Here is a 110,966-nt window from a genome sequence, read left to right as displayed (position 1 = left end):
TTGTCCTGGTGGGGGTGGTGGGGGGGGGGGGGGCGGGGGGGCGGGGGGGGGGGGGGGGGCCCGGGGGGCCCCGCCCCCACCGCTTCCGTCAGACGCTCTCCGCTCAACCCCGCCCGGGGCCAAGCGCCTTGCGGCGGCCACCGCCACCGCCGGGCGGCAGCGCCGCGCGGGCCGGCGGCTTCTCCACCTTGGGCGGTGCGGCCGGCGCCTGGTCCAGCCGGAGGGCGAGCTGCGGGCACCGGCGTACGGCGCGCATGGCGGCGCCCTGGAGGTGCATCGGGACATCGGCCTTGGCGGGCGTGGGGAAGCCGTCCGGGCTCATCCGGAACAGCTCGGGAAGGATGTCCGCGCACAGGCCGTGGCCCTCGCAGAGCGTCCAGTCGATCGCCAGCTTGCCGCCGCTCGGAATGGACTCGACATGCTCCTGGTAACCCTCGCTGGGCAGCGGCAGCACGCCGGTCGTCTCGCGCCCGCAGCCGCCGTTCAGCACATGGGCGGCGAGATCGTCCGTGAACGCCGCCAGGGTGGAGTTGAAGAAGCGCGCCGAGCCGTCCGGGTGCTGGCAGGCGCCGCGCGCCTTGACGGCCTGGATGACCGCACGCAGCGCCTCCAGCGCCGCCTGGCCACCGCCGTTGATGACGTCGGAGAGGCCACCCGCGGCGGCCGGCAGACCGAGCTTGCACGGGCCGCACTGCCCGGCCGTCTCGGCCGCCAGCCAGTTGGCGACGTGCAGCGCCTCGCCCAGCGGGCAGGTCTCGGGACCGATCGGCAGGATCGCGCCCGCGCCCAGCGCGCCGCCCAGGGACTTGAACGACTTCTTCGAGATGACGGCCTCGTGGGCGGAGACCGCGTCCATCCAGTCGCCGTGGTAGCCGCCGGTCAGCACGCCCTGCGGCATCGGCGGGGCGCCCGCCATCTGCAGGATGTAGCGCAGCGGGACCCCGGTCGGCGCCTCGATGACCATCGGCCGGGCGACCGCTCCGGACACGGTCAGCATGACCGTACCGGGCTCGTCCGCCAGGCCGGTGCCGCAGTAGCGGCGGGCGCCGATGCGCGCCGCCACGGCCAGCTGCGCGAAGGTCTCGGCGTTGGACAGCAGGGTCGGCAGGCCGCCGACGCCGGACTCGGCGGCGCGCTCGCGGCGCCCCGGCGGCTTGGCCGGGCCGCCACCGATCGCACGGATCACGGACGATGCCTCGCCGGAGACCATGCGCTCGGGCGTACGGACCACCTTGGCGCGCAGCGCCGCACCGCGCCGGTCGGAGAGCCCGCGCTCGGCGAGCGCCGCCCGGATCGAGACCTCGGTGGAGTTACGGGTGACCACCACGATCAGCGTGCGCGCGCCGAGCGCCTCGGCGGCCAGCAGCGCGCCGTCGAGGATGAGATGCGGCGCGCGGTTGAGCATCACGGTGTCTTTGCGGCAAGGGGGCTCGCCCTCACTGCCGTTGACCACGACGACCGGCCGCACCCCGCGACGGATCGCGGACTTGGCGACGGCACGCAGCTTCCGGTGGAACGGGAAGCCGGCGCCGCCGCGGCCGGTCAGGGATATGGCCTCGGCGAGCTGGGCGAGACGCTCGCCGGTCATCGCCTCCAGCGGTCCGTGCACCTTGAGGTGCATGGGCAGATCGAGGCGCTCGACCAGGTCGAATCCCTGGGTCAGCTGGGGGAGGCCGACGACACGGACTTCGGGAACATCGGGGATGGGGGCATTCACGGTCGGTCTCCTGCGGGTGCGTTCCAGGGTTCCCCGGCCGGGGGCTGATACACGGGACCGGGAACGGGGTTGGACCCGTCGAATGCGGACTGTTGTGCGTACGGGTCGGGCGCGGCCTGGGCCTGCTGCTGCCCCGGATAGCCGCGCGGGTCGTACGCGGGGACGGCACCGGTGTCGTAGGGGGCCGCGGTGGCCGGGGTGTACGGGGGGAGTGAACCGGTGTCGTACGCGGGCGGCGTGATGGTGCCGTAGGGGGACGCGCCGTCCGGGCCGTAGGGGGACGCGGCGGCCGGGTTGGCCTGGTTGTTGAACTGCGGTACGGCGCCGGTGTCGTACTGCTGCGCGGGCATGGCGCCCGTGTCGTACTGCTGCGGTGCGGTGGGGCCCGGCTCGTACGGTTCGGGGGCGTCCGGGTCGTACGGGGGCGGCCGGCCCCGGTCGTACTGCTGGGCCGCCGCCGGGTCGTACTGCGGGGTGGCGCCGGTGTCGTACGGCTGCGGGGGCGCGCCCCCGCCGAACGTCTGGCCCGCGTTGGGGTTGTACGCGGGGACTGCGCCCGTGTCGTACGGCGTGGGGGCCGCCTGGTTCTGCGGGGGCGTGGCGAACGCCTGGGCCTGCGCCGGCGGGGGAGGCATCGGCGCGGGCCAGGAGCCGCCGCGGCCGGCGAGGTCTTCCTGGATGACCGGTATCTCGTCGGTCATGAGGACCCGCTCGGCGAGGGGGATCTCGCTGGTCGGCGACACCCTCCGGGAGGAGGAGGTGGACGGGCCGGGGCCGGGGTTCGGGGCGTCGGGGGTGATCGGCATCCGGGCCGTCGCGTCGGCGCTCTGCGCCTGGGCGCGGTAGCCGGCCGACAGGCCCGTACCGGAGTCCCCCGAGCTGTCGGCGCGGGGGCCCCCGAACGACTCGCCGCCGCGCGGTGCGATGAACGTCTCGGCCATCGGGTCGGCGCCCCTGCCCTGGCCGGGGAGGGGCAGCGGGTCGGCCATCGGCCGCGGTGTCGCCTCGTACAGCGGCGGGGAGGGCGCGGGGAGCCGCGGCTGCTGGCGGGGCGCGTCGAACGACGCGTTGCCGCCCATCGAGGGCGGGCCGGCGGACTCGCGCTCCCGCCGCGGCTGGAAGTCGCGCTGCGGTGCGACGCCCATGGCGCCGGGGAGCGGGGAGGACGACAGATCGCGGCGGTACTCCTTGGACTCCCGCCGGTCGGCGTCGCCGCCCGTCATCGAGACGATCCCCTCGGCGATCCGCTGCTGGTTCTCCCGGGGGAGCAGCCGCATGGAGACGACGACGGCCACACCGAGCATGACCGTGGAGTACATGACGGTGACGTAGGTGGCCGCGGGGCGGCCGGTGAAGAGCCCGTGCACCATCGCGAAACACCAGGCGGGGTAGGCGAGCATGTGGAGGGCCCGCCATTTGTAGGCGAACTTGCCGGCCGGGGCCATGACGCTGCGCATGGCGCCGGTGGTGGCGGCGACGATCATCAGCAGTCCGGCCAGCGAGCCGAAACCGATGAGCCCGCTGGTGCCGGTGATGCCGAGACCGAACGGCAACAGGGCGCCGATCAGCGCCACTTTGCCGAGCGAGATTTTGATGCTCACGTGCAGCAGCAGGAAGCCCAGCGAAGAGACCGCCGTGGCCCGGTGAATGCCCTGGGCGACCAGGCGGTGACGCGGGGAGAGCAGCAGCCTGTCGGTGGCGATCAGCCCCCAGACAACGGCCCCTGAGAGCGACAGCAGCGACAGCACGCCGGCACCGAAGTCGATGAAGGCGCGGAAGGCGTCGCCTCCCGTGACGGCGAGCACGGGTATCAGAATCAGCGCGGCGACCGTCAACACGAGGGTGATCTGCCGGCTCTTGCCGGTATCCGGGTTTGAAGAGCCAAGCATGCTAAGAGGGTTCATAGGGGGGCAACTCCGAAGGGCTCGGGAAAGCGGTCCCGTTGCGGCATGCTAAGTGGAGCCATATCGAGGAGCACTCGGTTTGCGGGTTTAGCCAGGTGAAGGTGAGTTATCCGACTCTTGAGTTGCCCGGATAGGGGCGATTCGCGGAGTAAGGCCGGTGCCCCGCCGGTCGGTCCGTACCCCGCAAAGCCCATCCGTCCACTCTCGTCAACGTCCGCTGTCAACCTCTTGACCCCTCCCCGCGTGGATCTATGCATTCTCTCCCCATCTTCTCCCCGATCCCGCACCCCCCTGCGCGCACCCGCACTGCCCCTGCGCGCGCCCGTGCCGTCTTGTACGGCCCTGAGGTGCTCGTTGTTCGCTTCCGGCCCGTGCTTCTTTGGTCGGGTACCGGTCAAGTCTTGATCAAGTCGAGTCGTGCCGCCCGGTGGATCCACGTCATCTCCTGCTCTGTCCCACTTGTGCGTGCCGTCCGGGCCCTGCGGTACCCTGGCGCCATGCGTGCCGTACGCCTTCTGCTTATCGGGCCGCGCTGATCAGTCCCGGCGGATGGAAGATCCGGTCGGAATCGGCGCGGCGGTCCCCTCCTGTGTGAGGGGGCTTTTTCGTTCGTATCCGCAGGCAGAGACGATCCATGGAGCTTCAGACAACATGAGCGAGACCAATCCCGCCGCTGCCGAGCCCGTGGCGCCGCACCGCTACACGGCCGCCATGGCTGCCGACATCGAGGCGCGCTGGCAGGACGTCTGGGACGCCGACGGCACGTACGAGGCACCGAACCCCACGGGCGAGCTCGCCGGCGATCCGGAGCTGGTCGCCAAGCCCAAGAAGTTCATCATGGACATGTTCCCGTATCCGTCGGGCAGCGGGCTCCACGTCGGGCACCCGCTCGGCTACATCGCCACCGACGTGTTCGCCCGCCACCAGCGCATGACCGGGCACAACGTCCTCCACACACTGGGCTTCGACGCCTTCGGCCTGCCCGCCGAGCAGTACGCGGTCCAGACCGGCACGCACCCCCGCGCCTCCACCGAGGCCAACATGGAGAACATGAAGGTCCAGCTGCGCCGGCTGGGCCTGGGGCACGACAAGCGCCGCTCCTTCGCGACGATCGACCCGGACTACTACAAGTGGACCCAGTGGATCTTCGTCCAGATCTTCAACTCCTGGTACGACCGGGACGCGGACCGGGCGCGCCCCATCGGCACGCTGGTCGCGCAGTTCGAGAGCGGGGAGCGCGCGACGCCCGACGGGCGCCCCTGGAGTGAGCTGAGCGCCACCGAGCGCGCCGAGGTGCTGGGCGGTTACCGGCTGGCGTACGCCTCCGACGCGCCCGTCAACTGGGCGCCGGGCCTGGGCACCGTCCTGGCCAACGAGGAAGTCACCTCGGACGGCCGCTCCGAGCGCGGCAACTTCCCGGTGTTCAAGGCGAAGCTGCGCCAGTGGAACATGCGCATCACCGCCTACGCCGACCGGCTGCTGTCCGACCTGGACGCGCTGGACTGGCCGGAGGCCATCAAGCTCCAGCAGCGCAACTGGATCGGCCGCAGCGAGGGCGCGCGCGTCGACTTCCCCGTGACGGACGCCGCCGGGAACACCGCCGCCATCACGGTCTTCACGACCCGTCAGGACACCCTGTTCGGCGCCACGTACATGGTGCTGGCGCCGGAGCACGAGCTGGTCGGCTCCCTCGTCCCGGCCGCCTGGCCGGAGGGCACCCACGAGATCTGGACGGGCGGTCACGCGACGCCCGCCGACGCCGTGGACGCGTACCGCAAGCAGGCCGCCGCGAAGTCCGATGTCGAACGGCAGGCCGAGGCCAAGGACAAGACCGGCGTCTTCACGGGCGCGTACGCGACCAACCCGGTCAGCGGCGAACCGGTGCCCGTCTTCATCTCGGACTACGTCCTGATGGGGTACGGCACCGGCGCGATCATGGCCGTACCGGCGCACGACGGGCGCGACTTCGCCTTCGCGCGCGCCTTCGAGCTGCCGATCCGCTCCGTCATCGAGCCGACGGACGGCCGGGACGCGGACCCGTCGACGTGGGAGGACGTGTTCTCCTCGAACGACGGAACCCTCATCAACTCGGCCCGTACGGACGTCACTCTGGACGGTCTGGTCGTCGGCGAGGCCAAGACGCGGATCACCGAATGGCTGGCCGCGAGCGGTATCGGCGAAGGCACCGTCAACTTCCGGCTGCGCGACTGGCTGTTCAGCCGGCAGCGCTACTGGGGCGAGCCCTTCCCGATCGTGTACGACGAGGACGGCGTCGCGCACGCGCTGCCCGAGTCGATGCTGCCGCTGGAGCTGCCCGAGGTCGACGACTACACGCCGCGCACCTTCGACCCGGACGACGCCGACACCCAGCCGGAGACGCCCCTGTCGCGGAACGCCGACTGGGTGAACGTCGAGCTGGACCTGGGGCTGGGCGAGGGCGTCAAGCGCTACCGCCGCGAGACCAACACCATGCCGAACTGGGCCGGTTCCTGCTGGTACGAGCTGCGCTACCTGGACCCGCACAACAGCGAGAAGCTGGTCGACCCGGCCGTCGAGCAGTACTGGATGGGCCCCCGCGAGGGGCAGCCGCACGGCGGTGTCGACCTGTACGTGGGCGGTGCGGAGCATGCCGTACTGCACCTGCTGTACGCGCGGTTCTGGTCCAAGGTGCTCTTCGACCTGGGCCACATCTCGTCGGTCGAGCCGTTCCACAAGCTCTACAACCAGGGCATGATCCAGGCGTACGTCTACCGCGACAGCCGCGGCATCGCGGTGCCGGCGACCGAGGTCGAGGAGCGCGACGGCGGGTACTGGTACGGGGGCGAGCGGGTCAGCCGGGTCCTCGGCAAGATGGGCAAGTCCCTGAAGAACGCGGTCACCCCGGACGAGATCTTCGTCGAGTACGGCGCGGACACGCTGCGGCTGTACGAGATGGCGATGGGCCCGCTGGATGTCTCGCGGCCGTGGGACACGCGCGCGGTGGTGGGCCAGTACCGGCTGCTCCAGCGGCTGTGGCGCAATGTGGTCGACGAGACGACCGGTGAGGTCACCGTCGTCGACACCGAGCCGGACGAGGCGACGCTGCGCGCGCTGCACAAGGCGATCGACGGCGTCGGCCAGGACATGACGGCGCTCCGATTCAACACGGCCATCGCCAAGGTCACCGAGCTGAACAACCATCTGACCAAGTCGGACGGACCGCTCGCGCGGGCGGTCGCCGAGCCGCTGGTGCTGCTGATCGCGCCGCTGGCCCCGCACATCGCCGAGGAGCTGTGGCGCCGGCTGGGCCACCCGGACTCGGTCGTGCACCAGGACTTCCCGGTCGCGGACCCGGCGTATGTCGTGGACGAGACCGTGACCTGTGTCGTGCAGGTCAAGGGCAAGGTCAAGGCCCGGCTGGAGGTCTCCCCGGCGATCTCGGACGCGGAGCTGGAGGCGCTGGCGCTGGCGGACGCGGGCGTGGTCGCGGCGCTGGGCGGCGCGGGCATCCGGAAGGTGATCGTGCGGGCGCCGAAGCTGGTGAACATCGTCCCGGCGTAGTGTTACCGGCCGTACACAGGGCTTTCCCCTACGGGCAGGTTGGGGGTTCCGACGGGACCCACGGCCTGCCCGTTCGGTTTACGGTGGAGGGGCAGGCCGTCGGGCTCGACGGGCTGGGACCCGACCGACCGAGAAGGGGCGTCCATGGAAGCCGCGCTCGTGATCATCGCGCTTCTCTTCGTCGCCTTCATGGCGCTGGGGGTGTTCGTGACCGTGAAGGTGGTCGGCGCGGCGAAGCGGGGTGTGGACCGCACGCTCACGCAGGCCCGGCGCACCGTGGAGGACACCACGCTGCGGGCGAAGAGCCTCGGGCAGGTGGGGGTGGGCGCGGAGCTGGCCCAGCTGCGGCTGCGGCTGCGCACCTCGATGCGGGCCACGCAGGACGCGCTGGAGGCGGGGGTCCGCGAGGACGCCTCACTGTCGGAGTCGATAGATCTGTTCCGGCGGCTGAGCGCGCACGGACACGAGCTGGACGACGAACTGCGGCAGCTGGAGCGGGACCCGGACCGGATCAGGATCGGCGAGCGGCTCGTGGAGCTGCGCGAGCGTACGGAGCGGATCACGGGCTCGGCGGACTCGCTGCGCTGGGCGGCGCGGGACCGGGCGCGGAAGTTCGCGGAGGACGATCTGTCGTCGCTGAGCACACAGATCGATGTGGAGTCGGGCGCGCTGCGGCACTGGTCGGAGCCGGAGGCGGAACCTGGGGCGGGGCCGGGGCATCATGCGGGGCAGGCCGCCGCCAAGGGCGACGGGGGCGACAGGGCGCGTGACCGGGCCCTCGATCCGCCGGACACCCGGTGGGGGAGCACATACCCGTGGCAGCAGCCGAACAGGCAGCGGCAGCCCCGGCAGCAGCCGCGGCCCGAGGCCACGAACTGACGCGCGAGGCCGGGGCCGGGGACCTGAAATCGATCATTGGAGCGGGGGCGGGCTGCCGGGCCGCGGTGGCGACCGGTAACCTCCCGCTCATGTCCCGCCATGTCGCGATCGTCACCGATTCCACGGCCTACCTGCCACCGCAGACGATGGAGCGGCACGGCATCACCGCGGTGCCGCTGACCGTGGTGCTCGGTGACCGTGCGCTCGAAGAGGGCACCGAGATCTCGGCCCGTTCGCTGGCCCTCGCACTCCAGAAGCGCCACTCCGTCACCACCTCGCGGCCGAGCCCCGAGGTCTTCGCCGCGGCCTACCGCGCGGCGGCGGAGGCGGGCGCGAGCGCGATCGTCTCCCTGCATCTGTCGGCCGAGTTCTCCGGGACGTACGACGCGGCGCTGCTCGCCGCGAAGGACGCCCCCGTGCCGGTGCGGGTGGTGGACACCGGAATGGTCGCGATGGCGCTCGGGTTCTGCGCGCTGGCCGCCGCCGAGGCCGTGGAGGGCGACGGCACACCGGACGACGCGGTGGCGGCAGCCGAGAAGCGGGCCGCCGGCACGTCCGCGTACTTCTACGTCGACACCCTGGACTATCTGCGCCGGGGAGGCCGGATCGGCACGGCCCAGGCGCTGTTGGGGTCGGCGCTCGCCGTGAAGCCGCTGTTGCAGCTGGACGGCGGGCGGATCGAGCTGCTGGAGAAGGTGCGGACGGCGTCGAAGGCCATCGCGCGGCTGGAGGAGATCGTCACCGAGCGGGCAGGGACACGGGATGTGGACATAGCGGTGCACCATCTGGCCTCGCCGGAACGGGCGGCGGCGCTCGCCGAGCGGCTGCGGGAGCGGGTGCCTGGACTGGTCGATCTGCATGTGAGCGAGGTGGGCGCGGTGATCGGCGCACACACCGGTCCCGGGCTGCTGGGGGCCGTGATCTCGCCGCGCTGAGTGAGCGGGGCGTCGGGTGATCCGTCCTTCGGGTGACGGAGTTATCCACAATCAGCCTGTTCTCCACGGAAATTGGGCCTGCTCGGCGGGAACGGCCGAAGGTGCCTACCGTCTTGTGGCATGGCACTTCGAACACGCTCCGTAACCAGTGGTCCGGGACGGGCGCCCGGCTCCGACAGCCGGGTCCGCCGTGGCCGTGTACGTACCCGCCCGTGCCGGGCACCGGCCCGCGTCGGGGAGACGGGTGTCGCGCCCCCGCCGTCCCCGCCGCCGTCCTTACCCCTGCCTTCGCTGCCCGCGCCGCCTCCCGGGGAGGCGCGGCGGCGGGCGGAGGCACTCTTCGCAGTCGCCGGCGCCCCTCCCTCCGGCGCCGTCGCAGCCGCTGAGGGCAGCGCCGAGCCGGTCGTGGGGAAGCGCGGGCGAGCGGTCGCGGCGCTGCGTGAGCGGCTGCCGCTGTGGGTGCAGCTCCGGTGCGGTCTGGAACCCAAGACGCTCGGCGCCCTGGCGGTGGTCCTCGTGGTGGCCGCGGCGCTCGCCGCCCAGCACTTCTGGGCCGCCAGGCCCCGGTCCGTCTCGGCGCCGGAGACGGTGAGCGCGGCGGTCCCGGCCGCAGGGGCGCCCTCGGAGGCGGCGCCCGGGGCCCTTTTACCGCAGGCACCGCCGCTGCCGCTCCCGCCTCCCTCGGGCACGGCCCGTGTGGTGGTGGACGTGGGCGGCAAGGTGCGGCGGCCGGGAGTGCTGCGGCTGCCGCCCGGCTCGCGGGTGGCGGACGCCCTCCAGGCGGCGGGCGGGGTCGAGCCCGGCACGGATCTGACCGGGCTGAACCGGGCGCGGGTGCTGGTGGACGGCGAGCAGGTGGTGGTGGACGGTCCCGTGCCACCGGGCGCGGTCGGGCCGGGCGCGGTGCCGCCGGGTGTGATGGGGCCGGTCGGCGACGGCGGGGTGGCGGGCGCCGGGCCCCCGGGAGTTCCGGTGAGTCTCAACACCGCCACGCAGGCGCAGTTCGAGTCGCTGCCCGGAGTCGGCCCCGTACTGGCCCAGCGCATCGCCGACTACCGCGCACAGCACGGCGGATTCCGGTCCGTCGACGAACTCCGTGAGGTCAGTGGCATCGGCGACCGCAGGTTCGCCGATCTCCAGCCTCTCGTACGGCCGTGAAGCGGCCCGCCGTCCACGCGGCGGCCGGGCACCGCCTCGGGGCGGCCAACCCCCGCCAGGAGGCACCGGCGGATCTCCGGCTGGTGCCGCTCGCGCTGGCGGCCTGGGGCGCGGCGGCCCTGGCGGTGGGCGCTCCCGGGGGCAGGACCGCCCTCGGCGTGCTGGTCTGCGCGGCGCTGGCGGGGCTGCTGCTGGTGTGGTGCGGGTCCGTACCCGGGGCGCACCGGCTCCGGCTCCCGGGGGTGGCCGTCGCCGGGGCGCTGCTCTGCGCGGCGGCCGGGGCGGCGTCCGCCGGGCTGCACGGCGCGGATCTGCGCCGGGGACCCGTGCCCGGGCTCGCGGAGCGGTACGCGCGGGTCACGGCCGAGGTGACCGTCACCTCCGATCCCCGGCCCGCCCGCCCCAGGGGGAGCGGCGACCGGCCGTCCGCCGGCGGGTTCCTGGTGAACGCGGACATCGTCCGCGTGACACCGGCGGGCGGCCGGAGCGCGGCCGTCCGCACGCCCGTCCTGCTGATCGTCGCGCCCGGTGAGCACGCCGACCGCTGGCGGCTGCTGCTGCCCTCCACCCGGCTCGGGCTGGCCGGGCGGCTCTCGCCACCGACGTACGCGGACGACCGTTACGCCGCAGCGCTGCGGGTGGAGGGGACGGGGCCGCCACGGATCACCGGACCGCCGACCCGGGTGCAGCGCGTCGCGGGCGAGCTGCGCGCCGGGCTGCGGGAGGCGACCGACGGACTGCCGGCCGATGCCCGCGCGCTGCTGCCGGGGCTGGTCGTCGGGGACACCTCGCGCGTGGAGCCCGAGCTGCACGAGGCGTTCGCGGCGACCGATCTGCTGCATCTGATGGCGGTCTCGGGTAGCAATCTGACCATCGTCCTGTCCCTGCTGATCGGTCCGGCCGGCCTGGCGACACGGGCCGAACGGCGCGGGCTCGCCCCTCGGCTGGGGATCTCGCTGCGGTCGACGGCGCTGCTCGGCGGGGTGCTGACGCTCGCGTTCGTAGTGGTCTGCCGGCCGGAGGCCAGTGTGCTGCGGGCCGCCGCGTGCGGGCTGATCACCCTGCTCGCCATCGGCACGGGCCGGCGCAGGACGCTGCTGCCCGCACTGGCCGCCGCCGTACTCCTGCTGGTGCTCTACGACCCCTGGCTGGCCCGCAGTTACGGGTTTCTGCTCTCCGTGCTGGCCACCGGATCCCTGCTCACCATCGGCCCCCGGTGGAGCGCGGCGCTGATACGGCGCGGGGTGCCGCCGAGGCTCGCGGAGGTGCTGGCCGCCGCGGCGGCGGCACAGGCCGTGTGCGCGCCGGTGGTGGCGGTGTTCGCGGCCAGGGTCGGGCTGGTCGCCGTCCCGTGCAATCTCCTGGCCGAGCTGGCGGTCGCGCCCGCCACCGTCCTCGGCTTCGCGGCGCTGGCCGCCGCGCCGCTCGCGATGCCGGTGGCCGAGACGCTGGCGCGGGTCGCGGGGTGGCCGGCGGGCTGGATCGGGGCCGTGGCCCGGGGCGGCGCCGCCCTGCCCGGAGCGGAGGTCGCCTGGCCGGGCGGCTGGTCGGGCGGGGCGCTGCTCGCCGTGGTGACGGCCCTGCTGCTGATCGCCGCGCGGAGTCTCACCCGCCGGCCCTGGACGGCCGCCGGATGCGCCGTGCTGCTCCTGCTCGCGGTCGTGCGGCCCCCGCCGCTCACCCGGATCGTCACCGGCTGGCCGCCGCCGGGGTGGACGTACGCGATGTGCGACGTCGGCCAGGGCGACGCGACCGTACTGGCCGCGGGCGACGGCACGGCGGTGGTCGTGGACGCGGGACCCGACCCCGTACCGGCCGACCGGTGTCTGCGGGACCTCGGCGTCACCCGGGTGCCGCTCCTGCTGCTCACGCACTTCCACGCGGACCATGTGGCGGGCCTGCCCGGGGTGCTGCGCGGCAGATCGGTCGGTGTGATCCAGACGACGCCCTCCGACGACCCACCGGATCAGGCCGCGTTCGTCCGGCGGACGGCGGCGGCGGCGCGGGTGCCGGTCGTCCGGGCGGAGCCGGGGGAGCGGCGGCGGACCGGGCCGCTCGACTGGTGGGTGCTGTGGCCGCGGCCCGGGGCGGTGCCGGGCACCAACCGGCCGAACGACACCAGCGTCGCCCTGTACGTACGGATCGACCGGGGGCCCGCACTGCTGCTCCTCGGCGATCTCGAACCGCCCGCGCAGCGCGGCCTGCTGCGCGCGTACCCGGCGCTGCCCCCGGTCGACGTGCTCAAGGTCGCCCACCACGGCTCCCGCCACCAGCACCCGGAGCTGGCCCGTTCCGTACGGCCCCGGCTCGCGCTGATCTCCGCAGGGCGGGACAACACGTACGGTCATCCCTCACCGCTCACGGTGGCGGCGCTGCGGGCCCAGGGAGCGACCGTGCTGCGCACGGACACGGACGGGCCGGTTGCCGTAGTGGGTTCCGGGGCCGGGCTGCGCGCGGTACCAGGGCCACGGATAGGTAACGGCATGTAACAGGTAGGCCCAAATACTCTCGGCATGTTTGCTCCGAACGACACAAAGGTGATCGAATGCCTTTTCGTCATGGGCCGCCGCCCCCGACGTGGATGTCGGCCCCGCGCGGCCCCCGCAGAGCGCGACCGCACAGGGGTACGTACACCATGATCAGCCGCCTTCTCGGCCGACGGACGGCCGCTCATCAGCGCAACAACCCGCTCGCCGGACTCTCCGTGCCGGCCGGCGCCGGGCTGCTCACCTGCCGGGTGCTCGATCCGGTGAACACGCCCATCCCGCAGGCCGAGTTCACGGTGAGTGACGGCAACGGCCGGAAGATAGTGAGCGGCGAGACCGACCCGTTCGGCATGCTGGTGGCGATGGTGCCCTTCGGGGAGTACCGGCTGGCGATCTCGGCGGACAGCTTCAGCCCGTACCGGGGCAACGCGGCGGTGACCGACAGCGGCCAGCGCACCGGGCTGGGGGACATCACCCTTCAGGTGGCGCCCTCGCTGCCGCTGCCCGCCCCCGGCGACTGGGAGATCGAGCCCGCCCACTCCCGTATCGGTTTCATCGCCCGCCACATCGGGCTCGCCCGGGTGCACGGACGCTTCGACAACTTCGCCGGGGCCATCCGGATCGGCGAGTCGATGGAGCAGTCGGCGATGCACGTCGTCATCGGCGCCGCGTCCATCGACACCAGCGTGCAGATGCGCGACGACCATCTGCGCTCCGCCGACTTCCTCGACGTCGACAACTACCCGACGCTGGAGTTCTACAGCGACCGCTTCACGCACCGCGGCGGCAACAACTGGGGTATCGCCGGAGCCCTCACCCTGCACGGGGTGACCCGCACGGTCACCCTCGACGCCCAGTACCTCGGTATCGGTAACGGCATGGAGGGCGAGACCCGCGCGGCCGTCCGCGCCACCACCGAACTCCACCGCGAGGACTACACCGTGAACTGGCAGTCCATGCTGGCGCGCGGCATCGCGGTCGTCGGCTCCAGCATCAAGATCGAGATGGATATCCAGATCGTCCCGAAGACCTGACGGCCGTCGGTCGGCGGGCGGGGACGGGCTGGAAGAATGCGGCCGTGAGCGATGTGAGACATGTGCTGGTGCTGCCCGACCGCGACGCCGCCGAGGAGGTGGCGCAGGCGCTCGGGGAGCGCTTCGCGGTGCGCGAGGAGCCCCAGCTGGTACGGGACGCCCTGGCCGGCGAGGACGACGCCGAGGACGCCCAGTGGCTGGTGGTCGTGGAGGACCCGGAGGCCCGGCTCGACGGCGGGGAACTGGACGCGTTCGTCGCCGACTGGGACGGCTGGCGGGAGGAGTCGTAGCACCGAAGCAGCACCGAAGCAGCACTGAAGCAGCGCCGAAGCAGCACCGCACGTCGGCGGCGGCTCCGGCACGGCCGCTCGGCGGCCCGCTGTCGGTGGGCCGTGAGATCGTGGACCACGATGGCCACCAGAAAAGCTTCCACCGACGATCCGCTCGCCCCGCTCACCCTCGCCGTGGGCCAGGAGGACCTGCTGCTCGACCGCGCCGTGCAGCAGGTGGTGGCGGCGGCCCGCGCCTCCGACGCCGACACGGACGTACGCGACCTCACCTCCGACCAGCTCCAGCCCGGCACCCTCGCCGAGCTGACCAGCCCGTCGCTCTTCGCCGAGCGCAAGGTCGTCATCGTACGGAACGCGCACGACCTGTCCGCCGACACGATCAAGGACGTCAAGGCGTATCTGGCCGCGCCCGCCGAGGAGATCACGCTCGTGCTGCTGCACGCGGGCGGGGCCAAGGGCAAGGCGCTGCTGGACGCCGCGCGCAAGGCGGGCGCCCGCGAGGTCGCCTGTCCGAAGACGACCAAGCCGGCGGAGCGGCTGACCTTCGTCCGCTCGGAGTTCCGCGCCATCGGCCGGTCGGCCACGCCCGAGGCGTGCCAGGGGCTGGTCGACGCGATCGGCAGCGATCTGCGCGAGCTGGCGAGCGCCGTCACCCAGCTCGCCGCCGATGTCGAGGGCACCATCGACGAGGCGGTCGTCGGGCGCTACTACACGGGCCGCGCCGAGGCCTCCAGCTTCAATGTCGCCGACCGCGCCGTGGAGGGCAGGGCCGCAGAGGCGCTGGAGGCGCTGCGCTGGTCGCTGTCGACGGGCGTCGCTCCCGTACTGATCACCAGCGCCCTCGCCCAGGGGGTACGGGCCATCGGCAAGCTCTCGTCCGCCCGGGGCGGCCGGCCCGCCGATCTCGCCCGTGAGCTGGGCATGCCGCCGTGGAAGATCGACCGGGTGCGCCAGCAGATGCGCGGCTGGACCCCGGACGGGGTGGCGGACGCGCTGCGGGCGGTCGCCGAGGCGGACGCGGGCGTCAAGGGCGGCGGTGACGATCCGGAGTACGCGCTGGAGAAGGCCGTCGTCGCGATCGCCCGCGCGGCCCGCGCCGGCCGCTGACAGCACCAGCATCGCGATACGCCGGGATACGCCGAGGCCCCGGGCACGTCCTTCGCAGGACGGGCCCGGGGCCTCGGTATGAACCAGGTGAACTCGCACCCGCGTGGCGAACGCAGTCGTGTGCGAGTTCGGGCGATCGCGGCCGGGAGCGGTAGAGAGGGCCCGCTGAGTCCCTTCCGGCGATCAATCAAGCAGTGAGCGCTCAGCCCTGGAGGGTGGCAACCTTGGAGGCCAGCGCCGACTTCTTGTTGGCGGCGGCGTTCTTGTGGATGACACCCTTCGAGACGGCCTTGTCGAGCTGACGGGACGCCTCGCGAGAAGCCGCGGTGGCCTTCTCGACGTCTCCGGCGGCAGCGGCCTCGCGGGCCTTGCGGATCGCGGTCTTGAGCGACGACTTGACAGCCTTGTTGCGCAGGCGTGCCTTCTCGTTGGTCTTGTTCCGCTTGATCTGGGACTTGATGTTCGCCACGTTAAGAGACCTTCTCAGGTTCGGTGATTCGGTAAAACGCTGTCCAAAACAGGCCTCGCGCCGGAGAAGGCACGAGACACAGCTGTTCAGAGTACCAGCGCGCCTCCGACCGGCCCAAACCGGTCGCAGTCCCGCACCCGTGGGACGATGGAGCCTACGTATAGATCCGAGTCGACCCGAGACGAGACGCCGCGCGTCTCAAGAATCAGGACCCTGCGTGCCCGCGACCCCCAGCCACGTGCCCGAGCCCAGCCGTACGGACCCGGCGCTGCTCCGTAACTTCTGCATCATCGCGCACATCGACCACGGCAAGTCGACCCTCGCCGACCGGATGCTCCAGCTGACCGGTGTGGTCGACCAGCGGCAGATGCGTGCTCAGTACCTCGACCGGATGGACATCGAGCGCGAGCGCGGCATCACGATCAAGTCCCAGGCCGTCCGGCTGCCCTGGGCCCCCAGGACGGGGGAGGACGAGGGGAAGACCCATGTCCTCAACATGATCGACACGCCCGGCCACGTGGACTTCACCTACGAGGTGTCCCGGTCGCTCGCAGCCTGCGAGGGCACGGTCCTGCTGGTCGACGCCGCCCAGGGGATCGAGGCGCAGACCCTCGCCAACCTCTATCTGGCGATGGAGAACGACCTCACCATCGTCCCGGTGCTCAACAAGATCGACCTGCCGGCCGCCCAGCCGGAGAAGTTCGCGGAGGAGCTGGCGAACCTCATCGGCTGCCAGCCCGAGGACGTCCTCAGGGTCTCCGCGAAGACCGGCGTCGGCGTGGACGCGCTGCTCGACCGGGTCGTCAGGGACGTACCGGCGCCGGTCGGCGTCGCGGACGCCCCCGCCCGCGCGATGATCTTCGACTCCGTCTACGACTCGTACCGCGGTGTCGTGACGTACGTCAGGGTCATCGACGGCCAGCTCAACAAGCGCGAGCGCATCCGGATGATGTCCACCGGCGCCACCCACGAGCTGCTGGAGATCGGCGTCTCGTCCCCGGAGATGACCCCGGCCGACGGCATCGGCGTCGGCGAGGTGGGCTACATCATCACCGGCGTGAAGGACGTCCGTCAGTCGAAGGTCGGTGACACGATCACCACCCTCAACAAGGGCGCCACCGAAGCGCTCGGCGGCTACAAGGACCCCAAGCCGATGGTGTTCTCGGGCCTCTACCCGCTGGACGGCTCGGACTACCCCGAGCTGCGCGACGCCCTCGACAAGCTCCAGCTCAACGACGCCGCGCTGGTCTACGAGCCGGAGACCTCCGCGGCCCTCGGCTTCGGCTTCCGCGTCGGCTTCCTCGGGCTGCTGCACCTCGACGTGATCAGGGAGCGGCTGGAGCGCGAGTTCGGGCTCGAACTGATCGCCACCGCCCCCAACGTGGTCTACCGCGTCCTGATGGAGGACGGCAGCGAGCACACCGTCACCAACCCGAGCGAGTTCCCCGAGGGCAAGATCGACTCGGTGCACGAGCCGGTCGTCCGGGCCACGATCCTGGCGCCGAGCGAGTTCATCGGCTCGATCATGGAGCTGTGCCAGGCCCGCCGCGGCACCCTCCTCGGCATGGACTACCTCTCCGAGGACCGGGTCGAGATCCGCTACACCCTGCCGCTCGCCGAGATCGTCTTCGACTTCTTCGACCAGCTGAAGTCCAAGACCAGGGGCTACGCCTCGCTCGACTACGAGCCCACCGGCGAGCAGACCGCCAACCTGGTCAAGGTCGACATCCTGCTGCACGGCGACAAGGTCGACGCGTTCTCGGCGATCACCCACCGGGACCAGGCGTACGCGTACGGGGTCCGGCTCGTCGCCACGCTGCGCGGACTGATCCCGCGGCAGGCGTTCGAGGTGCCCATCCAGGCCGCCATCGGCTCCCGGGTCATCGCCCGCGAGACGATCCGCGCCATCCGCAAGGACGTCCTCGCCAAGTGCTACGGCGGTGACATCTCCCGGAAGCGGAAGCTGCTGGAGAAGCAGAAGGAGGGCAAGAAGCGGATGAAGATGGTCGGCAGCGTGGAGGTCCCGCAGGAGGCGTTCATCGCGGTGCTCTCCAGCGACGAGTCCGGCGGCAAGGCGAAGAAGTAGGGGAAAGCGGGAACGGGATCGGGACACGCGGTACGTGACGGGTCCCCGCGCGACGGCGCGGGGACCCGTCGTGCTCCCGGCCGGGAGTCCCAGCCGGGGCTCCCGTCGTTGTCCCGGTGGGCAGTTGGCCGGGAAGCGGAGGGTCACGGCCCCTTACGTACCGGCCTGACGGCCTCTAGTCTGATCGCGACGCATAGTTACTCATCGGTTAGTTACTCGCAAGTCACCCCATTCAGCCAGCCACTCAGTCAGTCACGCAGCACAGCCGCGGGCCCGGAGGATGTCGTGAGCGACACACAGAACTTGATCGAGAACCGGCCGCCTTCCGTGGCCGCCCTCTTCGTTGAGCGGGTGACGGCCACGCCGGACGGGGACGCGTACCGCTACCCCGTACCCGCCGCGGGCGGCGGCCCCGACGAGTGGCGCACGCTCACCTGGGGCGCCGCGGCCGAGCGCGTCTACGCGGTGGCCGCCGGCCTGATCGCGCTGGGGGTACGGCCCGAGGAGCGCGTCGCGCTCGCCGCCGCCACCCGGGTCGAGTGGATCCTCGCCGACTTCGGCGTGATGTGCGCGGGCGCCGCGACCACCACCGTCTACCCCTCGACCAACACCGAGGAGGCCGCGTACATCCTCGCCGACTCCGGCAGCCGGGTGCTGATCGCCGAGGACGCGGCCCAGCTCGCCAAGGCCCGCGAGTGCCGGGGCGAGCTGCCCGACCTGGCCCATGTCGTGGTGATCGAGGCGGCCGACGCGCTGCCCGCCGAGGGCGACCCGGAGGACTGGGTGCTCTCGCTCGCCGACCTGGAGGCGCGCGGCACGGAGTATCTGGCGAAGAACCCGGAGGCGGTCAAGGAACGGGTGGCCGCGCTGGAGGCCGCCCAGCTCGCCACCCTCATCTACACCTCCGGCACCACCGGCCGCCCCAAGGGCGTACGGCTGACGCACGACAACTGGTCGTACATGGCCAAGGCCATCGCGGCCACCGGCCTGATCGGTCCTGACGACGTCCAGTACCTGTGGCTGCCGCTCGCCCATGTCTTCGGCAAGGTGCTGACCTCCGGACAGATCGAGGTCGGCCATGTCACCGCCGTGGACGGCCGGGTCGACAAGATCATCGAGAATCTGCCGGTGGTCCGCCCGACCTATATGGCGGCCGTACCGCGCATCTTCGAGAAGGTCTACAACGGGGTCGCGGCCAAGGCCCGGGCCGGTGGCGGCGCCAAGTACAAGATCTTCCAGTGGGCGGCCGGTGTCGCCCGTGAGTACGCCAAGGTCTCCCAGGACAACTTCCGCCGCACCGGGACCAAGTCCGTACCGCTCACCCTCGGCGTGAAGCACAAGGCCGCCGACGCGCTCGTCTACGGCAAGCTCCGCGAGGCGTTCGGCGGCCGGCTGCGCGCCGCGATCTCCGGCTCGGCGGCCCTCGCGCCCGACATCGGCTACTTCTTCTCCGGCGCCGGGATCCACATCCTGGAGGGGTACGGGCTGACCGAGTCGAGCGCGGCCAGCTTCGTCAACCCGGGCGAGGCGTACCGCACCGGCACGGTCGGCAAACCGCTGCCCGGCACGGAGGTACGGATCGCCGACGACGGCGAGATCCTGCTGCGCGGCCCGGGCATCATGGACGGCTACCACGGGCTGCCCGAGAAGACGGCGGAGGTGCTGGAGCCCGACGGCTGGTTCCACACCGGTGACATCGGCGAGCTGTCGGTCGACGGCTTCCTGCGCATCACCGACCGCAAGAAGGACCTGATCAAGACGTCCGGCGGCAAGTACATCGCACCGGCCGAGGTCGAGGGCCGGTTCAAGGCCGTGTGCCCGTTCGTCTCCAACATCCTGGTGCACGGCGCGGACCGCAACTTCTGCACGGCGCTGATCGCGCTCGACGAACCGGCCATCCTCGGCTGGGCGGCCGAGAACGGCATGGCGGGCAAGCCGTACGCCGAGATCGTCGGCTCGGCGGCGGCCGAGCGGCTCATCGACGGCTATGTGAAGCGGCTCAACGAAGGTCTTCAGCGCTGGCAGACCATCAAGAAGTTCCGGCTGCTCCCGCGCGACCTGGACATCGAGCACGGCGAGCTGACCCCGAGCCTCAAGCTCAAGAGGCCCGTCGTGGAGCGGGAGTACAAGGACCTGATCGAGGAGATGTACGCGGGCGCCCGGGAGGCGTGAGCGCGGCGCGGGGGGAGCGGCGGCGCGGGCGAGCGGCGGCGCGGGGGAGGGCGGGGTGCGGGCGCGGGGCGCCGGCCGCGCTACTCCCCCCGTCCGCGCCGCAGTTCGCCCAGCGAATCCTCTATCCGCGCCAACTGAGGCCCCAGCAGCGCGAGTTCGTCCGGCGCGATGCTGCGCAGCACATCCTCGATCGAGGACAACCGCCCCGCGATCTCCCCGAGCTGCTCCTGCTCCCGGGTCAGCGCCCGCTCCAACGCCCGCTTCTTGCGGTGCAGATCGAGGAAGACGCTGACCTTCGCGCGCAGCATCCACGGGTCGAACGGCTTCGTCAGGAAGTCCGCCGCGCCCGTCGCGTACCCCCGGAACGCGTAACCGCTGTCGGAGTCGGGCCCGTTCAGGAAGATGATCGGGATGTCCTTGGCCCGGTCGAGCCGCTTGATCCGGTACGCGGTCTCGAAGCCGTCCATCCCGGGCATCCGCACGTCCAGCAGGACGACCGCGAACGGCCGCTCCAGCAGCGCCCGTACCGCCTCCTCGCCCGAACGGGCCCGTACGAGCGGCTCGTCCAGTGAGGCCAGCACCGCTTCGAGCGCGACGAGATTGTCCTCCATGTCATCGACGAGCAGAATGCTCGCGCGCTCGGTGGTGACTGTTGTCCTGCTCATCCCGTTCTCCTTGTCCGGCCTTTGTGTTTCGGCCAGGCAGGCAAGAATGCTCTGTCCTGAGCGGTTCCGCATACCGTTCGGCCCGTTTGGACGCGTGTCGTGACGTGGCCGTTGTCCTTGATCCCCGCGCACGTGCCGCTGTCAATACCCGGGAACAATCTCCGCCCACTTCCCTGACTCGGCGCATAGGAACGCGTTCCGTCTGTCACGCTGTCGGGATCGTAAGCGGCACAACGCCAGAACCGGATCAGGAGCCGCAGTGGGGCCCATTCCGATTCCGCGCGACACCCTTCACCTTCCGGCATCCCAGGTGCCGTTACGTGGGGGCGCGCGGTCCACATCACGTACCAGTCTGCCCGGCAATCCGCTCGCCCCGTCCGCCGCCCGCCGCTTCGCGCGCGCGGCGCTCGCCGACTGGACCAGTCTCGGGCTGCTCGCCACCTGTACCTTCTGCCACGGCGACGGACAGTGTCCGCCCGGCAGGCACAGCACCGATCTGCTCGCGGACGACGCGGTGCTGATCGTCGACGAACTCGTCACCAACGCGGTGGTGCACGCGGGGACGACCGTCGAGGTGCTCTGCCGGCTGGAGGCGCCCGCCGAGACGCCCGGCGGCGAGGACGACGAGCCGGCCGCCGTCGTCATCGAAGTCGCCGACCACCACCCCGACCGTGCGATACAGAACGAGCCCGGGGACCCCGACGACCTGCGCGAGCAGGCCAGGGAACACACGCGGGAACAGCCGTTGGCCGGCGTCTCCGAGTACGGCAGGGGGCTGCAGCTCGTCGCCGCCCTCGCCGAACGCTGGGGCATCACCTACCGCCCGGGCCTCAAGACCGTCTGGGCCCGGCTGCCGCTCGAAGGCCGCGACTCGGCACCGGGCCGGCCCGCGGAACCCGCCCTGCGCCGCGGTCTGCGGGCCGCGGAGATCCTCGCGCCGGTCTCCCGGCGGCCGGTCCGCGACGGCCCGCAGTGGGCGGGCAGGGGCGCGCTCTCCTTCCTCGCCGAGGCGTCCGAACTGCTCGCCGGACAGCTCGACGAGGAACTCGTCGCGGCGCTCGCCACCCAACTGCTCGTCCCCCGGCTCGCGGAGTGGTGCGCGGTCTGGCTGGACGGCGAGGACGGCCAGGCCGGCGCCGCGCCCCGGCTCGCCCGGGTCTGGCACGCCGACGAGTCCCGCATCGAGCCGCTGCGCGCCGCGCTGGAGAAGGCGCCGCCGAGGCTGCCCGACCCGCCCCGGGGCGACGCGGCGCAGGTGCCGTGGCCGGGTACGGAGGCGCCGGGTACGGAGGCGCCCGGCGCGGGCTCCGCACCGGGCGCCGCACCGGGCGCCGGCTCCGGCTCCGGCGGCGGGGCCGCGCTCGCCTGCCGACTGGTCGCGAACGGCCGCGTCCTCGGCACGCTCATGCTCGGCCGGCCGGGCCGCGCCGCCGTCCCCGACGAAGTCACCGCGCTCGTCGAGGACTTCGCACGGCGGGTGGCCCTAGCGATCGGCGCCGCCCGCCGCTACACCCGCCAGGTCACCATCAGCCGCGTCCTCCAGCGCGGGCTGCTGCCCAGCCAGGTGGCGCGGATCCCCGGCGTCGCCAGCGCCCTGGTGTACGAGCCGAGCGGCGACGGGCTCGCGGGCGGCGACTTCTACGACGTCTTCCCGTGCCCGCCCGGCGACCGCTGGTGCTTCATGCTCGGCGACGTCCAGGGCAGCGGCCCCGAGGCCGCCGTCGTCACCGGCCTCGCCCGCCCCTGGCTGCGGCTGCTCGCCCGCGAGGGCTACCGGGTCGGCGCGGTCCTCGACCGGCTGAACCGGCTGCTGCTCGACGACGCGACCGAGGCGGCGGAATCGGCGACACCGCTGGCCGTCGCGGGCGCGGCCGGCGTGGCCGGTGCCGGGAACCCCGCCGGGAGCGGCCCCGGCGCGGCCACCGCGCAGCTGTACGCGCCCGGGCCGCCGGGGCCGCCCGAAGGCGGTCAGGCCCGCTTCCTGTCGCTGCTGTACGGCGAGCTGATGCCCCTGCCCGGCGAGGGCGGCGGCGTACGCTGCACCCTCGCCAGCGCGGGCCACCCGCTGCCGCTGCTGCTGCGCCCGGACGGCACCGTCGTGGCGGCGGCCGAGCCCCAGGTGCTCCTCGGGGTCGTCGACAAGGTCGCGTACGAGAGCAGCACCTTCGACCTGATGCCAGGCGACACGCTGCTCTGCGTCACGGACGGCGTCACCGAGCGCCGCTCCGGCCGCAGGCTGCTGGACGACGGCGACGGGCTCGCCAGGGCCCTGGCGGGGTGCGTGGGGCTGACGGCGCAGGGCGTGGCCGAGCGGATACGGCGGGCGGTGCACGAGTTCGCCGAGACACCGCCGGGCGACGATCTGGCGCTGCTGGTGTTCCAGGCGGAGTGAGGGGCGGCGGCGAGGGCGGGACTGGCCCCGGGCGCGGGCGAGGCCAGTCCCGCCACCGCCGGGGCCACTCGCCGCCTGCCGCTGCCGCCTGCCGTGACTGTGCCCGGAAGGCGATGCCACGTGCCGGACCGCGGCCGTACGGCGGACCGGCCACTCCGTCCCGCCTCCGGGACCGCACCGGACCGTGCCGCCCGTCCGGTGCGCGACACTGGTGGGTATGCCTTCCGCACTGCCCGACGGTGACCCCATGCCCGAGACCGGAGCGCTGCCCCGGCACGCCCTGGCGGGCGCGGCGGACCGGCCCCTCGGCTTCTACCTGCACGTTCCGTACTGCGCGACCCGCTGCGGCTACTGCGACTTCAACACGTACACGGCGACCGAGCTGCGCGGCTCCGGCGGTGTCCTCGCCTCCCGCGACAACTACGCGGAGACCCTCGCCGACGAGGTCCGGCTGGCCAGGAAGGTGCTCGGCGACGACCCGCGGCAGGTCCGTACGGTCTTCGTCGGCGGCGGCACGCCCACCCTGCTGGCCGCCGCCGACCTCGTACGGATGCTGGCGGCGGTCCGGGACGAGTTCGGGCTCGCGGACGACGCCGAGATCACCACCGAGGCGAATCCGGAATCGGTGGATCCGGCGTATCTGGCGGAGCTGCGGGAGGGCGGTTTCAACCGGATCTCCTTCGGAATGCAGAGCGCGAAGCAGCACGTCCTGAAGGTCCTGGACCGTACGCACACCCCCGGCAGGCCCGAGGCCTGCGTCGCGGAGGCCCACGCGGCCGGCTTCGACCACGTCAACCTCGATCTGATCTACGGCACGCCGGGCGAGACCGACGACGACTGGCGCGCCTCGCTCGCGGCGGCGGTCGGCGCGGGCCCCGACCACATCTCCGCGTACGCCCTGATCGTCGAGGAGGGCACCGGCCTTGCCCGCCGGATCCGGCGCGGCGAGGTCCCGATGACGGACGACGACGAGCACGCCGACCGGTACCTGATCGCGGACCAGGTGCTCGCGGAGGCCGGCTTCTCCTGGTACGAGGTGTCCAACTGGGCCACCTCCGAGGCCGCCCGCTGCCTCCACAACGAGCTGTACTGGCGCGGCGCGGACTGGTGGGGCGCGGGCCCCGGCGCCCACAGCCACGTGGGCGGTGTCCGCTGGTGGAACGTGAAACACCCGGGCGCGTACGCGGCGGCCCTGGCGGAGGGCCGCTCGCCCGGCGCCGGCCGCGAGATCCTCGCCGACGACGACCGCCGCGTGGAGCGCATCCTCCTGGAGCTGCGGCTCCGCGACGGCTGCGAGCTCTCCCTGCTCCACCCGGCGGGCGCCTCGGCCGCCGCCCGCGCGGTAAGGGACGGCCTCCTGGAGCCCGCTCCTTACGCGGAGGGCCGCGCGGTACTCACCCTGCGGGGGCGGCTGCTGGCGGACGCGGTCGTCAGGGACCTGGTGGATTGATCACTCGCCGGGGTGAATCCCGGCGGGATCGGGCACGGCTGCTTACCCTGTTTTCCTAGTCTGCTGCCAACAGAAGCGGCGGAATGTGGAGGTTCACGGAGATGACCGCTGTGGATGAGCGACCGATCACCAGCAGCATCGCCACGTTCTTCGAGGACCTTGAGGTCCCCGAGGGATACAAGGCGGAACTCCTCAGGGGGGACATTGTGATGATGGCCGGGCCCGACCGGGTCCACAACGGAATCGTGGAGTCCGTGCAGGACCAGATTCCGCGTAAACGCTGGAGGCGGCTCCAGACCCAGGACATCGCCATCCCCGGCGAGACGAGCGAACCCCAGCCCGATCTCGTCGTGCTCGCCCGGGGCGCCGAGGACGGCCCCGGGCGGCTCATCCCCGCTCCCGCCGTCACCCTGCTGGTGGAAGTGGTCTCCAAGACCAGCGTGGACCGGGACTACGGAATCAAGCGCTCCATGTACGCGGCGGGCGGGGTGCCCGCCTATCTGATCATCGACCCCATGGCAGGGCTCTGCCTGCTGCTCACCGAGCCGGCCCGCAAGGGGGAGGCCGCCGACTACCGGACGACGCGGACCACCAAATTCGGCGAGACCGCCACGCTGGAGATGCTCGGTGTCGAGCTGGACACCTCCGATTTCGAGACGCTTCCCGACATCAGGCGTCACTACCGGCCGTAACGAAGTCGATCAGCTCCTCGACCCGCCCCAGCAGCGCCGGTTCCAGGTCCTTGTACGAGTGCACCTTCGACAGGATGTGCTGCCAGGCCGCCCCCGTGTTCTCCGGCCAGCCCAGGGCGCGGCAGACGCCCGTCTTCCAGTCCTCGCCCCTCGGTACCCGCGGCCACTCCGGGATGCCCACCGAGGACGGTTTCACCGCCTCCCAGACGTCGATGTACGGGTGGCCCACCACCAGGACGTCCGCACCCGTCACCGCGCCCGCGATGCGGGACTCCTTCGAGCCGGGGACCAGGTGGTCGACCAGGACGCCCAGGCGGGCGTCCTGGGCCGGAGCGAAGTCGGCCACGACGGCGGGGAGGTCGTCGATGCCGCCCAGGTACTCCACGACCACGCCCTCGATCCGCAGGTCGTCGCCCCAGACCTTCTCGACCAGCTCGGCGTCGTGCCGGCCCTCCACGTAGATGCGGCCCGCCCGCGCGACACGGGCCCGGGCGCCCGGCACCGCGACCGAGCCCGAGGCCGTACGGGCGGGCCGGGCCGGGGCGGCGGCGGCCGAGGGGCGTACCAGCGTCACCACCCGGCCCTCCAGCAGGAAGCCGCCAGGGACCAGCGGGAAAACCCGGTGTTTGAGGAACCGGTCCTCAAGAGTCACCGTCGGGCCCTCCGCCGTCCTCTCGCAGCGGACCACCGCGCCGCAGAAGCCCGTCGACACCTCCTCGACCACCAGATCGGGATCGGCGGGGACCTCCGGCGCGGGCGTGGCCCGCTTCTTCCACGGCGGGGTCAGGTCGGGGCTGTAGCTGCGCATCCGAAGACGATAGGCCGCACCGCGCGCGGAGGCTACGACACGCCGAACCGCGCGGCCAGCGCGTCGCGTTGCGCCCGTACGAACACCGCGTCCACCACCGCCCCGTGCCCCGGCACGTACAGCGCGTCCGAGCCGCCCAGCGCGAGCAGCCGGTCCAGGGCGGCCGGCCAGTCCGACGGGACCGCGTCCGGGCCGGCCTGCGGCTCGCCGGACTCCTCGACGAGATCGCCGCAGAAGACGACCCCCGGGTAGCCCGGCGCCAGCATCGCCAGATCGTGCCCGGTGTGCCCGGGCCCCGCGTTCGCCAGCAGCACCCGCCGGCCGCCCAGGTCCAGCGTCAGCTCCCCGGCCACCACGCGCGCGGGCGGCTCCAGCAGCTGCACCGCCGCCGCCGACTCCGCCGGATCCGCGCCCTCCCGCACGGCGTCCCCGTACAGCTCCTCGCCGCCGCCGGCCAGCAGCTCAGCCATGCCGGAAGGGCCGTACACCGCCGCCCCGGGGAACGCCGCCGTACCCAGTACATGATCGAAGTGGAGATGGCTGAGTGCGACATGTGTCACGCGCCGGCCGCCGAGCAGCGACCGTACCTGCGCGTGCAGTTCGGCGCCCTCCCGGACCGACGAACCGGTGTCGAACAGCAGGACCCCGTCCTCCCCGGCCACCACGCCGACCGTCGCGTCCCAGCGCGGCAGCCGCCGTCGCCCGACCCCCGGAGCCAGCTCTTCCCACCCGTGCTCTTCCCAATGGACGTCCATACCGGGACGCTACGGGAGTCACCCGGCGCCGGTCCGGGTATTGGGCGAGGTAGCGTGGTCGGTCGCCCTTGCTAGGGGTCCGGTTCACGGCCGTACACTGGCACGGGGAGTACTGGCACTCCACATGAGCGAGTGCCAGGCAGATCCGGACGGACGACAGCTGGAGGTGTGCCGCATGCTCAGCGAACGCAGGCTTGAGGTGCTGCGCGCGATCGTCCAGGACTATGTCGGTACGGAGGAGCCCGTCGGCTCCAAGGCGCTCACCGAGCGGCACAAGCTGGGGGTCTCCCCGGCCACCGTCCGCAACGACATGGCGGTGCTGGAGGACGAGGGCTTCATCGCCCAGCCGCACACCAGCGCCGGGCGCATCCCGACCGACAAGGGCTACCGGCTCTTCGTCGACCGGCTGGCCGGCGTCAAGCCCCTGTCGCTGCCCGAGCGCCGGGCCATCCAGAACCTCCTGGACGGCGCCGTCGACCTCGACGACGTCGTGGGCCGTACGGTACGGCTGCTGGCGCAGCTGACCCGGCAGGTCGCCGTCGTCCAGTACCCCTCGCTGACCCGGTCGACGGTGCGGCACGTGGAGCTGCTCGCCCTCGCGCCCGCCCGGCTGATGCTCGTCCTGATCACGGACACCGGACGGGTCGAACAGCGCATGGTCGACTGCCCCGCGCCCTTCGGCGAGACGTCCCTCGCGGACCTGCGGGCCCGGCTCAACAGCCGGATCGTCGGACGCCGCTTCGCGGACGTCCCGCAGCTGGTGCAGGATCTGCCCGACTCCTTCGAACAGGAGGACCGCGGGACCGTCTCCACGGTGCTCGCGATCCTGCTCGAAACCCTGGTCGAGGAGACCGAGGAGCGGCTGATGATCGGCGGCACCGCCAACATCACCCGCTTCGGACACGACTTCCCTCTGACCATCCGGCCGGTGCTGGAGGCGCTGGAGGAGCATGTGGTGCTTCTCAAGCTGCTCGGCGAGGCGGCGGACCCGGGCATGACCGTACGTATCGGGCACGAGAACGCCCATGAGGGCCTCAACTCCACGTCCGTCGTCGCGGTCGGCTACGGTTCGGGCGACGAGGCAGTCGCAAAACTCGGCGTGGTCGGACCGACCCGCATGGACTACCCCGGAACGATGGGAGCGGTACGCGCAGTGGCACGTTACGTCGGACAGATCCTGGCGGAGTCGTAAGTGGCCACGGACTACTACGCCGTACTCGGCGTGCGCCGCGACGCTTCTCAGGACGAGATCAAGAAGGCATTCCGGCGGCTCGCCCGCGAGCTGCACCCGGATGTCAACCCCGATCCCAAGACGCAGGAACGCTTCAAGGAGATCAACGCCGCGTACGAGGTGTTGTCGGACCCGCAGAAGAAGCAGGTCTACGACCTCGGCGGCGACCCCCTCTCGGCGAGCGGCGGGGGCGGTGGCGCGGGCGGGTTCGGCGCGGGCGGCTTCGGCAACTTCTCCGACATCATGGACGCGTTCTTCGGTACGGCGTCGCAGCGTGGCCCGCGGTCGCGCACGCGGCGCGGCCAGGACGCCATGATCCGGCTGGAGATCGACCTCAACGAGGCGGCCTTCGGCACGACCAAGGACATCCAGGTCGACACGGCCGTCGTCTGCACGACGTGCTCGGGCGAGGGCGCCGCGCCCGGCACCTCCGCCCAGACCTGTGACATGTGCCGCGGTCGCGGCGAGGTCTCGCAGGTCACCCGGTCGTTCCTCGGCCAGGTCATGACCTCGCGGCCGTGCCCGCAGTGCCAGGGCTTCGGTACGGTCGTACCGACGCCGTGCCCCGAGTGCGCCGGCGACGGACGTGTCCGCTCGCGCCGTACGCTCACGGTCAAGATCCCGGCCGGTGTCGACAACGGCACCCGGATCCAGCTCGCGGGCGAGGGCGAGGTCGGCCCCGGCGGCGGCCCCGCCGGTGATCTCTACGTCGAGATCCACGAGTTGGCGCACGCGATGTTCCAGCGGCGCGGTGACGATCTGCACTGCACGGTCACGGTCCCCATGACGGCGGCGGCGCTGGGCACGAAGTGCCCGCTGGAGACGCTGGACGGCATGGAGGACATCGACGTACGTCCCGGCACCCAGTCCGGCCAGTCGATCCCGCTGCACGGGCGCGGCATCACGCATCTGCGGGGCGGCGGCCGGGGTGACCTGATCGTGCACGTCGAGGTGATGACCCCGTCGAAGCTGGACCCGGAGCAGGAACGCCTGCTGCGGGAGCTGGCGAAGCTGCGGGGCGAGGAACGGCCCACGGGCCAGTTCCAGCCGGGGCAGCAGGGGCTGTTCTCGCGTCTCAAGGATGCGTTCAACGGGCGTTAGGCGGTCTTGTCGGCCGGGGGTCCGGGGGTGGTCCCCCGGGATGGCACCGTCAACCTGGTCAGCAGGGGTTGTTCTCGCGCCTCAAGGACGCGTTCAACGGGCGTTAGGCGGTCTTGTCGGCCGGGGGTCCGGGGGTGGTCCCCCGGGATGGCACCGTCAGCCGGGGCAGCAGGGGTTGTTCTCGCGCCTCAAGGACGCGTTCAACGGGCGCTGGGCGGGACTCGGTCGGACGCGCAGGCAGTAGTTCGTGCGAGGCGGGCCCGGGGGATTCTTCCCCCGGGCCCGCCTCGTTTTGCTGTCATATTTTCCTGTCACACGCCTGATGCGACGCCGATTCGAACCTGTCACACGGGACATGGCACGATGCGTTCATGTCCTCCGTACTGACCGATCTCTGCCGGTATCCGATCGTGCAGGCGCCCATGGCGGGCGGCGCGTCCTGCCCGCAACTCGCCGCGGCCGTCTCCGAGGCCGGCGGTCTCGGGTTCCTCGCCGCCGGGTACAAGACGGCGGACGGCATGTACGAGGAGATCAAGCAGCTCCGCGGGCTCACCTCCCAGCCCTTCGGCGTCAACCTCTTCATGCCGCAGCCGCACTACGCCGACCCCGCGGCCGTCGAGGTCTACCGCAACCAGCTCGCCGGCGAGGCCACCTGGTACGAGACGCCGCTCGGCGACCCCGAATCGGGGCGGGACGACGCCTACGAGGCCAAGCTGGCGATCCTGTTCGACGACCCCGTACCGCTCGTCTCGTTCACCTTCGGGTGCCCGACCCGCACCACCCTCGACGCCTTCGCCAAGGCCGGTACGTACACCGTCGTCACGGTGACCACCCCCGAGGAGGCCCAGGCCGCCCAGTGGGCCGGTGCCGACGCCGTCTGTGTCCAGGGCATCGAGGCCGGCGGCCACCAGGGCACGCACCGCGACGATCCGGCCACCGACGGTACGGGCATCGGGCTGCTGTCGCTGGTGGCGCAGGTCAGGGAGACCGTACAGATCCCGGTCGTCGCGGCCGGGGGCCTCATGCGCGGCGGCCAGATCGCGGCGGTCCTCGCGGCCGGCGCCGACGCGGCGCAGCTCGGTACGGCCTTCCTGGTGTGCCCCGAGTCCGGCGCCAACGCGCTGCACAAACAGGCCATGACCAACCCGCTGTTCGTACGGACCGAGCTGACCCGCGCGTTCTCGGGCCGCCCCGCCCGCGGGCTCGTCAACCGCTTCCTGCGCGAGCACGGCCCGTACGCGCCCGCCGCCTACCCGGAGGTCCACCACCTCACCTCCGGACTCCGCAAGGCCGCCGCCCGCGTGGGCGACGCGCAGGGCATGGCGCTGTGGGCCGGACAGGGCCACAGGATGGCCCGCGAACTGCCCGCCGGAGAGCTGATCGAGCTGCTCCTCACCGAACTCGACGAGGGCCGCGGCCAGTTGACACACGGAGCGTACGGACCGGGGAGCGCCGCGTGACCGCGCCCGTCTTCGTCGTCGACCACTTCGACGCCGGGAGCGGCGGGCGGTACGTACTGGAAGGCGCCGAGGGACGGCACGCCGTCTCCGTGAAGCGGATGCGGCCCGGCGAGGACGTCATCCTGACCAACGGCACCGGAATGTGGGCCGATTGCGTCGTCCTGGACACCGAGGGCAAGGACCGGCTGATCGTCCAGCTCGACTCGGTGTCCGAGGAGGCGCCGGAGACCCCGCACATCACCGTCGTCCAGGCGCTGCCCAAGGGTGACCGGGGCGAGGTGGCCGTCGAGACGATGACCGAGACCGGCGTGGACGCCGTCGTCCCGTGGGCGGCCTCGCGCTGCATCACGCAGTGGAAGGGTGACCGGGGCGCCAGAGCGCTCGCCAAATGGCGCGCCACCGCGCGCGAGGCGGGCAAGCAGTCGCGGCGGGTGCGGTTCCCCGAGATCGCGGGTGCGATGAGTACGAAGCAGGTCGCCGCGCTGCTGGCGACGGCGGACTTCGCGGGCGTGCTGCACGAGGACCGGGACGCCGACAGCGAGGCGCTGGCCGTGGCCGAACTGCCCACCGAGGGCTCGATCGTGCTGGTCGTCGGGCCCGAAGGCGGCGTGTCCCCCGAGGAGTTGGCGGCCTTCGCGGCGGCGGGCGCCCGGCCGTACCGGCTGGGCCACAGTGTGCTGCGTACCTCCACCGCCGGTACGGCGGCGACCGTGCTGGTGATGGCCCGCACCGGCCGCTGGTCCTGACCGGCCGCCGGTCCTGACCGCGGGGGAGCGGTGGGCCGCCGCGCGGCCGATAGCATGCCCCCGTACGGAATCCGATCATCAGCATCCGGTCATCAGCATTCGACCATCAGCCGCGCCGAGTCGAGGAGGCCCGTGCCATGGCGGGAGAACCACAGGGCGACTGCCTGTTCTGCAAGATCGTTTCGGGGGACGTGCCGGCCACGCTCGTCCGCTCGACGGAGACGACCGTCGCCTTCCGGGACATAAACCCCCAGGCGCCCACCCACATTCTCGTCATTCCCCGCGCGCACTACCCGGACGCGGGCAGCCTCGCCGCCGCCGAGCCGCTGATCGCCGCCGACGTGCTGCGCGAGGCCGCCGCCGTGGCGGCCGACGAGGGCGCCGACAGCAGCGGCTACCGGATCGTGTTCAACACCGGCGCCGGCGCGGGCCAGACCGTCTTCCACGCGCACGCCCACGTCCTGGCCGGCCGCGGCCTCAACTGGCCGCCCGGATAGCGGGCGCGGTCGTGTCCGTACGCGAACTGGTCGTGCTGGGCACCGCCAGCCAGGTGCCCACCCGGCACCGCAACCACAACGGCTATCTGCTCCGCTGGGACGGCGAGGGCCTGCTCTTCGACCCGGGCGAGGGCACCCAGCGCCAGATGCTGCGCGCGGGGGTCGCCGCGCACGACATCAACCGGATCTGTGTCACGCACTTCCACGGCGACCACTCGCTCGGACTCGCCGGAGTCGTCCAGCGCATCAACCTCGACCGGGTGCCGCACGAGATCACCGCGCACTACCCGGCGAGCGGACAGCGCTTCTTCGAACGGCTGCGGTACGCCACGGCCTACCGGGAAACCGTCGAGCTGACCGAGGCGCCCGTCCGCCGCGACGGTGTCCTGGCGCGCACCGCGTCGTACACGCTGGAGGCGCACAAGCTCTCCCACCCCGTCGAGTCGTACGGCTACCGGCTGGTCGAGCCCGACGGGCGCCGGATGGACCCGGCGCGGCTGGCCGCGCACGGGATCGCCGGGCCCGACGTCGGACGGCTCCAGCGCGAGGGCACGCTGAACGGCGTCACGCTCGACGAGGTCAGCGAGGCGCGCCGGGGGCAGCGCTTCGCGTTCGTCATGGACACCCGGCTCTGCGACGGGGTGCACGCCCTGGCCGACGGGTGCGATCTGCTGGTCATCGAGTCCACGTTCCTCGACGAGGACGAGCGGCTGGCCACCGAGCACGGCCATCTGACGGCGGGCCAGGCCGCGCGGGCGGCGCGGGACGCGGGCGTGGCACATCTGGTGCTGACGCACTTCTCGCAGCGGTACGGCGACCCCGGGGAGTTCGAGCGGCAGGCACGCGCGGCGGGCTTCACGGGCGAACTGACGGTCGCGGCCGACCTCGTACGGGTGCCGCTGCCCAAGCGCTCCCGCTGAGCACCCCCGCTGAGCGCGCCGGGTGTCCGACGGGACCCGGCGGGATCGGGCAGACTGTCCGGATCCGCACGCGACCGGGAGCCCGCCGTGATCACACCCAACGGAGACCCGCTGGACCGAGACCCGCTGGACGGGGACTCGCTCGACGGGGATCCGCTGCACCTCCTCACCGGAGATGTGGACCACACCGCCCACATCGATCCGCTGCGCGCCCTGCGCGCCCCGGACGACCCGGAGTGCGACGTCTACCTCACCGGCACGGTCTTCCTCGACATCATCTTCACCGGGCTGGACAGCGCCCCGGTGCGCGGCACCGAGTCCTGGGCGCGCGGCATGGGGTCCAGCCCCGGCGGGATCGCCAACATGGCCACCGCGCTGGCCCGGCTCGGGCTGCGCACCTCGCTCTCCGCCGCCTTCGGCGACGACCACTACGGCGAGTACTGCTGGGACGCGCTCGCCCAGGGCGAGGGCATCGACCTCTCCCGGTCGCGTACGGTGTCCGGCTGGCACTCGCCCGTCACCGTCTCCATGGCGTACGAGGGCGAGCGGACCATGGTGTCGCACGGCCACGAGGCGCCGCCGCCCGAGGGCGCCCTGCCCGAATGCCCGCCCCGCGCGCGTGCCGCCGTCGCCGCGCTGACGCCCGGCCGCCGCGACGAGTGGATCGCCGCCTCGGCGCGGCACGGCACCCGGATCTTCGCGGATGTCGGCTGGGACGACACCGGCCGCTGGGACCTGGCGGGGCTGGCCGATCTGGAGCACTGCGAGGCCTTCCTGCCCAACGCGGAGGAGGCCATGCGCTACACCCGCACGGAGTGCCCCAGGGCCGCCGCCCGGCTGCTCGCGGAGCGCGTGCCGGTCGCCGTCGTCACCCTGGGCTCGGAGGGCGCGTACGCGGTGGACGGGGCCACCGGCGAGACCGCCGAGGTGCCGGCGATCGCCGTGGAGGCCCTCGACCCGACGGGCGCGGGCGATGTCTTCGTCGCCGGATTCGTCACCGGCACGCTGGCCGGCTGGCCGCTCGCGGACCGGCTGGCCTTCGCCGGGCTGACCGCCGCGCTCTCCGTCCAGGAGTTCGGCGGCTCGCTCTCCGCGCCCGGCTGGACGGAGATCGCGGCCTGGTGGAGCCATGTACGCGGAGTATCCGACCAGGATCCGGCGGCCCTGCGCCGCTACGGCTTCCTGCCGGAGCTGCTGCCCGCGCCGACCCGGCCGTGGCCGCTGCGCCGGGCCGTGCCGACGATCGGCTTCGGCCGCTCGGCCTGAGCGGCGGGTCCCGTCTCCCCGTCGTCTCCCGGAGTCTCCCAGTCGTCTCCCCGTCGTCTGCCGCCGTCTCCCGCCGCCGTACTTCGCCCACGGCGCAAGGAAAAACACTGGGGCGTTGTCAGTGCGGAGTCGTAGGCTGGTAGCTCAGAGGTTGTCGAGCAGCGAGAACCCTGCAACGGGAGGTATGTGCAGGCCACAGCGCCGGCCCATGACTCAGACACCTACAGTCCAGACCCCCGCCCCCGACCCGGCCCCCGCCTCCGCACAGGCCCGGTTCACCGTCCCCGCCAAGCACCCCATGGTCATGATCCTCGGATCGGGGGACGCGCTGCTCCGCGTGGTCGAGAAGGCGTTCCCGGCGGTGGACATCCACGTCAGGGGAAACGAGATCAGCGCGTCGGGCAGCGCCGCCGAGGTCGCGCTCGTACAGCGCCTGTTCGACGAGATGATGCTGGTGCTCCGCACCGGTCAGCCGATGACGGAGGACGCAGTGGAACGTTCCATCGCCATGCTCAGGGCGAGCGAGAACGGCGGTGCGGACGGTCCCGAGACCCCCGCCGACGTCCTCACGCAGAACATCCTGTCCAGCCGGGGCCGCACGATCCGCCCCAAGACGCTCAACCAGAAGCGGTACGTCGACGCGATCGACAAGCACACGATCGTCTTCGGCATCGGCCCCGCCGGTACGGGCAAGACCTATCTGGCCATGGCCAAGGCGGTCCAGGCGCTCCAGTCCAAGCAGGTCAGCCGGATCATCCTGACCCGGCCCGCCGTCGAGGCCGGCGAGCGGCTCGGCTTCCTGCCCGGCACGCTCTACGAGAAGATCGACCCGTATCTGCGCCCGCTCTACGACGCCCTGCACGACATGCTCGACCCCGACTCGATCCCGCGCCTGATGGCGGCGGGCACGATCGAGGTGGCCCCGCTGGCCTATATGCGCGGCAGGACGCTCAATGATGCTTTCATCATCCTGGATGAGGCGCAGAACACCAGCACGGAACAGATGAAGATGTTCCTGACGCGCCTCGGCTTCGACTCGAAGATCGTCATCACCGGCGACGTCACCCAGGTCGACCTCCCCGGCGGCACCAAGAGCGGGCTGCGCCAGGTCCAGGACATCCTGGACGGCGTCGACGACGTGCACTTCTCCCGGCTCACGTCGCAGGATGTCGTACGGCACAAGCTCGTCGGCCGTATCGTCGACGCGTACGAGAAGTACGACAACGAAAACGGGAAGTAGAGCCAGAGCGCACCATGTCGATCGACGTCAACAACGAGTCAGGTACCGAGGTCGACGAGCAGGCGATCCTCGACATCGCCCGCTACGCGCTCACCCGGATGCGTATCCACCCGCTCTCCGAGCTGTCGGTGATCGTGGTGGACGAGGCGGCCATGGAGCAGCTGCACATCCAGTGGATGGATCTGCCGGGCCCCACGGATGTCATGTCCTTCCCGATGGACGAGCTGCGCCCGCCGGTCAAGGACGACGAGGAGCCCCCGCAGGGGCTCCTCGGTGACATCGTGCTCTGCCCGGAGGTCGCCAAGCGGCAGGGCGAGGAGGCCCCGACGCAGCACTCGATGGACGAGGAACTGCAACTCCTCACCGTGCACGGCGTGCTGCACCTCCTCGGGTACGACCACGAAGTCCCGGACGAGAAGGCCGAGATGTTCGGCCTCCAGGCCGCGATCGTCGACGGCTGGCGGGCGGAGCACGGGCTCACCGGTCCGTCCCCCGCGCCCACGGTCTCGTGACCGCGCAGCTGATCGTCGGCGCCGTCGCCCTGGTGGTCGTCGCCTGGCTGGCGGCGTCCGCCGAGGCGGGCCTCGCCCGGGTCTCCAGCTTCCGGGCCGCCGAGGCCGTGCGCTCCGGGCGCCGGGGCGCGGCGAAGCTCGCCCAGGTCGCCGCCGACCCGACGCGCTACCTCAACGTGGCGCTGCTCGTACGGGTCGCCTGCGAGATGGCGGCCGGAGTGCTCGTCACCTACGTCTGCCTGGAGGAGTTCGGGGAGACCTGGGCGGCGCTCCTCGTCGCCATCTGCGTGATGGTCCTCGTCTCGTATGTCGCGGTGGGCGTCTCGCCGCGCACCATCGGCCGCCAGCACCCGCTGAACACGGCCACGGCGTCCGCGTACGTACTGCTGCCGCTGGCCAGGGTGATGGGCCCGGTCCCGCAGCTGCTGATCCTCCTCGGCAACGCGCTCACGCCGGGAAAGGGCTTCCGCAAGGGCCCGTTCGCCAGCGAGGCCGAACTGCGCGCGATGGTCGACCTCGCCGAGTCGGAGTCGCTCATCGAGGACGAGGAGCGCCGGATGGTGCACTCCGTCTTCGAGTTGGGCGACACGCTCGTGCGGGAAGTGATGGTGCCGCGCACGGACCTGGTCTCCATCGAGCGCTCCAAGACGATCCGTCAGGCGCTCACGCTCGCACTGCGCTCCGGCTTCTCCCGGATCCCGGTCACCGGGGAGAACGAGGACGACATCGTCGGCATCGTCTACCTCAAGGACCTCGCCAGGAAGACCCATATCAACCGGGACTCCGAAGCCGATCTGGTCTCCACCGCGATGCGGCCCGCCGCCTTCGTCCCCGACACGAAGAACGCGGGCGACCTGCTGCGCGAGATGCAGCAGGACCGCAGCCATGTCGCCGTCGTCATCGACGAGTACGGCGGCACGGCCGGCATCGTCACCATCGAGGACATCCTGGAGGAGATCGTCGGCGAGATCACCGACGAGTACGACCGCGAACTGCCGCCCGTCGAGGAGCTGGGCGACGGCTCGTACCGGGTCACGGCCCGGCTGGACATCGGCGACCTTGGGGAGCTGTTCGGGCTCGACGAGTACGACGACGAGGATGTCGAGACGGTCGGCGGGCTGCTCGCCAAGGCGCTGGGCCGGGTCCCGATCGCCGGGGCCAGCGCCCAGGTCGAGCTGCCCGACGGACGCACGCTGCGGCTGACGGCCGAGTCCCCGGCGGGCCGCCGCAACAAGATCGTCACGGTGCTGGCCGAACCGGTACGGGAGGAGGCGCCCGCCCCGTGACGGCGAACGACTCCCTGACGGCGCCCCGGATCGTCGCGTACTGCCTCGGGCTGAACGGAACGTCCGAGGACACCCCGTTCCCGCGCAACCCGGAGCTCACGGTCTTCAAGGTCGGCGGCAAGATCTTCGCGTTCTGCGCGCTCGGCGAACTGCCGCTGAAGATCTCCCTCAAGTGCGACCCGGACGACGCGCTCCGGCTCCGCGAGGCGCATCCGGCGGTCGTCCCCGGCTGGCACCTCAACAAACGCCACTGGAACACGGTGACGGTCGGCGAACTGCCGGCGCGGATGGTGCGCGAGCTGATCGAGGACTCGTACGACCTGGTGGTGGCGGGCCTGCCGAAGGCGGAACGCCTCCGGCTCGACCGGCCCTGACGGCACGGGGGCCGCGCGCCGGTCCGGCCCTGACGGCACGCGGGGGCCGTGCGCCGCTTCGGCCGTACGGGCCGAGGTCCGACGCGGCCGGTCGAGGCGGACCCGTCGGACCACGCACGGACCTCAGACCGTACGGGCGAACCGGCCACGCAGCCCGCAGCCCGGAGTTCGCCCGGCTCTGGGAGCGGCGGGACGTCCGGCCGGCCGGGCCGGTCTGCAAGGAGCTGGTGCATCCGGTCGTCGGCGCGCTGCATCTGGAGTCCACGCAGCTGCGGATCCCCGGCCCGGCCCGGCCTCACCGTCGTCCTGCACAACGCGCTGCCCGAGGCGGACACGGCGGCGAAGCTGATCCGGCCGGCGTCGCCGGAGGGCCGGCGCGGCTCGATGTACCCGGTCGCCGGCTGACGAACCCTCAGTCCCTCCGGACCCTCTGCGGGGCCGCCGCGCGGGCTGCCTATGCTCGGCACATGACGCAGAGCACCGACCCCGGCCTCGACCCCGAGGACCGCAAGATCATCACCCTCGCGCGCAGCGCCCGCGCCCGCAACGGCGTCCCGGAGGGGGCGGCCGTACGGGACGACACCGGGCGTACGTATGTCGCCGGCACCGTCGAGCTGCCCTCCCTCCGGCTCAGCGCGCTGCGCACCGCGGTCGCCATGGCCGTGGCCAGCGGCGCCACCTCGCTGGAGGCCGCGGCGGTCGTCACGGCCGCGGGAGCGGTGCCGGACGAGGACCTGGCCGCCGTACGCGACCTGGGAGGCCCCGGCACGCCCGTCCTGGTGGCGGGCCCGGACGGCACACCGACGCGCACGGTGACGGCGGGCTGACGCCGCACCCCCGGTGACGGGTGACCGGTGACGGGTTCCCGGGGCCGCCGGAGGGCTGCCCCGGGCGGCTCCGGCGGGGCACCTGGTAGGCGGCGGGTGAACGATCGGGGAGAATGGGCGCCATGAGCGCTCGTACCTCGTCTCCCGAGACTTCTCCCGAGACAGCCGAAACCCCCCACCGGGCCGGTTTCGCCTGCTTCGTCGGTCGCCCCAACGCGGGCAAGTCCACCCTCACGAACGCTCTGGTCGGCCAGAAGGTGGCCATCACCTCGAACCGGCCGCAGACCACCCGGCACACCGTCCGCGGCATCGTGCACCGTCCCGAGGCGCAGCTGATCCTGGTCGACACCCCGGGCCTCCACAAGCCGCGCACGCTGCTCGGCGAGCGGCTGAACGATGTCGTACGCACGACATGGGCCGAGGTCGACGTGATCGGCTTCTGTCTGCCCGCGAACGAGAAGCTCGGCCCCGGCGACCGGTTCATCATCAAGGAACTGGCCGCGATCAGGAAGACGCCCAAGGTCGCCGTCGTCACCAAGACGGACCTGGTCGACTCCAAGACCCTGGCGGAACAGCTCATCGCGATCGACCAGATCGGCCGGGAGCTCGGCATGGAGTGGGCGGAGATCGTGCCCGTCTCCGCGGTCGGCGACCAGCAGGTCGGCCTGCTCGCGGACCTCCTGGTCCCGCTGCTCCCGCAGAGCCCGCCGCTCTACCCGGAGGGCGACCTCACGGACGAGCCGGAGCAGGTCATGGTGGCCGAGCTGATCCGCGAGGCGGCGCTGGAGGGCGTACGGGACGAGCTGCCGCACTCGATCGCGGTCGTGGTCGAGGAGATGATCCCGCGCGAGGACCGCCCGGCGGACAGGCCGCTCCTGGACATCCACGCGAACGTCTACATCGAACGCCCCAGCCAGAAGGGCATCATCATCGGCCCCAAGGGCAAGCGCCTCAAGGAGGTCGGGACGAAGTCCCGCAAGCACATCGAGGCGCTCCTGGGCACACCGGTCTTCCTCGACCTGCATGTCAAGGTCGCGAAGGACTGGCAGCGCGACCCCAAGCAGCTGCGCAAGCTGGGCTTCTGAGCGAACCCCGGTCCGACGGCCGGAGGCCGGCGCAGCTGCGCGAAGCCGGTGAGGCCCCCTGGGGCCGAGGCTCGCGAGTGCGGCGGTGGGGGAGGGGTCCCGAGCAGCTGCGCAAGCTGGGCTTCTGAGCGAACCCCGGTCCGACGGCCGGAGGCCGGCGCAGCTGCGCGAAGCCGGTGAGGCTCCCTGGGGCCGAGGCTCGCGAGTGCGGCGGTGGGGGAGGGGCCCCGAGCAGCTGCGCAAGCTGGGCTTCTGAGCGAACCCGGTCCGGGGTCCCCGGACCGGCGGACGGAGGCCGGGGGCCCACAGCCCCCAGCTCCGTTACGCGCCCTCTTTGAGGACCCGCGAGATCAGTGCGCGCTGTGCGTCCGTCAGGCCGGGGTCCGCGCAGTGGAACGTGTGGTCGTCGATCGTGATCCGGTAGCTGAAGCCGTCCGGCACACCCCGTGGCGCGGTGTCCTGACCGCCGGTCATGGCGTGCTCGGCCAGCTCCCGCCAGGTCTCGGCATCGGGCAGGCCCGTGGTGTCCACCTCGGACCTGCGCTCGATGCCCGCGAAGCCGCCCGTACGCCGTACTTGGATACGCATGGTCCTGTTCTAGTACGTGGAGGGCGGTGACGGCTATTCCACGGCCACCCCGACCTGGGACCACGCCTTGGTCACGGCCTCCAGCTCCGCCGCGTCGCCGTAGCGCGCCCGCGCCGCCGCGACGGTCAGCCGCGCGAATTCGTTGAAGTCCGCGTCGACCGCCAGCTCGCCGCCGGTCAGCACGTCGTACCAGACCTGGCCCGCCCGCTCCCACGCCTTGCCGCCCAGCCGGGTGGCGAACAGATAGAACGCGTGGTTCGGAATGCCGGAGTTGATGTGGACCCCGCCGTTGTCCCGGCTCGTCCGGACGTAGTTCTCCATGGTCGCCGGCTGCGGGTCCTTGCCGAGGGCCGGGTCGTCGTACGCCGTGCCCGGGGCCTTCATGGAGCGCAGCGCGACCCCGTTGACGCCGGGGGCCAGCAGGCCCTCGCCGATCAGCCAGTCGGCCTGGTCGGCGGTCTGGTCCAGGATGCGCTGCTTGACCAGCACGCCGAAGACGTCCGACACCGACTCGTTGAGCGCGCCGGGCTGGCCGAAGTAGGCCAGGTTGGCGGTGTACTGGGTGAGGCCGTGGGCCAGCTCGTGGCCGATCACGTCGACCGGGATGGTGAAGTCGAGGAAGATCTGGCCGTCCCCGTCGCCGAACACCATCTGGTCGCCGTCCCAGAAGGCGTTGTTGTAGTCGCGGCTGTAGTGGACGCTGGCGTTCAGCGGCAGCCCGGCACCGTCCAGCGAGTCGCGTCCGTACGCGCTCAGCAGCAGCTCGAACGTGGCGCCGAGCCCGGCGTACGCGCGGTTGACGGTGGCGTCCTGGCCGGGCGGGGAGCCCTCGCCGCGTACCTTCTTGCCCGGCAGCGAGGTCCGGTGGCCGCAGTCGTAAATGGTGCGGTGGGGCTCGCCGGAGGCGGCGGGCGTGCCGTCCTCCGCGGGGGCGTCCGGCGCGCGCGTGCCGATGACCGTGGTCAGCCGGCGGCGGGTGCGCTGGGCGGAGTCCGCCTCCAGGGTCCGGCGGGCGGGCCCGGAGACCGCGGGGTCCTCGGCCTGCGCCAGCTTGTCGAGGACATGAGGCGGCACAATGGTGCAGAAAACGGGAGCGATGTCGGTGTCGGTGGCGGGAGCGAGGGTGGCGTCCATACGGCCCAATGTGGCACTCCGTGGAGCCCGTGTCACCCATTGCGACCAAGGTTGCTGAAATGGAGTGATCTCGCGCCGTTCGGCGATTAAAACGTGACTCTCCGTGCGGGGCGCGCGTGAGTCGTTCGCGGTTCCGCCCGCCGGTCCCGCATGCTGATACGGAACCGCGCGGACGGCGTGCCTCCGCTAGGCTGCGGAACATCATGCGTATCGGGCTGCTTCTCCTTAGCTGCCGCGGCGAGGGCCTGTAGTCGTAGGCCGACCCCCTCCCCGCGGAGTCTGGCGTTGCGGTGAACACGTCCCGTCGGCCGTCCCAGCGGACACACGAGGAGCCCTGCGCAATGTCTGACACTTCTTCCGTCGGTCGCCCCACGCCCATCACCAGCGCGACCCACACCCAGCGGCCGTCCGGGATGCCGATCCACAAATACGGCTCCTACGAGGCCGTCGCCATCCCCGACCGCACCTGGCCCGAGCAGCGGATCACCGCCGCTCCCCGCTGGCTCTCCACCGATCTGCGCGACGGCAACCAGGCGCTGATCGACCCCATGTCGCCCGCCCGCAAGCGCGAGATGTTCGACCTGCTGGTCCGCATGGGCTACAAGGAGATCGAGGTCGGCTTCCCGGCCTCCGGCGAGACCGACTTCGCGTTCGTACGGTCGATCATCGAAGAGGGCGCCATCCCGGAGGACGTGACGATCTCCGTCCTCACCCAGGCGCGCGAAGAGCTGATCGAGCGCACGGTCGAGGCCCTGCGCGGCGCCCACCGCGCGACCGTGCACCTCTACAACGCCACCGCCCCCACCTTCCGCCGCGTTGTCTTCCGCGGCACGAAGGAGCAGGTCAAGCAGATCGCCGTGGACGGTACCCGGCTGGTGATGGAGTACGCGGAGAAGATCCTCGGCCCCGAGACGGTCTTCGGCTACCAGTACAGCCCGGAGATCTTCACCGACACCGAGCTGGACTTCGCCCTGGAGGTCTGCGAGGCCGTCATGGACGTCTGGCAGCCGGAGGCCGGCCGCGAGATCATCCTCAATCTGCCCGCCACCGTGGAGCGCTCCACCCCGTCCACGCACGCGGACCGCTTCGAGTGGATGTCGCGGAACCTGTCGCGGCGCGAGCACGTCTGCCTCTCCGTCCACCCGCACAACGACCGCGGCACGGCCGTCGCCGCCGCCGAACTGGCGCTGATGGCCGGCGCCGACCGCGTCGAGGGCTGCCTGTTCGGCCAGGGCGAGCGCACCGGCAACGTCGACCTGGTGACGCTGGGCATGAACCTCTTCTCGCAGGGTGTCGACCCGCAGATCGACTTCTCGCAGATCGACGAGATCCGCCGTACCAGCGAGTACTGCAACCAGATGGAGATCCACCCGCGCCACCCCTACGCGGGCGATCTGGTCTACACGTCCTTCTCCGGCTCCCACCAGGACGCCATCAAGAAGGGCTTCGACGCCCGCGAGGCCGACGCCGCCGCGCAGGGCAAGTCCCTCGACGAGATCGAGTGGGCCGTACCGTACCTGCCGATCGACCCGAAGGACGTCGGCCGCTCCTACGAGGCGGTCATCCGCGTCAACTCGCAGTCCGGCAAGGGCGGTATCGCGTACGTCCTGAAGAACGACCACAAGCTGGACCTGCCGCGCCGCATGCAGATCGAGTTCTCCCGGATCATTCAGGCCAAGACCGACGCCGAGGGCGGCGAGGTCACGCCCGGCCAGATCTGGTCGGTCTTCCAGGACGAGTACCTGCCCAACCCGGACAACGCCTGGGGCCGGATCCAGCTCCGCTCCGGCCAGACCACGACCGACACGGACGGCCGGGACACGCTGACCGTACAGGCCGTGGTGGACGGTACGGAGACCACGCTCACCGGCACCGGCAACGGTCCGATTTCGGCCTTCTTCGAGGCGCTGGCCACTGTCGGGATCGACGCCCGGCTGCTGGACTACCAGGAGCACACGATGAGCGAGGGCGCGAGCGCGCAGGCCGCCTCGTACATCGAATGCGCCATCGACGGCAAGGTTCTGTGGGGCATCGGAATCGACGCGAACACCACGCGTGCCTCGCTCAAGGCAGTCATCTCCGCGGTCAACCGCGCGACCCGCTGACCTCGGTCGACCCTCCGCGTCTCCGGCTTCGCCTCAGGAACCCCGTCCGCCACACCGGTGGGCGGGGTTCGGCCATGTCGTGGCGATCTCACGCCGCGGTGCTGACGCCACCTCCAAGATGTGGCTAACATCACGTCAACGCGGCAATGATGCCGGAGCGTTACGGAGGTGCGCGACGTGCTGCCAACCCAACGACCGAGCGGCTGGAAACAGCGCGTCTGCGGCACCCGGACGTCGTGGAGCACCGTCGGCGACGGAGAGTTCTTCTGCCCCGACTGCGGGGGCGACCGCAACTACCGCCGCCGCACCGGCCGTCGCCGCTTCACCGTGCTCGGAATCCCGCTGCTCTCGCGCGGGGTCGCAGGGCCGGTGGTCGAATGCGCGGCCTGCCACGCCCACTTCGGCATGGACGTCCTCGACCACCCCACCACCATCCGCTTCTCCGCGATGCTCCGCGACGCCGTCCACACCGTCGCCCTCGCCGTCCTCGCGGCCGGCGGCACCTCGTCCCGTACGGTCAGGGAGACCGCCGTGCTGACCGTGCGCGCGGCCGGATTCGAGGACTGTACGGAGGACCGGCTGACGGACCTCGTCGACGCGCTCGCGGCGGACACCGGCCGCTTCCTCGCCGAACCGGGCCCGTGCGGCGCGGCGCTCGCCATCGAGCTGCACGAGGCACTGGAGCCGCTGGCGCCCCATCTGGCCCCGGCGGGCCGGGAGTCGATCCTGCTCCAGGGCGCGAGGATCGCACTGGCCGACGGCGCGTACAGCCCGCCGGAGCGCGAAGTGCTGTCCACGGTCGGCGGCGCGCTCCAACTGCGCGCGGCCGACACGGAGCGGCTGCTGCTGGCGGCGTCGGGGACGCCGTCCTGAGAGCGGGGGCGGGGCGGTGTGGTCCTCGCAGACCTCCGGGCCGCTCTCCGGGGTGGGTGCGGTGACGGAGCCGTCGGCCGCTACGCGGTAGCCGGCCGCGCTCGCGTCGGCCAGGACGTGGTTCAGCCGCTCCTGGTGGGCCAGGGTCATGTCCAGAACGCGCCGGTGCCGCCGATCGGCATCGCCGCCATGCCGTTGCCGTCGCTCTCCGCGTGCTGTCCGTCACGTACCGCCGTGACCGTGGCGAGAGAGCCGGGCACCGCCTCGCCGTGCGCGTGCGGGACAATGAAGTCCATGAGTCTGTTCCGGGACGACGGCGTTGTGCTGCGCACCCAGAAGCTCGGTGAGGCCGACCGCATCATCACGCTTCTGACCCGCGGCCATGGCCGCGTCCGCGCCGTCGCCCGGGGGGTGCGGCGGACGAAGTCGAAGTTCGGGGCACGGCTGGAGCCGTTCTCGCATGTCGATGTGCAGTTCTTCGCACGCGGGAGTGAACTCGTGGGACGCGGGCTGCCGCTCTGCACCCAGAGCGAGACCATCGCTCCGTACGGTGGCGGCATCGTGACCGACTACGCCCGCTACACCGCGGGCACCGCCATGCTGGAGACCGCCGAGCGGTTCACGGATCATGAGGGCGAGCCGGCCGTGCAGCAGTATCTGCTGCTCGTCGGCGGGCTGCGCACGCTCGCCCGGGGGGAGCACGCGCCCCATCTGATCCTGGACGCCTTCCTGCTCCGCTCACTCGCGGTCAACGGGTACGCGCCGAGCTTCGACGACTGCGCGAAGTGCGGGCTGGCGGGCCCCAATCGCTTCTTCTCCGTGGCGGCGGGCGGCGTCGTGTGCGGCGACTGCCGGGTGCCCGGGAGCGTCGTACCCTCTGCTGAGGCCGTCGGACTGCTCAGCGCGCTGCTGACCGGTGACTGGGGGACGGCCGACGCGTGCGAGGCGCGGCATGTCAGGGAGGGCAGCGGGCTGGTGTCCGCCTATCTGCACTGGCACTTGGAGCGCGGTCTGCGCTCGCTCAGATATGTGGAGAAGAGTTAGGCCGGGACTCGGGCGATCCGTTGGTGGGTCCCGTCCGGCTGTGACGAAAGAGGAGACGAGAGCGCATGGCACGACGCGGAATCCTGGGGCGTTCCCGCCGCGAGTACAAGACGCCGGAGCCGCACCCCTCCGGTGCCGTTCCGCCCAAGATCCAGAGCGAGCTGGTGCCCAAGCACGTGGCCGTCGTCATGGACGGGAACGGCCGCTGGGCCAAGGAGCGTGGTCTGCCGCGTACGGAGGGGCACAAGGTCGGCGAGGGCGTCGTCCTCGATGTGCTCAAGGGCTGTCTGGAGATGGGCGTCAAGAACCTGTCCCTGTACGCCTTCTCCACCGAGAACTGGAAGCGGACGCCCGACGAGGTGCGCTTCCTGATGAACTTCAACCGCGATGTCATCCGCCGTCGCCGTGACGAGATGGACGAGCTGGGGATCCGGATCCGCTGGGTCGGCCGGATGCCCAAGATGTGGAAGTCGGTCGTCCAGGAGCTCCAGGTCGCACAGGAGCAGACCAAGGACAACGACGCCATGACGCTCTACTTCTGCGTCAACTACGGCGGCCGTGCGGAGATCGCCGACGCGGCGCAGGCGCTCGCGCGGGACGTGGCCGCGGGGAAGCTGGACCCGGCGAAGGTCAACGAGAAGACCTTCGCCAAGTACCTGTACTACCCGGACATGCCGGACGTCGATGTCTTCCTGCGCCCCAGCGGCGAGCAGCGCACATCCAACTACCTGATCTGGCAGAGCAGTTACGCGGAGATGGTCTTCCAGGACGTGCTGTGGCCGGACTTCGACCGGCGCGATCTGTGGCGGGCCTGCCTGGAGTTCGCCTCCCGGGACCGGCGGTTCGGCGGCGCGCTGCCCAACCAGGACTCCCTGGTGGACATCCAGGAGCAGGACGAGATGGCGGGCGAGGGGCGGGGCTGAGCGGCGTATCCGCGTCGCGTGGAGAGGAGAGGTCCCGGCGTCTGACGTCCGGGACCGCTCCTGCTGACCGCAGGTTGTAGCCGCGGGTCAGTTCTTCGCGGATCTCTTCGCGTTCTCGGCGCACGCCGCGCACTCCGCGCACGTGCCGAAGATCTCCACCGTGTGGGCCACCGCCACATAGCCGTGCTGCGCCGCGATCGTCTCGGCCCACTGTTCCACCGCGGGCCCCTCCACCTCGACGGCCTTGCCGCAGACCCGGCAGACCAGATGGTGATGGTGGTCGCCGGTGGAGCAGCGCCGGTAGACCGACTCGCCGTCGTTCGTCCGCAGTACGTCGACCTCACCCGCGTCGGCGAGGGACTGGAGGGTGCGGTAGACCGTGGTCAGACCGACCGAGTCACCGCGGTGCTTGAGCATGTCGTGAAGCTCCTGCGCACTGCGGAACTCGTCCACCTCGTCGAGCGCCGCCGCCACCGCGGCACGCTGGCGGGTCGATCGGCCGCGTACGGGGGCCGCGCTTGATCCACTGCTGGGCGCAGTCGTCACAGGTGCCTCCTTGCCTCTGCCCGTCGTATCCGTCGGGCGTTACCCGCTTACGTCGGGCCATTCTGCCAGCGCTCGCGCTCAGACCGTTACCTCGTCCACCTCGTCCGAGGGGCGTCGCGCGGCCGGTACGTCCATGGTCGCTCCGTCCGCGGCCCCGGCCGCCGCCTCCGAGGCGCGCAGTGCGCGGGCGCGGCGTCCGGCCACCGGCGCGGCGAGCGCGGTCAGCAGGACGAAGACGCCGATCGCGATCAGTACGATCGTCGCTCCGGGCGGTACGTCCTGGTAGTACGAGGTGACCGTGCCGGCCAGCGTCACGCCCGTACCGATCACGACCGCGAGCACGAACGTCACCGCGAACGACCGTGTGATCTGCTGCGCCGCCGCCACCGGCACCACCATCAGCGCGCTGACCAGCAGCAGGCCCACCACCCGCATGGCGACCGTCACCGTCACCGCCGCCGTCACGGCGATCAGCAGGTTCAGGGTCCGCACCGGCAGTCCGGTGACCCGGGCGAACTCCTCGTCCTGGCTGATCGCGAAGAGCTGCCGCCGCAGTCCGACCGTCACCAGCATCACGAAGGCGGCGAGCAGCGAGATCGCGGTCACGTCGGACGGTGAGACCGTCGACAGGGAGCCGAAGAGATACGTGCTGAGGTTGGCGTTGGAGCCGTTCGGCGCGAGGTTGATCAGCAGGACGCCGCCCGCCATGCCGCCGTAGAAGAGCATCGCCAGCGCGATGTCGCCGCGCGCGCGGCCGTACGCCCTGATCAGCTCCATGGTGATGGCGCCGGCCACCGAGACCAGCGTGGCCATCCATATCGGGCTCCAGGACAGCAGGAAGCCGAGGCCGACCCCGGTCATCGCGACATGGCCGATGCCGTCGCCCATCAGGGCCTGGCGGCGCTGGACGAGGTAGATGCCGACGGCGGGGGCGGTGATGCCGACCAGGACGGCGGCGATCAGCGCCCGCTGCATGAACGCGGTCTCGAGGATTTCCATGGTCAGGTCAGCTCAGCTCAGCAGTCCGGTACGGAGCGGCACGCCGGCCGCATGGGGATGGACGTGGTCGTGGCCGGGCAGGGCGTGCTGGCCGACGGCCTTCGGCGGCGGCCCGTCGTGGGTCACGCAGCCGTCGCGCAGCACCACCGCGCGGTCGATCAGCGGCTCCAGCGGGCCGAGTTCGTGCAGGACGAGCAGGACGGTCGTACCGGCCGCCACCTGCTCGCGCAGGGTCGCCGCGAGGATCTCCTGGCTGGCCAGGTCGACGCCCGCCATCGGCTCGTCCATGATCAGCAGCTCGGGTTCGGCGGCGAGCGCCCTGGCTATGAGCACGCGCTGGTGCTGGCCGCCGGAGAGGGCGTCCACGGAGTCCTTGGCGCGGTCGGCGAGCCCCACCAGCTCGATGGCCCGCTGGACGGCGGCGCGGTCGGCCCGGGAGGGCCACCTCAGCCCCGTACGGGAGAGCCGGCCGGACGAGACGACCTCGCGGATCGTCGCGGGCACTCCGCCCGCCGCCGTGGTGCGCTGCGGTACGTAGCCGACGCGGGCCCAGTCGCGGAAGCGGCGCAGCGGGGTGCCGAACAGCGAGATCTCGCCGCTGGTGAGGGCCACCTGGCCGATCACCGAGCGGACGGCGGTGGACTTGCCGGAGCCGTTGGCGCCGAGCAGCGCGACGACCTCGCCGCGGCGCACGGTGAGGTCGATACCGCGCAGCACCGGGCGCGCGCCGAGGGTGGCGGTGGCGCCGCGCAGCGCGATGACGGGGGCGGGCTGCTCGGCGCGGTCCCGGTCCGTGTCCGGAGCCGCCGTCGCGTCGGGCAGTGCTTCCGACGGTTGCGCTGTCGTCGCCCGGTCGTGTTCGCTCTTCGCCGTCGCCATGCCGGGCGCCTCCGATGCCGCTGCTGTCAGCTGGTTCACTTCGCGCCGAGCGCCTTCCGCAGTGCGGCGAGGTTCGAACGCATGACTTCGAGGTAGTCAGCGCCCTTCGACTTGTCCGTAATTCCCTCCAGCGGGTCCAGGACGTCGGTCTTGAGTCCGGAGTCCCCGGCGAGGGTCTTGGCGGTCTTGTCGCTCGCGAGTGTCTCGAAGAATACGGTGCTGACCTTCTCGCGCTTCGCGATGGTCTCCAGCTCCTTGACCCGGGCGGGGCTCGGCTCCGACTCGGGGTCGATCCCGGCGATGGCCTCCTGCTCCAGGCCGTAGCGCTCGGCGAGGTAGCCGAAGGCGGCGTGGGTGGTGATGAAGGTCTTGGTGGCGGTGTGCGCGAGCCCGTCCTTGAACGCGGTGTTCAGGCCGTCGAGCTTGGTGACCAGGGTGCCGGTGTTCTTCTTGTACGCGGCGGCGTGGTCCGGGTCGGCCTTCTCCAGGGCGGCGCCGACGCCCTTGGCGACCTCGGCGAACTTCACCGGGTCCAGCCAGATGTGCGGGTCGTTGCCGTCGGCGGAGGCTTCCTCGTCCTCGGCCTTGTGGGTCTCGTCGTCGGCGTGGTCGTCCGCGTCGTCGTGGGAGTGGCCGCCGGCTTCCGTGCCGTGCTTCTCCATCGTGGTCAGGGTGGTCGCGTCGACGGTGTTCTTCACACCGGACTGGGCGATGGCCTTGTCCACGGCGGGCTGGATGCCCTTGAGGTAGAGGATGACGTCGGCCTCGCCGAGCTGGGCGGCCTGCCGGGGCTTCAGCTCCAGGTCGTGCGGTTCGACACCGGGCTTGGTGAGGGTGGTGACGGAGACATGGTCGCCGCCTATCTCCTGGGCCAGGAACTGCATGGGGTAGAACGACGCGGTGACCGCGAGCTTGCCGCCGCTCTTCTTGCCGGCGGCCTCGGAGGAGGAGCAGGCGGACAGGGCCACCATGCCGAGCGCGACAGCTCCGGCGATGGTGGCGGTGGGTATCAGGCGTCGTACGTTCATGACAGTCATTTTCAACAAAAGTGGAAACGATTGTCAACAACGGGTCGGTAATGGCTCACGGACGGGGTGGGATGTCCGATACCCAGCACCGATTTGATCGAAGGGGTGCGCCCGCCGCTAATCTGAGTCATTCGCCGTTCGTCGTCGTCGTAATGAAGAGAGCACCGTGGCCGCCGACAAGATCGACAGCATCGTCAACCTGAGCAAGCGCCGTGGCTTCGTCTACCCGTGCAGTGAGATCTACGGGGGCCAGCGCGCCGCCTGGGACTACGGGCCGCTCGGAGTCGAGCTGAAGGAAAACCTCAAGCGTCAGTGGTGGCGTTACATGGTCACCTCGCGTGAGGACGTTGTCGGTCTCGACTCGTCGGTGATCCTCGCCACCGAGGTCTGGGAAGCGTCGGGCCACGTCGCGACCTTCACCGACCCGCTGACCGAGTGCACCTCCTGTCACAAGCGGTTCCGCGCGGACCACCTGGAAGAGGCGTACGAGGCGAAGCACGGCAAGGCCCCCGAGAACGGCCTCACCGATCTCAACTGCCCCAACTGTGGCAACAAGGGCACCTTTACCGCACCCAAGCAGTTCTCCGGCCTGCTCTCCACGCACCTCGGCCCGACGCAGGACTCCGGTTCCGTCGCGTATCTGCGTCCCGAGACCGCGCAGGGTATTTTCACCAACTTCGCCCAGGTGCAGCAGACCTCGCGCAAGAAGCCGCCGTTCGGTATCGCGCAGATGGGCAAGTCCTTCCGGAACGAGATCACTCCGGGCAACTTCATCTTCCGGACCCGCGAGTTCGAGCAGATGGAGATGGAGTTCTTCGTCAAGCCGGGCGAGGACGAGCAGTGGCAGGAATACTGGATGGAGCAGCGCTGGAACTGGTACCGCGACCTGGGCCTCCGTGAGGAGAACATGCGCTGGTACGACCACCCGGCCGAGAAGCTCTCGCACTACTCCAAGCGCACCGCCGACATCGAGTACCGCTTCCAGTTCGGCGGCAGCGAGTGGGGCGAGCTGGAGGGTGTGGCCAACCGCACGGACTACGACCTCTCCGCGCACTCCAAGGCGTCGGGCCACGACCTGACGTACTTCGACCAGGAGGCCGGCGAGCGCTGGACCCCGTACGTCATCGAGCCCGCCGCCGGTGTCGGCCGCGCGATGCTCGCCTTCCTCCTCGACGCGTACAACGAGGACGAGGCGCCCAACGCCAAGGGCGTGCTGGAGAAGCGCACGGTGCTCCGCCTCGACCCGCGCCTCGCGCCGGTCAAGGTGGCCGTCCTGCCGCTCTCCCGCAACCCGCAGCTCTCGCCGAAGGCGAAGGGGCTCGCGACGGACCTGCGGCGCAACTGGAACATCGAGTTCGACGACGCGGGCGCCATCGGCCGCCGCTACCGCCGCCAGGACGAGATCGGCACGCCGTTCTGCGTCACCGTCGACTTCGACACCCTCGACGACAACGCGGTGACCGTGCGCGAGCGCGACACGATGAAGCAGGAGCGTGTCTCGCTGGACCAGATCCAGAGCTACCTGGGCGGCCGTCTCATCGGCTGCTGACACACGGCGCACGAGCCGCGGCCCCCGATTCCCGCACCGGAACCGGGGGCCGCGGCTCTTCCGCGTCCGTACGGGGGCGGCCGGTGCCGCCGGTGCCGCCGGTGCCGCCGGTGCCGCCGGTGCCGCCGGTGCGGCGGTCGCGCGCCTCAACTCCCTTCCGGGACCGGAGCCGTTGATGTTGTCCGTACGGCACACTGGGCGCTGGCCTACGAGGGAGACACGGATCATGCCGTCCACGACCACCAGCAAGGTCACCCGATGGGACCAGCACGGGCGCGAGCACGTCGTACGCGTCCAGAAGGCCGGTGTGCAGCGGTCGTTGGTCTGCGACACCTGCGGCTGGCGCAAGGGGGCGCAGTTCCTGCCCTGGCTCAAGGCGGAGGAGCATCTCACCGGGGCTCACCAGGCGACGGTGGACCCCACGGCCGACAGGTCCTGAGCGAGGCCGGTCCTGAGCGCGGCCGGCGGCCTCGGCCGGCCGGTGGTCAGGCCCGCAGGCCGCGCAGCAGCAGGGCGGCCACGGCGTCGAACTCCGCGTCGACCGTGGGCTTCTGCCACTCCGGGGCGTATGCCGGGTCATGGAAGCGGGCCGTCGCGGCGAACACGGCCCCGGCCGCCGCCGCGGGGTCCGGCGCCGTGAACTCGCCCGCCCGTACGCCCTCTTCGATGATCCGGGTGAGCTGCTCCGTCAGCTCCGTCAGATGCGCGTCGATCACTTCGCTGCTCTCCTGGGCGAGTACGGAGAACGTGGCGAACAGCTCCGGGTCGCCCCCCGCCTTGTGCCGCTTGGACTCGAACAGCGTCAGCAGCCACTGCCGAAGCTTCTCCGCCCCCGGCTCCCGCTCGTTGTCGCTGATGACCCGGGCGAGAGCTATTTCCGTGCGGCTCAGCCACCGCTTGGTGACCGCCTCGCGCAGGGCCGACTTCGTACGGAAGTGCCGGTAGACACTGCCGTGGCTGACACCGAGCACCCGCGCCACATCGACGACCGTCGCCTTCGCGGGCCCGTAGCGCCGCAGCACCTCCTCCGTGGCTTCGAGGATGCGTTCGGCGGTCAGGGGCTCGGTGCTCATGAGGCCAGCCCTTTCATTGCTCGTACGGCGGCGGTGGCGGGCGGTGCCGTCCGTGTGAGGGATATGACGGATGACGGTACCTGTCAGTCCGACCCGGCCGCGCCGCCCGTCACCCGCCGCCGCGCACCCGTCACCGCTCGCTGTCCAGCATCGCCATCTGGGCGCTCGGGTAGCGGTCGCCCGCGGCCGCGTCGGCGGGGACGGCGCGCTCGATGGCGGCGAGATCGCCGTCGTCCAGCGTGACGTCCAGGGCGCCGAGGGCCTCGGTCAGCCGCTTTCGGCTGCGGGCGCCGACGAGGGGCACGATGTCCTCGCCCCGGGACAGCACCCAGGCGATGGCGATCTGCGCGACCGTCACGCCCTTCTGCTCGGCGATCTTGCGCAGCGACTCGACCAGGGTGAGGTTGTGCTGGAGGTTCTCCCCCTGGAAGCGCGGGCTGATCGCCCGGAAGTCGTCGGAGGCCAGCTTCTGGTCGCGGGTGAAGTGCCCGCCGATGAGTCCGCGCGAGAGCACCCCGTAGGCGGTGACGCCGATGCCCAGCTCGCGGAGCGTCGGCAGGATGTCGGTCTCGATCCCGCGCGAGATCAGGGCGTACTCCATCTGGAGGTCGGAGATCGGGGCTGTGGCGGCGGCCCGGCGAATGGTCTCCGCGCCGACCTCCGAGAGCCCGATGTGCCGCACGTGTCCTGCTTGGACCAGCTCCGCGACGGCGCCGACCGTCTCCTCGATCGGCACGTCCGGGTCGAGCCGCGCGGGACGGTAGATGTCGATGTAGTCCGTGCCCAGCCGCTGGAGGGAGTACGCGGCGAAGTTCTTCACCGCGGCGGGTCGGCCGTCGAACCCGCCCCAGCCGTCGTCCGGGTCGCGCAGGGCGCCGAACTTGACGCTGATGACGGCCCGTTCGCGGGCCGCGGGGCCGGCCGTACGCAGGGCCTCATTGATCAGCAGCTCGTTGTGGCCCATGCCGTAGAAGTCGCCGGTGTCGAGCAGGGTGATGCCCGCGTCGAGCGCCGCGTGGATCGTGGCGACGGATTCGCCGCGCTCGTCACCGCTCCCGTACACCCCGGACATGCCCATACAGCCGAGGCCGAGTGCGGCGGTTCGCGGGCCCGTGGCGCCGAGCGCGCGGGTGGGGACGGGGGAGGAGGAAGGGGAAGAGGAGGAAGGGGAAGGGGAGGTGGTGCCGGTGTGGGCGTCGCTGGTCATGGCGGGATGCCTCCGTACGGATCGCGAGGGATCGAAGAGTGACAACATCAACGATGACATGTTGAGTGACAGATTTCAATATCTGTCATCACCTATTTGTCGGCTCGCTTAAAACGCGTGCGTCCCTGGTCCCGGCCGGTGGTAGCGTCAGTGGCATGTTCTTGCAGATCTACGAGTGAGAGCGCGGCGGCGACAGCCCGCCCCCCACCGACGAATCCGCAGATCACTTCTCATCACATCGGGAGAACCCCGTGGCAAAGAGCCGCAACAACCTTCTCGGCGTTGGCGGACAGCGCACCAAGCCGGCCCGTACGGACCCGCAGTCGAGCGGGCCCGCCCGGGACGCCAACCGCAAGGCCGCCGCCGACCAGAAGCAGGAGCTGCTGCGCAAGATGCGCGAGCGCGCCGCAGGCAAGGGCGGCGAGGCCCAGGACGGCCAGGACGGCCCGCAGGCCGCCGCCCAGAGCTGACGCGCACGGCGAGACCAGCGCACGGAGCGTACGAAGCACACTCAGCGCACGGAGCGTACGGAGCAAGCGAGGGGCCCGGATCACTTGGTGATCCGGGCCCCTCGGCGTCCCCGTCTCCGTCCCGTCGGCCGCCTCAGCCGATCGCGCGCGGCAGCCGCAGACTCAGCAGTCCCGTCAGAACCACCAGCCCCAGCTGCACCAGCAGCGTGATCGCCAGCGCGTCCCCCATCCCCATCGACGTGCTCAGGCTCAGAAAGAGCGACCCGAGCGTCGCCACCCCGAGCGCCAGCGCCGACTGCTGCGTCGTCACCATCACGCCACCGCCCACCCCCGCCCGTTCTGCCGGGATGTCGGAGAGCACGATCCGGACGATGACCGGAAGCTGGAACCCCTGGCCGAGACCGGCCAGCGCGACGCCCGGCAGCAGATCCAGCACCGTGAGCGCGGGCCAGTCGCTCCGTACGGCGAGTATCAGCAGGACGACCCCGGCGGCCTGGATCACCGCACCCGCCGTCACCAGCAGGCTGCCGTACCGCCGGATCAGCCGGGGGCCGGCCAGTGAGGCGCCGAAGAACGCCACGGCCATCGGCACCAGCGCCAGTCCCGCCGTGATCGCCCCCATCCGCAGACCCTGCTGAAGCGCGACGGCGATCATGAACATGAATCCGCCGAAACCGATCCCGAACGGTACGAGAAGCGCCAGCCCCCGGCGCAGTGTGATCAGCGCGAACAGGCTCGGCGGCACCAGCGGCGTCCGCCCCTCCCGGTCGGCCCGCCGCTCCACGCGCAGAAAGGCGTACGCGGCCACCGGGAAGGCCGCCAGCGACACCCATGTCCACGCGGGCCACCCGGCCGCCCTGCCCTCCGTCAGCGGCGCCAGCAGCGTCACCAGCGCGACGGCCAGCAGCACGGTCCCCGGTACGTCGATGGGCGCGGGCCGCTGCGAACGGGTCTCCGGCACCGAACGGACCGCCAGGAACAGCCCGATCAGCGCGACCGGCACATTCACCAGGAAGATCGCACGCCAGCCGCTCCCCGCGATGTCCGCCGCGACGAGCACCCCGCCCAGGATCTGGCCCGCCACCATCGCGAGCCCGGCCGTCGCGCCGTACAGACTCAGCGCCTTCGCCCGGCGCGGCCCCGCGGTCGCGGACTGGATGGTGGCCAGTACCTGCGGCAGCATCAGCGCCGCCGCGCCGCCCTGCGCGACCCGGGCGCCGACCAGCGCCCAGGCCGTCGGCGCGAGTCCGCAGGCCAGCGAGGTCACCCCGAAGGCCGCCATGCCGACGAGGAAGAGCCGCCGTCGGCCGAACATGTCCCCGAGCCGCCCGCCGAGCACGAGCAGCACGGCATAGGTAAGTCCATATCCGGCCACCACCAGCTCCAGCAGGGCCGGCCCCGCCGCCAGATCGCGGTCGATGGTCGGCAGGGCGACATTGACGATGAAGAAGTCGATCAGGGGCAGTGCCGCACCGAGCAGCACGGTGAAGAGGCCGAGCGCTCCGAGCACGGATCCGTGGTCGTGGATGACGGGCGGTCCGGCGGTGGGGGTGGCGTCGGTGATGGATGTTTTCCGGAGAGACGCGGTTTTTCTGCTCACCCCATCGACGATCGCGCGTTCCTGAGCCTGGTACCAGAGTCTCTTTATCCTGGTAGTAAAGCTACCCGGCATGTGGATAAGCCGTGGAGATCCACCCAGGAGCCCCCGCACATCCCGTTCCTGTGCTGGATGTCCGTTGTTCACCCGGGCGTGCGCGCCGCTCTGCCGCCCTCCGTGAGGGTCAGGTCGGCCGGTGATGGGAATCGGCCAAAAATCTGCCGGACGCCGGAGCGTGTCCGGGAGGGGGGCTGAACCATGCACGACCCACGCTTTCTTTTTGTCTCCAGACCCGGCACCGGTCCGGGGGCTGGATCCGGACCGGTGTCCATGGACGACGATCTCGCGGCGCCCGTGGTGTGGCGCCTGGTCGGAGGCAACAACCGCGGTCTCGGGCAGGGCGGCAGCGGCCAGTCCGATCTCGCCGCCTGCCGCGCCGCCGTGAAGGAACTGAGCGCGGCCGTATCGCTGAGCCGGCCGGTCGTCGGCCCGTCGGAGCTGTCCGGGCTCTGGGTCTGGCGGCTGGAGTTCGACGGGCGCAGCATCGCCGTCTCCGTACGGTCCTATCTGCGGCAGCGCGAGTGCCGGTACAGCCTGGTGAACTTCCTCGACGCCGTTCCCCGGGCCCGGCTGACGACGGGGCTGGTCGCCATGCCGGTCCGGCGTGAGCCACGTCTGACGGGTGCTCAGCAGCCGGGCGCGGGGGCACGATGAGCGCCGTAACCGTGCCGGAGGCGCCGCGTGTGCCGGAGGCGCCCCGTACCCCTCACGCGCCCGACGCGCCCGATGTGCCCCGGACGCTCAAGCGGTCCGCAGGGCTGCCCGACCGGCTCTTCCGGGGCGTCGCCCGGGGCAGCGGCGCGGTGGTGCTGGTCATCATGCTGCTGGTCGGTACGTTTCTGGGCTACCGGGCCTGGGAAGCGCTGCGGGTGGCGAAGTGGTCCTTCCTCACCACCTCCGCCTGGGAGCCCGAGTCCCACCGGTTCGGCATCGCGGCCGTCCTCACCGGGACGGTGCTGATCGGACTCGTCGCCATCGCCATCGCCGTTCCGCTGGCCATGGGCACGGCGCTGTACATCTCCGAGTACGCGCCGCGCTCGGTCCGGCGGACCATGATCACCGTCGTCGACCTGATGGCCGCCGTACCCAGCGTGGTCTACGGCCTCTGGGGGGCGTTCTACCTCCAGTCGCACATCGTCGGGCTGTCGCGCTGGCTCGCCACGTACCTCTCCTGGATCCCGTTCCTCAAGGTGCGCGGCGCGGATCCCGGCGATCCGCTCGCCACCACGACCGTCTACACCTCCTCGACCTTCATCGCCGGGATCGTGGTGGCGCTCATGGTCACGCCGATCGCCTGCTCGGTCATGCGCGAGACGTTCTCCCAGGCGCCGGCCGGTGAGCGGGAGGGGGCGTACGCGCTCGGGTCGACCCGGTGGGGCGTGATCCGTACCGTCGTCCTGCCGTTCGGCCGGGGCGGTGCCATCGGCGGCACGATGCTGGGCCTGGGCCGCGCGCTGGGCGAGACCATCGCCGTCTACATGATCATTTCGCCGTCGTTCGTGATCCAGCCGCGCATTCTGGAGAACGGCACCAACTCCGTCTCCTCGCTGATCGCCCTGCGCTACGGATCCGCCAGCGACTTCGGCATGTCCGCGCTGATGGCGGCCGGACTCGCGCTCTTCCTGATGACCCTGGTCGTCAACTTCATCGCCTCCTCCATCGTGGCCCGCAGCCGTTCCGGCGCCGGGGCGGATGCCTGAGATGAACCGGACCGCTCCTGTGCTTCCCGCCGCCCTTCCACCGGCCCTCCCCGCCGCTGCTCCCGCCACCGAGTCCGCCACCGAGTCCGCTAACGAGTCCGTCACCGCGTCCGCCACCGCGTCCGCCACCGCGTCCGCCACCGTCCGGCCGGGACCGCCGGACGACGGAGGCGCCCCCGAGGTCCGCCGCGCCGTCTCCGGGGCGCGCGCCACCGATGTCCGCGCGCTGATCGGCGCGCTGGCCGGGGCGCTCGGGCTGACCACCGTGCTCTTCACCCGGATCGCCCCGTTCGACGCGCCGCTCGGCTTCGTCGTCGTCGCCTTCCTGAGCTTCGCCGGTCTGTACGCCGTGCTGGTCTCCTTCGCCGAGAACGGCATGGCCGTACGGGACCGGGTGGCGGCGGTGATCATCCACAGCCTGGCCGTGCTCGTCGTCTGCGCGCTGGTCTTCGTCGTCGCGCACACCCTGTGGAAGGGCCGGACGGCGCTGCCGCACTGGAACTTCTTCACCGAGGACATGTCGCTCACCGGGCCCGTCCAGCCGCTGACCAGCGGCGGCATGCTGCACGCCATCGCCGGAACCGTCGAGCAGATGTCCATCGCCCTCGTCATCACGGTGCCGCTCGGGCTGGCCTGCGCGGTCTTCCTCAACGAGGTGCCGGGCGGCTACGCGCGGTTCGTACGGACCATCGTGGAGGCGATGACCGCGCTCCCGTCGATCGTCTCCGGTCTGTTCATCTACGCCACCGTCATCCTCATCCTCGGCATGGACAAGTCCGGGTTCGCGGCGTCGCTGGCCCTCGCGGTCATGATGCTGCCGATCATCATCCGCGCGTCCGACGTGGTGATCAGGCTGGTGCCGGGGTCGCTGCGCGAGGCGTCCTTCGCGCTCGGCGCCAGCCAGTGGCGCACCGTATGGACGGTCACGCTGCCCACCGCGCGCTCCGGACTGACGACCGCAGTCATCCTCGGTACGGCGCGGGGGATCGGGGAGACCTCCCCGGTGCTGCTGACCGCCGGATTCACCGCGGACATGAACCTCAACCCGCTGAGCGGGCCCCAGGTCTCGCTGCCGCTCGCCACCTTCGAGCTGGTGCGCTCACCGCAACCCAGCTTCATCGCGCGGGGGTTCGGCGCAGCCGCGCTGCTCATGGGGCTGGTGCTGCTGCTGTTCGTCCTGGCCAGGATCATCGGCGGGCGGGCGCCGGGGGAGCTGACGAAGAGCCAGACGCACCGCAGGGTGCTGGCCTCGCGCCAGGACGCGGAGCGGATGAGCGCGCGGAACGGGACTGCCGCCGGCCGCCCGTCCGCGGCCGTATCCCCATCCCCATCCCCAGCGACTCCCGCGTCCGCGCCCCCATCGGCGCCCTCGGACCAGTAAGCACGCAGGTCTCTCTCCCGCACGCACTCGCACGCACTCGCACGCCCCCGCACTCGCTTCCGCTCGGGCTGTCATGTCCCGGTCGTACGCAACACCCGCCGTTCCCGCCGTTCCCCGTTCTACCGACAGGAGTCGCCCCCGATGTCCGGAACCCCGCCGGCGCCGCCGCCGCGTCGGCGCGCATACGTCGCGTCGGCCGTCTTCACCCTCGTGACCGCCGTGCTGCTGGCACTCGTCGCGCCCGCCGCCGCCGCGACCTATGTCCCGATCTCGGGCGCGGGCTCCACCTGGAGCCAGAACGCGCTGGACCAGTGGCGGGCGAACGTCAAGCAGTACGGCATGACGGTCAACTACAACGGCACCGGCTCGTCCGACGGCCGCAACCAGTTCCGCAACGGGACCGTCGACTACGCGGTCTCCGAGATCCCCTACGGGATCAAGGACTCCGGCGTCGTCGACCCGCCGCCCTCGCGTAAGTACGCCTATATGCCCATCGTGGCCGGCGGTACGTCGTTCATGTACAACCTCAAGATCGGCAACCAGCGGGTCACCAATCTCCGCCTCTCGGGCCCGGTCATCGCCAAGATCTTCACCGGCGGCATCACGATGTGGAACGACCCGGCGATCAAGGCGGACAACCCCGGCCTCGCCGCGTCGCTCCCCGCCCGCCGGGTCGTCCCCGTGGTCCGCTCCGACGGATCGGGCAGCACGGCCCAGCTGACCACCTGGATGAGCAAGCAGCACCGCTCGCTGTGGGACGCGTACTGCGGCCGGGCGGGACGCTCCACGCCGTGCGGCGCCACGTCCAACTACCCGCTGGTGCCGGGCGGCGGCTTCGTCGCCCAGTCCGGGTCGAACGGGGTCTCCGGCTATGTCGCCCAGGCGGGCAACATCGGCACGATCACCTACGTCGAGTACTCGTACGCCGTCTACACGACCGGATTCCCCGTGGCCAAGGTGCTCAACGCCGCCGGGTACTACACCGAGCCGACCGCCAAGAACGTCGCGGTGGCCCTGCTCAACGCCCGGATCAACAAGGACAGTTCCTCGCCGGACTATCTGACCCAGATCCTCGACGGTGTCTACAACAGCACCGACCGGCGCAACTACCCGCTCTCCAGCTACAGCTACATGGTCGTGCCGACCAGCACCGAGGCCAACTTCAACGCCCAGAAGGGCAAGACGCTCGGCGCGTTCGCCTACTACTTCCTCTGCCAGGGCCAGCAGCACGTCGACAACCTCGGCTACTCGCCGCTGCCCGTGAACCTCGTCGAGGCGGGGCTCGACCAGGTGCGCCGGATCCCCGGGGTGGACGTCGAGAACGTCAACATCAAGAACTGCCGTAACCCCACCTTCTCCGCCGACGGCGGCAACACCCTCGCCAAGTCCGCCCCGTACCCGCCCGCCTGCGACAAGCAGGGCGCCTCGCAGTGCACCACCGGCACCGGCGGCGACAAGAAGCCGACCGTCACCCCGGGCGGCTCCACGGGCACCGGCGGATCCGCCACGCCCGGCACCAACGGCGGCTCCGGAGCGTCCGGAGGTACGGGCACGACCGGCGGTACGGCAGGGGCGGGCACGACCGGCGGCGCCGGTGCCACCGGATCGGCCACCGGCGGCGCGACCGGCTCCGGCGGTACGACGGCGTCCGGCGCCGGCTCCACCGGCGCGGCCACGGCCGGCTCGGGCGGCGCCGCGGCGACCGGCGGCTCCACCGCGGGCGACGGCGCCACGGGCGGTACGGCGGCGGGCGCGGCGGCCGGTACGGCGATCGACCCGGACACCGGGCAGCAGGTCTCCGCGCTCGGCACGTCCGGCGACGCGGGCGCGGCCGGGGGCGGCGCGGGCGGCGATGTCTTCGCCGTACCCGTCAGCACCTCGGGGACCATCGGCAGCGGGGCCCGGCGGGCCCTGATGGTGCTGGCCGGAGTGCTGCTGGTGGGCATGACGGTCGGCCCCCCGCTGCTGTCGCGCTACCTGACCGCGCGGAGGACCACCTCATGAGGCCCACAGTCTTCCGCGCACCGCGAACCCCCGGGCGGACCCGCTTCACCGGGCACGTCCCGCTCGCCCGGCGCGCCCTCAACGCCGCCGTCATCACGCTCTGTTCCGTCCTGACCGCCGGTGCCGTCCTCGGCCCCGGCGCCGACCCCGCCGGGGCGGCCGACACCTCGGGCCGCTCGCCCGTGACCGTCACGGGGAAGGGGGACTTCGGTGACCTCAAGGTGACCGTCGCCCAGACCCGGCACCTCGTCAACGAGGTCGTCAAGGTCTCCTGGACCGGTGCGGCGCCCACCGTCTCCGACACCGCGTACGCCGCCGACTACCTCCAGATCATGCAGTGCTGGGGCGACGACGCGAAGGGCCCGGACCCCGAGCAGTGCCAGTTCGGGGGCTCCTCCGCGCTCGGCGCCGGGGCGGGCAACCAGGCAGCGGGCGCGTACACGAACAGCCGCCAGCTCAGCTACGGCGGACTGACCGACCCGGCGCAGACGCTGCCGCCGCCGTCCTCGACGGGCCTGTCCTACGTGGCGTTCCACTCGGTGACCGGAGAGGTCACCAGGACAGGGAACTCCAACGACTTCTTCGACTCCAACACCACCAACGAGGTCCCGTACGCCCGTACCAACCCCGACGGCACCGGCGAGGTGTACTTCGAGGCCCAGACCGCCGTCGAGGCGGCCGGCCTCGGCTGCGGGGAGGCGGCGGGCGGCGCGGCGGGCGACGCGGCGGTCACCGGCGGCGCGTCCGCGACCGAGGGGCGGCAGTGCTGGCTGGTCGTCGTCCCGCGCGGCGAGACCGAGGTCGACGGCAGCCGCTACACCACCCAGTCGGGTGGTTTCCTCCAGTCGTCACCGCTCTCCGCCACCAACTGGGCCCACCGCCTCGTCGTTCCCCTGCACTTCGAGCCGATCGGCCAGTTCTGCCCGATCGGCGCCGACGAACGCCCCACCCTGGGCAACGAGATGGTGGCCGAGGCCATCAGCCGCTGGCAGCCCGTGCTCTGCCGCACCGGCGGACGGACGATCTTCGGCTACGCCCAGGTCACCGACGACACCGCGCGGGCGAAGCTGGGCTCGGGCAACCCCGGCATGGTGTTCCTGAACCGGCCCGCGACCGGCGAGCAACTGGCCGCCGGTCAGCAGCAGCCGGTGTACGCGCCGGTCGCGCTCTCCGGTCTCACCATCGGCTTTCTCATCGAGAGCCAGGCGTCGTTCTCCGCGCCCGAGGCGGTCCGTGCCCGCAACGGCCGCCGGATGGCCGGGCTCAGGCTCAACCAGCGGCTGGTCGCCAAGCTGCTGACCGAGTCGTACCAGGACGGCAACTCGCGCTTCGCGCCGAGCACCGCCAAGAACCCCTACAACCTTGGTACCGACCCGGAGTTCACCGCGCTCAACCCCGAGTACGCCGACCTCACCTTCGGCGGCAAGCTCGGCGACGCGCTCGTCCCCGAAGCGCTCGCGGACACCGCGCATCTGCTGTGGAGCTGGGTCGACCAGGACCCGGCCGCCCGCGAGTTCCTCGACGGCGTCCCCGACAACCAGGGCAAGTACGGCGCCGCGGGCAACGCCGGGATGACCGTCAACCCGCACTACGCCAAGCTCAAACTGCCCCTCGACCACTTCCCCAAGAGCGACCCGTTCTGCCAGCAGTTCGAGGACCACCCGGACCACCCGCTCTGCGTCCAGGACAAGCACCCGTACACCTCCGACATGCGCGGCGCCGCCCGCGCGGCCGGGCGCGGCGAATCGCTGGCCCGTACCACCTGGGACGCGACCGCCACCCCGCCGGCGTACAAGAAGGACCCGCCGCAGCCCGCCGGGCAGCGCGCGATGCTGGCCGTCGCCGACACCTCCACGGCGCTGCGGTACGGGCTGGTCCCGGCGCAACTGCGCAACGCCGCCGGGCAGTACGTGGCGCCCACCACCGCCGGACTGCTCGCCGGGCAGCGGGCCATGAGGCCGAGCGGGGTGAAGGGGGTCCTCGCGCCCGCGCCCGGGGACAAGAAGGCCACGGCCGCCTACCCGCTCACCTCGCTCACCTACGCCGCGACCGTGCCCGCCGCGCTGACCAAGGCCGCGGGCAAGGACTACGCCGAGTTCCTCACGTACGCCACGGGCAGCGGCCAGCAGCCGGGCGTCTCCGCCGGCACCCTGCCCGAGGGGTACGCGCCGCTGCCGCAGGCGCTGCGGAAGCAGGCCGCGCTGGCCGCCGCCACCATCAAGTCCCTCGCCGGGCAGGACCCCGCGGCCACCGACCCCGACCCGGCCGGCCCCGGCGGCACACCGGGCACCGGCGGTTCCGGTTCCGCGTCCGGCGGTTCCGGCACCGTCCCGGCCTCCGGCACAGGCGGGGATACGGGCGCGGGCATCGGCTCAGGACCCGCCGCGGGCGACGGCACGCCGGCAGGCGGTACGGCCGGTACGGGCGCCGCCGGGGGCAGTGCGGGCGACGGTGCGAGCCCCTCGCCGTCGGCCGCCGCCGCCAAGCCCGACGCGTCCGTGTCCACCGCGCCCCAGCCGGCCGCGGCCCGGGCCGAGGCGGCGCTCACCCCGCCCTGGGCGATCGGCGCCGTGCGCTACGTCGTGCTGATCGTCCTCATCATCGGCCTCGCGGCGGCCGTGGGCGGCCCGCTGCTGCCGAGGGTGGTCCCCGTCGTCGCGTACCGGCTGCGCGCGATGCGCGCCCAGGACGGCGCGTGACGCCCCCTCCCAGATCCACCGCGCTCACACGCGGTTCTCCCCCACAAGCACCACCCACCCCGCACCAACCACTCCGCACCACCACCCGCACCAACCCAGCTGAGAGGTACACGAAGGTGAACAAGAAGAAGATCGCGATCGCCACCGCGGGCGCCGCCCTGCTCGCGGCCACCGTCGGCGTCACCGTCGCCGCCGCCGAGCCGTCCGGCACGCCGGCCTACCGCCAGCTCGCCGGCGTCGGCTCCGACACCACACAGGACGTGATGAACGGCCTGTCGCAGGTCGTGACCATCAACGGCACCAAGGTGCTCGGCTCGTACAACGCCACCGGCTCCTCGACGATCACCACCAAGGACCCGGCCGTCAACAACAAGTGCGCCATGGCCCGGCCCAACGGCTCGGGCGCCGGCCGCACCGCGCTGCTCAACTCGCTCCAGGCGGCGGACGGCTGCCTGGACTACTCGCGCTCCTCCAGCCTCAGCCTGGGCGCCGCGGCCCCCGGCCTCACCTACGTACCGTTCGGCGTCGACGGCGTGTCGTACGCGGTCACGCCCTCCAGCGTGCTGCCGCGCAAGCTCAGCCTCGCCGACCTCAAGGCGATCTACCACTGCGACCCGGCGTTCGTCGGGACCGGCCCCAACTTCAAGATCAACGTCCTGCTGCCGCAGGCCGGTTCCGGCACCCGCAGCTTCTGGCAGTCCCAGGTGGGCATCACCGAGGCGGATGTCGTCGCGGGCGTCTACCCCTGCATCAGCGACAAGAAGAACGGCGCCGCCGTCCAGGAGCACGACGGCCGTGTGCTGGACGACAAGTCCATCGTCCCGTTCTCCATCGCCCAGTACCTCGCGCAGAGCTCGCAGACCGTCGCCGACGTCCGGGGCCGCGCGCTGCTCGGTGTGATCGACAACAAGACGCCCACCACGCTCAACAGCGACTTCGGCGTCAAGCGCGATGTCTACAACGTCATCCCGACCAGCAAGATCGGCACGGCCCCGTGGAGCACCGTCTTCGCCGGCCCCAACTCCCTCATCTGCAAGGAGTCGGGCGTCATCAACACGTACGGCTTCGCCACCAGCCCGAACTGCGGCGACACCACCAAGCAGACCCCGTGACACGCGCCGGGATCCCCACCGATTCGAAGGAGCTCTGACCCCGTGCTGCTGCGCAGCCCCCTGCGGGCACTCGCCACGAGTGCCGTCGCCGCCACCGTCCTGGCGTTCGGTGCGATGGCGGTTTCCCCGGCCCGGGCGGCCGGGTCCGGCACCCTGGACATCTCCCCGAAGACCGGCACGGACGAGAGCGGGATCGACTTCGCCACGTCCGGCGCCTGCCCGGACACCGCCACGTACGTCATCGTGACGGTCAAGGGCACGGGCTTCCCCGCCGAAGGCCAGAACGTGGTCGGCAACGCGCCGATCGAGACGTACAGCTCCACGGCCGACGGCGGCATGTTCATCCCGCTGTCGTCGACGATGCGCGACTACGCGAACATCGCCGGCTTCAGCACCCTCAAGGGCAAGTACGACTTCACCGTCATCTGCCGCACGGCCTTCGACGACACGAACCTGGGCGACTTCACCGGCGCCGTCTGGTTCACGTCGAACACCGCCTACACCACGACCAACCCCGACGGCCCCGACCCCTCGAACAGCCCCGACCCGTCGAACAGCCCCTCCCCGTCGGACGATCCGGACACCTCCCCGACCCCGTCCAACCCCGCTCCGTCCGACAGCGTCGACCCCAGCGACGACCCGAGCGGATCGGCCGAGCCCTCCGACGACACGACCCCGAGCGACGACGGCACCGACCCCTCGGAGACGAGCGACCCGGCCGCGGGGACGGCCGGCGGTTCGTCCGACGGCGGCACGACGGGCGGTTCGTCCGACGCGGGCGCCACCGGCGGTTCGTCCGGTACCTCCGGTTCATCCGGTACGGGCGGCGGCGGTTCCGGCGTCCTCGCCAACACCGGTGCCCAGGCCGGCATCTTCGCGGCCGGCTCCCTCACGCTGATCGCCGCGGGTACGGCCGCCGTCCGGTGGGCCCGCCGCCGTGATCTGCTCACCTTCGGAAACGGAGCGAAGCTGTGAATCCGCTCGTCCACTCCACGGCACGCGTACGCGCGAGCGCACGCGTACGCGCACCGCGCAAGCTGCTCGCCGCACTGCTCACCTGCGCCACGGCCGCCACCGTGGCGATCGCCGGGCCCGTGCTGCTCGGCGCCTCCACGGCCCACGCCGACACCATCGGCACCCTCGCCGTGACCCCCGCCACCGGCACGGACACCTCGTCCGTCGCCCTGACCACCTCCGGCATCTGCCCGGAGGTGGCCGACTACCTGATCGTCAAGGTGGCCGGCAAGGGGTTCCCCGCCGAGGGCCAGAACGTCGTCGGCAACTCCGAGACCAGCATCTACCCGACCTCCGGCGCCGGTTACGAGGTACCGCTGACGGAGACCATGCGGGACTACGCCAGCACGGCGGGGTTCAAGACGCTGGAGGGCCGTTACGACTTCACCGTGACGTGCCGCAAGGCGTTCGGCGACACCACCTACGGCGACTTCACGGGCTCCCTCTGGTTCACCTCGGACACCACCTACCGGAACACCGCTCCGGCGCAGGCGACCACCGCGTCCCTCACCGCCGCCCCGGCGGGCCCGGTCACCGAGGGCACCTCGGTGAAGCTCACCGCGAAGGTCGCCCCCGCGACGGCCGCCGGGACCGTGACGTTCCTCGACGGCTCCGCCCAGCTCGGCTCGCCCGTCACCGTCTCCGGCGGTACGGCGTCCCTCGCGACGACGGCGCTCAAGGCCGGCACCCACGCGCTGAAGGCCCAGTTCACCCCGGCGAAGCCCGCGGAGTTCACGGGCTCGGCCCCCGGCGCCGTCCCGCTCAAGGTCACGGTCCGGCCGCCGTCGGTCACCTCGAAGCCCAAGGTGACCGGCACCGCCAAGGTCGGCTCCAAGGTCACCTGTGACGTCACCTTCGGTGGCGCCACCTCCGTCGCGTACCAGTGGATGCGCGACGCCAAGACGATCAGCGGCGCGACCGCCAGGACCCGGGTGCTCGACGCGGCCGACCGTACGCACAAGATCTCCTGCCGCGCCACCGGTACGAACGCGGGCGGCTCGACTCCGGTCACCAGCCCGGCCGTCACGGTCGCCACCGGCCCGGCCCTCAAGGCCACCAAGGCCCCGACGGTCACCGGCACCGCCAAGGTGGGCAAGAAGCTCACCGCGAAGCCGGGCACCTGGACGCCCGCCGCCACCTCGTACGGCTACGTCTGGAAGCAGGACGGCAAGGCCATCAAGAACGCCACCAAGACCACCTACACGGCGGCCAAGGCGGACAAGGGCCACAAGATCACCGTGACCGTCACCGCCAAGCGCGCCGGATACGCCAACGGCACCGGCACCACCAAGCCGGTCAAGGTGAGCTGACGTTGAACGCGAAAACCCTGGAGCGCGCACCCAGCGCCCCACGGGCCGGCCGGGCGCCCACACCGCGCCCGGCCGGCCCGGCGTTGCGCGCCACCGGCGCGGCGCTCAGCATCCTGGCCGCCCTGCTGCTCGGATTCGTCGCGAATCTGGGCCCGCTCGGCGACCTCAGACACGGCCGTGACCAGCAGGTGGCCCACGCCACCCTGCGCGAACAACTGGCCAACGCGACGGCACCGGTCGGCCCCCGCACCCAGGAGGGCGAGCAGCTCGCGCTCGGGGATCCCGTCGCCCTGCTGGAGATCCGCTCGCTCGGACTGCGGGAGGTCATCGAGGAGGGCACCACCTCGGAGGTGCTCACCTCGGCCCCCGGACACCGCCGCGACACCGTCCTGCCGGGACAGCCCGGGATCAGCCTGGTGATGGGCCGGCAGGCCGCGTACGGCGGGCCGTTCGCGCACCTCGACGAGGTGCGCGCCGGTGACGAGATCACCGTCACCACCGGCCAGGGCAAGCACACCTACCGGGTCCTGGGGATACGGCGGGCCGGCGATCCGCAGCCGCCCGCACTCGCCGCCGGCGCCGGACGGCTCACCCTGATCACCGGGGCGGGCCGGCCCTTCCTGCCCGGCGGGCTGCTGCGCGTCGACGCCGACCTGGTCTCGGCGGCCCAGCCCGCCGCCGCGCCGCTGTACTCGGCGGGCAGCCTGCCGGCCGACGAGAAGCCGATGGCGGGCATGGAGGGGGCGTGGCTGTCGCTGGTGCTCTGGGGACAGCTGCTCCTGCTCGCGGGCGCGGCCCTGGCCTGGCTACGGGCGCGGGCGGGCCGGCGGGAGGCGTGGGTCATCGGCGTACCGGTACTGGGCGCGCTGGGGCTCGTGGTGGCGGACCGGGCGGCGGAGCTGCTGCCGAATCTGCTCTGAGGCAGGGGGGTTCCGTAACTGGAATCCCTCCGTCCCCTTCCCCTTCCACCCTCGCTACTCCCTCTTCCTCGAATCGCTCCTGAAAGGACGTGACATGACCGCCTCTCCCGCCGACACCCTCCGCCTTCCCGCGACGGAAGCGCCGACGCAGACCCAGGCCTCGGTCCCGGTCCCGGCTCCGGCACCCGGCGATGGGACCGCCGCCGAGCTGGAGGCCCGCGCGGTGTCGGCCTGGTTCGGTGACCACAAAGTCCTGGACCGGGTGTCGCTGACCATGCCGGCCGGCCGGGTCATGGCCCTGATCGGCCCGTCCGGCTGCGGAAAGTCGACCTTCCTGCGGATCCTCAACCGGATGCACGAACTCAACCCCGCCGCCTCGCTCGCCGGTGAAGTGCTGCTCAGCGGCCAGGACATCTACGCCCCCGAGCGCCGGCTGACCGATGCCCGCCGGCACATCGGCATGGTCTTCCAGAAGCCGAACCCGTTCCCGGCCATGTCGGTCTACGACAACGTGACCGCCGGTCTGAAGCTGACCGGCGTCCGGGCGAGCCGGGACGCCAAGGACGATCTGGTCGAACACTGTCTGACCAAGGCCGGTCTCTGGAACGAGGTGCGCGACCGGCTGCGCCAGCCCGGCGGCGCGCTCTCCGGCGGTCAGCAGCAGCGGCTCTGCATCGCCCGCTCCCTGGCGGTCCGGCCGCAGGTGCTGCTCATGGACGAGCCGTGCTCGGCGCTCGACCCGACCTCCACCCGGCGGGTCGAGGAGACGATCAAGGAGCTGTCCGGCGAGGTCACGGTCGTCATCGTCACGCACAACATGCAGCAGGCGGCCCGCGTCTCCGACCGGTGTGCCTTCTTCCTCGCCGAACAGGGCACCCCCGGAGGCATCGTCGAACACGGCCCGACCGACGCGATGTTCGCCGGACCGGCCGATCCCCGTACGGCCGACTACGTCAATGGCCGCTTCGGATAAGGTCGACGAGCAGCGGCCCGGCGCCACTCCTTGTCCGGAATCCGGTGCCGCGCGATCGGAAATGATCTTATCGTTCGTCACAGGCGCTGTTCCGGTGCCGGTGATGGAGGCGATGAGATGGCACGTACGACACCGTCCGGCGGCGGGCGCAAGGACCGGCCGCCGACGCTCGCCCTGGTAGCCCAACGGGCCGGGGTGTCACCGCAGACGGTGTCCAACGCGCTCAACTCGCCCGAACTGCTGGCCGCGGAGACCCTGGAGCGGGTGCGCCGGACGATAGCCGAGCTGGACTACCGGCCCCACCAGGCCGCGCGCCTGCTGCGTACCCGGTCGAGCCTGCTGATCGGGTACGGGGTCCAGCCCACGCCCGACGGGGTGTCAGGGCCCGTGATGGAGCACTTCCTGCACGCGCTCTCGGACTCGGCCCACCAGGCCGGCTACCGCGTCCTCCTCTTCGCCGTGCCCGCCGCGGCCGAGGACGAACCCGACTCCTACGCCGAGCTGTTACGGGAACGGTCGGTGGACGCGTTCGTGCTCAGCAACACCTACCGGGGCGACCCCCGCCCGGACTGGCTGCGCAAGCGGGACATCCCCTTCGTCTCCTTCGGCCGCCCCTGGTCGGCGCGGGAAACGGGGGACTGGGTGGATGTCGACGGCGCGCACGGGACCGGGGCCGCGGTCGACCATCTCGCCGGCCTCGGGCACCGCAGGATCGCCTTCCTCGGCTGGCCCAGGGGCTCCGGCACCGGCGACGACCGGGCGCGCGGCTGGCGGGAGGCGATGGCCCGGCACGGACTGTCCGTACGCGGGCTGCGGGCCGCCTCACGCGATGACGTCGAGGCCGCGCGGGAGGCGATCGGGCCGCTGCTCGACCGGGGCGTCACCGCCGTTGTCGCGGCCAGCGACACGCTCGCCCTCGGCTGCTACCGGGCGCTGCTCGACAGCGGTCGGACACCCGGGCGGGACGTCGCCGTCGTCGGCTTCGACGACACGGCCGCCGCGGGGATGCTCTCCCCGGCGCTCTCCAGCGTCCGCCAGCCGCTGGAGGAGGCGGGCCGGAGCTGTACGCGGCTGCTGCTCGCCCGGATCAAGGACCCGGCGGCGGAGCTGGAGCACGTCCTGCTGACGCCCGAACTGGTGGTGCGGGCCAGCAGCGGCGCCGGCTTCGGCCCGGGGACCGCCTCGGGAGCCGACCGGGCGTAAAACAGGGCCGGCCCGGACCGGCTCAGGCCGGCGTGCGTTCGAGCATCAGCGCGTTGAACGCGCCGTAGTCGAGCCGGTCCTCCAGGGCCGTGTACGTACCGTCGGTGAGCAGTTCGCGTGCGGCGCGCGCGGCGAGGCCGTAGGCGGCCTCGGCGATCGAGGAGCCGGCGCTGACCCTGGCCACGCCCAGCTCCGCCAGGACGGACACGGGCAGCGAGCCGGGCCCCGCCAGCAGGTTCAGCGGCGCCTCGACCCCGTCCACCAGGGCCGATACGGTCGCCCGGTCGAAGGCGCCGAGCACGAACACACCGTCCGCGCCCGCCGCCCGGTAGGCGGCGGCCCTGGCCAGGGTCTCCTTGATCCGGCCGGCCGGATCCCCGGCGGGCAGCCGGTGGGTGTCGATCCGGGCGTTGAGGAACAGCGGCACCCCGGCGGCGTCGGCGGCGGCGCGGGCGGCGGCGATCCGCGCGGCCTGCTCGGCGACGGGCCGCAGCGGCTCAGGACCGGTGCGCAGCGAATCCTCCAGGTTGACGCCGACGGCCCCGGCGTCCAGCACACCCCGCACGGTGTCGGCGACGTCCTCGGGGGTGGCGCCGTAGCCGCTCTCGATATCGGCGGTGACCGGTACGCGGACGGTGGCCGAGATTCGTGCCACCGCGGCCAGCGCGGTCGCCCGGTCCAGCCGGTCCCCGTCCCCGTACCCGAGCGTCCAGGACACCCCGGCGCTGGTGGTGGCGACGGCCGCGGCGCCGGCGTCCTCGGCGAGCCGGGCCGAGGCGGCGTCCCAGGCGTTGGGCAGGACGAGGGGCTTCCCGGGGATGTGCAGTGAGCGCAGGAGCAGCGCCTGGTCCTTGAGTGTTGTCATGACACCCACTTCACCAGCAGTTATGTCCTCGGGGCCAACGATTTTGCGTCGGCTCACCGGGGTGCGATCCGCTGCCTGGCATGTCGGAGCCCCGCCACTTTTGGGGAAGGTGGGCGGGGCTCCAGCGCTGTACGTGCTCGGGTCGCGTTCAGCCGTGGGACTTGGCGAGCGCGACCAGACCGCCGAAGGCGTCGGCGGTCAGGGTCAGAACGGGACCGGTCGGGTTCTTGCTGTCGCGGATCAAGACCTCGCCGGTTGCTGCTGCGTGCTTCGGTGCCCACTCGATGCACTGGCCGCCGTTGTTGCTGTATGTGCTCTTGATCCAACGCGTGCGTTCGGTCGTCACGGGGTGCCGAGCTTTCCGGACTTGACGCCTGCCACAAAAGAGGCAAAAGCGGCGGCAGGGAGAATCAGTATGGGTCCGCTTGGAGTCTTGGAATCGCGGACGGGGACGGCGCCGGTAGCGCACGCGTGTGCGGGCGACCACTCGACACAGGTGCCGCCGTTGTTGCTGTACGAAGATTTGGCCCAGAGGAGGGGCAGGGATTCGGTCGTCACGGGGTGCCCTTTCGTGCCTCATTGATCATGGCCACGGACGCCGCCTGGGAGAGCGCCTCGGCCTGTAGTTGATGGTAGGCCGTCAGTAGAGGTACGACGGATGCAGTTTCTCGGTCAAGGTGTCCTTGAGTCTGCGACTCGACATAGGCGACTACGGAGCGGTCGGCGAGCGTGAGCAAGTTGGTTGGTCGGTCTAGCGTTCGCTGCTCTCCCATGTCATACGGTGCGACCTGAAGCACGGTATTGGGAAGTGCGGCGAACTCGACCAGCCGCTGAAGTTGGGCATCCATGACTTGAACGCCCCCCACTGTGCGGCGAACACAGCTCTCGTCGATCACCACCAGGACCAGGGGTGCCCGGGGTCGCGTCAGCGTTGCTTGCCGCTCCGCCAGAATCGTTGCTCGGCTGTCTGCTAACTCACGTGTGATGGCACCACGTTGGACAGCGTTGTCGGCCAACACCCGTGCATACTCCGGTGTCTGCAACAAACCGGGGATGATGCCGATCTCGAACAGCCAGATCTCCACCGCCCGCCCTTCGTAACTCAGGTACTCCGGGAAGCCCTCCAGCAGTGAACCGTTCCTGAGTTCCCCCCACGCACGCTCGAACGACTCCGTACTCCCTACGAGTCCGAGGGTTGTATCAAGGCCGCGCGAAAGGCGGCGGGTTGGCGGTTTGGAACCGGTTTCGACCGCTGAGATATGCCTGCCCGAGTAGCCGAGCAGCACGCCAAGAGCGTCTTGCGTCCAACCACGTGCCTCACGTGCACTGCGCAGACGCACGCCGAAAGCGGCTTGGGGACTTGCCTCGGCGTTCAACTCCTTGCGGTTTACCAATGTGCCCTCCGCTTTCGGAACGTTGAAGAGCTTCGGACTCTAGGCCACTCTGAGGCACCACGGGTAGCGGTTTCGCTACGGAGAGGAGTGTCCGATGCCAGGTAGAAGCGTTCCTGCCCAGAGACAGCAGCCCAGGCGCGCCCCGATCGCCGGTTCTGCTCGTACGGACGAGCTAACCGTCAGCGTTGACGCGCGGCTGTTCTGGCGCCTGCGGCCCGACGGCGTGCGCGGTACGTACGCCGGGCCGGCACAGCCGCTTCCGGCGGACGTGCGGAGCGGCCACGAACGGCGGTGTGTCGATGTCGCCGCCGAGTGATCCACGCCGGTTGGGTTTCTCGCCGGCGGTGCGCAACCCTCCGATCAACCTTGCCCCTGCCCCCGATTGCGACGTGTGTGCCTGGTGGGACAGGCGTCGGGACAACGCGATGCGCGGCATCGGGGCCGTGAGCGCACTGCACTGTGCGCAGCAGATCGCGGCGCACCCGCACCGCCAGGCCGCTGACCGGGCGGCGATCCCGAACAGCGCGGCTCCCTTCGTCCATCTGCCGGAAGCCTCGCGGCAGATCACGCTCGTCGTGGGTATGGCGGTCTGGGACCCGGGGCGTGAGATGCCCGGTGTGGTGTACAAGCTTTACGGGAATCTGGCCTGTCTGATCCGGCCGTTCGGGAAATCGTGGAACGCCGTCGCGGCCAGGGTCCGTCCGGCGACGGACCGGGAGTGCCAACAGTTGCGGGCGCTCGCCAAGTTGCACCGGGAACGTGGCGGGGGCGGCGGGCGGCCGTGACCGACTCATGCGTCTACCTCGCCACCGTGACCGCCGAGGGGCCGGTCAACGGAGCGGCACACCGTTTTCTGCTCGGCACACATGAGACGACATCACCGGAACGGACGCTTCGTTGGCTCCGCGGGCAGGCTCGACGGATCGCAGACGGCCTCGATCCCGATCCCTGCTCGGCGTGGATTCCGCGAGGCGCGATCGTTCCGGCAGTGGGCTGGGGTCCGAACCCCGGCCCGGGCCCTGTTCCGGATCCCGGCCAGGATGTGCCCGCCGTACTCCGCTTCTGGTGCGGTGACCTCACCGAGCAGGAGGTGGCGCGGAACCAACTGGCCGTCGGGCGTGGGTTCACACTCACCGTGCGGGACTCGCTGGGGCGCTACACCTTGAGCGCGAGCCCCGTTCCACAGTTCGTGCGGGCGCGCTCGGCACCCCTCGACGTTCAGCGGAGACACCAGAACCCACGGAAGCGGCGTTGGTTCGACCGGTTCCGCCGGCCGTCGCGCCTGCCGAACACCGCTGCGGCACTCAGCAGCCCCCGAACTCCGTACCGGTAGCTCCGACAACCATCGGCGGGGACAGCCGCCGGTACGGATACCACCCCGGTCGGCGCGGGAACGCAGACACCCGGCGCCCCCAAGAGGACCCTCGCAGGCGCGTGCGGACCGCCCGCGAGGACCACGGAATGCCGCCCCCGCCTCGGTCGGGCCGGGGCGCGCTCCGTGGAGTACGGCCGGAGCCCCCCGATCCGGCCACCGCACGGGGCGGGCCCGGCACCCAACCGGGCTCGCCCCACCAAGAAACTCCGTCGCTACCGGGTGGGTCTGTCCCCGGTGGCGACGGTTCCACCCCCGCCCGTACGCCAATGCGCGCTCGGACGGGTCAGCAATGCACACAACCGACAAGGAGAGTGCAGAGTGAGCGACACCATTTCCCGCCCCGCCCCCGAACAGGTGGCGGAACGGGCCCGAGAGATCGTGTCGGCGATTCAGGCCGACCCCGAGTACGACGCGTTCACCGCCGCCGCGCTGAAGTACGACGAGGCATGGACGTGCTTCACCGGTTTCCCGGTCATCAGTAACTGGGACCTGGACACCGACAAGCGCCCGCTGCTCACTGAGGGACTTCGGGCCCTCGCTCTCAAGGCCGCTGTCTACGAACTCGGTGGTCAGGACGAGGACATGACGGAAATCCCCGTCGCTGTTCCCGTGGACGAGATGATGCACGCGATGATCGCGCAACCGCAGCTCCTCGCGCGCATCGCGGACCGGGTGGGAGTCTCGGTCATCCACCAGACCGACAAGGAACACCACGAGTACGCGGCCGGCGACTACACGCACACCGCGTACGCCCTCGCGTGGGGTGAGCCGAATGACCGTTACTGGGTCGGTCACGCCGAAGTAAACCGGCGGTTGGGAATCCTGGACGCCAAGTACGAGGCGGCGGGATTCCTGCGGTCGGGCAAGGCGCACTCGTTCGACTTCAGCCTGTTCTAACGGCTAGTTGAGCGCGCGGCGCAGCGCTGCGACGGGATCCACACCCGGGAAAGTCTGCGGGATCTCGGCAAGGGCACGATCAATCAGCGTTTCGACCATGCCCGGTGCTGCGCCGTACAACACGACCCGCAGATACGGCACCAGGTCGGACACGTCTGCGGGAAGAACGAACGGTTGCGTGAGAGGCACGCCATCGGACTTGTACCGACCGACCGGTAACCCCACCTTGCCGGGGTGGACGCAAACAGGTACACGTTCGGCGGTGTAGCGGTGTCCATCGGCCGGGTCGAATGGGCATTCCTTTGATGGACGCTCGAACACGTCGAACTCCCCGAGCGGAAAGCGACGTGATGGACAAATGCCGCATGCTGTGTGGTGTCCGTCGCCGGTGACGAAAGCCTCGTCCATGTGTCGACCCTAGCGGCACGGCACGTAAGAACGCGTTCCAGTCCCGGATGCTGTGGTTGTCCGGGTACCCGGCGTACCTGGCAATGGGGTCGGGGCTGCGGCACCCTGGAGGGATGAGTACTTCGGCGCGGCCCGGCACGCAGACCGGCCAGGAGACGGAGATGCGGCGGCACGAACTGGCGGGATTCCTGCGCAGCCGCCGCGAGCGCATCACGCCCGAGCAGGTGGGGCTCGACCGGGGCAGACGACGGCGTACGCCCGGACTGCGGCGCGAGGAGGTCGCCCAGCTCTCGGCCGTCGGCGTGACCTGGTACACCTGGCTGGAGCAGGCGCGGCCCATCCAGGTGTCCGCGCAGGTGCTGGACGCGCTGGCCCGGGCGCTGCTGCTCGACTCCGGTGAGCGCACGCATCTCTTCGCCCTCGCCGCGACCGTCGACCCGGCCCCCGGCACGCCGTGCCCCACCGTCACGCCCGCGCTGCGGCAGATGCTGGAGCGGCTGGAGCCGTTCCCGGCCTGTGTGCAGAACAGCCGGTACGACATCCTCGCGTACAACAGCACCTACAGCGTGCTGATGTGCGACCTCGACGCGCTGCCGCCCGGCGACCGCAACTGCCTGTGGCTGGCCTTCACCAACGACGAGTGGGGGCAGTCGCTCGGCAACCGCGACGAGACCCGCCGGCTCATGGTGGGCAAGTTCCGCGCCTCCATGGCCGAGCATCTCGCCGAGCCGCCCTGGAAGACGCTGCTCGGACGGCTGCGGGCGGCGTCGCCCGAGTTCCGGGAGATCTGGGAGGAGCACGAGGTGGTCGCGCCCACCGGGGACCGGACGAAGCGGTTCGTCAACTCCCGGGTCGGGCAGCTCAGTCTGGCGCACACCAACCTCTGGCTCGGTCCGGCCTCCGGGCCCCGGCTCGTGAGCTACGTACCGGTGGACGAGGAGTCCCGGCGCCGGCTGGAGCGGCTTCAGGCGTCGCTGCCGGTGCCCGCGCCGGTGCCGGAGCCGGTGCCGGAGTCCGAGCCGGTGCCGGAGTCGGAGCGTGCGTCCGGATCCCGGTCCGCGCCGGAGGCCGCCCCCGCCCTGGTCTGACCCGGCCCGGCCGCCGCCGGCTCCAGGCGCTCCGCCGTCCGCAGCGCCGTACCGCGCGCCCAGGAGCCGCTTGTCAGCATGCCGACCAGCAGGACGCAGGCGCCGCACGCCGAGATGATCCACCAGGCCGTGCGGCTCGCGTCCGCGAACCCGTGCCCGTACGAAGCGGAGCCCGCCGCGCCCGCCAGCCCGCCCGCCAGCACCGCGCCGATCACCGCGACGCCCAGCGTCTGGCCGATCTGCCGGCTGGTGGACGCGACGGCAGCCGCCACGCCCGCCTGGGAGCGCGGCATGCCGGAGACGGCGGTGTTGGTGATGGGCGCGTTGACCATGCCGAACCCGATGCCGAACACCACGTACCCGGTGAACAGCAGCGCCGTGGTCCGCTCCGCGTCGACCACGGCGAAGAGCAGCGCGCTCGCCGTCATCGCGGTCCCGGCGATCAGCAGCGAGAGCCGTGGCCCCCTGCTGCCGATCAGCCGGCCGGAGATCGGTGCGCAGACGAAGGTCATGGCGGCCATCGGGAGCATGTACAGCCCGGCGTGCAGCGCGGAGAGCCCCCGTACGTTCTGCAGATAGAGCGTGTTGAGGAAGAGGAACCCGCCCAGCGAGGCGAACGCGCACACCGCGATGACGGTCGCCCCGCTGAACGGCGCGCTCCGGAAGAACCGCAGGTCGATCAGTGGCTCCGCGCGCCTCGTCTCGTACAGCACGAGACCGGCCAGGGAGAGCACCGAGACGGCGGCGAAGGACATGATCAGCGGCGAGGTCCAGCCCGCCGAGGGCGCCTCGATGATCGCGTACGTCAGCGCGCCGAGCACACCGATGATCAGCAGCTGCCCCACGGGGTCGGGCCTGCGGGGCTTCGGGGCGCGCGATTCGGGGACGTACCGCCGGGTCAGCAGCAGGGCGGCGACGCCGATCGGCAGATTGATCCAGAAGATCGACCGCCAGCCCACCGAGTCCACCAGCAGCCCGCCGACCAGCGGGCCCGCCGCCATCGAGATGCCCACCACCGCGCCCCAGACGCCGATGGCGCGGGCCCGCTCGCGCGGCTCGGTGAAGGTGTTCGTGATGATCGACATCGCGACGGGGTTGAGCATCGAACCGCCGACGGCCTGCACCATCCGGAACGCGACCAGCGAGGTGAGGTTCGGCGCGACCGAGCAGAGCGCCGAGCCGAGCGTGAAGAGCACCAGGCCGGTCTGGAAGACCCGGCGCCGGCCGATCCGGTCGGCCGTCGAGCCCGAGAGCATCAGCAGGGAGGCGATCACGAGGGTGTACGCGTCGATCGTCCACTGGAGTCCGGAGACCGAGGCGTGCAGCTCTCTCTGCATGGAGGGCAGCGCGACATTGAGGATGGTGTTATCGAGACTGACGATCAGAAGACTCATACAGCAGATCGCCAGCACCAGCGTTTTCCGGCGGGGACTCACATCGGGCATGCATCGATAGTACGGCTAACTAACAACTTCTCGCGTGAGGGACAATGGCGGCATGACCGCTCCGTTCCCGGCCACCACGTTCCCGGCCACCACGCTTCCGGCCGCCCCGCTCGCCATCGGCCCGTACACCGTCCAGCCGCCGGTGGTGCTCGCCCCCATGGCCGGGATCACCAATGCCCCCTTCCGTACGCTGTGCAGGGAGTTCGCCGAAGGCGCGCGGGGGTTCGGGGGTCGTCCCCCGGTGGATGCCGCCAGTGGTGGGAAAGGGCTGTTCGTCAGCGAGATGATCACCACGCGGGCGCTGGTCGAGCGCAATGAGAAGACCATGCAGCTCATCCGCTTCGACGTGACCGAGACGCCCCGCTCGATCCAGCTGTACGGAGTCGATCCGGTCACCGTCGGCAAGGCCGTCCGCATGATCGTGGACGAGGACCTCGCCGACCACATCGACCTCAACTTCGGCTGCCCGGTGCCCAAGGTGACCCGCAGGGGCGGCGGCTCGGCACTCCCGTACAAGCGGCCCCTGCTGCGGGCGATCCTGCGCGAGGCCGTGTCGAACGCCGGGGAGCTGCCGGTCACGATGAAGATGCGCAAGGGCATCGACGACGACCACCTCACCTTCCTCGACGCCGGCCGGATCGCGGTCGAGGAGGGCGTGACGGCCATCGCGCTGCACGGCAGGACCGCCGCCCAGCACTATGGCGGCACTGCCGACTGGGACGCGATCGCGCGGCTCAAGGAGCATGTTCCGGAGCTTCCGGTGCTCGGGAACGGTGACATCTGGTCGGCCCGGGACGCCCTGCGGATGGTGCGCGAGACCGGCTGTGACGGTGTGGTCGTGGGGCGCGGCTGTCTGGGGCGGCCGTGGCTCTTCGGCGATCTGGTGGCCGCGTTCGAGGGTACGGGGACGGTCGCGGCGCCGACCCTGCGCGAGGTCGCCGGTGTCATGCGGCGCCACGCGGAGCTGCTGGGGGAGTGGATCGGGGACGAGGCCCGGGGTGTGATCGACTTCCGTAAGCATGTGGCCTGGTATCTGAAGGGCTTCTCGGTGGGTTCGACGCTGCGCAAGCAGCTCGCGGTCACGTCGTCGCTGGCCCAGTTCGACGAGCTGATCGCCGGGCTCGACCTGGACCAGGCGTGGCCGGACGGTGCGGACGGGCCGCGTGGGCGGACTTCGGGGAACAACCGGGTGGCGTTGCCGGACGGCTGGCTGAAGGATCCGTCCGACTGCGCGGGTATCGGCGCGGACGCCGAGCTGGACACCTCGGGCGGCTGACCGGCCGGGCGGCCCCCGGCGCGGCGTTCCGGTTCTACGGCGGCCCGCTCACTCCGTCCGGCCGCCCCGGGGCGGTGCCACGTCGGGGCCCGCGTGCCGTGCCAGTGGTGCCGCGGCTGCCGAGTTGCTGACGCTGAACGCGACGCTGCCCGCCCGGTAGCGGTCGTCGGTCCACTCGATGGGCCGGCCCGTTGCGGTGTTCGTCAGATGGCGCTGGCGCAGCAGCGGGCTGCCCCGGCGCACCTGGAGCAGCCGCGCGTCCTCGCTGCCCGCAGGGACCGCGTCGATCAGGTGCTCCCCGTAGTGGGCCACCACGCCCGCGTCCTCGGCGAGGCTGTTCATGATCGACACCACATCGTCGGGCAGCGCACGCACGAAGGGCGCCACCCACTCCGTGTACACGGTCCGCTCGACCATCACCGGCTCCCCGTCGAGCAGGCGCAGCCGCACCACGTACAGCACCTCGCTGCCGGGGGCGGTCCCGAGCCGGGCCGCCTCCTCCGCCGTCGCGCCCCTGGCCGTACGGGTGATGATGCGGCCGGCCACCTCGCACCCCATGGCCCGGCCCCACTGGGCGAAGCTGTGGAGCTGCTGGAAGCTGTGCCGCAGCTCCTGGCGCAGCACGACCCGGCGCGCGCCCTGGCGCGAGCCGATCAGCCCGTCCGAGGCGAGCAGCCCCACGGCCTGGCGCACCGTGCCGCGCGAGACGGACCAGCGGGCGGCGAGATCGCTCTCCGAGGGCAGCAGGGCGCCCACCGGGTACTCGCCGTCCAGGATCGCCGTGCGCAGCGCCTCCGCGATCTCCAGATAGCGTGCCCCGCTCACCCGGGCCCCCTTGCGTCGCTCATGCGTACCATCCTCGCTCACGCCCTGAACTGTGCACAGGTATACCGAATCACCGATGATCCGGCCTTCACTTCCGCCCCACGGGTGACCGGCCGCCGGTACGCGTTGTAGTTCCTCTTGTACACCCTGTGGATCGCGGATACGCTCCAACTCGCCGCGCTGATCAGGGGGTTGCGGGCGCTTTGTCTTCTCCCGGTCGTGTGGTGACGTACATCAGGCGTTAACGGACCGGACACCTGAGTCGGGCGAACTGATGCCAGCTTGTATGAACAAGTTTCTCACTTCCTCGTCTCCGGGAGACACCGAGTGACCCGACAGCCCCTGACCCGAAAGCCCCTGACGCGCCTCATCTCCGCCGTCGCGCTCGGCACGGCCGCGCTCACCACCCTGTCCGGCTGCGGCGCCGCGCCCGAGAAGGACGCCGCCGCCGACAAGGCCGCCTCCGCGGCCTCCGCCGCGGACTTCGGCGGTCTCGACGCCCTCGTCACCGCAGCCGAGAAGGAGGGCACGCTCAACGCGATCGCCCTGCCGCCGGACTGGGCCAACTACGGCGAGGTCATCAAGGCGTTCGAGGCCAAGTACAAGGTCAAGGTCGCCGTCGAGAACCCCGATGCCTCCAGCTCCGACGAGATCTCCGCCGTCAAGTCCCGCAAGGGCCAGAAGCGCGCCCCCGACGTACTTGACCTCGGTATCTCCTTCGCCCGCAGCGGCGCCGCCGAGAAGCTCTTCGCGCCGTACAAGGTCGAGGCGTGGGACAGGATCCCGGAGTCCCAGAAGGACAAGGACGGCCTCTACTTCAACGACTACGGCGGCTATGTCTCGATCGGCTGCGACGCCTCCCGGATCAAGAACTGCCCGGAGACCTTCGCCGATCTCCTCAAGCCCGAGTACAAGGGCAAGGTCTCGCTCAACGGAAATCCGACCAAGGCCGGCGCGGCCTTCGGCGGCGTGTTCGCGGCCTCCCTCGCCAACAAGGGCTCCTTCGGGGACATCCAGCCGGGTATCGACTTCTTCGGCAAGCTGAAGAAGAACGGCAACTTCATCCCCGTCGAATCCACCCCGGCGACCATCGAGAAGGGCGAGACGCCCATCAGCATCGACTGGGACTACCTGAACGCCGGGTACGCGGACCAGTTCAAGGGCAAGGGCGTCGACTGGAAGGTCGCCGTCCCGAGCGACGGCGTCTACGCGCAGTACTACTCGCAGGCCATCAACAAGGACGCGCCCCACCCGGCCGCCGCCCGCCTCTGGATGGAGTTCCTCTACAGCGCCGAGGGCCAGAACCTCTGGCTGAAGGGGTACGCGCGCCCCGTGCTGCTGCCCGCCATGACCGCCGACGGCACCGTCGACAAGACCTTCGTCAGCAAGCTCCCCGAGGTCGCCGGCACCCCGACCTTCCCGACCTCGGAAGAGCTCGACAAGGCCAACGCCGACCTCGCCGCGAACTGGGACAAGGCCGTCTCCTGATGACAGCGCTCCCTCCCGCGACGGTGACGGCCGGGCGTCGAGGGGCCCCGGCCGGGCGCCCCGGCCCGGCCGCCCGGGGCCGGAAGCTGCCCAGTTGGCTCGGCGCCCTGCCGCTGCTGGTCTTCGCCGCGATCGGCTTCGGGCTGCCCGTCGGCGCCCTGCTGTACGGGGCCGTCACCCGCGACGACCCGGCGACCGGCGCCACGGCCCTGACCGGCGAGCACCTCCAGCGCTCGCTCCAGGGCCCCTACCTCGGCTCGCTCGTCGGCAGCGTCCAGCTCTCCTCACTGACCGCGCTGATCGGTACGGTCCTCGGCGTCCTGATCGCCCAGGCCGTCGTCACCGCGCGTGGCGGGGCGCTGCGTACCGCCGTCCTCACGGCCTCCGGGGTGCTCGCCAACTTCGGCGGGATCCCCCTCGCGTTCGCGTTCGTCGCCACCCTCGGCATCTCCGGTGTCGTCACGCGCCTCGGGCACCTCGACAGCCTCGGCTGGAACCTCTACTCCTTCACCGGGCTCGCCGTCATCTACCTCTACTTCCTGGTGCCGCTGATGGTGCTGGTGATCCTCCCGGCGCTGGACGGGCTGCGCCCGCAGTGGCGGGAGGCCGCCCAGAACGCGGGCGCCACCGCCTGGCAGTTCTGGCGCCATGTCGGGCTGCCGGTCCTCGCGCCCTCGCTGCTCGGCGGGTTCGTGCTGCTCTTCGGCAGCGCCTTCGCCGCGCACGCCACCGCCGCCGCGCTGGTCGGCGGCTCCGTCCCGCTGGTCACGCTGAAGATCGCGGACGCGCTCTCCGGCAACGTACTGGTCGGGCAGGAGAACGTGGCGCTCGCGCTGAGCCTCGACATGATCGTGATCGCCGGGGTCGTCATGGCGGTCTATCTGCCCCTCCAGCGACGGAGTTCCCGATGGCTGCACTGACGCCCACCGCCGCTCCCGCCCGGCCGGGACCGGCCGGCGGCCCGGACGCCCGGGCGACGGCGGGGGCAGGGGCCCGGCGCCGCCCGCGCGTCTGGCGGGGCGTCGTCCTCGTGCTGGCCGGGCTCTACTTCGTCGTACCGCTGCTGTCGTCGTTCGTGTTCACGGTGCACATCCCGAACCAGGGCGTCACCTTCGCCGCGTACACCGGGATCCTGTCCGCCGACGGCTTCGGCCGGAGCCTGCTGCTGTCCCTCGGGCTGGCCGCCGCGACCATCGCGCTCTCCCTGCTGCTCACCGTGCCGGCGCTGCTGGCGGTACGGCTCGGGGCGCCCCGGCTGCGGCCCGTCGTCGAGGTCGTCTGCATGCTGCCGCTGGTGGTGCCGCCGATCGCGCTGGTCACCGGGGTCACCACGGTGCTGCGCTGGGGGCCCGACCATCTGTCGCGGACGCCGTTCTACCAGACGTTCCTGGCCGTGCAGAACGAGTCGTTCCCGGTCGTGCTCGTCCTCGCCTACACGGTGCTCGCGCTGCCGTTCGTCTACCGCTCGCTGGACGCGGGGCTGCGCGCCGTCGACGTACCGACCCTGGTGGAGGCCGCGCGCAACTGCGGGGCCGGGCGGCTGTACACCGTGTGGCGGGTCATCCTGCCCAATCTGCGCTCCTCGCTGGCCGGGGCGTCGTTCCTGACCCTGGCGCTGGTGCTGGGGGAGTACACGATCGCCTCGCTGCTGGGCTTCCGGCCGTTCGCGGTGTGGATCGTGTCCGTCTCGGGCGCCGAGGCGCGGATGTCGGTCGCGGTGTCCCTGCTCTCCCTGCTGATCACCTGGGGGCTGCTGCTGGTCCTGTCGCGGGCCGGTACGCGCGGCGCCGCCGCCTCGGTCTCCGCCGTCCCCTCAGCCTCCGCCGTCCCGTCCGCCTCTTCCGCCGCCTCCGGCAAGGAGTAGCCGCCCCATGTCACCCACCCCCACGGCGACGGCCACCGGCGCCCTCGTCGAATTCCGCGGGCTGCGCCGTGCCTTCGGCCCGACCGTCGCGCTCGACGGCCTCGACCTGACCGCCCGCCCCGGCGAACTGCTCGCCCTGCTCGGCCCCTCCGGCTGCGGCAAGACCACCGCGCTGCGGGTCCTCGCGGGCTTCGAACAGCCGGACGCGGGCGAGGTGCTGGTGGACGGCGAGGACATCACGCGCGTCCCGGCCAACCGCCGCGACGCCGGGATGGTCTTCCAGTCGTACAGCCTCTTCCCGCACCTCAACGCCCGCGACAACGTGGCCTTCGGGCTGCGCGTACGGAAGGTGCCGGCCGCCGAGCGGCACCGGCGCGCGGCCGAACTCCTCGACCTGGTCGGCCTGCCCGAGCACGGCGGACGCTTCCCGCACCAGATGTCCGGCGGCCAGCAGCAGCGGGTGGCGCTGGCCCGCGCGCTGGCGCTGGAACCGCGCGTCCTGCTGCTCGACGAGCCGCTGTCGGCGCTCGACGCCAAGGTGCGGCTGACGCTGCGCGAGGAGATCCGGCGGCTCCAGCTCTCGCTGGGGATCACGACCGTCTTCGTGACGCACGACCAGGAGGAGGCGCTGTCCATGGCCGACCGGGTGGCCGTGCTCAACGCGGGCCGGCTCGAACAGTGCGCGCCGCCCGCCGAGCTGTACGAGCGGCCCGCCACGCCCTTCGTCGCCGAGTTCGTCGGCACGATGAACCGGCTGCCCGGCCGGCGCGCGGACGGCGGCCGGATCGAGGTCGCCGGGGTCGCGCTGCCGGTGGACGGCGGGATTCCGGCGGGCGGGGAGGTGGAGGTGCTGATCCGGCCCGAGAACATCACCGCCACCGCCGACCCCGAGGGGACGGCCACGGTCGTCTCCGCCTCCTTCTTCGGCTCGGTCACGCGGGTGCTGCTGGATCTGCCCGGCGGCGGCTCGGTGCACTCCGATGTGCCGTCGCGGGACGCCGGCGCGCTGCTGCCGGGGGTACGGGCGACGGTGGCGCCGGCGCACCGCCCGGTGCTCGTCGTACCGGCGGCGGGTAGCGCGGCGGGCGCGGCGGCGGGTAGCGCGGCGGGCGCTTCCGTATGAGCGGCTTTCCGTTGGGTCCCTCCGCCGTACCCTCCGCAGTCCCCTCCGCCGTCCTCTTCGACATGGACGGCACCCTCGTGGACACCGAGGTGCTCTGGTGGGAGGCGGCCGACGAGGTCGCCGCCGGGCTCGGTCACCGGCTCACCGACGCGGACGCGCCGGAGGTCGTCGGCCGGGCGGTCGCCGACACCGCCGCTCATCTGATCCGGATCACGGGCGCGGCCGATCCGGGGAGAGTGGCGGCGGATCTGACGGAGTCCTTCTTCCTACGGGTGGCCGCGGGCGCCCCGCCCCGGCCCGGCGCCCGCCGGCTGCTGGCCGAACTGGAGCGGGCGCGGGTGCCGTTCGCGCTGGTCAGCGCCTCGCCCCGGACCGTGGTCGACTCCGTGGTCGGCGGCTCGCTGGCCGATGTCCCGTTCGCCTTCACGCTCTCGGCCGACGACACCGTACGGACCAAGCCGCACCCCGATCCGTACCGTGCGGCGGCCGAGCGGTTCGGCGCCGCGCCCGGCGCGTGTGTCGCGGTGGAGGACTCGCCGGACGGCACCGCGTCCGCCGAGGCCGCGGGGTGCCCGGTGCTGGTGGTCCCGTCGCTGCTGCCGGTCGGTCCCGGGGCCGGGCGGTATGTCGTGAAGAGCCTGGAGGACGTGGATCTCGGGGTGCTGCGGGAGTGCGCCGGAGGAGTGGCACGGGGGCGTGATTCTCGCCACGTTTGATTTGGTGGCGGCTCAGATGAGCGAATCTTGAGTGGCTGCATCTCCAGAAGGGGTGGCACGGGGTGCCACCCCTTCTGCGTTCAAGAGGTAAACTCAAACGTCGCCATTGCCGCTCATTTGAGCGCGTTCTGTCATGCGTCGGTCATGGCCGCTTCGAGGGGTGAAGGAAGCGGGTTCCGGCCGCCTCACGCGACCGCCTTTCGATCCATCGGCGGACGGGTGGTGAATGGGGCGAGGCAGTCGGGTGGCGGTGCCGAGGCGCCTTCGATCTGGGTATGTTCCTCGCCAGCCAGGGCAGCCACCGCGTCATCGAGGAGTCGGGACCCGTGTCGGAAAACAGCGATCTCCACGCAGCCACCGCCGAGAAGTACGTCTACGACTTCACCGAGGGCAACAAGGATCTGAAGCATCTGCTCGGCGGCAAGGGCGCGAACCTCGCCGAGATGACGAACCTCGGACTGCCGGTCCCGCCCGGCTTCACCATCACCACCGAGGCGTGCAACATCTACCTCGGCAGCGGCAAGGAGCCGGCCGCCCTGCGCGACGAGGTGAGCGCGCACCTCGACGCCCTCGAACAGCGGATGGGCAAGCGGCTCGGCCAGCACGACGACCCGCTGCTCGTCTCCGTACGCTCCGGCGCCAAGTTCTCCATGCCCGGCATGATGGACACCGTCCTCAACGTCGGTCTCTCCGATGCCTCCGTGGCCGGGCTCGCCGCCCAGGCCGGCGACGAGCGCTTCGCCTGGGACTCGTACCGGCGGCTCATCCAGATGTTCGGCAGAACCGTCCTCGGCGTCGACGGCGCGCTCTTCGAGGACGCGCTGGAAGCGGCCAAGAGGAGCAGGAAGGCCGCCACCGACGTCGATCTGGACGTCACCGACCTCCAGAAGCTCGTCAAGCGCTTCAAGAAGATCGTCTCCGATCAGGCCGGCCGCGCCTTCCCGCAGGACCCGCGCGAGCAGATGGATCTCGCGATCCGCTCCGTCTTCGAGTCCTGGAACACCGACCGCGCCAAGCTCTACCGCCGCCAGGAGCGCATCCCCGGCGACCTCGGCACCGCCGTCACCATCTGCTCCATGGTCTTCGGCAACCTCGGCCCCGAGTCGGGTACGGGCGTCGCCTTCACCCGCGACCCCGCCAGCGGCCACAAGGGTGTGTACGGGGACTACCTCCAGAACGCCCAGGGCGAGGACGTCGTCGCGGGCATCCGCAACACCGTGCCCCTCGCCGAACTGGAGACCATCGACAAGGAGTCGTACGACCGGCTGCTCTCCATCATGGACACCCTGGAGACGCACTACCGGGACCTGTGCGACATCGAGTTCACCATCGAGCGGGGCAGGCTCTGGATGCTCCAGACCCGCGTCGGCAAGCGCACCGCCGGCGCCGCCTTCCGGATCGCCACCCAGCTCGTCGACCAGGGGCTGATCGACGAGGCCGAGGCGCTCCGGCGGGTCAACGGCGCCCAGCTCGCGCAGCTGATGTTCCCGCGCTTCGACGAGGACACCAAGCGCGAGCTGCTCGGACGGGGCATCGCCGCCTCGCCGGGCGCCGCCGTCGGCAAGGCCGTCTTCGACTCGTACACCGCCATCAAGTGGTCCCGCTCCGGCGAGAAGGTCATCCTGATCCGCCGCGAGACCAACCCCGACGACCTCGACGGCATGATCGCCGCCGAGGGCATCCTCACCTCGCGCGGCGGCAAGACCTCGCACGCCGCCGTCGTGGCGCGCGGCATGGGCAAGACCTGTGTCTGCGGCGCCGAGGAGCTGGAGGTCGACACCAAGGCGCGCCGGCTGACGGCGGGGACGACCGTCATCGAGGAGGGCGACACCGTCTCCATCGACGGCTCGACCGGCAAGGTCTACCTCGGTGAGGTCCCGGTCGTACCGTCCCCCGTCGTCGAGTACTTCGAGGGCCGGATGCACGCGGGCGCCGACGAGGCCGACGAACTCGTCGAGGCCGTCCACCGGATGATGGCGTACGCCGACCGCCGGCGCCGGCTGCGGGTGCGCGCCAACGCCGACAACGCCGAGGACGCCCTGCGCGCCCGCCGCTTCGGCGCCCAGGGCATCGGGCTCTGCCGTACGGAGCACATGTTCCTCGGCGAACGCCGCACGATGGTCGAGAAGTTGATCCTGGCCGACACGGACGAGGAGCGCGAGACGGCACTGGGTGCCTTGCTGCCGCTCCAGAAGAAGGACTTCATCGAGCTGTTCGAGGCGATGGACGGACTGCCCGTGACGGTCCGGCTGCTCGACCCGCCGCTGCACGAGTTCCTGCCCGACATCACCGAACTCTCGGTACGGGTCGCCCTCGCCGAGGCCCGCAAGGACCACAACGAGAACGACCTGCGCCTCCTCCAGGCCGTCCACAAGCTCCACGAGCAGAACCCGATGCTGGGCCTGCGCGGAGTCCGGCTCGGGCTCGTCATCCCCGGCCTCTTCGCCATGCAGGTACGGGCCATCGCCGAGGCGTCCGCCGAGCGGCTGAACGCCAAGGGCGACCCGCGCGCCGAGATCATGATCCCGCTGGTCGGTACGGTCCAGGAGCTGGAGATCGTCCGCGACGAGGCCGAGCGGGTCATCGCCGAGGTCGAACGGGCCACCGGCACCGAACTCCGGCTCGCGCTCGGCACGATGATCGAGCTGCCGCGTGCCGCGCTCACCGCAGGACAGATCGCGGAGGCCGCCGAGTTCTTCTCCTTCGGTACGAACGACCTCACGCAGACCGTCTGGGGCTTCTCCCGGGACGATGTGGAGGCGAGCTTCTTCACGGCGTACCTGGAGAAGGGCATCTTCGGGGTCTCGCCGTTCGAGACCATCGACAGGGACGGCGTGGGCGCGCTCGTCCGCAGCGCCGTCGAGGCGGGCCGCGCCACCCGGCCCGGGCTGAAGCTGGGCGTCTGCGGCGAGCACGGCGGCGACCCGGAGTCCGTGCACTTCTTCCACGAGGTGGGCCTCGACTACGTCTCCTGCTCCCCGTTCCGCATTCCGGTCGCGCGCCTGGAGGCGGGCCGCGCGGCGGTGGGCTCGGGCGGCAGCGACTCGCGGTAGCGCCTACGGGCCGACAACAGAGCCACAGCGAGAGAAGGGGCGGGTGCCTTGTGCGGAGGCGCCCGCCCCTTCGTCATGGAGAAAGGAAGGGCGGGCGAGGTCAGGAGAGGTCGGGAGAGGGGAGAGGAGTGCGGCCGGCGGATCCCCACCCACCGACCGCACTCCATTAGCGAGCCGGGCATGGAGCCGCACCCGTACCGACCGCCGCCGAGCGAGCAAAGCCCCCCACGGCCTTCACTGCGCCTATTCGGTCGCCCGGGTTTCATGCCCGACGAGGTACAGCATTTCCGTTGCGGCCACACCTCCGCGACGGGTTTCAACTGTGGCTGAAACACCGTGGTAACAGCCGGTGATGGCATGCATACTCATTGCTGGGGAGATTGCGGATGCAACAGGTTGTGCAACAGGTGGGGATTTCATGCTGCGTATTCATTTCACGGAGAAGGATCTCGCGCGGGTCCGGATGGCCGCCGGTCCCGATCCGCTGTGGGAAACGATTCTGAGCTTTCACCGAATAAGAGACCGCCGTGCTCCGCTGGCCTTTGGGGAATGGCGCAGGGAAGCACGGACCCGGTTGAATGGTGAGACAAGCCTGCTCTCCGCGCTCGTTCCGCAGCGCGGCTATTTCCCGGATTTCCTGACGCCAGGTCAAGAAGCGCTCGGCCTCGACGCCGGCCTCGACGCGCTGCGCGCCACCGCGCCCGACCGGATCCGGGGCGAGCTGGCGCTGCTGAGCGCGTCGGGCGCCCGTCCGGTACGCAAGGACGGCACCCGTCCGGCCCGGCAGGGCCCGGGTGGCCGGCTCACGACCCTCGCCGACAGCGGCCCCGGCCGCCTCGGACGGCTCGTCGAGGTGATCCGTACGTACCACCGGGCGGCCGTCGAGCCGTACTGGGCGCATGTCCGCGCCCGGGTCGAGGCGGACCGCGCGCTGCGCGGCCGGGCGCTGCTCGACGGCGGCGCGGACGAACTGCTCTCCTCGCTGCCGCCGATGGTCCGCTGGCACGGCCAGGTGCTGGAGGCGGACTACCCCGTCGAGCGCGAACTGCGGCTGGAGGGGCGGGGGCTGCTGCTCCAGCCGTCGTTCTTCTGCCGCACCACCCCGGTCGTCTACCGCGATCCGGCGCTGGCACCGGTCCTCGTCTACCCGGTCACCCACTCCGAGCCGCCCCCGGTCGCGGAGCGCGCGGGCCCCTCGCTCGGCCGGCTGGTCGGACACACCCGCTCGGCCGTCCTGCGCGCCATCGAACACGGCTGCACCACCAGCGAACTGGCCCGCAGGACAGGCGTGTCACTCGCCTCCGCCAGCCAGCACGCCGGCGTCCTGCGGGAGTCCGGCCTCATCAGCACGCTCCGCTACGGAAACGCCGTCCTGCACACCCTGACCCCGCTGGGCGGCGCGCTGCTGCGGGGCGGCGGCGTCCACGCCGACGAGGCTCCGCGACCGTAACGGCGGTGCGGGCTCGCGGTCGTGGCGGCACGTGCCACTTCGTCCGGCTCCGTTGACGAACGTGCGTACCGCCTCTACCTTCCGAACCAGCGCGCTCGAAACTTCCGTGAAACTTTCCGAAACTGTAGGAGCCGCCATGAGCACGATGGGAACGAGAACCGCGAGACTCCGTGCCTTACGCCGGGTCGCCGCCGCCCGGGCCGCCACCGCACTCTCCGCGCTGACCGCCGTGGCCGTCGCCGTGGTCGGCCTCGCCGCCGCCCCCGCGCACGCGGCCGACCCCGTACTGCGCGACCTGGCCACGGCCAAGGGCAAGTACTACGGCACCGCCATCCCCGCCGGCCGGCTCACCGGGACCCACGGGAGCGTCGCCGCCGCCCAGTTCGGCTCGATCACCGCCGAGAACGAGATGAAGTGGGGCTCGGTCGAGCCGACCCGGGGCAGCTTCAGCTGGACCGGCGCCGACCAGATCATGAGCTTCGCCGCCGCCAACGGGCAGAAGGTGCGCGGACACACGCTCGTCTGGCACAGCCAGCTGCCCAGCTGGCTCGCCAACGGCACCTTCGGCAACGACGAGCTGCGCACCATCATGACCGACCACGTCACCACCCAGACCGCCCGCTACAAGGGCCGCATCGACCAGTGGGACGTGGTCAACGAGGCGCTGAACGAGGACGGCACCCTGCGGGCCAGCAAGTTCTACACCCAGCTCGGCGAGTCCTACATCGCCGACGCGTTCCGCGCAGCCCGCGCCGCCGACCCCGCCGCCAAGCTCTACATCAACGACTACAACACCGACGCCACCGGCGCCAAGAGCAACGGCCTCTACTCCCTGGTCCAGCGGCTCCAGGCGCAGGGCGTGCCGATCGACGGCGTCGGCTTCCAGACCCACCTCATCATCGGCCAGGTGCCGGCCACCTTCCAGGCCAACCTCCAGCGCTTCGCCGACCTCGGCCTGGACGTCGCGATCACCGAACTCGACATCCGGATGCCCCTGCCCGCCACCGACAGCCAGCTCGCCCAGCAGAAGTCCGACTTCAAGGCCGTCACCAACGCCTGCCTCGCCGTCACCCGCTGCAAGGGCGTCACCGTCTGGGGCTTCAGCGACGCGGTGTCGTGGGTGCCCGACGTCTTCCCCGGCCAGGGCGCGGCCACCCCGTACAACGAGAACTACCAGCCCAAGCCCGCGTACTACGGCATCGCCGAGGCCCTCGGCTGGACGGACGACGGCTCGGGCGGCGGTGGCGGAGGCGGTGGTGGCGGCACCACCGGCTGCGCCGTCACGTACGCCAACCAGAGCCAGTGGAACACCGGCTTCACCGCCAGTGTGACCATCAAGAACACCGGCTCGTCCGCGATCAGCGGCTGGAACCTGGCCTGGACCTGGCCCTCCGGCCAGAGCGTCACCTCCGCGTGGAACGCCACGATCACCCAGGCGGGCGCGCAGGCCACCGCCGTCAATCTCACCTACAACGCGGCCATCGCCGCCGGCGGCACGGTGAACTTCGGCTTCAACGGCGCCTGGAGCGGGACCAACACCGCCCCGAGCACCTTCACCCTCAACGGCGCCGCCTGCACGCTGGGCTGACCCCCGCGCCACTACGGCACTGCTACGGAGCGGCTACGGCACGGCTACGGCGCGGCGGGCACGCGTTCCGGCGTCCGTTCCGTTTCCCGTACGCCTTCCTCCGTCCGCACCCGTGCCTCGTACGCCTGGACGGCGATCTCCTCGTCGTCCAGGCACCGGCCCGTCGCCAGCTCGAACCGCTGCTTCAGCAGCGGCGACGCCACGAACGGCCGCCCCTCGTGGCTCCCGGTCAGCCCCCGGGACAGGACATACGCCCCGGAGAACGGGTCCCGGTTGGAGAGCGCGTACGGCCGGCCCGCCCGGTCCAGGAACACGGCCACCTGCCGGCCGCCGGGCAGCAGCGCGGCCACGCCCCGGCCGGGGGTGAGCGAGGACGGATCGCAGACCGCGTACCACGAGCCGTCGGTGAGCCGGATTTCCAGCGAAGAGACGGAATTCATCGGGCACTCACTCCTTCCAGAGAGAGAAAGACCAGGTCGGGCTTGACCTGATCCCGTTCGGGGACGAACTTCACCGACGGATCGGGCGCGTCAGGAGCGTTCACGAAGGAGACGAACCGGCGCAGCCGTTCCGGGTCGTTGATGGTCTCCGCCCATTCGTCGCGGTAACCCGCCACATGCGCCGCCATCAGCTGTTCCAGCTCCGCGCAGAGCCCGAGCGAATCGTGCACCACCACATCCCGTACGTGGTCGAGCCCGCCCTCGATCCGCCCCAGCCACGCCGATGTGCGCTCCAGCCGGTCGGCCGTCCGGATATAGAACATCAAGAACCGGTCAATCAGGCGGACCAGCTCCGCGTCGCCGAGATCCTGCGCCAGCAGCTCCGCGTGGCGCGGCTCCGCGCCGCCGTTGCCGCCCACGTAGAGGTTCCAGCCGTTGGCCGTGGCGATGATCCCGAAGTCCTTGCCGCGCGCCTCGGCGCACTCCCGCGCACACCCGGACACCGCCGACTTCAGCTTGTGCGGGGAGCGCAGCCCCCGGTAGCGCAGCTCCAGATCGATGGCCATCCGCACCGAGTCCTGCACGCCGTAGCGGCACCAGGTCTGCCCGACACAGGACTTGACCGTACGGAGGGACTTTCCGTACGCGTGCCCCGACTCGAAGCCCGCGTCCACCAGCCGGGTCCAGATCAGCGGCAGCTGCTCCACCCGTGCGCCGAACAGATCGATCCGCTGACCGCCGGTGATCTTCGTGTACAGCCCGAAGTCCCTGGCCACCTCGCCGATCACGATCAGCTTCTCCGGGGTGATCTCCCCGCCGGGGATGCGCGGCACGATCGAATACGAACCGTTGCGCTGGATATTGGCGAGGAAGTGATCGTTGGTGTCCTGAAGGGCGGCCTGCTCGCCGTCCAGGACATAACCGCTCACCCCCAGCGTCGGCGCGAGCGACGCGATGATCGAGCCGACCGCCGGCTTGCAGATCTCACAGCCGTCACCGCCCCGGGCGCCCTCGCGGCCGTGCGTGTCGAGGAGCGTCGCGTACGAGGTGACGCGCAGGGTGCGCACGATCTCGTACAGCTCCCCGCGCGTGTACGGGAAACAGCCGCACAGCCCGCTGTCGGCCGGGCCGTTGCCGGCGGCCGTGAGGAGCTGGCCGATGACCTTGACGCAACTGCCGCAGCCCGTACCCGCCTTGGTGCACTTCTTCACCTCGGGGAGGGAGGAGCACGCGCAGATGGCGCCCTTGGTGACGTTGTGACAGCTACAGATCACCGCGTCGTCGGGGAGGGAGTCGGGCCCGAGCGCGGGCGGCGCGCCGATGCCGGCGGGCAGCACCAGCAGCTCGGGGGAGACGGGCGGTACGGAACCGGTGAGCGGGCGGAGCGTGCCGTACAGATCGGCGTCCCCGACGAGCACCCCGCCGAGCAGGGCGCCGTCCGCGTCCACCACCAGCTTCTTGTAGACCCCCGCCCGCGCGTCGGAGTAGACGACACCGAGGGAGCCGGGGGCGGTGCCGTGCGCGTCCCCGAAGGAGGCGACGTCCACGCCGAGCAGCTTGAGCTTGGTGGAGAGATCGGCGCCGGTGAAGCCGGGCCCCGGACGCTCCGCCATTACGTCGGCGACGGTGGCGGCCATCTCGTACCCCGGCGCCACCAGCCCGTACACCCGCCCGTCGGCCGCCAGCGCGCACTCACCGATCGCGAAGACGGCCGGGTCCGACGTACGGCACCGCTCGTCGACCTTGATCCCGCCGCGCGGGCCGACGGTCAGCCCGGCGTCGCGCGCGAGCTGGTCCCGGGGGCGGACGCCCGCCGAGAAGACGACGAGATCGGTGGCGAGCACCGTGCCGTCCGACAGCGCCATCCCGGTGACGGCGCCCGCGGCGTCCGCGATCACCTCCTGGGTCCCGACGCCCGTGTGCACGGCCAGACCCATGGTCTCGACCGTACGGAGCAGGGCCGCGCCACCGCCCTCGTCGATCTGGACGGGCATCAGCCGGGGCGCGAACTCCACGATGTGCGTGGCCAGCCCGAGCCCCTTGAGCGCCCCGGCCGCCTCAAGACCGAGCAGCCCGCCGCCGACGACCGCGCCGGTGCGCGCCGTCGCCGCGTACGCCTCGATCGCGAGCAGATCCTCGATGGTGCGGTAGACGAAGCAGCCGGTCGCGTCCTTGCCGGGGACCGGCGGTACGAAGGGCGCGGAGCCGGTGGCCAGCACCAGCGTGTCGTAACCGGTGGTGAGCCCGGAGCGCGAGGTGACCGTGCGCGCGGCCCGGTCGATGGACTCGACGGGGTCGCCGAGGCGCAGCTCGATGCCGTACCGGTCCAGGAAGCCGGGCTCCGCGAGGGCGAGACCGTCGGGCGTCGAACCGGAGAAGTACGAGGTCAGGCGGACCCGGTCATAGGCGGGCCGCGGCTCCTCGCCGAGCACGACGACCCGCGCTCGTGCGGTCACCCCGCGCTCGGCGAGAGCCTCCAGGAACCGCTGGCCGACCATGCCGTGGCCGACGACCACGATGGTGGGGAGCGTGGGTGGCGTGGGTGGCGACGCGGGCGGCGTGGTCGGAGGGGGATCTCCTGGGCGGCTCATGGGGCTCATGGCGGAGAGCCTGGTCGGCGGCTGTTACCCGGCCGCATCGCGGCAGTTTCCCGTACGGAACGCTGCGCTCAGCGGGGGCGGGGCGGGGGTGTGAGGGAGCGGGCGGAGTCCGGAAAGGGGAGGTACGAGGGAGCGGACAAGACGGTCGGTCTAAGGTCGCGATCATGCCTGACATATCGCTGACCATGCTCGTCGTCCTCTGTCTGGCCGCCGCCGCGGCCGGCTGGATCGATGCCGTGGTGGGCGGGGGAGGGCTGCTTCTGCTGCCGGCGTTCCTGCTGGGGCTGCCGCACGCGCCGGCCGCGCAGATCCTCGGGACGAACAAGGCGGTGGCGATCGTCGGCACCTCGGGCGCGACCCTCACGTACCTCCGTAAGACGTCGGTCGACGTGGGCGCGGCCCTGCGGATCGGGCTGATGGCGCTGGCCGGCTCGTCGGCCGGCGCGTTCTTCGCGGCGGGGATCAGCAGCGAGGTGCTGCGGCCGGTGATCATGGTGGTGCTGCTGGGGGTGGCGGCGTTCGTGCTGGTACGGCCGTCCTTCGGCACGGCGCGGCCGACCGGCGAACCGGTCGGCCGGGGCCGCGCGGTCGCCGCGATCGTGCTGGTCGGCGGCGGGATCGGCTTCTACGACGGACTCTTCGGACCCGGCACGGGAACGTTTCTCGTGCTGGCGCTCACCGCCGTACTCCACCTCGATCTGGTCCGGGCCTCGGCCACCGCGAAGATCGTGAACGTCTGCACCAACGCGGGGGCGCTGGCGATGTTCGCGTACCAGGGCGCGGTGCTCTGGCGGCTCGCCGGGCTGATGGCGCTGTTCAATCTGGCGGGCGGCATGGCCGGTGCGCGGATGGCGCTGAAGAAGGGGAGCGGGTTTGTGCGCGGGGTGCTGCTGGTGGTGGTGTTCTCGCTGGTGGCGAAGTTGGCGTTCGACCAGTGGACGGGGTGACGGTCCGTCTTCAGCGGGTCCTGGGCGGGCGCGTGGCGCAGAGGGCGTGGTCGACCAGCTCGGTGACGCCCTTGAGCTGGCGGACGGCGGTGTCCTCGTCGCCGGCGCGGCTGTGCACGGAGACCGTGACGGCCGTCCGCGCGTCGTCTGTCACGGCGGGCCACACCATGTAGCCGATACCGCTGCCGCTGTGTCCCCAGTACCCGCCGCCGCAGGTCAGCGGCGTCCAGCGGAGACCGAGCCCGTTCCGGGAGCCGGGGATGGTGCCGTGCTCGTCGGGCAGGGCGACGGTCCGCCGCGCCTCGGCGAGCTGGGCGGGGGCCAGCAGCTTCCCGCCCAGCAGCGCGGCGAAGAACGTGTTGGTGTCCGCCGCCGTACTGATCAGCGCGCCGTCGGCGTCGCCGTCGAAGGGGAGGTAGGCGAGCGTGGTGTCGGTCATCGGTCCGGCCGGCTCGAACTGCTGGAAGTTCCGGGCGTGCGGACGGGGAAGGACGGGGTCGTTGCCGGGGGCGTAGGTGTGCGCGAGGCGCAGCGGGCGGATGATCCTGGCCCGTACCTCCTGCTCCCAGGAGCGGCCGGTGACCGCCTCGATCGTCATGCCGAGGAGGATGTAGTTGGTGTTGGAGTACTCCCAGCGGGTGCCGGGCTCGAAGGCGGGCGGGTGGGTCATGGCGAAGGCGACGCGTTGCGCGGAGGTGTGGGTGGTCGAGCGGTTCTCCAGATATCCCCGGGCGCTGAAGTCCGGGACGACGTCGCCGATGTAGTCGGGCACCCCGCTGGTGTGCTGGAGGAGCTGACGCAGTGTGATCCGGCGCCCGTCGTTCCCGGCGCCCCTGACCACGCCGGGCAGCCACCGGTCGACGGTGTCGTCGAGGGAGAGCCGCCCCTCACCGGCGAGCTGGAGCAGGACGGTCGCGACGAACGTCTTCGTCGTACTCCCGAGCCTGAGGTACCCGTTGACCGGCGGCGGCTGCCCGGTGCCGGGATCGCCGGCGCCGCTGCGGACGGTGCGTACGCCCCGAGGGGTGGTCAGCCGTACGGACACACCGGTGACGCCTGAGCCGCGGAGGGCGTCGGCGTCCTGCTGGAGACGGTCGTGCGGGGAGGCCGGGGTGGTGGCCGGTACGGCGGCCGGGGCGGTGTCCGGTGCGGCGGCCACCGCGTGGGCCTGCGCGGGAACGAGTGCGGCGAGGAGCGCGACGGCGAGCGCGGTCGCGGCCCGGCGGGTGGCACGGCGCCGTGCGACGGAGGTGGTGGAGGCGGTGGAGGCGGTGGAGGCGGTGGAGGCGGTGGAGGCGGTGGAGGTGTTGGGCATGCGGCAACGCTAGGAAGGCGCGGCGGGACGGACCATCCGGCTGCCGGGGGTGTCCGGGGTGGGGATCACCCCACTCCCAGGTCCTCACTCTCCTGCTCTTCCGCCACTCTCAGCTCTTCCGCACCCCGATGAGATGGGCGTACGCGACGACATTGCCCTGGTAGCCCGTCTTCGCGGAGAAGTCGCCCCCGCAGGTGATCACCCGCAACTCCGCCCGGTCGGTGGGGCCGTACACCTTGTCGTCGGGGAAGTCGCTGTTCTCGTACACCTCGACGGCGTCGACGGTGAAGACGGCGGTGCGGCCGTCCGAGCGGGCCACCTCGACGCGCGCGCCCTTCTTGAGCGTGCCGAGGGCGTAGAAGACGGCAGGCCCGCGCGCGTTGTCGACATGCCCGGCGACGATCGCGGCGCCCTTGGCACCGGGGGCGGCGCCGTCCTTGTACCAGCTGACGACGTTGCCGTTGCCGGCCGGCGGTACGTCGAGGCTGCCGTCGCGCGCGAGCCCGAGCCCCAGGACGGGCGCGTCGACCTTGATGCCGGGGATGCGTACGGCGACCGGCGCGGCGGACGGCAGCGGGTCGGCGGCGGCGTCCGTGTGGTGGCCGGGACCGGCCGCGAACGCCTGGGCGGCGGACGGCATGGGCGGGGTGACGGGCTGGAAACCGTTGTGGACGAGCCAGACACCGGTGCAGAGGGCGAGGACGACGAACCAGCCGCCGCGCCGGGGCGCGGCTTCCGCGGCGGCGGCGGTGGCGGCGGTGGCGGCGGTGGCTTTCGCGGTTCTGCCGGTTCTGCCGGTTCTGCCGGGCCTGCCGGTCGTGGTGGTCATGGGGGTGGCCTCCGGGATCAGGGAGGTACGGAGACGATGTTCCCCGCCCCCGTCAGCGATGAGCGTGACGGGGGCGGGGACGCGGGGCGGAACCGGGGGCGGGTGCGTGCCGCGTCCCGTCAGCTTCCCTGCGCGCCGCTCGCCCGGCGGCGCAGGAGCCAGGTCCCGCCTGCGGCGGCGCCGGCCAGAACGGCCACGCCCGCCGCGATCTGGGGGGTGTCGGGCGCGACGCTGCCGCCCACACCGGTCCGTACATGGCCGCGCGGCCCGCCGTGCTCGACGAAGAGCTCGCCGTGGGCCTGCCGGCCGTTGTCGCACCGTACGTGCACGCTGTGGGTGCCGGGCCGGACGTCGTCCGGTACCCAGAACTGCCCGGTCGCGACCTCTTTCCGCTCCCTCGGATCCAGCCGGAACTCCCCGGCCCCGAGGTCCCGGGCGTCGCCCCTGCCGTGCCCGTCGTGCCCGCAGGCCCTGGTGGACACGGTCACGGTCGTCCCGGGGCGCGCCGTGCGCGGCGACAGTTCCAGCCGCTCGGAGTCCCAGGACCGGTCGCCGGAGTCGCGGGAGTGGCCGGAGTCCCAGGACCGGCCGTCCCTGGAGTGGTCGGAGTCCCGGGAGCGGTCCGTGTCCCAGTCGTTCCCGGCGTACGCCGTCGTGGCGCCCGCGGCGGTCAGTCCGAGCGAGGCGACCGCCAGCGCGGTGCCGGTGAACAGACGGGCGGTGGGGCGGCGCATGGTGGATCCTCCGGGGCAGACAGCGCGGTGTGTCGTCTCCTCCGAGATAAGGCGCCCGCCACCGGCCACGCCTGCTGATGGAGAATCAGATTCACTGCCCGCGGTCCGCGTGTCCCGCTTGCGCGAGAGTGTCGCCGCAGGTCAGAGGCGCTGCGGCGAGTGTCGTACGACGCCCGGGAACCCCACGCGCCGAACGGGTGACCGCGGCGGGCGCCGGAGGCGGGCCGCTCAGGTGGTGGGGCGGCTCGGGCGGTGGGAGCGGCTCAGGCGGTGGGGCCGCTCGGGCGGTGGCCGGGAGGGCGAGCCGTACGCCGGCGCGCCGCGCGGTTCGGCGAGGCCGTCCGGTCCGATACGGAGAGGCTCCCGGGTCCGTGAACCCGGGGCACGGAACGCGGTGTGGACCGGAGGTCAGATCGCGTCCCCCGCGACGCCCTCGTACAGCGCGCGCACGGTCTTCATCAGCCGCTCGTCCCCCGGGAAGACCGTCTCGTCGATCCGCGAGACCGGCGCGACTCCCTGGGAGTTGCAGACGAACGCGGTCAGATAGCGGGGCAGACCGGCGAGGGTGACCTCGCGGCGGGCGGAGGGGATACCTGCCTCGGGGAGTAGGGATTCGAGCAGCGCCATGGTGGTGCCGGTCAGGGCGGGGGCTGCCGGCCAGACGACCGTATCGCCGTCCCAGAAAGCGATGTTGGCGATGGCGGACTCGGAGACCACCCCGCCAGGGCCGGTCAGCAGCGCGTCGTCGAAGCCCGCGCGCCGGGCGAGTCGGCCGTAGTGGATCTGCGCGAAGCCGCCCAGGTGCTTGAGGTGCGCGAACGGCCGCTGATACGCGACGGATGTGAGGCTCTGCGCCCGCTCGGCCAGAAACACCGGCGGCCGTACGGTCACCATCAGCGTCAGCCCCGCCGCGCCGGCCGCCTCGTGGACGTACACCCGGGCCGCGGCGTCCCGTACGTCACCGAGCGCGTGCCGCAGCGCGGACCGTACGCGCTCGCCGTCCAGCTCCGCACCGAACAGCTCCCGGCTCGCCGCGTCCAGCCGGGCGATATGAAGATCCAGGCCGCGCACCCGCCCGTCCCTGACCTGGAGGGCGGTGAAGTGCCCGTACGTGTCCACGGCGCGGCGGGCCAGTTCGGCCTCGGTGGCGGGCCGGCCGTCGATCTCGATCAGCAACTCGGGTGCGGTGCTCGTCATGCGGTCCAGCGTATGCCGAGTTGACCTCAACCTTGGTTGACATATGAGCATCGCTCCATGGAACTCACCACGGAGCACGAAAACGCCGTCGCCGAAAGCGGTCACAAGCACCGGCCGGGGCACCGGACGGGGCAGCAGCCGGGGCAGCAGCCGGCCCGCCGACCGCTGACACTCGCCGTCATCCTCGGTACCAACCGCGAGGGCCGCTTCGGGCCGGTCATCGCCGACTGGTTTCTCTCCCGCGCGGCCGGGCACAGCGACTTCCGCACCGACCTCATCGATCTCATCGACATCGCCGAACTGGATCTGCCCACCGCCCTCTCCTTCCGGCCCGCCCCCGCCGTCCGGGCCGAACTCGCCAAGGTCACCCCGCGGCTGGCCGCGGCCGACGCCTTCGTCGTGCTGACTCCCGAGTACAACCACTCCTTCCCCGCGCCCCTCAAGTCGCTGATCGACTGGCACTTCCACGAATGGCAGGCCAAGCCGGTCGGCTTCGTCTCGTACGGCGGGGTCTCCGGCGGGCTGCGCGCGGTCGAGCAACTGCGCCAGGTCTTCGCCGAGCTGCATGCCGTCACGGTCCGGGACACCGTCTCCTTCCACCGCGCGGGCGCGCACTTCGACGGCGAGGGCCGGCACAAGGACCCGGGGGAGGCCGACGCCGCCGCGAAGGCGATGCTCGACCAGCTCTCCTGGTGGGCGCAGGCGCTGCGGGAGGCCAAGTCGGTCCGGCCGTACACGGGGTGAGGCGGCGGGCGGAGCCGTACCGTGCTGTACGACCGCCCGCCCCGGGCCGTCCGACCGCCCCTCGTCCGTACCCGAAGGAGCCGCCACCCCATGACCGCCACCGAGAACGCGGAGCCCGGCTTTCTGACCGTGCTGACCACGACCGACAGCGCCGAGAAGGCCGAGGAACTCGCCCGGGGCGTGATCGAGGCCCGCCTCGCCGCCTGCGCGCAGATCTCCGCGCCGGTCACCTCCGTCTACCGCTGGCAGAGCGCGATCGAGACCACTCAGGAGTGGCAGATCCTCTTCAAGACCACCACCGCCCGCTACGGAGAACTCGAAGCCCATCTCACGGGCGCCCACGACTACGAGACGCCGGAGATCATCGCGGTCCCCGTGGTACGCGGCGCCGCCGCGTACCTGGCCTGGGTCACCGAGGAGACCACAGCGCGGTGACCCCGCGCCTGTCCCGTCCGCCGCCGCGCCTGTCCCGTCTGCCGCCGCCCCTGTCCCTGTCCCGTTCCCTCCGTTCCGTCATCGGTCCCGGTGCGTAGCCAGCGCCTCGGCCACCCCCGGCTCCGTCGGCCCGAGGAACTTGGGGTCCCGGCGCACCACGGCATCGGCCGCCGCCTTCCCCGAGGCGAATATCTCCCGTATCCCGCCGTAGTACCAGGTCGCGTCGTGCGGCTCGGCGACCCCGACGCCGTACGACTCGATGCCAGCCGACCGGCAGAGCGCGACCGCGCGCCGGATGTGGAACCCCTGCGTCACCAGTACGGCCCGCTCGACCCCGAATATCTTCCGCGCCCGTACGCACGAGTCCCAGGTGTCGAACCCGGCGTAGTCGCTGACGATCCGCTCGTCCGGTACGCCGTGCCGCACCAGATAGGTGCGCATGGCGTCCGGTTCGTCGTACTCCACGCGGCTGTTGTCCCCCGTGACCAGCACGACCTTCACCTTGCCCGTGCGGTACAGCTCGGCCGCCGTGTTGAGCCGGTGCGCGAGATACGGCGTCGGGCGGCCCGACAGCAGCCCGGCACCGAAGACCACGGCGACATCCCGGGCCGGCACATCCGCGACCGTACGGACCCGGTCGTCGGCGGCGGCGTACAGCCAGGTCGACGGCAGCAGCGCGAGCACGCAGCCGAGCATGACGGCCTGCACGGTGAGGCGCCGCCCCCGCTGGGTGCGCCAGGGACGCGGCAGGCGTGTCCACGGCTTCGGCAGTGGCATGTGGTGTCCCCCCGGGCTGGAGTGCTGTTGGTTCCGGTGCTGCGACGTGCTGCGATGTGTTCGAGGCGTTCGACGTGTATAGACGACGAAAACCGCTGATCAGTTCACCACGCTGGATATGGCGGCCGGTTTCCAGGCCGCCAGCAGCAGCGATTCGGCCGCCGCTCCGGCGTAGACGGCCGCCGCCAGCCAGGCCAGGGCGAAGCCCTCGGGGTCGGCGGGCAGTAGCCGGCCCAGGGCATCGTGGCGGCGGTCGGCCGCCGCCTCCATCAGCGCCTCGACGAGCCGGGCGCCAGTGGTCAGGCCCACGGCCCGCAGCCGGCGCGGGAGTTCACCGTCGGCCGACGCGGCCGTCACCGCCCGGCCGCCCGCGACCGCGCGCTCCACGGTCCTGCGCAGCAGATCCAGCTCGACGGGGAGCGCGGGCGGCGAGGTGGGTCCGGCCGCACTGGTCGCACCAGCCGCACCGGCTTCCCCTGCCGCACCGGCTTCCTCTGCCTCCTCTGCCTCCTCTGCTTCCTCTGCCTCCTCTGCCTCCCGAACCGGCGGCACGATCGGCGGCACGACCGGCGGAATGTGCGAGCGGTTGAGCCGGCGCAGGCCCAGATCCGCCCGTACCGGTTCGCCGTCATGTCCCGTCCACCGCGCGGCGAGCGCGTGGACGCGGTCGGGCCGGTCCGGGAGGACCCGGGCGATCAGCCGCAGCGCGAGCCCGGGCCGGGCCATGAGCAGCGCCACGTTCTCCGCGTACGGCAGCTCGGGCCGCTCGTCCGGCGCGGACAGCCGCAGTGTGGGGCCGCCGGTCACCGCGAACCCGGTCGCAGTGACCGTCCCGTCAAGGAACAGCAGATCGCCGCCCACCGCGCGGCTGTCGGCAGGCTCGCCCGCCCAGCCGAGCGCCGCCGCGAGCTGCTCGGCCGGTGGCCGCTCCCAGCGGTCCGCGAGCGGCGGATCCTGCCAGCCCGCACCGGCGGCCCGTACGGAACGCAGCTGCCCGCCCCCGCCGATCCGGCCGTCCGCCGAGACCGCCGGCGAAGTGAGGATGGCCCCGGCACCGTCCCCCAACTCCCGCAGCGCCAGCGCGCAGCCACCCGGCACCGGCGTCCCCGACGCCTGAAGCGCCCGGTCAGGACCGCCGGGAGCGATGTCCGAGACCGTACGGAGCGTGCCGTCGGGCGCGAGGGCGTACGTGGTGGCGCCCGCGTACCCGGAGGCGGTCGCCACCGGTTCGGTGAACAGCCCGTACAGCCGCAGCGGCCCCGACAGCCGGTAGCCGCGCCGCGCGGGCGCGAGCGCCTCGGCGGGGCGCCGCACCAGATCCAGCAGCTCGGCCAGCTCCCCCGAGAGCGTCGCCAGCCGGAACGCCGGATCACCGGTCCGCGCCTCGTCCAGCTGCCGCGCGATCCGCACGGCGGTGGCGGCGGGCCGGTGCAGCCCGGCGAGCCGCGCGGAGTGGGCGGCGTGCAGCAGCTCGGCCCGCTGCACCGCCCCGGTCCCCGTCACTCCCGCCACCAGTACGGCCGTTACGGCTTCCCGCAGCCCGCGAAGCGCCACCGCCGCCCGGGGGTCCAGGTCCGCACCAGCACCGGCAGGAGCACCGGCAGAGGCATGGGCGCCCGGCTCCTCGGTGACCGATACCTCTGCCGCCTGCGGCTCCCCGGCCGGCTCCTCCGCCAGGGGCGCGAGCGACAGGACCGCCGCGCGGTGCAGGCAGGCCGGGGCGAGCAGGCAGTCGCACACCGCGTCGGCCTCGGCGGCGACGACCCCGGCCGTGAGGCGCAGCGTAACGGTGGTCTCCTCGGTGACCCGAACCAGGACGCCGCCGGGACACGGCTCCACCGGCCGTCCCGCCGCCTTCGCCGCCGCGCCGTCCACGCGCTTGCGCAGCCGTGTGGGCAGCAGTTCGAGGGCGCCGGCCGCCACCTCGGGGGCCACCGGCGGCAGCACCCCGGCACCCCGCGTACCCGCACCTGTACTCGCATCCGCTGACGCGGCCGTCGTCGTCATCGCCCCGCACCTCCCACGCGTTCCCCGACCCAGCGGGCCAGCTCCAAGGGGCTCAGCGCCGCCACCGGCATCCCGGCCCCCACCAATTGCCCCGCCACACCCGTCGAATACCGGGGCCGGCCCTCGTCGTCCAGCGAGGCGCAGCCCAGCACATGGCAGCCCGCGTCGACCAGCGCGCGCACCTCCGCGAGCAGCGGCGCGACCGGGCCGCCCTCCTCGAAGTCGCTGATCAGCACGATCAGCGTGCGCGACGGTACGGTCACCAGACCGCGCGCGTGCCGCAGCCCCCGCGCGATGTTCGTACCGCCGCCCACCCGGACTTCGAGCAGCAGGCTCAACGGGTCCTCGACATGGTCGGTGAGGTCGAGGACCTCGGTCGAGAACGCCACGAAGTGCGTACTCACCGCCGGTACGCCCGCCAGCACGGCCGCCGTGAGCGCCGCCCAGACCGTGGACGCCTCCATCGAACCCGAGACGTCTGTGACCAGCACCAGCCGCCAGTCGGCCGATCTGCGGGCCCGGGTACGGAACACCGGCCGCTCGGGCAGCACCGACACGACGCCCGTCACCGGATCCCGGCGCGCGGTCGCCAGATTCGCCCGCAGCGTGCGGGAGAGATCCAGCGGGCCACCGGGGCGGCGCGTCGGGCGGGGGTGGGCGAGACCGGTGAGCGCGGGCCGCAGCCGGTTGGCGAGCGCCGCCGTCAACTCGGCCACCAGCCGCGCCACCAGCGGTCGCAGCCGGGCCAGCTGCCGTTCGGGCAGTCCGCCCGCGTACGACAGGACCGTACGCAGCAGCTCCACCGACGGCCGGGCCGCCGCGGGGTCCAGCTCCAGAGCGGCGTCGAGCCGGCCCGCGTCGGCCGCCGCCGCGAACACCTCCTCGCGTACGCCGGGACCGAACAGCGCGGACAACTCCTCCGACCAGGACCGCACATCGGGATACGACGGACCGGTCCCGCCCCGGGAGCCGCCCGCCGCCGACTCCTCGCCCCTGGCGCCCTCGCCGCGCCCGTACCCGTACAGCTCGTCGAGCGCACCGGCGATCCGGGCGGCGCCTCCGGTCAGCTCCCGGTTCTGGCCGAGCAGCAACCGCCACCGCTCCCAGGACGCGAGCGCCCGCGACGGCGACGGGAGCGGCGTCGGCGGACGGCTTTCGGAAGGCCCGCTTGCGGGCGGCCCACCAACGCCCTTGCCACCCAGGTGTGTTGGCAGCGCCCGCCTCCGGTCCTCCCGCCTCCGGTCCTCCCGCCCCCGGTCCTCCCGCCCCCGGTCCTCCCGCCCCCGGTCCTCCGGCCCCCCGCCCGCCTCGTGCGGGGGCGCGTACCCCCGTGCCGCCAGCGCCTCGCGCCCCGCCAGGTCGGCCGCCGCCAGCAGTGCCAGGTCCGCCGGGGCGGCCAGGGCGGCGGGGAGGACGCCCGCCGCGTGCCCCGTACGGTCCTCGACCATGGCCAGCAGCCGGGCCCTGGCCGCGGGGGAGAGGGTGTCGAAGCCCGCGCGCAGGCCGGGGAGCCGGTCGAGGAAGGCGCGGTCGGGCAGCGCCTCGATCCGTTCCAGCAGGGGATCCAGCGCGGGCCCCGTCTCCAGCAGCGGGCCCGCGGCCAGCAGCGCCCCGCTGAGGAACCCGGCCAGCTCGGTGCGGCGCGCCGGGTCCGTCGCGCCGTCCACCCGGGACGCCAGCCGCGTACCGAACTCCGCCGCGTCCCGCCGCCCCAGCAGCACCCGGGCCGCCCCCGCCGCACCCCGGACCAGCGCGGTCCCCTCCTCGTCGAGCCGCTTGAGCGCCGCGTCGAGCCGCAGCCCGCCGCCGAGTGCCGCCGCCCGGTCGGCCAGCGACACCAGCGCCCGCGCGTCGTCCGGATCGGTCGAACCCGCCAGGCCGTCCAGCGCGCGGACGCCCGCCGTGGCGAGTTCCTCGTAGGCCGCGTCGAGCGCGGCCCTCTCCCAGCCCGGGGGCAGCCCCGGCAGATGGCCCGACCTGACGCGGTCCAGCAGGGCGAGCCCGGCGAGCAGTTCGGGCAGGGTGCCGGACGCCGGGAGCAGCGCGGCGGTCTCCGCCAGCCGTTCCGCGGCGAGTACGGGCAGCCCGCAGCGCGCCGCGTCCGCCAGCCCGTCGAGTGTCTCGGCGCTCGTCGGCCCACCGCTCCGGCGCTCCGCCGCCCACCGCAGACGGAGCGCGCCCGCGGCGGCCTGATCGAGCGTCACCCCGTGCACCCCCGCCACATCGAGCATCGCCGCCGTCGACGGCGACCAGGCCACGGCCCAGCGGGTGGTCAGCGGGGCCGCGTCGCCCACGCCCGCCACCCCTGACTCCTCCCCGTACGGGACGCGGCAGGCCGCCAGCCGCCGCAGACACAGCTCGCGGCGCCGGTCCAGCTCGCCGCGGTGCGCGTCGAGACGCAGCTCCCGGCGGCCGGGCGCGGCCGGTCCCGGCAGCGACAGCTCGCCGAGCAGCGCCTCGACGGCCGGGCCCAGCCCCGAACGCGGTGTCCCGGGCGCGAGCGCCCCCCGCCGCGAGCCGACCAGCACCTTCTCCATGGCGGCGGCCACGACACGGCCCCGGCCCAGCAACTGGCCCTGGGTCAGCACCGTCTGCGCCGCCTCCGCCAGCTCGCCGCGCCCGGCGGCGGGCAGCCCGCGCAGCGCCGCCAGGTCCCGGGCGACCCGTACCACCTCACGGGCGTCGACCGGCCCGCTCGGATGCCCGGCGTCCCGTACGGCCGCGCAGATCCGGACCGCCGTCGCCGTCAGCAGATCGTCGAGGAGCGCGGGATTGCCCCCGGCACGGAACACCCCGCGCTGCCACTCGGGATCCCTGATCCCGGCCGGATACCCGGACCGTTCGTCCAGCAACGCGTACGCGTAGGGGACCAGCGACGTCACCACCTCCCGGCCCGCCACCGCGGCTCCGACCGGAGGCGCCGGGTGCCCGCCCGGGCCGCCCGGGCCGCTGGTTCCGCGCGCCGGTAGGGCCTCGGGTCCGGCCTCCCGGCCGACCACCGCCGCGCCCGCGCCCGCGCTCGCGCGTCGGCCCGCGACCTCGGTTCCGCCCGCCGGTCCGGTCGCGGACTCAGCCGCCGTCCGTCCCGCTCCCGTTCCCGCCGCGCCCCCGGCACGGGGATCCGCGATGCCCGGCAGCAGCGCCGGCGCGTGGAAGGCGCCGATCAGGGCGGCCGTGCGGCGGCCCGCGTGACGGGCCAGTACGCGCCGCATGTTCGCCTCGCGGCGCAGGTCGTACGGATCGACCGCGCCCGCGTCCGCCCGCAGCGCCCAGCCGACCAGCAGCGCGGCCCGCCGCAGCGACTCCGGGGTGGACCCGGGGGCGGCGGCCTCGACCAGCCGGTCCCACAGGTCGTCCCCGGGCCGCCCGCCGGCCCGTGCCCGCAGCGCCGCCAAGAGCGCGCCGGCCGGCACTGAATCCGCGCCGACGCCCTCGGCGGGGGTGACGTCTCCCTCCCGCTCCTTCCCCCGTGCGGCCAGCGGCAGATCGAACGGGACGACCTCCACCCCCGCCTCCCGCGCCCAGCGGATCGCCGCCAGCTCCGGCGAGAACTCCGCGAAGGGCAGGAACACCAGCCACTCGCCCGCCGCCCCGCCCCGGGCGCCCGCCAGCGCGACCGGCTCCACCGTCGCCGGATCGGCGAGATACGGCAGCCACGGCGCGAACTCCTCCGGCAGCTCCACGAAGAGCACCTCCGGCGACGCCTCCGCCAGCATCGCCGGAACGGCCGCGGCCAGCGCCGGCGAGTGGTGCCGTACGCCGATCAGATACGGCGCCCGGCACCCGGCGAGCGCGGCCACCGCCCCCGGCGGACCCGCCTCCAACGGACCGGCCTCCAACGGACCCGTCTTCAACGGCCCCGTCCCCAACAGACCCGCGCCGGCGCCCGGATCCGTCGTACCGCGCTCGTCCGTACCGCGATCAGCCCAGTTCATCGCGCAGCTCCCACAGCGTCCGCCACAGCGGGGCACCCGCCTCGGCCCGGCGCCGGACCGGGCCGTCCCAGTAACCCAGCAGCCGGGCGTGGTCGGCGGGGTCGTCCTTGCGCACCGTGCCGAGCAGATGGCCCGGCAGCGTACGGACGACATCCCGCCCGTCGGAGAGATACGCGGCGCCGAGCCCCATCGACGTGGCCACCTGGACCGCCTCCGCCGTCGACATGACCGTCGACGGACGCTCGATCTCCCAGCCCTCCGCGCTCCGGCCGGTCCGCAGGTCCCGGAACGCCGTGACCAGCGCTTCGAGCACCGTGTCGTCGACGGCGAACTCGGCGCCGCCGCGCACCAGCGCCGCCGTCGCCTGCCCGCGCACCAGCGCCGTCTCCGCGTCGAGATCGTCGATCGGGCCGACCGTCTCGAAGTTGAACCGCCGCTTCAGGGCCGCGGACATCTCGGAGACGCCCCGGTCGCGGAGGTTGGCCGTGGCGATCAGGGTGAAGCCGGGCACGGCGTGCACCGTACCGCCGCCGTCGGCCCCTTCCTCCCCGTCCTGTCCGGCCCCGGATCCTGCCCCGGACTCCAGGCCCGCCAGCTCCGGTACGGACATCCGGCGCTCCGACAGCAGCGAGACCAGCGAGTCCTGCACCTCGGGCAGACAGCGCGTGACCTCCTCGATCCGGGCGACCGCGCCGCGCGTCATGGCCGTGAGGACGGGGGAGGGCACCAGCGCCTCCCGGCTCGGGCCCTTGGCGAGGAGCATCGCGTAGTTCCAGCCGTACCGCAGCTGGTCCTCCGTCGTGCCCGCCGTGCCCTGCACCGTGAGGGTGCTGGAGCCGCACACCGCGGCCGACAGCAGCTCGGAGAGCATCGACTTCGCGGTGCCCGGCTCCCCGACGAGGAGCAGCCCGCGCTCTCCCGCGAGCGTCACCACACACCGCTCCACCAGCGCCCGGTCGCCCACGAACTTCCGTGACACGACCAGCCGTTCACCCCCGGGCGCGCGCAGCGGCTCGCCGTCCGAGCCGCAGACGAACAGCACCACCGCGCGCGGTGTCAGCCGCCAGCTCGGCGGCCGGGGCCCGGTGTCGTACGCCGCGAGGAACGCCAGCTCGGCCGCGAACCGGTCCTCCGGCAGCTCCACCTGCCGCCCGGACCGACCCCCGCCGCGCCCCTTCGCCGTCCCACCCGGAGCATTCGCCCCACCCGGAGCGTCATCCGCCGCGCCCGGAGCCCCACCCGGAGTATCAACCGCCGCACCCGCCATGCCCATTGCCCGCCGCCCCTCGCCCGCCGCCGTCATTCCGCCCGCCTCTGTGCCGGTCATCGCCTGCCGCCCCTGCTACCGCTTCCAGCGCCCCGGCCGGCCCGGCCACGGAACTCCTCGAACTCCGGAACGTCCCCTTCCTCGACCCGCCGCCACGCGGCCTCGAACAGCTTCTCCACGGGCCGGTCGGCCACCACGAACCCCGGCAGGTCCCACGGCAGCAGCGCCGCCTTCCAGGTCTCCGAGGGCAGCCGGGGCGCCGACTCCTCCTGCCAGCCACCCGGCAGGAACAGCGACCTGCCCGCCCGCGCCCGCTTGGCCTCCAGCACCAGATCGGTGGCGGCCAGCGCCGCCCGCGCCTTCTTCAGCCGGGCCGGCTTCCAGCCCGTCCACTCCGCCTGGTGACGGTCGGTCGGATCCGGCAGCGCGAGCAGCATCAGATACAGCGCCGCCGCGTCCTCCACGAGCCCGAACCGCTCGCCCACCCGCGCCACCAGCTCCGGCGCCACCCGCATCGGGTCCTGCTGCGCGCCCGGCGGACCGTCCGCCGTGATCAGCTCCATGAACTCCGCGCTCAGCAGCGTCCGCAGCGCCACCAGCGCGGGCGCCTGCCCGGCGGTCGCCGCCAGCAGCTTCAGATCGGGATGGTCGGGCCCGTCCCCGCCCCTGACCCCGGCGCCGTCCCCGCCCTCGCCCGGGACCCGAGGCAGTACGGCCGAGGGCCGCAGCCACACCGTGTCCCACTCCCGGGCGTACGGCGCCGGCGTCAGCACCAGCGCCGCCGACAGCTCGAACAGCTCCTTCTCGCCGGAGTCGCGCTTCGGCCCCAGGCCGTACGCCTCGCGCAGCCTTGGCGACACCGGGTCATAGGCGTTGTCCTGGCTGGCGTCCACATTCATCAGCAGACCGGGGTCGGCGAGCCGCTCCCGCAGCATGCGCGCGGTCACCGGCAGCACCGCCCGCAGCGGATCGCCGTACGGCAGCCGGTACGCGAGCCAGCGCAGCGCGTCGACCGCGGACGTCAGCGACCTGCCGGTCAGCAACAGGTCCGGATCCACCGGCTCCAGCTCCCCGTCGACCCTCCGCTGCTCCGTACGGCCGGTCAGCGCCGGCCACCGCTCGGGGTTGAGCGCCCGGCTCACCGCCGTGGCGTCACCGGCCTCGGTCACCACGCCCTTGACCAGCGCGGGCGGGATGACCCGCCGCCTGCCCAGGGCCGCGATCCAGCCGTCCGCCAGCGGCTCCACCACGAATCCGGTGGTCCACAGCTCCGCCACCCGCTCCGGCTCCCCGGGCAGCAGAAGCCCGGTGAACAGCCGCCGCTGCGCCACGCTCAGCCCGCGCAGCGTGTCCGTCGCGATCCGGAGATCGGCGCTCTTGGCGCCCAGCGGCGCCAGATACGAGGCGGGCACATCGGCCTGCCCCTGGTAGCTCTCCAGAGTCGGGCAGCCGAGCTGGACCAGGACCCCCGTCAGCGGGGTGATCCCGACGCGCTCCGCGAAGTCAGTGCCCTGCTCCGGGCGGTACGGCAGCGGGCCGCGCTCGCCCACCAGCTCGAGCAGCCGGCGCACCGCGGGGGCCCGCACCGGATCGTCCGCCGCGCCCAGCACCTCGGACTCGACGACCACACAGCCGTCCCAACCGCTCGCGCCGTTGCCGCCATTGGCGTCGCCGCCGTCCCAGCGGCCGAAGACCCCGGTGGGGTCGTACTCGACGCAGTGCCAGAGCGCGTCCTGGTCGTCGAACCGCAGCCGGCCCAGGACCAGCAGCCGCCGCGCTCCCGCGTGCCGCACCGTGCCCGTGAGCTGCGTCGGGGCGCTGCCGGGGATCCGCAGCTCCACCGCGCGCAGCCGGCCGCGCGGATCGATCAGCAGTGCCTCCCCGGCCACCTCCACGGCCAGCGCCGCACCGAGGAACTCCAGCAGCGCCGCCCGGTGTTCGTCCGTGGTCACCGGCGAGGCGGCGCGCAGGGCGAGCGCCGTCAACCCGGCGCCGCAGAGCGTCACCCACCCCTGGTTGCCTTCCCGCAGGGCCCGGCACCCGGGGGCCGCGTCCGGCGCCAGCACCTCCGGCAGCCGCCGGACCTGTTCGAGGACGGTCGCCTCCGTGCTCGTCGCATACCGGTAGAAGTGGCGGTACGTCGACGTCGCGAAGCCGCGGAAGGCCGTTTCCAGCACCTCGTCGTAGGCGTGCCGGACCGGCTCCTCCTCCGCTCCGTCCTGCCCGCCGGCCCCGGCCCGTTCGGCGAGGACCGTGAGCCGCGCGCTGTGCCTGGCCGCCTCGTCCAGCAGCCCCGCCACGCCCGCCACCAGCCCGGGGTGGCTGATCCCCGGCAGCAGCCGGCGCACCGCGTCCGTCGCCTTCGTCCCCCCGGCGACCGCGGCCAGCAGCGCCGCCGCGTCCGCGTCGGTCACCGCGCGCAGCGCCGCCGACCCCTGCTCGTCCCGCGCACGCAGCGCGTGCCAGTGGTCCAGCGGCGGTACGAAGGGGGTGCCCGCCGCGTACACGTTCTCCTGGCCGACGCTCCCGACGGACGCCAGGAGGACGCCGTCGGCGTCGTGGAGCGAGACCGTCCCGTGGTGGCCGCGCGACTCCCGCGGATACAGAGCCACCCCGCCCGGCAGCCGCAGCGGAGGCACGGGCAGCCCCTGGGTGAAGCTCTCCGCCCGGGAACCGTCCGGCAACGGCACGGCCGGGCTGCGGCTGCCGTCCACCGAACACGCCGTGAACGTACGCTCCTTCGGGTCGTACACCACCCACCAGCCCAGCAGCCCGTTCGCCGAGCCGAACGGCGAACCCTCCAGACCGGGCTGTACGGGCAGCAGCCGGCACGCCTGTGGCACCAGCTGGACGCCCTCTCCGGTCACACCGGAGCCGAGGGCCGCTTCGAAGAAGGCGGGCACGGACACCCGGCCCCTGCGGGCCGTCCGCGGGTCGTACTCCCACCACTCGTTCTCGTGCAGCACCCAGAACGAGACGCCGTCCGAGGCGACAGGACGCCGCTCGGCCGCGAACGACGTGTCGCCCGCGTGCACCGGCCTGCCGCCGTAGCACCGGCCGCCGCCCGGCAGGGCGAGGGACGGCCGTGGCGTCGAACCGCTGTTGCCCGGCAGCGTCCCCGACGGCACGAACGCGTCGGCGGGACGCCCCGACCACACGGCCCGCCGTTCGTCGCCGAACCCGTTCGAGACCAGCCACTGGCCGTCGACCAGAGCGAACACCGGCGTGTCCCAGCTGTGGGACTGCTTCGCCGGCAGGGTGAGGACCCGCTCGTCGAGGACGGACTCAGGCCCCACGGCCGCGACCCGGGTACCGACCCGCAGCAGCAGCGCGGGCCAGGCGTCCGCGACCTGGTACCACTCGCTACGGCCGCCGCGCCGCCCCCGGGCCGGCGTGCCGACCTCGCCGA

At 72.1% G+C, this 110,966-nt stretch carries 92 protein-coding genes and 2 pseudogenes (1 of these 94 only partly in view); 60 read left to right on the top strand and 34 right to left on the bottom strand.

Annotation, left to right across the window (positions count from 1 at the left end; all coding sequences use genetic code 11):
- Positions 1-103 precede the first annotated feature (103 nt).
- On the bottom strand, positions 104-1,717 hold the full coding sequence (locus tag AB0389_RS10435) for an NADH-ubiquinone oxidoreductase-F iron-sulfur binding region domain-containing protein (protein WP_366394919.1): 1,614 nt from the start codon (positions 1,715-1,717) through the stop codon (positions 104-106).
- Entirely contained in the window at positions 1,714-3,606 is a 1,893-nt protein-coding gene (locus AB0389_RS10430; RefSeq protein WP_366394918.1) for a hypothetical protein, read from the bottom strand. Before AB0389_RS10430 ends, AB0389_RS10435 begins: the two co-directional genes overlap by 4 nt.
- A 666-nt stretch (positions 3,607-4,272) precedes the next feature.
- On the opposite strand from AB0389_RS10430, the gene leuS reads away from it, so the two are divergent.
- The 8 genes from leuS (at position 4,273) to holA (ending at position 15,050) form a co-directional block, all read left to right on the top strand.
- The gene (leuS, locus tag AB0389_RS10425; RefSeq protein WP_366394917.1) at positions 4,273-7,161 is read left to right on the top strand and encodes a leucine--tRNA ligase; all 2,889 of its coding nucleotides are present in this window, start codon (positions 4,273-4,275) and stop codon (positions 7,159-7,161) included.
- A gap of 144 nt (positions 7,162-7,305) precedes the next feature.
- Entirely contained in the window at positions 7,306-8,040 is a 735-nt protein-coding gene (locus AB0389_RS10420) for a hypothetical protein (protein ID WP_366394916.1), read from the top strand.
- Between the two features lie 89 nt (positions 8,041-8,129).
- Positions 8,130-8,975, top strand: a complete 846-nt coding sequence (locus AB0389_RS10415; RefSeq protein ID WP_366394915.1) for a DegV family protein — start codon at positions 8,130-8,132, stop codon at positions 8,973-8,975.
- A gap of 405 nt (positions 8,976-9,380) precedes the next feature.
- Positions 9,381-10,133, top strand: coding sequence for a ComEA family DNA-binding protein (locus AB0389_RS10410; RefSeq protein ID WP_366394914.1), 753 nt, complete (start codon positions 9,381-9,383; stop codon positions 10,131-10,133).
- Entirely contained in the window at positions 10,130-12,622 is a 2,493-nt protein-coding gene (locus AB0389_RS10405) for a ComEC/Rec2 family competence protein (RefSeq protein ID WP_366394913.1), read from the top strand. The genes AB0389_RS10410 and AB0389_RS10405 overlap by 4 nt, the downstream gene beginning before the upstream one ends.
- 146 nt (positions 12,623-12,768) lie before the next feature.
- Positions 12,769-13,653 carry a YceI family protein gene (locus tag AB0389_RS10400; protein WP_366394912.1) on the top strand — a complete coding sequence of 295 codons (885 nt, stop codon included), beginning with the start codon at positions 12,769-12,771 and terminating at the stop codon, positions 13,651-13,653.
- A 44-nt stretch (positions 13,654-13,697) separates the two neighbouring features.
- Entirely contained in the window at positions 13,698-13,943 is a 246-nt protein-coding gene (locus AB0389_RS10395; RefSeq protein ID WP_366394911.1) for a hypothetical protein, read from the top strand.
- Positions 13,944-14,063: 120 nt separating this feature from the next.
- Positions 14,064-15,050 carry a DNA polymerase III subunit delta gene (gene holA, locus AB0389_RS10390; RefSeq protein ID WP_366394910.1) on the top strand — a complete coding sequence of 329 codons (987 nt, stop codon included), beginning with the start codon at positions 14,064-14,066 and terminating at the stop codon, positions 15,048-15,050.
- 202 nt (positions 15,051-15,252) lie between these two features.
- Here holA and rpsT read toward each other — a convergent pair whose 3' ends face one another.
- Positions 15,253-15,519: a 30S ribosomal protein S20 gene (gene rpsT, locus AB0389_RS10385; RefSeq protein WP_329827156.1), complete on the bottom strand. Its 267-nt coding sequence runs from the start codon at positions 15,517-15,519 to the stop codon at positions 15,253-15,255.
- A gap of 217 nt (positions 15,520-15,736) precedes the next feature.
- Between rpsT and lepA the strand changes: the two genes are divergently transcribed.
- Both lepA and AB0389_RS10375 read left to right on the top strand, forming a co-directional pair.
- Positions 15,737-17,605, top strand: a complete 1,869-nt coding sequence (lepA, locus tag AB0389_RS10380; protein WP_366394909.1) for a translation elongation factor 4 — start codon at positions 15,737-15,739, stop codon at positions 17,603-17,605.
- 285 nt (positions 17,606-17,890) lie between these two features.
- Positions 17,891-19,777 (top strand): long-chain fatty acid--CoA ligase, encoded by a 1,887-nt coding sequence (locus AB0389_RS10375; RefSeq protein ID WP_366394908.1) that lies wholly within the window; start codon positions 17,891-17,893, stop codon positions 19,775-19,777.
- 80 nt (positions 19,778-19,857) lie between these two features.
- On the opposite strand, the gene AB0389_RS10370 is transcribed toward AB0389_RS10375, so the two are convergent.
- The gene (locus tag AB0389_RS10370; protein WP_366394907.1) at positions 19,858-20,442 is read right to left on the bottom strand and encodes a response regulator; all 585 of its coding nucleotides are present in this window, start codon (positions 20,440-20,442) and stop codon (positions 19,858-19,860) included.
- Between the two features lie 310 nt (positions 20,443-20,752).
- Between AB0389_RS10370 and AB0389_RS10365 the strand changes: the two genes are divergently transcribed.
- The 3 genes from AB0389_RS10365 (at position 20,753) to AB0389_RS10355 (ending at position 24,976) form a co-directional block, all read left to right on the top strand.
- The gene (locus AB0389_RS10365) at positions 20,753-22,834 is read left to right on the top strand and encodes a SpoIIE family protein phosphatase (RefSeq protein ID WP_366394929.1); all 2,082 of its coding nucleotides are present in this window, start codon (positions 20,753-20,755) and stop codon (positions 22,832-22,834) included.
- Positions 22,835-23,051: 217 nt separating this feature from the next.
- On the top strand, positions 23,052-24,284 hold the full coding sequence (hemW, locus tag AB0389_RS10360) for a radical SAM family heme chaperone HemW (RefSeq protein ID WP_366394906.1): 1,233 nt from the start codon (positions 23,052-23,054) through the stop codon (positions 24,282-24,284).
- Between the two features lie 101 nt (positions 24,285-24,385).
- On the top strand, positions 24,386-24,976 hold the full coding sequence (locus tag AB0389_RS10355) for a Uma2 family endonuclease (RefSeq protein WP_366394905.1): 591 nt from the start codon (positions 24,386-24,388) through the stop codon (positions 24,974-24,976).
- Here the strand turns inward: AB0389_RS10355 and AB0389_RS10350 are convergent.
- Both AB0389_RS10350 and AB0389_RS10345 read right to left on the bottom strand, forming a co-directional pair.
- Positions 24,954-25,784 carry a DUF3097 domain-containing protein gene (locus AB0389_RS10350; protein ID WP_366394904.1) on the bottom strand — a complete coding sequence of 277 codons (831 nt, stop codon included), beginning with the start codon at positions 25,782-25,784 and terminating at the stop codon, positions 24,954-24,956. The genes AB0389_RS10355 and AB0389_RS10350 overlap by 23 nt on opposite strands.
- 32 nt (positions 25,785-25,816) lie before the next feature.
- On the bottom strand, positions 25,817-26,539 hold the full coding sequence (locus AB0389_RS10345; protein ID WP_366394903.1) for an MBL fold metallo-hydrolase: 723 nt from the start codon (positions 26,537-26,539) through the stop codon (positions 25,817-25,819).
- A 175-nt stretch (positions 26,540-26,714) separates the two neighbouring features.
- On the opposite strand from AB0389_RS10345, the gene hrcA reads away from it, so the two are divergent.
- The 14 genes and pseudogenes from hrcA to era all read left to right on the top strand — a co-directional run bounded on the left by hrcA (position 26,715) and on the right by era (position 39,084).
- A complete protein-coding gene (hrcA, locus tag AB0389_RS10340) occupies positions 26,715-27,731 on the top strand; it encodes a heat-inducible transcriptional repressor HrcA (protein ID WP_329068355.1) in 1,017 nt (338 codons plus the stop codon).
- Positions 27,732-28,871, top strand: a complete 1,140-nt coding sequence (gene dnaJ, locus AB0389_RS10335; protein WP_366394902.1) for a molecular chaperone DnaJ — start codon at positions 27,732-27,734, stop codon at positions 28,869-28,871.
- A 371-nt stretch (positions 28,872-29,242) separates the two neighbouring features.
- The gene (locus AB0389_RS10330; protein ID WP_366394901.1) at positions 29,243-30,331 is read left to right on the top strand and encodes a nitronate monooxygenase; all 1,089 of its coding nucleotides are present in this window, start codon (positions 29,243-29,245) and stop codon (positions 30,329-30,331) included.
- Entirely contained in the window at positions 30,328-31,077 is a 750-nt protein-coding gene (locus AB0389_RS10325) for a 16S rRNA (uracil(1498)-N(3))-methyltransferase (RefSeq protein ID WP_366394900.1), read from the top strand. The genes AB0389_RS10330 and AB0389_RS10325 overlap by 4 nt, the downstream gene beginning before the upstream one ends.
- Positions 31,078-31,214: 137 nt before the next feature.
- Complete coding sequence (locus AB0389_RS10320; protein WP_366394899.1) at positions 31,215-31,574, top strand: histidine triad nucleotide-binding protein; 360 nt, start codon at positions 31,215-31,217, stop codon at positions 31,572-31,574.
- An 11-nt stretch (positions 31,575-31,585) separates the two neighbouring features.
- Positions 31,586-32,494: a ribonuclease Z gene (locus AB0389_RS10315; protein WP_366394898.1), complete on the top strand. Its 909-nt coding sequence runs from the start codon at positions 31,586-31,588 to the stop codon at positions 32,492-32,494.
- Positions 32,495-32,650: 156 nt separating this feature from the next.
- Positions 32,651-33,760 (top strand): PfkB family carbohydrate kinase, encoded by a 1,110-nt coding sequence (locus AB0389_RS10310; protein ID WP_366394928.1) that lies wholly within the window; start codon positions 32,651-32,653, stop codon positions 33,758-33,760.
- Between the two features lie 208 nt (positions 33,761-33,968).
- Positions 33,969-35,000, top strand: a complete 1,032-nt coding sequence (locus tag AB0389_RS10305) for a PhoH family protein (RefSeq protein ID WP_366394897.1) — start codon at positions 33,969-33,971, stop codon at positions 34,998-35,000.
- Between the two features lie 14 nt (positions 35,001-35,014).
- On the top strand, positions 35,015-35,512 hold the full coding sequence (ybeY, locus tag AB0389_RS10300; RefSeq protein ID WP_366394896.1) for an rRNA maturation RNase YbeY: 498 nt from the start codon (positions 35,015-35,017) through the stop codon (positions 35,510-35,512).
- On the top strand, positions 35,509-36,798 hold the full coding sequence (locus AB0389_RS10295) for a hemolysin family protein (protein WP_366394895.1): 1,290 nt from the start codon (positions 35,509-35,511) through the stop codon (positions 36,796-36,798). The genes ybeY and AB0389_RS10295 overlap by 4 nt, the downstream gene beginning before the upstream one ends.
- A gap of 14 nt (positions 36,799-36,812) precedes the next feature.
- Complete coding sequence (locus AB0389_RS10290) at positions 36,813-37,172, top strand: MmcQ/YjbR family DNA-binding protein (protein ID WP_366394927.1); 360 nt, start codon at positions 36,813-36,815, stop codon at positions 37,170-37,172.
- Positions 37,169-37,399, top strand: a pseudogene (locus tag AB0389_RS10285) (hypothetical protein); the annotation flags it as partial. The gene AB0389_RS10290 and the pseudogene AB0389_RS10285, both read left to right, overlap by 4 nt.
- 240 nt (positions 37,400-37,639) lie before the next feature.
- Complete coding sequence (locus AB0389_RS10280; RefSeq protein WP_366394926.1) at positions 37,640-37,999, top strand: cytidine deaminase; 360 nt, start codon at positions 37,640-37,642, stop codon at positions 37,997-37,999.
- Positions 38,000-38,112: 113 nt separating this feature from the next.
- Complete coding sequence (gene era / locus AB0389_RS10275; protein WP_366394894.1) at positions 38,113-39,084, top strand: GTPase Era; 972 nt, start codon at positions 38,113-38,115, stop codon at positions 39,082-39,084.
- A 321-nt stretch (positions 39,085-39,405) separates the two neighbouring features.
- Here era and AB0389_RS10270 read toward each other — a convergent pair whose 3' ends face one another.
- Both AB0389_RS10270 and AB0389_RS10265 read right to left on the bottom strand, forming a co-directional pair.
- Positions 39,406-39,672 (bottom strand): protealysin inhibitor emfourin, encoded by a 267-nt coding sequence (locus tag AB0389_RS10270; protein ID WP_366394893.1) that lies wholly within the window; start codon positions 39,670-39,672, stop codon positions 39,406-39,408.
- A gap of 33 nt (positions 39,673-39,705) precedes the next feature.
- On the bottom strand, positions 39,706-40,806 hold the full coding sequence (locus AB0389_RS10265; protein ID WP_366394892.1) for a M4 family metallopeptidase: 1,101 nt from the start codon (positions 40,804-40,806) through the stop codon (positions 39,706-39,708).
- 341 nt (positions 40,807-41,147) lie between these two features.
- Between AB0389_RS10265 and leuA the strand changes: the two genes are divergently transcribed.
- Entirely contained in the window at positions 41,148-42,911 is a 1,764-nt protein-coding gene (gene leuA, locus AB0389_RS10260; RefSeq protein ID WP_366394891.1) for a 2-isopropylmalate synthase, read from the top strand.
- 177 nt (positions 42,912-43,088) lie between these two features.
- Complete coding sequence (locus AB0389_RS10255) at positions 43,089-43,784, top strand: TerB family tellurite resistance protein (protein WP_366394890.1); 696 nt, start codon at positions 43,089-43,091, stop codon at positions 43,782-43,784.
- A 146-nt stretch (positions 43,785-43,930) separates the two neighbouring features.
- Here the strand turns inward: AB0389_RS10255 and AB0389_RS10250 are convergent, their stop codons facing one another.
- Complete coding sequence (locus AB0389_RS10250; RefSeq protein ID WP_366394889.1) at positions 43,931-44,080, bottom strand: hypothetical protein; 150 nt, start codon at positions 44,078-44,080, stop codon at positions 43,931-43,933.
- Here AB0389_RS10250 and recO point away from each other — a divergent pair.
- Positions 44,079-44,828, top strand: coding sequence for a DNA repair protein RecO (gene recO / locus AB0389_RS10245; RefSeq protein WP_366394888.1), 750 nt, complete (start codon positions 44,079-44,081; stop codon positions 44,826-44,828). The two genes, AB0389_RS10250 and recO, sit on opposite strands and share 2 nt — an antisense overlap.
- Before the next feature lie 65 nt (positions 44,829-44,893).
- Complete coding sequence (locus tag AB0389_RS10240; protein ID WP_366394887.1) at positions 44,894-45,751, top strand: isoprenyl transferase; 858 nt, start codon at positions 44,894-44,896, stop codon at positions 45,749-45,751.
- A gap of 87 nt (positions 45,752-45,838) precedes the next feature.
- Here the strand turns inward: AB0389_RS10240 and AB0389_RS10235 are convergent, their stop codons facing one another.
- From AB0389_RS10235 to AB0389_RS10220, 4 genes are all read right to left on the bottom strand, one after another.
- A complete protein-coding gene (locus tag AB0389_RS10235) occupies positions 45,839-46,297 on the bottom strand; it encodes a transcriptional repressor (RefSeq protein ID WP_366394886.1) in 459 nt (152 codons plus the stop codon).
- A 78-nt stretch (positions 46,298-46,375) separates the two neighbouring features.
- On the bottom strand, positions 46,376-47,296 hold the full coding sequence (locus tag AB0389_RS10230; protein ID WP_366394885.1) for a metal ABC transporter permease: 921 nt from the start codon (positions 47,294-47,296) through the stop codon (positions 46,376-46,378).
- Positions 47,297-47,308: 12 nt separating this feature from the next.
- The gene (locus tag AB0389_RS10225; RefSeq protein ID WP_366394884.1) at positions 47,309-48,214 is read right to left on the bottom strand and encodes a metal ABC transporter ATP-binding protein; all 906 of its coding nucleotides are present in this window, start codon (positions 48,212-48,214) and stop codon (positions 47,309-47,311) included.
- The gene (locus AB0389_RS10220) at positions 48,211-49,203 is read right to left on the bottom strand and encodes a metal ABC transporter substrate-binding protein (protein ID WP_366394883.1); all 993 of its coding nucleotides are present in this window, start codon (positions 49,201-49,203) and stop codon (positions 48,211-48,213) included. The genes AB0389_RS10225 and AB0389_RS10220 overlap by 4 nt, the downstream gene beginning before the upstream one ends.
- Before the next feature lie 166 nt (positions 49,204-49,369).
- Here AB0389_RS10220 and AB0389_RS10215 point away from each other — a divergent pair, with 166 nt between their 5' ends.
- Both AB0389_RS10215 and AB0389_RS10210 read left to right on the top strand, forming a co-directional pair.
- Entirely contained in the window at positions 49,370-50,752 is a 1,383-nt protein-coding gene (locus AB0389_RS10215; protein ID WP_114659123.1) for a glycine--tRNA ligase, read from the top strand.
- 226 nt (positions 50,753-50,978) lie between these two features.
- A complete protein-coding gene (locus AB0389_RS10210) occupies positions 50,979-51,191 on the top strand; it encodes a hypothetical protein (protein WP_366394882.1) in 213 nt (70 codons plus the stop codon).
- Between the two features lie 46 nt (positions 51,192-51,237).
- Here AB0389_RS10210 and AB0389_RS10205 read toward each other — a convergent pair whose 3' ends face one another.
- Positions 51,238-51,825, bottom strand: coding sequence for a TetR family transcriptional regulator (locus AB0389_RS10205; RefSeq protein WP_366394881.1), 588 nt, complete (start codon positions 51,823-51,825; stop codon positions 51,238-51,240).
- Positions 51,826-51,955: 130 nt separating this feature from the next.
- Positions 51,956-53,032 (bottom strand): aldo/keto reductase, encoded by a 1,077-nt coding sequence (locus AB0389_RS10200; RefSeq protein ID WP_366394880.1) that lies wholly within the window; start codon positions 53,030-53,032, stop codon positions 51,956-51,958.
- 251 nt (positions 53,033-53,283) lie between these two features.
- On the opposite strand from AB0389_RS10200, the gene AB0389_RS10195 reads away from it, so the two are divergent.
- Positions 53,284-53,502 (top strand): DUF6243 family protein, encoded by a 219-nt coding sequence (locus AB0389_RS10195; protein ID WP_366394879.1) that lies wholly within the window; start codon positions 53,284-53,286, stop codon positions 53,500-53,502.
- 133 nt (positions 53,503-53,635) lie between these two features.
- Here the strand turns inward: AB0389_RS10195 and AB0389_RS10190 are convergent, their stop codons facing one another.
- Positions 53,636-55,174 carry an MFS transporter gene (locus AB0389_RS10190; protein WP_366394878.1) on the bottom strand — a complete coding sequence of 513 codons (1,539 nt, stop codon included), beginning with the start codon at positions 55,172-55,174 and terminating at the stop codon, positions 53,636-53,638.
- Positions 55,175-55,429: 255 nt separating this feature from the next.
- Between AB0389_RS10190 and AB0389_RS10185 the strand changes: the two genes are divergently transcribed.
- From AB0389_RS10185 to AB0389_RS10135, 11 genes are all read left to right on the top strand, one after another.
- A complete protein-coding gene (locus AB0389_RS10185; RefSeq protein ID WP_366394877.1) occupies positions 55,430-55,813 on the top strand; it encodes a hypothetical protein in 384 nt (127 codons plus the stop codon).
- Positions 55,810-56,859, top strand: a complete 1,050-nt coding sequence (gene pstC, locus AB0389_RS10180) for a phosphate ABC transporter permease subunit PstC (protein ID WP_366394876.1) — start codon at positions 55,810-55,812, stop codon at positions 56,857-56,859. Before AB0389_RS10185 ends, pstC begins: the two co-directional genes overlap by 4 nt.
- A 1-nt stretch (position 56,860) precedes the next feature.
- Positions 56,861-58,240, top strand: coding sequence for a phosphate ABC transporter permease PstA (pstA, locus tag AB0389_RS10175; RefSeq protein ID WP_366394875.1), 1,380 nt, complete (start codon positions 56,861-56,863; stop codon positions 58,238-58,240).
- Positions 58,241-58,381: 141 nt separating this feature from the next.
- Positions 58,382-60,244: a phosphate ABC transporter substrate-binding protein PstS gene (locus AB0389_RS10170; RefSeq protein WP_366394874.1), complete on the top strand. Its 1,863-nt coding sequence runs from the start codon at positions 58,382-58,384 to the stop codon at positions 60,242-60,244.
- Positions 60,241-62,943, top strand: coding sequence for a hypothetical protein (locus tag AB0389_RS10165; protein WP_366394873.1), 2,703 nt, complete (start codon positions 60,241-60,243; stop codon positions 62,941-62,943). The genes AB0389_RS10170 and AB0389_RS10165 overlap by 4 nt, the downstream gene beginning before the upstream one ends.
- A 116-nt stretch (positions 62,944-63,059) precedes the next feature.
- The gene (locus AB0389_RS10160) at positions 63,060-64,055 is read left to right on the top strand and encodes a substrate-binding domain-containing protein (RefSeq protein ID WP_366394872.1); all 996 of its coding nucleotides are present in this window, start codon (positions 63,060-63,062) and stop codon (positions 64,053-64,055) included.
- Between the two features lie 42 nt (positions 64,056-64,097).
- Positions 64,098-65,030 (top strand): hypothetical protein, encoded by a 933-nt coding sequence (locus AB0389_RS10155; protein ID WP_366394871.1) that lies wholly within the window; start codon positions 64,098-64,100, stop codon positions 65,028-65,030.
- The gene (locus AB0389_RS10150) at positions 65,027-66,379 is read left to right on the top strand and encodes an Ig-like domain repeat protein (RefSeq protein ID WP_366394870.1); all 1,353 of its coding nucleotides are present in this window, start codon (positions 65,027-65,029) and stop codon (positions 66,377-66,379) included. The genes AB0389_RS10155 and AB0389_RS10150 overlap by 4 nt, the downstream gene beginning before the upstream one ends.
- A 2-nt stretch (positions 66,380-66,381) precedes the next feature.
- Positions 66,382-67,299 (top strand): class E sortase, encoded by a 918-nt coding sequence (locus tag AB0389_RS10145; protein ID WP_366394869.1) that lies wholly within the window; start codon positions 66,382-66,384, stop codon positions 67,297-67,299.
- Between the two features lie 94 nt (positions 67,300-67,393).
- Positions 67,394-68,272, top strand: a complete 879-nt coding sequence (locus AB0389_RS10140; protein ID WP_366394868.1) for a phosphate ABC transporter ATP-binding protein — start codon at positions 67,394-67,396, stop codon at positions 68,270-68,272.
- Between the two features lie 117 nt (positions 68,273-68,389).
- Positions 68,390-69,475 (top strand): LacI family DNA-binding transcriptional regulator, encoded by a 1,086-nt coding sequence (locus AB0389_RS10135; protein WP_366394867.1) that lies wholly within the window; start codon positions 68,390-68,392, stop codon positions 69,473-69,475.
- Positions 69,476-69,497: 22 nt separating this feature from the next.
- Here the strand turns inward: AB0389_RS10135 and AB0389_RS10130 are convergent, their stop codons facing one another.
- The 4 genes from AB0389_RS10130 to AB0389_RS10115 all read right to left on the bottom strand — a co-directional run bounded on the left by AB0389_RS10130 (position 69,498) and on the right by AB0389_RS10115 (position 71,734).
- Positions 69,498-70,340, bottom strand: coding sequence for an isocitrate lyase/phosphoenolpyruvate mutase family protein (locus AB0389_RS10130; RefSeq protein WP_366394866.1), 843 nt, complete (start codon positions 70,338-70,340; stop codon positions 69,498-69,500).
- A gap of 148 nt (positions 70,341-70,488) precedes the next feature.
- On the bottom strand, positions 70,489-70,686 hold the full coding sequence (locus AB0389_RS10125) for a DUF397 domain-containing protein (protein ID WP_366394865.1): 198 nt from the start codon (positions 70,684-70,686) through the stop codon (positions 70,489-70,491).
- The gene (locus tag AB0389_RS10120) at positions 70,683-70,898 is read right to left on the bottom strand and encodes a DUF397 domain-containing protein (RefSeq protein ID WP_366394864.1); all 216 of its coding nucleotides are present in this window, start codon (positions 70,896-70,898) and stop codon (positions 70,683-70,685) included. The genes AB0389_RS10125 and AB0389_RS10120 overlap by 4 nt, the downstream gene beginning before the upstream one ends.
- Positions 70,895-71,734, bottom strand: coding sequence for a helix-turn-helix transcriptional regulator (locus AB0389_RS10115; protein WP_366394863.1), 840 nt, complete (start codon positions 71,732-71,734; stop codon positions 70,895-70,897). Before AB0389_RS10115 ends, AB0389_RS10120 begins: the two co-directional genes overlap by 4 nt.
- 443 nt (positions 71,735-72,177) lie before the next feature.
- Here AB0389_RS10115 and AB0389_RS10110 point away from each other — a divergent pair, with 443 nt between their 5' ends.
- A complete protein-coding gene (locus AB0389_RS10110; RefSeq protein ID WP_366394862.1) occupies positions 72,178-72,519 on the top strand; it encodes a hypothetical protein in 342 nt (113 codons plus the stop codon).
- Between the two features lie 908 nt (positions 72,520-73,427).
- Positions 73,428-74,006 (top strand): hypothetical protein, encoded by a 579-nt coding sequence (locus AB0389_RS10105; protein ID WP_366394861.1) that lies wholly within the window; start codon positions 73,428-73,430, stop codon positions 74,004-74,006.
- A gap of 3 nt (positions 74,007-74,009) precedes the next feature.
- Here the strand turns inward: AB0389_RS10105 and AB0389_RS10100 are convergent, their stop codons facing one another.
- Positions 74,010-74,414, bottom strand: coding sequence for a hypothetical protein (locus AB0389_RS10100; protein WP_366394860.1), 405 nt, complete (start codon positions 74,412-74,414; stop codon positions 74,010-74,012).
- 113 nt (positions 74,415-74,527) lie between these two features.
- On the opposite strand from AB0389_RS10100, the gene AB0389_RS10095 reads away from it, so the two are divergent.
- The gene (locus AB0389_RS10095) at positions 74,528-75,502 is read left to right on the top strand and encodes a helix-turn-helix domain-containing protein (RefSeq protein WP_366394859.1); all 975 of its coding nucleotides are present in this window, start codon (positions 74,528-74,530) and stop codon (positions 75,500-75,502) included.
- A 17-nt stretch (positions 75,503-75,519) separates the two neighbouring features.
- Here the strand turns inward: AB0389_RS10095 and AB0389_RS10090 are convergent.
- Positions 75,520-76,947 (bottom strand): annotated as a pseudogene (locus tag AB0389_RS10090) (MFS transporter); the annotation flags it as partial.
- A 52-nt stretch (positions 76,948-76,999) separates the two neighbouring features.
- Here AB0389_RS10090 and dusB point away from each other — a divergent pair.
- Entirely contained in the window at positions 77,000-78,223 is a 1,224-nt protein-coding gene (gene dusB / locus AB0389_RS10085) for a tRNA dihydrouridine synthase DusB (protein ID WP_366394858.1), read from the top strand.
- 48 nt (positions 78,224-78,271) lie between these two features.
- Here dusB and AB0389_RS10080 read toward each other — a convergent pair whose 3' ends face one another.
- Complete coding sequence (locus tag AB0389_RS10080; protein WP_366394857.1) at positions 78,272-79,048, bottom strand: GntR family transcriptional regulator; 777 nt, start codon at positions 79,046-79,048, stop codon at positions 78,272-78,274.
- A gap of 408 nt (positions 79,049-79,456) precedes the next feature.
- On the opposite strand from AB0389_RS10080, the gene AB0389_RS10075 reads away from it, so the two are divergent.
- From AB0389_RS10075 to AB0389_RS10040, 8 genes are all read left to right on the top strand, one after another.
- Positions 79,457-80,536, top strand: coding sequence for an extracellular solute-binding protein (locus AB0389_RS10075; protein WP_366394925.1), 1,080 nt, complete (start codon positions 79,457-79,459; stop codon positions 80,534-80,536).
- Entirely contained in the window at positions 80,536-81,456 is a 921-nt protein-coding gene (locus AB0389_RS10070) for an ABC transporter permease subunit (RefSeq protein ID WP_366394856.1), read from the top strand. Before AB0389_RS10075 ends, AB0389_RS10070 begins: the two co-directional genes overlap by 1 nt.
- The gene (locus tag AB0389_RS10065; RefSeq protein ID WP_366394855.1) at positions 81,444-82,400 is read left to right on the top strand and encodes an ABC transporter permease subunit; all 957 of its coding nucleotides are present in this window, start codon (positions 81,444-81,446) and stop codon (positions 82,398-82,400) included. The genes AB0389_RS10070 and AB0389_RS10065 overlap by 13 nt, the downstream gene beginning before the upstream one ends.
- Before the next feature lie 7 nt (positions 82,401-82,407).
- Positions 82,408-83,523, top strand: a complete 1,116-nt coding sequence (locus tag AB0389_RS10060) for an ABC transporter ATP-binding protein (protein WP_366394854.1) — start codon at positions 82,408-82,410, stop codon at positions 83,521-83,523.
- Complete coding sequence (locus AB0389_RS10055; RefSeq protein ID WP_366394853.1) at positions 83,520-84,239, top strand: HAD family phosphatase; 720 nt, start codon at positions 83,520-83,522, stop codon at positions 84,237-84,239. The genes AB0389_RS10060 and AB0389_RS10055 overlap by 4 nt, the downstream gene beginning before the upstream one ends.
- Before the next feature lie 275 nt (positions 84,240-84,514).
- Entirely contained in the window at positions 84,515-87,292 is a 2,778-nt protein-coding gene (gene ppdK, locus AB0389_RS10050) for a pyruvate, phosphate dikinase (RefSeq protein WP_366394852.1), read from the top strand.
- 418 nt (positions 87,293-87,710) lie between these two features.
- Entirely contained in the window at positions 87,711-88,742 is a 1,032-nt protein-coding gene (locus AB0389_RS10045) for a winged helix-turn-helix domain-containing protein (RefSeq protein WP_366394851.1), read from the top strand.
- Positions 88,743-88,887: 145 nt separating this feature from the next.
- Positions 88,888-90,330: an endo-1,4-beta-xylanase gene (locus AB0389_RS10040; protein WP_366394924.1), complete on the top strand. Its 1,443-nt coding sequence runs from the start codon at positions 88,888-88,890 to the stop codon at positions 90,328-90,330.
- A 44-nt stretch (positions 90,331-90,374) separates the two neighbouring features.
- On the opposite strand, the gene nirD is transcribed toward AB0389_RS10040, so the two are convergent.
- Positions 90,375-90,770 carry a nitrite reductase small subunit NirD gene (gene nirD / locus AB0389_RS10035; RefSeq protein ID WP_366394850.1) on the bottom strand — a complete coding sequence of 132 codons (396 nt, stop codon included), beginning with the start codon at positions 90,768-90,770 and terminating at the stop codon, positions 90,375-90,377.
- The gene (gene nirB, locus AB0389_RS10030; protein ID WP_366394923.1) at positions 90,767-93,268 is read right to left on the bottom strand and encodes a nitrite reductase large subunit NirB; all 2,502 of its coding nucleotides are present in this window, start codon (positions 93,266-93,268) and stop codon (positions 90,767-90,769) included. Before nirB ends, nirD begins: the two co-directional genes overlap by 4 nt.
- A 266-nt stretch (positions 93,269-93,534) precedes the next feature.
- On the opposite strand from nirB, the gene AB0389_RS10025 reads away from it, so the two are divergent.
- Entirely contained in the window at positions 93,535-94,317 is a 783-nt protein-coding gene (locus tag AB0389_RS10025) for a TSUP family transporter (protein WP_366394849.1), read from the top strand.
- Positions 94,318-94,327: 10 nt separating this feature from the next.
- On the opposite strand, the gene AB0389_RS10020 is transcribed toward AB0389_RS10025, so the two are convergent.
- From AB0389_RS10020 to AB0389_RS10005, 4 genes are all read right to left on the bottom strand, one after another.
- A complete protein-coding gene (locus AB0389_RS10020) occupies positions 94,328-95,632 on the bottom strand; it encodes a serine hydrolase domain-containing protein (protein ID WP_366394848.1) in 1,305 nt (434 codons plus the stop codon).
- 109 nt (positions 95,633-95,741) lie between these two features.
- Positions 95,742-96,461: a class F sortase gene (locus AB0389_RS10015; RefSeq protein ID WP_366394847.1), complete on the bottom strand. Its 720-nt coding sequence runs from the start codon at positions 96,459-96,461 to the stop codon at positions 95,742-95,744.
- Between the two features lie 119 nt (positions 96,462-96,580).
- A complete protein-coding gene (locus tag AB0389_RS10010) occupies positions 96,581-97,195 on the bottom strand; it encodes a hypothetical protein (protein ID WP_366394846.1) in 615 nt (204 codons plus the stop codon).
- 408 nt (positions 97,196-97,603) lie between these two features.
- The gene (locus tag AB0389_RS10005) at positions 97,604-98,392 is read right to left on the bottom strand and encodes an aminotransferase class IV (RefSeq protein WP_366394845.1); all 789 of its coding nucleotides are present in this window, start codon (positions 98,390-98,392) and stop codon (positions 97,604-97,606) included.
- Positions 98,393-98,449: 57 nt separating this feature from the next.
- Between AB0389_RS10005 and AB0389_RS10000 the strand changes: the two genes are divergently transcribed.
- Both AB0389_RS10000 and cutA read left to right on the top strand, forming a co-directional pair.
- Positions 98,450-99,136 (top strand): NAD(P)H-dependent oxidoreductase, encoded by a 687-nt coding sequence (locus AB0389_RS10000; RefSeq protein WP_366394844.1) that lies wholly within the window; start codon positions 98,450-98,452, stop codon positions 99,134-99,136.
- A 90-nt stretch (positions 99,137-99,226) separates the two neighbouring features.
- The gene (gene cutA, locus AB0389_RS09995) at positions 99,227-99,571 is read left to right on the top strand and encodes a divalent-cation tolerance protein CutA (RefSeq protein ID WP_366394843.1); all 345 of its coding nucleotides are present in this window, start codon (positions 99,227-99,229) and stop codon (positions 99,569-99,571) included.
- A 78-nt stretch (positions 99,572-99,649) separates the two neighbouring features.
- On the opposite strand, the gene AB0389_RS09990 is transcribed toward cutA, so the two are convergent.
- From AB0389_RS09990 to AB0389_RS09970, 5 genes are all read right to left on the bottom strand, one after another.
- Positions 99,650-100,348, bottom strand: coding sequence for an ElyC/SanA/YdcF family protein (locus tag AB0389_RS09990; protein WP_366394842.1), 699 nt, complete (start codon positions 100,346-100,348; stop codon positions 99,650-99,652).
- Between the two features lie 99 nt (positions 100,349-100,447).
- Positions 100,448-102,355, bottom strand: a complete 1,908-nt coding sequence (locus AB0389_RS09985) for a hypothetical protein (protein WP_366394841.1) — start codon at positions 102,353-102,355, stop codon at positions 100,448-100,450.
- The gene (locus tag AB0389_RS09980) at positions 102,352-106,290 is read right to left on the bottom strand and encodes a DUF5682 family protein (protein ID WP_366394840.1); all 3,939 of its coding nucleotides are present in this window, start codon (positions 106,288-106,290) and stop codon (positions 102,352-102,354) included. Before AB0389_RS09980 ends, AB0389_RS09985 begins: the two co-directional genes overlap by 4 nt.
- The gene (locus tag AB0389_RS09975; protein WP_366394839.1) at positions 106,277-107,434 is read right to left on the bottom strand and encodes an AAA family ATPase; all 1,158 of its coding nucleotides are present in this window, start codon (positions 107,432-107,434) and stop codon (positions 106,277-106,279) included. The genes AB0389_RS09980 and AB0389_RS09975 overlap by 14 nt, the downstream gene beginning before the upstream one ends.
- 179 nt (positions 107,435-107,613) lie before the next feature.
- A protein-coding gene (locus AB0389_RS09970) for a hypothetical protein (protein WP_366394838.1) crosses the window boundary here: on the bottom strand, positions 107,614-110,966 show its 3' portion. The gene runs 1,708 nt beyond the window's last position; the window shows 3,353 of its 5,061 coding nt (coding positions 1,709-5,061); the start codon falls outside the window, past its right edge; its stop codon occupies positions 107,614-107,616.

It is taken from the genome of Streptomyces sp. NPDC093109 (genome assembly GCF_040701725.1).
In the GTDB taxonomy this organism is placed as follows: Bacteria; Actinomycetota; Actinomycetes; order Streptomycetales; family Streptomycetaceae; genus Streptomyces.
The sequence above is the reverse complement of the archived record's forward strand: the minus strand, read 5'-3'. Positions and strand labels throughout refer to the sequence as shown.

Excerpts from the sequence above, each read along its gene's own strand:
- AB0389_RS10430 (WP_366394918.1), bottom strand. The coding sequence starts at position 3,606 with ATGCTTGGCTCTTCAAACCCGGATACCGGCAAGAGCCGGCAGATCACC.
- leuS (WP_366394917.1), top strand. The coding sequence starts at position 4,273 with ATGAGCGAGACCAATCCCGCCGCTGCCGAGCCCGTGGCGCCGCACCGC.
- AB0389_RS10420 (WP_366394916.1), top strand. The coding sequence starts at position 7,306 with ATGGAAGCCGCGCTCGTGATCATCGCGCTTCTCTTCGTCGCCTTCATG.
- AB0389_RS10415 (WP_366394915.1), top strand. The coding sequence starts at position 8,130 with ATGTCCCGCCATGTCGCGATCGTCACCGATTCCACGGCCTACCTGCCA.
- AB0389_RS10400 (WP_366394912.1), top strand. The coding sequence starts at position 12,769 with ATGATCAGCCGCCTTCTCGGCCGACGGACGGCCGCTCATCAGCGCAAC.
- holA (WP_366394910.1), top strand. The coding sequence starts at position 14,064 with ATGGCCACCAGAAAAGCTTCCACCGACGATCCGCTCGCCCCGCTCACC.
- AB0389_RS10370 (WP_366394907.1), bottom strand. The coding sequence starts at position 20,442 with ATGAGCAGGACAACAGTCACCACCGAGCGCGCGAGCATTCTGCTCGTC.
- hemW (WP_366394906.1), top strand. The coding sequence starts at position 23,052 with ATGCCTTCCGCACTGCCCGACGGTGACCCCATGCCCGAGACCGGAGCG.
- AB0389_RS10355 (WP_366394905.1), top strand. The coding sequence starts at position 24,386 with ATGACCGCTGTGGATGAGCGACCGATCACCAGCAGCATCGCCACGTTC.
- AB0389_RS10350 (WP_366394904.1), bottom strand. The coding sequence starts at position 25,784 with ATGCGCAGCTACAGCCCCGACCTGACCCCGCCGTGGAAGAAGCGGGCC.
- AB0389_RS10345 (WP_366394903.1), bottom strand. The coding sequence starts at position 26,539 with ATGGACGTCCATTGGGAAGAGCACGGGTGGGAAGAGCTGGCTCCGGGG.
- hrcA (WP_329068355.1), top strand. The coding sequence starts at position 26,715 with ATGCTCAGCGAACGCAGGCTTGAGGTGCTGCGCGCGATCGTCCAGGAC.
- AB0389_RS10330 (WP_366394901.1), top strand. The coding sequence starts at position 29,243 with ATGTCCTCCGTACTGACCGATCTCTGCCGGTATCCGATCGTGCAGGCG.
- AB0389_RS10320 (WP_366394899.1), top strand. The coding sequence starts at position 31,215 with ATGGCGGGAGAACCACAGGGCGACTGCCTGTTCTGCAAGATCGTTTCG.
- AB0389_RS10305 (WP_366394897.1), top strand. The coding sequence starts at position 33,969 with ATGACTCAGACACCTACAGTCCAGACCCCCGCCCCCGACCCGGCCCCC.
- ybeY (WP_366394896.1), top strand. The coding sequence starts at position 35,015 with ATGTCGATCGACGTCAACAACGAGTCAGGTACCGAGGTCGACGAGCAG.
- AB0389_RS10280 (WP_366394926.1), top strand. The coding sequence starts at position 37,640 with ATGACGCAGAGCACCGACCCCGGCCTCGACCCCGAGGACCGCAAGATC.
- era (WP_366394894.1), top strand. The coding sequence starts at position 38,113 with ATGGGCGCCATGAGCGCTCGTACCTCGTCTCCCGAGACTTCTCCCGAG.
- AB0389_RS10270 (WP_366394893.1), bottom strand. The coding sequence starts at position 39,672 with ATGCGTATCCAAGTACGGCGTACGGGCGGCTTCGCGGGCATCGAGCGC.
- AB0389_RS10265 (WP_366394892.1), bottom strand. The coding sequence starts at position 40,806 with ATGGACGCCACCCTCGCTCCCGCCACCGACACCGACATCGCTCCCGTT.
- leuA (WP_366394891.1), top strand. The coding sequence starts at position 41,148 with ATGTCTGACACTTCTTCCGTCGGTCGCCCCACGCCCATCACCAGCGCG.
- recO (WP_366394888.1), top strand. The coding sequence starts at position 44,079 with ATGAGTCTGTTCCGGGACGACGGCGTTGTGCTGCGCACCCAGAAGCTC.
- AB0389_RS10250 (WP_366394889.1), bottom strand. The coding sequence starts at position 44,080 with ATGGACTTCATTGTCCCGCACGCGCACGGCGAGGCGGTGCCCGGCTCT.
- AB0389_RS10240 (WP_366394887.1), top strand. The coding sequence starts at position 44,894 with ATGGCACGACGCGGAATCCTGGGGCGTTCCCGCCGCGAGTACAAGACG.
- AB0389_RS10230 (WP_366394885.1), bottom strand. The coding sequence starts at position 47,296 with ATGGAAATCCTCGAGACCGCGTTCATGCAGCGGGCGCTGATCGCCGCC.
- AB0389_RS10220 (WP_366394883.1), bottom strand. The coding sequence starts at position 49,203 with ATGAACGTACGACGCCTGATACCCACCGCCACCATCGCCGGAGCTGTC.
- AB0389_RS10210 (WP_366394882.1), top strand. The coding sequence starts at position 50,979 with ATGCCGTCCACGACCACCAGCAAGGTCACCCGATGGGACCAGCACGGG.
- AB0389_RS10205 (WP_366394881.1), bottom strand. The coding sequence starts at position 51,825 with ATGAGCACCGAGCCCCTGACCGCCGAACGCATCCTCGAAGCCACGGAG.
- AB0389_RS10200 (WP_366394880.1), bottom strand. The coding sequence starts at position 53,032 with ATGACCAGCGACGCCCACACCGGCACCACCTCCCCTTCCCCTTCCTCC.
- AB0389_RS10190 (WP_366394878.1), bottom strand. The coding sequence starts at position 55,174 with ATGCCGGGTAGCTTTACTACCAGGATAAAGAGACTCTGGTACCAGGCT.
- AB0389_RS10185 (WP_366394877.1), top strand. The coding sequence starts at position 55,430 with ATGGACGACGATCTCGCGGCGCCCGTGGTGTGGCGCCTGGTCGGAGGC.
- pstC (WP_366394876.1), top strand. The coding sequence starts at position 55,810 with ATGAGCGCCGTAACCGTGCCGGAGGCGCCGCGTGTGCCGGAGGCGCCC.
- pstA (WP_366394875.1), top strand. The coding sequence starts at position 56,861 with ATGAACCGGACCGCTCCTGTGCTTCCCGCCGCCCTTCCACCGGCCCTC.
- AB0389_RS10170 (WP_366394874.1), top strand. The coding sequence starts at position 58,382 with ATGTCCGGAACCCCGCCGGCGCCGCCGCCGCGTCGGCGCGCATACGTC.
- AB0389_RS10165 (WP_366394873.1), top strand. The coding sequence starts at position 60,241 with ATGAGGCCCACAGTCTTCCGCGCACCGCGAACCCCCGGGCGGACCCGC.
- AB0389_RS10140 (WP_366394868.1), top strand. The coding sequence starts at position 67,394 with ATGACCGCCTCTCCCGCCGACACCCTCCGCCTTCCCGCGACGGAAGCG.
- AB0389_RS10135 (WP_366394867.1), top strand. The coding sequence starts at position 68,390 with ATGGCACGTACGACACCGTCCGGCGGCGGGCGCAAGGACCGGCCGCCG.
- AB0389_RS10130 (WP_366394866.1), bottom strand. The coding sequence starts at position 70,340 with ATGACAACACTCAAGGACCAGGCGCTGCTCCTGCGCTCACTGCACATC.
- AB0389_RS10100 (WP_366394860.1), bottom strand. The coding sequence starts at position 74,414 with ATGGACGAGGCTTTCGTCACCGGCGACGGACACCACACAGCATGCGGC.
- AB0389_RS10095 (WP_366394859.1), top strand. The coding sequence starts at position 74,528 with ATGAGTACTTCGGCGCGGCCCGGCACGCAGACCGGCCAGGAGACGGAG.
- dusB (WP_366394858.1), top strand. The coding sequence starts at position 77,000 with ATGACCGCTCCGTTCCCGGCCACCACGTTCCCGGCCACCACGCTTCCG.
- AB0389_RS10070 (WP_366394856.1), top strand. The coding sequence starts at position 80,536 with ATGACAGCGCTCCCTCCCGCGACGGTGACGGCCGGGCGTCGAGGGGCC.
- AB0389_RS10065 (WP_366394855.1), top strand. The coding sequence starts at position 81,444 with ATGGCTGCACTGACGCCCACCGCCGCTCCCGCCCGGCCGGGACCGGCC.
- AB0389_RS10060 (WP_366394854.1), top strand. The coding sequence starts at position 82,408 with ATGTCACCCACCCCCACGGCGACGGCCACCGGCGCCCTCGTCGAATTC.
- AB0389_RS10055 (WP_366394853.1), top strand. The coding sequence starts at position 83,520 with ATGAGCGGCTTTCCGTTGGGTCCCTCCGCCGTACCCTCCGCAGTCCCC.
- ppdK (WP_366394852.1), top strand. The coding sequence starts at position 84,515 with ATGTTCCTCGCCAGCCAGGGCAGCCACCGCGTCATCGAGGAGTCGGGA.
- AB0389_RS10045 (WP_366394851.1), top strand. The coding sequence starts at position 87,711 with ATGCTGCGTATTCATTTCACGGAGAAGGATCTCGCGCGGGTCCGGATG.
- AB0389_RS10040 (WP_366394924.1), top strand. The coding sequence starts at position 88,888 with ATGGGAACGAGAACCGCGAGACTCCGTGCCTTACGCCGGGTCGCCGCC.
- nirD (WP_366394850.1), bottom strand. The coding sequence starts at position 90,770 with ATGAATTCCGTCTCTTCGCTGGAAATCCGGCTCACCGACGGCTCGTGG.
- nirB (WP_366394923.1), bottom strand. The coding sequence starts at position 93,268 with ATGGTCGGCCAGCGGTTCCTGGAGGCTCTCGCCGAGCGCGGGGTGACC.
- AB0389_RS10025 (WP_366394849.1), top strand. The coding sequence starts at position 93,535 with ATGCCTGACATATCGCTGACCATGCTCGTCGTCCTCTGTCTGGCCGCC.
- AB0389_RS10020 (WP_366394848.1), bottom strand. The coding sequence starts at position 95,632 with ATGCCCAACACCTCCACCGCCTCCACCGCCTCCACCGCCTCCACCGCC.
- AB0389_RS10015 (WP_366394847.1), bottom strand. The coding sequence starts at position 96,461 with ATGACCACCACGACCGGCAGGCCCGGCAGAACCGGCAGAACCGGCAGA.
- AB0389_RS10010 (WP_366394846.1), bottom strand. The coding sequence starts at position 97,195 with ATGCGCCGCCCCACCGCCCGTCTGTTCACCGGCACCGCGCTGGCGGTC.
- AB0389_RS10005 (WP_366394845.1), bottom strand. The coding sequence starts at position 98,392 with ATGACGAGCACCGCACCCGAGTTGCTGATCGAGATCGACGGCCGGCCC.
- AB0389_RS10000 (WP_366394844.1), top strand. The coding sequence starts at position 98,450 with ATGGAACTCACCACGGAGCACGAAAACGCCGTCGCCGAAAGCGGTCAC.
- cutA (WP_366394843.1), top strand. The coding sequence starts at position 99,227 with ATGACCGCCACCGAGAACGCGGAGCCCGGCTTTCTGACCGTGCTGACC.
- AB0389_RS09990 (WP_366394842.1), bottom strand. The coding sequence starts at position 100,348 with ATGCCACTGCCGAAGCCGTGGACACGCCTGCCGCGTCCCTGGCGCACC.
- AB0389_RS09985 (WP_366394841.1), bottom strand. The coding sequence starts at position 102,355 with ATGACGACGACGGCCGCGTCAGCGGATGCGAGTACAGGTGCGGGTACG.
- AB0389_RS09980 (WP_366394840.1), bottom strand. The coding sequence starts at position 106,290 with ATGAACTGGGCTGATCGCGGTACGGACGAGCGCGGTACGACGGATCCG.